Here is a 115,343-nt window from a genome sequence, read left to right on the forward strand (position 1 = left end):
CAAGCACCTGCAGCAGGATGTTGAAGACATCTTCATGCGCTTTCTCGACCTCATCGAACAGGATGACCTGATAGGGCCTGCGGCGAACCGCTTCGGTCAGCACGCCACCTTCCTCATACCCGACATAACCGGGAGGGGCACCGACCAGACGGGCAACCGCGTGCTTCTCCATGAACTCACTCATGTCGATACGCAGCAGGGCCTTCTCGTCATCGAACAGGAAGCGGGCCAGCGCCTTGCACAGTTCCGTCTTGCCCACACCCGTCGGGCCAAGGAACAGGAACGAACCGATGGGACGGTTGGGATCTTGCAACCCGGCGCGGGCACGGCGCACGGCGTTCGACACTGCCTTGAGCGCAGGTTCCTGACCCACAACGCTCTTGCGCAGTTCGTCTTCCATGCGCAGCAGCTTGGCGCGTTCACCTTCCAGCATCCGGTCCACCGGCACGCCGGTCCAGCGCGACACGACAGCGGCAATGCCCTGATCGGTCACGGTATCGCTGACCATGCCATCGCCCTTGCTGATCTGGTCAGCTTCTTCCTGCGCCTTGGCAATCTGGGCCTGAAGCTGCGGCAGGCGGCTGTACATCAGTTCCGATGCACGGCCCAGATCCCCCTTGCGCTGGGCGATCTCGATGTCCGAACGGACCTGGTCCATGTCTTCCTGCAGCTTCTGCACCGCGTTGACGCGGTCCTTTTCAGCATGCCAGGCAGCGGTAAGGGCATCGGACTTTTCCTGCAGTTCCGACAGTTCGGCTTCCAGCTTGACCAGGCGTTCCTTGCTGGCCGCGTCGTCTTCCTTGCGGATGGCTTCGCGTTCGATCTTGAGCTGGATCAGGCGACGATCGAGTTCATCAAGCTCCTCGGGCTTGCTGTCGATCTGCATACGCAGACGGCTTGCAGCCTCATCCACAAGGTCAATGGCCTTGTCGGGCAGGAAGCGGTCGGTGATGTAGCGGTTGGACAGCGTGGCCGCCGCCACCAGGGCGTTATCGGAAATACGGATACCATGATGGAGTTCGTATTTTTCCTTGATCCCGCGCAGGATGGAGATGGTGTCGGCCACCGTCGGCTCACCCACATAGACCGGCTGGAACCGGCGGGCCAGGGCCGCATCCTTCTCGATATACTTGCGGTATTCATCCAGCGTCGTGGCACCGATACAGTGCAGCACGCCACGGGCCAGTTCCGGCTTGATCAGGTTGGAGGCATCCATCGCGCCATCACTGCGGCCTGCACCCACAAGGGTGTGCATTTCGTCGATGAACAGGATGATCTGGCCTTCAGCCGACTCGATTTCCTTCAGGACCGCCTTCAGCCGTTCCTCGAACTCACCACGGAACTTCGCACCGGCGACCAGCGCGCCCATGTCGAGCGAGAGCAGCTTCTTGTTCTTCAGCGCTTCGGGCACATCACCATTGACGATACGCTGCGCCAGCCCTTCGACGATGGCGGTCTTGCCCACACCCGGCTCACCGATCAGGACGGGGTTGTTCTTGCTGCGGCGGGCAAGGACCTGAATGGCGCGGCGGATTTCCTCGTCACGGCCGATCACGGGGTCCAGCTTGCCCTGCAGCGCAACCTCGGTCACGTCACGGGCATATTTCTTCAGCGCGTCAAAATTGGCTTCTGCGTTTTCGCTATCCACGGTGCGTCCCTTGCGGATGGTGGCAATGGCTTTTTCCAGCGCCTGCGGCGTCGCACCCCCTGCACGCAGGGCCTGACCGGCCGGGGTCTCGGACGCGGCGATGGCAGCCAGCAGGCGGTCCTGCGCCACATATCCGTCGCCCGCCTTCTGGGCTGCCTGTTCGGCTGCGTCCAGTACGCGCACCAGTTCGCCCGTGGCACTGGGCTGACCCGCGCCACCGCCCTGTACTTTGGGCAGCTTGGCAAGAGCCGCTTCATTCGCCGCCGTAATGGCGGGAACCTGCCCACCGGCTGCGCGGATCAGGGCGGCAGCCGCCCCCTGATCATCATCCAGCAGGGCCTTGAGCAGGTGCTCCGGCGTCAACTGCTGGTTGTAGTCCCGCATGGCGATGGTCTGTGCCGCCTGCAGGAAGCCGCGCGACCGTTCTGTAAATTTCTCGATATTCATCTATTCCCTCGTCCCTTTCAATCAGGCGACATAACAGGTGGTGCCTTTGCGCCGTCCCTCAACAGGCAACGGCATGGCGCTGGATTCCAGATGGGATCAACTGGATGTTATTACAAGATATCGGGCGTGGATTTCCTTCCCCTGTTTCCTGTCATACCGCATTGGGCGGCCCGGATTTCCATGGGGGATAGCTGATCATTGCCTGTGGGTTCGCAACCTTGATCCATGTCAAGATTGCCGTGTCTTATCAACGGGCCGGCCATTCACCCAGCGGCAATACCGCATGCAACCGACAGGTTTCCCTGCCCTGTCGGGGGCAGGGAAAGAAACATCTGCCCTACTTGCCTTTCCTGGCGACCGTCGGGCCAAGCAGCAGCAGATCAGCGGCCGAAAGCCGGTCCGATGCGGTGCTGGCCTGATGCCAGAACGGGTAGAGTAGCGGCGGCGCGCTGGCGTCATCCAGACGGCTGATTTCCTCTGCTGTCAGGTTCAGTTCGGCGGCCTTGAGGTTGTCGATCAGCTGCGCCTCGGTCCGCGCGCCAATCACGATGGAGGTCACCGCCGGACGCTGCGCCACCCATGCCAGCGCCACCTGTGCCGCCGAGATACCGCGTGATTCGGCAATGCTGACCAGCACTTCGACCACGTCATACAGCTTTTCGATATCATGGACCGGGGGCTCGCCCCAGTTCTCGATCTGCCGCGTTCCCTGTGGCTGGGGCTTGCCGCGCCGGTATTTGCCCGACAGCAGGCCGCCCGCCATGGGACTCCAGACCTGCACGCCGATCCCCTGGTCCACCGCCACGGGCAGGAGTTCGTATTCCGCGTCCCGCGCCTGCAGGGAATAATAGATCTGCTGCGCCACCGGCGCGATCAGGCGGTTGCGTTCCGCCGTGGCCAGCGCCTTCATGATGTGCCACGCCGAGAAGTTGGAAACCCCCGCATAACGGATCTTGCCCGACCGGGTCAGTGTATCCAGCGCCTCCAGCGTTTCATCCAGCGGGGTCTGGCCATCCCATTCATGCAGGTAGTACAGATCGATATGGTCACGTCCCAGCCGCTTCAGGCTGGCCTCGCACGCACTGACCAGATGATAGCGTGACAGACCCGCGTCATTGGCCCCCCTGCCCATGGGGAAACGGGCCTTGGTGGTCACCATGATGTCGTCGCTGCGGCCCTTGAGTGCCGCGCCAAGGATTTCCTCCGACACGCCGGTGGAATAGATGTCGGCGGTATCGAACATGTTGATCCCGGCATCAACACACAGGTCGATCTGCCGACGCGCACCGGCAAGGTCGGTATCTCCCGTCTTGGCGAAGTCACCCTTGCCGCCAAATGTCATCGTCCCCAGCGTAAATGCCGAAATCCGCAGGCCGGAGCGGCCAAGCTGACGGTATTGCATGTCTTTTCAATCCTTCTTCATGAAGAGATCCGGAAGACTGTCTGTGGAACATCGTGAAAATTGTAAAAAGGCTTCAGGTAACGCCGCCTTTTTAAAAAAAAGGCAGCACCCAAGAACTTTCTGTTTCCAGACAGTCTCCCAATGGCTGGCGCACGGCATGACAGCCCGCGCCGCAGGTATTCAGGCGGTATAGGTGACGTTCAGTTCACCCACACCGGCACAGGTGGCATGCAGCACATCGCCACGCCGGACCGGTCCCACCCCCGATGGGGTGCCGGTCATGATCAGGTCACCGGGAGCAAGGGCGACAAAGCGACTCAGGCAGGAAATGATCTCGGCCACGGACCAGATCATTTCCACCAGATCGCCCTTCTGCCGGGATTCACCATTCACGCTCAACGTAATGGCGCCCCCTTCGGGGTGGCCACAGACCGATGCGGGAACGATGGATGAAATGGGACAGGACTGGTCAAACCCCTTGGCCAGTGACCATGGCCGCCCCGCCTTCTTGGCGGCGGCCTGCAGGTCACGCCGGGTCATGTCCAGGCCCACGGCATAGCCATAGATATGCGACAGCGCCTTTTCCACGGGGATGTTCTCCCCCTCACGTCCGATGGCCGCCACCAGTTCCACCTCATGATGCAGGTCGGACGTACTGACCGGAAACGGCAGCAGGCCGCCACCCGGCACCACCGCATCACCTGGCTTGGAAAAGAAGAAAGGTTCGGAACGTTCGGGGTTGCTGCCCATTTCGCGCGCATGGGCAGCGTAGTTCTGCCCCACGCACCATATCCGCCGGACGGGAAAGACACCCGCACGCCCCTCCACTGGCACAACGGGAAGGGTGTAGGGGGGAATCACGTAATCCGTCACGGTACGGTGCTCCTGCTGTTCATATCCGGCGCGCATGGTGACACCACGCCCCGGTCCGTGTCACGGCAAATGCTGGCAACAGCAGGAAAAGCCGACATAAAAAAAACGCCAGCCGGGACAGCCCGGCTGGCGTCTGGAAAAAGGAATGGCGCGCCATCCCCGATCCCGGTCGTGCGATGATCAGTTGCGGGCCTTGTCGACCAGCTTGTTCTTGCCGATCCACGACATCATGGCGCGCAGCTTTTCGCCCACCTTCTCGATCTGGTGTTCGTTGTTGCGGGCGCGGGTGGCCTTGAAGCCGATGTTGCCGGACTGGTTTTCCAGAATGAAGTTGCGCACGAAGGTGCCATCCTGAATGTCGGTCAGGATCTTCTTCATCTCGACCTTGGTTTCCGGCGTGATCACGCGCGGGCCGGACACGTATTCACCATACTCCGCCGTGTTGGAGATGGAGTAGTTCATGTTCGCAATGCCGCCTTCGTAGATCAGGTCCACGATCAGCTTCATTTCGTGCAGGCACTCGAAATACGCCATTTCCGGCGCATAACCCGCCTCGACCAGCGTCTCGAAGCCCGCGCGGATCAGTTCAACCAGACCACCGCACAGCACGGCCTGCTCACCAAACAGGTCGGTTTCGACTTCTTCCTTGAAGGTCGTCTCGATGATGCCCGCACGGCCACCGCCATTGGCGGATGCATAGGACAGCGCGATTTCCAGCGCATTGCCCGACGCGTTCTGCGCCACGGCCACCAGCGACGGCACGCCGCCACCCTTCTGGTATTCGGAACGCACGGTGTGGCCCGGGCCCTTGGGCGCGATCAGGAACACGTCCAGGTCGGGACGGGCTTCGATGATGCGGAAATGGATCGCCAGACCGTGGGCGAACGCAAGCGCCGCACCCGTCTTCAGGTTCTTTTCCAGTGATTCCTTGTACAGCGCGCCCTGGCCCTCATCGGGGGTCAGCACCATGACCACGTCGGCCCACTTGGCGGCGTCGGCGGGGGTCATCACCTTGAAGCCGGCGGCTTCGGCCTTGGCAACAGCCTTTGATTCGGGACGCAGGCCGACAACGATGTCGGTCACGCCCGAGTCCTTGAGGTTGTTGGCATGGGCATGGCCCTGGCTGCCGTAACCGATGATGGCGACCTTCTTGCTCTTGATCAGGTTCACGTCGGCATCGCGATCGTAATAGACGCGCATGGTCTTGCTCCTTGGGAATGAAAAACGAATCGATCAGGTAAAAACGCGACCCTTACAGGATTGCCGCGCCACGGGCGATGGCGGCGACACCCGTGCGCGACACCTCGGCCAGGCCAAGGGGACGCATGAGGTCGATAAAGGCATCGAGCTTGTCGGTCGCACCCGTCAGTTCAAAGACGAACGAAGTGGCCGAGGCATCAACAGGATGGGCGCGGAACGCCTGCGCGATGCGCAGGGCATCGGCGCGGCGTTCGCCACTGGCGATCACCTTGACCAGCGCCATTTCACGCGCAACGTGGGGTTCCGCCGCCGTCATGACCGACACCCGGTACACCGGCACCAGACGCGCCACCTGCGCGCGGATCTGTTCCAGCACGCGCGGGGTCGCCGTGGTGACGATATTGATGCGCGACTGGCGGCCGGTTTCATCAACCGGGGCCACGGTCAGGCTTTCGATATTGTATCCACGACCGGAAAACAGGCCGATGACACGCGCCAGCGCACCGCTTTCGTTTTCGACCTGAATGGAAATGACCGCGGAGACCGGGCTCTCCTGCTGCGTGGTCATGATGGTGTTTCCTGACTGCTGAAGACGCCGGCATGCAGGCTGCATGCCGGCAGGAAAGGACAGAGGCGCCCGGCAGGTGAAACCCGCCGGGACAGACGGGCGATCAGACCAGCATGCGGCCTTCGGCGCTGATCTCGTCATCCTGATCGGGACCGAGCAGCATCTGGTTATGCGCCGCCCCCGACGGGATCATGGGGTAGCAGTTTTCATCCTGCGCAACACAGATGTCGGCCACCACCGGACCCGGATGGGCCAGCATTTCGGCAATCACGCCATCCAGTTCCCCCACGCAGGTCGCCCGCAGGCCGCGCCCATGGAAGCTTTCCGCAAGCTTCACGAAGTCCGGCAACGCCGCGCTGTAGCTTTCGGAATACCGTGATTCATGCAGCAGTTCCTGCCACTGGCGCACCATGCCCATGTACTGGTTGTTCAGGATGAACACCTTAACCGGCAGGCGGTACTGCGCGATGGTGGACAGTTCCTGAATGTTCATGAGCGTCGAGGCCTCGCCCGCGATGTCGATCACCAGCGCATCAGGGTGGGCGACCTGCGCACCAACGGCAGCAGGCAGGCCATAGCCCATGGTGCCCAGACCACCCGAAGTCAGCCAGCGATTGGGCCTGTCAAAGCCGAAATGCTGGGCGGCCCACATCTGGTGCTGGCCCACCTCGGTCGAGACATAGGTGTCACGCCCGGTGGCGGTCGCCATTTCATGCAGGCGGCGGATGGCGTATTGCGGGCGGATGATCGCATCGGGCGCCATGTCCTGCGAAAAGCCGAGGCTGTCGATCTTCCGCCATTCACTGATCTGGTGCCACCACTGCGCGACATCGATCGGCTGGCGGGTATTGGCGGGGGTGCAGTCCCATTCCTCCAGCATCATCTCGATCACGCGCCGCGCGTCACCCACGATGCCGACATCCACCCGCACGATCTTGTTGATCTGGCTGGGATCGATATCCGCATGGATCTTGAACGAACCGGGCGAGAACGCATCCAGCCGCCCCGTCACGCGGTCATCAAAGCGCGAGCCAAGCGCGATCAGCACGTCACAGTCATGGGTGGCCATGTTGGCTTCGTACGTGCCGTGCATGCCCAGCATGCCCAGGAAGCGACGGTCGCCCGCAGGCATCGCCCCCAGACCCATGAGCGTGGACGTGCAGGGAAAGCCCGTCTTTTCCACCAGGCGGCGCAGGGCGGTGGAGGCCTCGGGCCCGGCGTTGATGATGCCGCCACCGGTATAGAACAGCGGACGGCGCGCGCCCTTCATGGCGGCCACGGCACGGGCGATCACGTCCCGCCCCGGCTCGGTCTGCGGGTGATAGGACGGATGCGGCACGCGCGGCGCGTCACTGTAGGGCGCGGGACCGACCATGATGTTCTTGGGCAGGTCGACCAGCACCGGGCCGGGGCGGCCGCTGCGCGCGATATGGAAGGCCTCATGCACGCAGGGGGCCACCTCCTCCGCCCGGCGGACAAGATAGTTGTACTTGGTGGCCGGACGGGTGATGCCCGTGGTGTCGGCTTCCTGAAAGGCGTCGGTGCCGATCAGCGGCACGCCCACCTGACCGGAAAAACACACGACCGGAATCGAATCCAGCATGGCGTCCAGCAGGCCGGTCACGGTGTTGGTCGCACCGGGGCCACTGGTCACCAGCACCACGCCCACCTTGCCGGTGGACCGGGCATAGGCTTCGGCCGCATGCACGGCCGCCTGTTCATGACGGACCAGTACATGGCGAATTGCGTTCTGGCGGAACAGCGCGTCATAGATCGGCAGGACCGCACCGCCGGGATAGCCGAAAATGACTTCGACCCCCTGTTCGACCAATACGCGCAGAAGCACTTCCGCACCGCTGAGTACGGTCGTGTCCGTGCCAGTGGCGTGATGCTTCAGGTCTGTCTGGTGCGATGCTGCGTTCATGTTCCTGCTCCTTCGCCCAAAGCCGCCGGAACAATCCGGCCAGCTACAGGAGGCGAAATCCCGGGGCCGGGTTTACGGAAACCCTTGGCCCGCGTCAATGCGGTTAATAACAAAAGAAATGATTTTATTGCTCCATCTTTCCATTTGTTGCGCGGTTTCGCATTTTTCAAACCGTTTTTCATATAAAAACGTGTCCATCTCCGCCGCCAGCGCGTGATGGGCGAACCATGTCGCCTGCCGTTTCGTGTATTGCCCGGTCAGGCGGACGGCCTGCTGCACGGCCGTGGCCATATCCATTTCGCCCCGCAGCACGGCGGCCAGTTCGGGCACGCCATGGGCACGCATGGCAGGCAGGGCCGGGGGCAGGTCCTGCGCCAGCAGGCGGGCGACCTCATCCATTGCGCCAAGGTCGAGCATGGCCTGGAACCGGCGGGCGATGGCGGCGCGCAGCACATCCCGCGGGGGATGCAGGCGTATGGCGACAAAACGCGCGGGCAGTGGGGGCAGCACCGCTTCACGCCGCCACCAGACCAGCCCATGGCCGGTAGCCGCGTGTACTTCCCATGCGCGCGCGATGCGCTGGCCATCGGTCGGGCGCAGGGTGGCGGCGGTTTCGGGGTCGCGCTGGCGCAGCATCTCATGCACGGCCTCCGGTCCCAGGCGATCGACCATGTCACGCGCCTGCGCACGAATGGCGTCGGGCGGCTGGGGAATATCCGCCAGGCCATCGGTCAGCGCGCGGAAATACATGCCCGTGCCGCCACAGAATACCGGCACCCGGCCCGCATCCCATGCGGCGTGGGCCGCAGCGATGGCCTGCGTGCGCCACCATGCGACACTGCCGGGTTCCGCTGCCGGCAGCACGCCGTACAGCGCATGGGGCACGCTGGCTTCCTCGGTGGCGTCGGGCCGGGCTGTCAGGATACGCAGGTCACGGTATACCTGCATCGAATCGGTATTGATGATGGTACCGTTCACCTGCCGTGCAAGGGCCAGCGCAAGTGCGGACTTGCCCGAACAGGTCGGACCCGCCACGATCACCGCCATGCGCGCCCGCCCGGCAGGGGGGCGTGTCATTGTCTCTCACCTGTCATATACCCGGACCCCATGGCTGATTCCTCTTCCTTCTCCCATACCCTTGTACTGGTGGCCAACCGTGGCGCCACATCCCTCACGCCGGTTGATATCCAGGCCGCGCGTGACCTGGTGCGTGGCGGTGTTCCCGTCACCCTGTCGGAAGGGGAAGCGGTCGAAATCGGCTGCGCTGCCCCCGCAACATGGATGCAGCCGGATATCGGGGCCATGCGGGACGTCTTTGCCGGGCGTGGGATGGACGTGCTGGTAACGCCACGCGACAACCGCCGCAAGCGCCTGCTGGTGGCGGACATGGACAGCACCATCGTCAGTTGCGAAACGCTGGATGACATCGCGGCCCATGCCGGGATCGGGGAAAAGATCGCCGACATCACCCGGCGGTCCATGAACGGGGAAATCGAATTCGAATCCGCGCTGCGCGAGCGCGTCGCCCTGCTGCGCGGCCTGCCGGTCAGCCTGCTGGAACGGGCGTGGCAGGATGTGAAGCTCAATACCGGCGCCGTGGAGCTGGTGCGCACCATGCGTGCGAACGGTGCACGCACGGCGCTGGTGTCAGGCGGGTTCACGTTCTTTACCAGCAGGGTGGCGGCCCTGTGCGGCTTTGATGAAAACCACGCCAATACCCTGCTGGATGCCGACGGCATGCTGACGGGCACGGTGGGGCAGCCCATCCTCGGCCCGGATGCCAAGCTTGCGCACCTGCGCCGCCTGGTGGCCGCAGGTGGTCTGGACATGGACGACGCCATGGCGACGGGCGATGGCGCAAACGACCTTGCCATGCTGCGCGTGGCCGGTGCGGGCATCGCCTTCCATGCCAAGCCCGCTGTCCGGCGCGAAATCACCAGTCAGGTCAATCACACCACCCTGCGCACCCTGCTGTTCGCACAGGGTTACCGGGCGGATGAATTCGTCACGGCGTAGGCACGCTGCCGCTGGCGGCCGTGCCCGGGGGCTGGGTGCGGCTGTCCTGTGCCTCGATGAAAACACGGGTCACTTCGGGATAGGCCTGCTTGATCTGGTGTTCCAGCGCGCTGACCACGATTTCCACCTGTCCCGCCGTCATGTCGTTGCGGAAATCAAGGCTGATCACCACCAGCACGTCACGCGGGCCGAAATGCAGGGAGCGGATTTCATTCAGCCGCTCCACCCCGCTGGCGGCCAGCGCCATGCGGCGCAGGGCTGCCAGCACCTCCGGCGCGACACCTTCGCCAGTCAGCAGTGACTGTGATTCCCGCGCAAGGAACGCCGCCGTCACCGCAAGGATGCACGCGATGATGATGGACGCCACGCCATCCAGCACTGGCATCTCCAGCCATTCGGCAAGGATATTGCCCAGAAGGGCCACGCCAAGGCCGCTGAGTGCCGCCGTATCCTCGAACAGGACAGTAAACACGGTAGGGTCCTTGCTCATCTGCACGGCCTCGACCCAGCCACGACGGCCCTTGCCTTCCTTGCGGAAGGTCCGCAGCGCCATCAGCCAGACCGAACCCTCGAACACGATGCTGGCCATCAGCACGACGTAATTGACCAGCACATGCGCCACGGGCTGTGGATGGATGATGTGGATGATCCCTTCATACAGGGAGACACCGGCCCCCAGCCCGAAGATCAGCAGCGCCACCACAAAGGTCCAGAAATACAGTTCCAGCCCGTAGCCGAACGGATGCATGGCCGTGGCCGGTCGCGTCGCGCGCCGCATGCCGACCAGCAGCAGCCCCTGGTTGCCGGTATCGATCAGGGAGTGGATGGCCTCGCTCAGCATGGAGGCGCTGCCGGTCATGAACGCGGCGGCAAACTTGGTTGCCGCCACCAGCAGGTTGCCACCAAGGGCGGCGAAGATGACAGTTCGGGAAGATGAGGAATGCGCCATTGATTTTTCAATATGAAGTACGGCCACATCCTATCGCGCCGCCACGGCTTTTAACAGGGCGCACGATCAGGCCATACCGGTTGCGGGCGCGGGCCTGCCTGTCCTATGGTCGGGGGCCAATGCCCACGGAGTACGTATCCTGATGCGCACCACTGTCATCCAGATGGCGCCCGGCGCATCCGCGCCCGATAATATCGAACACGCCCGCGCACTGATTACCGCCGCCATCACCGCGGACAAGCCCGACCTTGTCATGCTGCCGGAAATGTGGAGCTGCCTTGGCGGCACCCGGGACATGAAGTTCGCGGCGGCCGAAACCCTGCCCGCCCCCGATGGCACGGGGGAAGCCGGGCCGCTGTACCGGTTCCTGTCAGGTATCGCACGCGAACATGGCGTCATCATCCATGGCGGGTCCATCGGGGAACGGCATGGCGACAGGCTGTTCAATACCGCGCTGCTGTTTGATGCAAGGGGACGTGAACGCGCGCGCTATCGCAAGATCCACCTGTTTGATGTCACCACGCCCGGGGGCGAAGGCTACCGCGAAAGCGATACATACGAACCCGGTTCGGATATCGTGACGGCACCGCTTTCCGCCGACCTCACGGCGGGGCTGGCCATCTGCTACGACATCCGCTTCCCCGCGCTGTTCCATGCGCTACGGGCGCGGGGGGCGAACGTGCTGCTGGTGCCTGCCGCCTTTACGGTGGAAACGGGGCTGGCGCATTGGGAAACGCTGCTGCGCGCACGCGCGATCGAAACGCAGTGCTGGATGGTCGCCTGCGGTACCACCGGCACCCATACGGATGAAAATGGCCAGAAGCGCCGCACGTACGGCCATTCCATGATCATCGACCCGTGGGGCACCATCGTGGCCCAGGTTTCGGATGGACCGGGGTGGAGCACCGCGCGCCTTGAGCGCACGGTAACCGACAGCATACGCGAACGCATGCCGGTCATGGCGCATCACCGCCTGTCCATCCACACCCCATGAATGACATGTCGTACCCGGGCTGGGCCGATGGGTACCTTCCAACGAAGCTGAGCTTTGCCGCGGCCCCGAACGAAAGCGCGCAGCTGTGGCTGGAACGTCTGGTCGGGCAGTACGGCCAATGCCCCCCGGAGGAAGCGGATGCGCTGGTCTGCCTGGGTGGCGATGGCTTCATGCTGGAAATGCTGCATACGACGCTGGGGCGCAACCTGCCGGTATATGGCGTCAACTGCGGGACGGTGGGGTTCCTGATGAATCCCGCCGTGCCCGATGACCTGCCCGCCCGCCTTGCCACGGCGCAGGCGGCCATCCTGCACCCGCTGCGCATGAAGGCCACGACGATCGAGGGCAGATGCATCCATGCCCTTGCGCTGAATGATGTATTCCTGTTCCGCCAGACACGGCAGGCGGCGAAAATCCGCATCGGGGTGGATGGACGCGTGCGCATGCCCGAACTGATATGTGATGGGGTGCTGATTTCGACACCGGCGGGATCAACCGCCTACAACCTGTCCGCGCATGGGCCGATCGTGCCGCTGTCGGCCAACCTGCTGCCGCTTACGCCCATCAGTGCGTTTCGCCCGCGCCGGTGGCGGGGCGCGCTGCTGCCTTCCACCGCGCAGGTGCGTTTCGACATTCTGGAAACCGACAAGCGCCCCGTGGCCGCCGTGGCGGACTTTACCGAAGTGCGCGATGTCATTTCCGTCGAAATCAGCGAAGCGCGGGAACTGCAGACCACCGTGCTGTTCGATCCGGGGCAGAGTCTGTCGGAACGGATCATAACCGAACAGTTCACCGCGTAAGATATCTCTTGAAAAGTAATGAAAGATTTTAGACCGGGGCGATCCGGTGCAGGCTGGCGCCATGGTCATGCAGCCATTTTTCAGCCTGACGCCTGTGCGGGGTCAGCCGGTCCACCAGCAACCAGAAATCCGGCCCGTGATTCATGTGCCGCAGATGCGCGAGTTCATGGGCAATGATGTAATGCTGCACCTCCAGCGGCGCCATGACCAGCCGCCAGCACAGCATGATCGACCCATCGGATGAACAGCTGCCCCACCGGCTTTTCGTATCGCGCAGCCTGACCTGTGTCGGTTTCAGGCCGCAGGATTCGGCCTGTGCGCGCAGGCGGGCGGGCAGGCGGGCCTGCGCCTGTGCGCGCAGGTAGGCGCTGACGCGGCGGGGGACGAATTCTTCAGCACCGCTGACATGCAGCACCCCGTCTTCCAGCCATACGCCACGCCGTGCGTCGGGACAGTGGCGGATTTCATGGCGCCGCCCATCCAGCACGACATGGCCGCCATGGCACAGGTCAACAGGCGGCGGCAGGCGTGACAGCCCCGCCGCCACCCATGCGGAATGCGCGCGCAGCAGCGCCAGCCCATCCGTCCGCCGCGCGCCGCGCGGCAGGGTAATAACGACATGCCCGCTACGTGGATCGATCCGCATGGAAATACGCCGCGCCTGCCGCGACGCCCGCCAGCAGACCGTGACCTGCCCGGACGCGATGGGCACGACCTCCGTTCCGGCTGTCACCGCATCCCTGCCGTTAAAGACTGTTTCAGAATCCTGCCCATGAAACCGTCCCGCTCAATTCATAAGGAAGTTCTTGGCGAAGCTTTTTTCAAAAAGCTTCACGGAATGCTGTCTTTAAAAAAAGCGGCACCCGAAAACCTTTACTGTTTTTTCATCAGCGCCGGGGCGGACGCGTGCGGCAGAATGCATCCCGCGGGGCTTCACCCGGCCAGTCAACCACGTGGTCCTCCAGCATGCCCGCCTTGCGTTCACTGATCACCCTGCCGCTTACGGACACGCCTGCCTCATGCACCGTGTCACGGGTGCCGGACACCAGCGGGTGCCACCATGGCAACGGCTCCCCATCACGCACCAGCACATACCCACAGGTTGGCGGCAGCCAGTCGATATCCGCCAGCATTTCTGGCGTCAGGCTGATACAGTCCTGCACCCGGCGCTGGCGGTGCTCATAATCGGTACACAAACAGGACGTGGTATCCAGCAGGCGACAGGCGACATCGGTAAACAGGACTTCGTCCGTCTCGTCCTCACGCAGCTTGTGCAGGCAGCACCGGCCGCATCCATCGCACAGCGACTCCCACTGCGTGGTAGACATCTGCTCAAGGGGTGTCGTTTCCCAAAATGGCGGTGTCTCATCTGTCATGGTCGTGGTCCTGCCGTGTCAAATCCATAAAATCTTCAATGCGCGGCCACTGCCGCCATGGCGCATAGCGCGATCATACCGAACGAAAACGCCATCACCCCAGCCACCGGCAGGCCCAGCAGCGGCAGCCAGAGCAGCCGAAAACGCATGTTCGCGTCCGCCCCCAGACCGCCGGCCGTGCGTGACAGGCCCGGCGGAATCCGGTCCAGCACCCGCAGCAGCGGCCACATCGCGGCGGGCGCGATACACAGGCCCTGCATGAGACATCCCGCCACACCGCCACCATGCGCAAGGCATGGCCACCATACCGCCAGACCCAGTCCCGGCAACAACAGGCAAAGCAGCATCCCGCGCAGCAGCACGCACCACGCGGGCCATGCCCGGTACAGCATCACATGCACTACCAGTACCAATCCGCATGCCACCACAAGACCCAGTGCGATACAGGCTCCATCCAGCCCCATCACTGCAGCCGGGCGGACGGCAAGATCAGGCAGCATCAGCCCGCATCCCGCAACCATGTGTCAAAGCGGCGTGACAGGTCCGGGTAGTGTGCCTGCCAGAACTGCACATCCACCGGCAACGCCACGGACGCAGGCAGGGATGCGGGCGGCGTTGCGGCGGGATAGCGCGCAAGGAACGCGGCCTGCTGGTCAGGCTGGATGATAAAGTGCAGCAGGTTGCGCGCCTGCCCCAGCCGGAAGGCCGACTGTCCGGCCACCACACCCCATGACAGGCCATAGGACAGCGCCATGTCCGTATTGATGCCGATCCTGTCCCTGTAGCGTGTGGCAATGCTGCGCACCGCGTCACCGGGCGCGCTGCCCATCAGCACCTGCCCGCGTTCAAGGATGCTGGTGGCATCCGCCGGGGTGGACCACCACGTGATATAGGGGCGAAGCTGGCTCAGCTTGCGAAAGGCGCGATCGACACCCTGCGGGGTGGCAAGCTGGTTATAGACATCACCCGGCGCCACGCCATCGGCCATCAGCGCGATTTCCAGCGTGGTGCGCGGGTCACGCCGCAGGCCACGCTTGCCGGGAAAACGCACGATATCCCAGAAATCGGCCCAGCGTGGCGCAAGCCTGCGCCGTGTCTGGTCCCACGCCACCACCACCTGGGCTGTCATGCCCGGCACGCCGCACCCGTCAGGGTTGGTGGCGCTACCAGCCAGGTGAATGACCAGTTCGCGCACGCAGGCGGCGCGGATGGTGGTATCCTCGGCAAAGACCAGTGACCATGTACCCGTGCGCCCCGCATGCAGCCCATGCCCGTCCAGTTCCGCCAGGGTGCCGTTCCATGCCTGCCGCACCACCGGCTGGCGGGACGCCCGCGCGAAAGGCTGGAGGAAGGCCGCATTCTGCGCCTGCGTCATTTGCGACTCCGTACTCGCGACCACAAGGGCGGCCTTGTGCCGCACGGGGGTCGCAGCAATAGCCGGGGCGGACCAGACGGATGGGACGGAGGGGGCCACCAGCAGGCAGAACAGGCCGATACGGATGCGGGAACGGGACGCAGACTGGAACACGGACAGGAAACAATCCTTCAGGCAGGGGCGAAGAATGCCGGACGCTACCCCATTTCACCACGGAACGGAAAGGCAATTGCCTGCCCCGGCTGCCACGCCAGCATGGCCACCTGCCCTGCCGCCACGCGCTGCAGGGCGGGGGTGGGCGGACGGCGCGCCAGCAGTTCCTCCCCATTCGCCAGCCTGAAACGCAGCAGCACATGATCGCCCATCTGCCGCATGTCCGTCAGGGTCGCCTCCAGCACTGGCGGCCCGTCGGGGTCGGCGCCCCCCGCCATGCCGGGGCGTGAGGGAAACATGACCGCGATCCGGTCCGGCCGGATGCACAGCGTGGCCAGCTGGTCCGCCTCCACCCCCGGCGCCGCCATGGCTTCGACCGGCAGGCCACCGGGCAGGTGGGCAAGGGCCACGTCATCATCGACACTGGCCACGCGGGCTGTCAGGCTGTTGGCATGGCCAAACCCGGTCGCCACCCGGTCACACGCGGGACGGTCGAACAGGTCCAGCGCCGTACCAAGCTGCACGATCTCCATGCCATCCATATAGGCAATGGCATCACCCAGCAGCAGCGCGTCCTCACGCTCACGCGTCAGCAGCACCACGCACAGGCCGCGCGCGCGCACCAGCCGACTGACCAGACGCCGCATGGCCACGCGCCCCGCGGGCGGCAGGGGGGTAAACGGATCGTCCAGCACCAGGACGGGCGGTTCGAACACCAGGACGCGGCCAATCATGACACGCAGCGCCTGTTCGGGCGAAAGGGTGGCGGGGCGGGCATGTTCCAGCCCATCCAGTCCCAGCAGCGCCAGCACGGCGCGCACCCGTGCCGCCACGGCGTGCGATTCCTCCCCCCGCGCGCGCAGCGCAAAGGCCAGGTTGGCCTGAACCGTCATGTGGGCGAACAGCGGATCGCGCCATCCCACCAGCGCGCATGGCCGCCGGTCGGGCGGCAGGCCGGTCACGTCAATCCCGTCAACCATGACCTGCCCCCCACAGGCGGGCGCATGGCCCGCCAGCATGTCCGCCAGCACGCACAGGCAGTCGGCCCTGTCATTGACAACCGTCAGGCACGTGCCCGCCGCGGCAGAAAAAGACAGGCCCGGCGCACCGGAAAAGGCCCGGAGTGCGTTGACAACCAGCCGAATGGAGAAAGGAGACATGCGATAACAGAAACCTGACTGGGGAGATAACGCGTTATAAGCAATGGTTACCTCCTTACCAGAGGATTGTTGGCTTCACTCGTCACAAAGGAAACGATCATGAGCAAGACCGAAACCATCAAGCACGTCACCCACGAAGACCTGCAGGCCCTGAAAGGCCACATCGAGAACCTGCTGCATACGCACGGCAGGCAGGCCCTGCATGATGTCGCCAGCAAGGCGGAGCACCTGGCGGGCCAGGCACGCGAAAACCTGGCGGAACACGCACCCAAGAAGGGTGGCTCACGCGCTCGTTCGCTTGTGGCTATCGCCATTTTCTCGGTGATCGGCTATTTTCTTGGCCGCGCAACGAAATAAGGCTTTCTAGCCTGCTGCAACCAGAGGATACGCGAGCATCATGAGAATAGGCGAAATCGGTAAAACCATCATTGAAGGGGAACTGACCCTACGCAAGCTGATGGCGATCCGTCTTGGTCGTCAGGCTGCATTCCTGGTTGTGGCGGCTATCTTTGCTTTTTTCGCAGTCATCTCGGGCCATGGGCTGCTGTGGGCCTTCTGTTACCAGACAATGGGCTTCAGCGCCCTTGGTTCGGCTGCGGCCGTATTCGGGGCGGATCTTCTGGTGGTTGTCATGGGGCTGGTCATGGGACGGCGTTCCTACATGACGCCGGAGGAAATCCGCGTGCGATTCGCACGTGAACACGCCCTGAACGAACTGCGGCAGACCGTTGCCCTGTCCGCCGTGGCCACCACGGTTGCCGGTCCGCTGACCCGCCATACCGGCCGGGCGGTTTGGAACCTGTTCAAGGCCATGACGGGGCGCGGGAAATAACCCCCCAGGCCACCGGCCCACGCAGTCTGGCAATGATCCACGTCATTGCCAGATAGTATCCATGCTGAAATTGCATTGGCTCACTTTGTCGTTTTCTGGAAACGTGCAGCTTCCGGATATACTAAGCACGCAAATGGTTTGCATGCTTAATAATTGTATGTCCCAGCTGGCGGAACAGAATGCCCGATCTGGAGCGCAACGAGAAGGAACTGTCGTTTGGTCGCCGTCTCGCCCGGCTTGGCGCCGCGTGGCGCAGGCAGGTTGACCGCGACCTGCAGGAATACGGCCTGACAGAAGCGACGTGGCGGCCTGTGCTCTACCTTGGCCTGCTGCCGCCGCCGGTCCGTCAGACCGATCTTGTGCGCGCCCTTGAAATCGAAGCCCCGTCCGTTGCCCGCCTGCTTGATGTACTGGAACGCCGTGATCTGGTGTTCCGTTCCCCCGACCGTGACGACAAACGCTCCAAACTGGTCAGCCTGACGGAAAAGGGCGAACGCACCGCACGTCAGGTCCGCCATGCGGTGGAAGCCGTGTCCAACCGCCTGCTGCATGGTATTTCCACCCCTGAACTGCAGGCCTGCTATTCCGTCTTTGAACGGATCGAGGCCAATCTGTGCAGCCGGACCGGCACCCCGGGCGGGGGACAGGCATGACCCCCCTTTCCCTGCCCATCCCATTGCGTTCCCCTGCCCCGGCACTGCCTGCATGGGGGCACCCGATGCCACGACGGGATGTCCCGTCCTTGCAGTTTGTCTCCATTGCCGGTTTCTTCCATGCGTCTGGTCGGCTACAGATAGCGACGGGCAGGAATACAGTCCGTCATGGCCTGTCCGTGCCTGCTCCTCCTTCAACGGGACCGTTCGGAATGAGAACCGCCTGATGCTGAGCGAATTCAACCTATTCGGTGTCTTCATGGCGCCGATTGTCGTCTATGCCGTGGCTGCCCTGCCTGTCACCATGCTGCTGCGATCGCTGTTATGGTGGTGCGGCATAATGAAATGGTTCTGGCATCTCGCCCTGTTCGAGGTTGCGCTATACACTTGCGTCCTCTGCCTGATGATCCTGTACATCTGACTGTCCCAAGAAGGTTCGAGAAATCCCCATGCCCCTCCTGCGCACCCTGATCCGTGTGGTCCTGACCCTGGCGGTCGTGACGATGGCCATCGTCATGGGCGTCACCTTATGGGACACCTACATGATTGCCCCCTGGACACGTGACGGACGTGTCCGCGTCTATGTCGTGGACGTGGCGCCGGAAGTGTCGGGAACCGTGGTGCAGCTGCCCGTGGTCGACAACCAGTTCGTGCACCGGGGCGATCCCCTGTTCGTGCTTGACCCCGTGCGTTTCCGCCTGGCCATACGCGAGGCGCAGGCCCGTCTGGACGGGGCGCTGGAAGACCTGAAGCTCAAGCAGAATGATGCACGCCGCCGCATGGGACTGGGCGGTATCGTGTCGGCGGAAGAACAGGAAGTCTTCAACTCGAACGTGGCGACGCAGATCGCGTCGGTCGATGCGGCGCGCGCGGCCCTTGACCTGGCCAAGCTGAACCTGCAGCGCTCCATCCTGTATTCCCCGGTCAACGGCAACATCACCAACCTCAACCTGCGGGTGGGTGATTACGTCACGGCGGGCCATGCGCGGCTGGCGGTGATTGACGCCGACTCCTACTGGGTCAACGGCTATTTCGAGGAAACGAAGATGTGGGGCGTGCATGTGGGTGACGATGCGCGTGTCAAGCTGATGGGTTACAAGGACATCCTGCCCGGTCATGTGGTCAGTATCGCCCGCGGTATCAATGACCAGAACGGCAGGCCCGACGGCCTCGGGCTGCAGGATGTCAGCCCGATCTTCACATGGGTGCGGCTGGCGCAGCGTATCCCGGTCCGTATCCACCTGGACCATGTGCCTGACAGCGTGACACTGGCGGCCGGCATGACCGCCACGATCAGCGTCGGTCCCCAGTCCCGTACCCAACGCGGCCGTCTGACGACATGGCTGCAAGACCACCTGTAAGGCGCCGGGCACGATCATGAACATCAACGCAGTTACCCGCCGGACCGGCCTGTTCCTGACATCGGCCATTTTCCTGGCCGGTTGTACGGTAGGCCCCCGCTACCAGCCCGACCGGATGAAACCCCCGGCCAAATTTACCGAGGATGACCACGCCGCCACCCCCGAGGAAATCGAGGAAACCAACAAGGAACTGAAACAGTGGTGGCACCTGTTCAAGGATCCTGAACTCGACAAGCTGGTCGACAAGGCGATTACAGGGAATTACAACCTGCAGGTCGCGGGCCAGCGGATCATGGCCGAACGCGCGATCCGTGACGTGCAGGCATCGCAGTGGTATCCGCAGGTGGATACGCAGGCATCCGCCGGTAATGTCCGGTATTCGATCAATATCGACAACTGGCCGCTGCGTCCGGGTACAGCTGCCGGGTCTGCAAACCAGCCACAGGCCGCCTATCTGGGTTATGGCTTCAGCGCCAGCTGGCAGATTGACGTGTTCGGTCGCATCCGCCGCAGCGTGGAAGCCGAGAACCGCGCGGTCGAGGAATCGATCGAGGACCGTCGCGCCGTCATGGTCATGATGCTGTCCGAACTGGCCGGTGACTACATGATGTTGCGCGACCAGCAGTTGCGGCTGGAAATCGCCAACAACAACATCCACGTCGCACAGGACGCCTATGACCTGACCAACCGCCTGTACCTGGAAGGCGTGGGTAACACCATGCAGATCGCGCAGGCCAAGGCGGAACTGGATTCGCAGACGGCGGCACGTGAACCGCTGAAAACCCATATTTCCCAGATCACGCATGCGATTGACGTGCTGATGGGGCAGATGCCCGGCACATCGGAACTGGAACTGAAGGTAGCCAGGCCGCTACCGCCGGTTCCGGAATTCCCGTCCACCCTGCCGTCCATGGTCATCGCCAACCGTCCCGATATCCGCAAGGCGGAACGCACCTATGCCGAAGCGACGGCGCGTATTGGCGTGGCCGTTGCCCAGCTTTACCCGAACTTCACCATTCCGCTGAACTTCAATCCCAATGCATCGGCCCTGTATCAGGTGTTCCAGATGGGCGGCATGAGCTGGCAGTTCCTGATGATGGCGTCCCTGCCGCTGATGCATGGCGGGAAATATACCTCCCAGATCCGCATGGCGCAGGCTGCGGCCGAAGCCAGCCGGCTTGCCTATCGCCAGTCCGTCCTCAACGGCTTCAAGGAAGTCGAGGATGCGATGGCCGCATGGCATGATGATGAAGAACACACCGAACTGCTGGCCAAGGCTGCGGAAGACAGCTCATTGGCCAGTGAGCGCGCGCGCAAGCTGTATGCCGCCGGCCTGGTCGGGTTCCTGGAAGTGCTGACAACCGAACGCACGACCCTGAATGCCCAGAACGCCGAGGCCATGGCGCGGCTGGAACGCCTGCAGGATGCCATCAACCTTTACACGGCGCTGGGCGCAGGCTGGCAGGGGATTGCCCTGACCAATACCACCCTGCCCGTATCACTGGAAAAGCAGAATATCCTGGCCCGCGCTTTCCAGCAGTAATACAGCCGCTGCCCTGCTGGCCGCCGCAATGGTGGGCCAACAGGGCAGGTATCCTGCCTGTGAAGGGTCCAGTCCGATCCCATCACGTTACATGGTCCGTTCTTTGTAAACTGGTCCAGGCTGCCGCGATCCATGAATAGGGCGCTGACAACTTAATTCGATAAAATCATGCCCGATGATTGTCCTGCGCCCTGCATATGCTAAACAGGTCCGCATATGCGAGCTTGGCGGAATGGTAGACGCACGAGACTTAAAATCTTGCGCCCGCAATAGGGCGTGCGGGTTCGAGTCCCGCAGCTCGCAGATCTAGTTAATTGTAACCACTGATATGTTCGCTAAATCTATGAAGAAATGATTTTTCTTCATAATTATTTCCTATAAAATAGGAAAATGGTTTAGTTTGGTTGATGCAATCATTACTGAATTACTATAGCAATACCATTTAATAAAATTAACCATACATTATATTCTTATTGTCACATAGTTCTCTAGCTGCAAATTCATTAAGATTAAGTGATTATCGGATTTCTAACGTATGGGAGCATTGTGAAACGATGATAACATTCGAGAATATCGTTCACACATGCGACAATCTTATGGGTCTCAAACCAGTCTGGGGACTTTCGGAAGAACCAGTCATGTGCTTTTCCAAAAAATGGAGAGCAAAATCAGTGGCCGAACGATCCTTGACCCAGCACTATTTTGTTACAATTGGTGCGGGTTCTAACGTGCCCCAGAAATTCAAGGGCAGAATTCTGGAACTGGTAAGAGCGACAGGGAAATACGGCGAAACAGCCGCTTTTGTCCGAAATTCCGTGCTAAAAGAGAGACTCTCGCAGTGGCCTTTTGCGATAGTTACGTCCGAAACGTATGATGTCATCGGCCATCCAGACATCCTGAGCGATGTAGGGCTTCCGGATAAAAAAATCATAACCAATGCATATGATAGCGTTTATCGCGACGAAGAACGCATCCATCTTTTTTGGGAAAAGATTAAGGATTTTCCAGTCAGACGCAGAACAGACGTAATAGCTCCACCCGGTTTTTATGATGATGGAAAGGTGGAATATTCATCAACATTCTACCCAAGATTGAAATTCACATCATCGGAAGGAAAGCGGGTATATAAACTTTCATGCCAGGTAGAGCGTTCGCCAGAACTTAAAAAGGCTGCGAAACTGGCAAATCGAGAACGCAATGATGGCAAACTCGTTTGCGAAGCATGTGGCTTCTCTGACGAATCGGCAGGAATGTTTGATGCTCATCATATTAGCCCAGTCGCCTGCGGCCAACGTGACAGCACCATAGATGACTTGTCTGTTTTATGTCCCACTTGCCACCGATGGGCACACGTCAAAGGTGATGACGCATTAGCCCCCCTTCCCGTCTCACTGCTGCAGCAGATCAGGGGAACGCAGAAATAGGTGATAGTGGCCGCTTGATTTCCCCACATTCCTTCTCCAAGGTGCCTTCAGTGCCAAGAGATGGATGAAGAAGCATTTGGCGGATTTCCAGTGATTCTAGCGTGATGTGAAGTGCGGGATCATGAGAATTCGAGTCCCGCAGCTCGCAGATCCTACGGACATCATGACCGTGCGCCGGAATGTCCGTTTCGCAGGCTGACTTAAGCGACCTGTTCATTCCCCCTGAAAACGGACGTCACGCAGACAGGCCCACAGGCATGAATGTTGCCTGCGGGCCTACCAGAACGCATGACCTATGACCGTATCAGTCCCTGTAATCCGGCTGTTCACGATCGAGCTTGCGGCGCAGGGCCTGCCAGATCAGGCGGCCCTGATCGGGATCATCATCAAACTGCTTTTTCGCGCGCAGGATCTGCGTCTCGGAGGGAATGTGCAGCGGCACCCCCGTCGCCTGCGCCGCGATCTGAATGCTGCAGGCCTGATTCAGATAATACATGCGGTAGAATGTATGCGCGACGGTCGTGCCGACGGTCAGCAGTCCATGGTTCTGCAGAATCAGCGCATTACGGTCACCAAGGTCGCGCACCAGACGCTCGCGCTCGCTCAGGTTATCATCCGCCGCAATCCCCTCGTAGGGATGAAAGGCGACACTGCCGTAGAATTCCATGTTGATCTGGTTCAGCGGCAGGACATTCTGGTCCTGTGCCGCCACCACCATGCCGGGAATGGTATGGGTATGCATGACGCAGGCGGCATCGGGCCTGCTGCGGTGGATGGCGGAATGGATGACAAACCCCGCCGGGTTGATCGGCCATGACGTTTCCTGCCTGGGCAGGCCGTCCGCATCCACCACGACCAGGGAACTGGCGGTAATTTCCTCGAACAGAAGACCGTAGGGATTGACCAGATAGGCATGATTTGGCCCCGGCAGACGCACGGACAGGTGCGTATAGACAAGGTCGGTCATGCCGAAATGCGCGATCAGGCGATAGGCTGCTGCCAGATCCTCACGCAGGGCCTGCTCTGTCATGGCAGATGATGTAGCCGGTGCAGTAGACATGATGTCGGAAAATCCCATCCTGTAGCAAATGCCTGGCCGCCGTGGCGGGATCAGGCCTTATCGTTTTTTGCGCGCTTGAAATGCCCGAACGTGGCCACCTTGCGCGCACCCGTGGGCAGCGACAGCGTCCCGTCCGCCACGCGACGGACAAGGTACTGATAGGTCTGCAGCGCCTGCGCCCACATGTGTTCCCCGATGGTAATGGTTTCATAATCCTGCGCGCCATTGGCGAAGGCTGGCAGCGGCTGGATCCTGGTATGATAGTCGCAGGCATAGAACAGGGGAAAGGAATATCGTTCCGCCGGGACGCTGCGGACACGATGCGCCGTCGCGACAAAGGCCCCCGCGGTCATGACTTCCAGCATGTCGCCGATATTGACCACAAAGGCGCCCGGTACCGGCGGCGCGTCAATCCAGTCGCCATTGCCGTTCATGACTTCCAGCCCCGGCTGGTCCGCCAGCAGGATGGTAAAGCATTCATAATCGGTATGCGCGCCAATCCCGGGCGCATCCTTTACATCCGCATCATACGGATAATGGATCATGCGCAGTTTGGACGGCGGGAAATTGGCGTGGTCATCGAAATACGTTTCCGGCAGCCCGAGCGCCAGGGCAAAGCCACGGAACAGCGTGCGGCCCAGCGCGAAAACGGATTTGTAATACGCCTCGGCTTCCGCACGGAAACCGGGCACGGTGGGCCAGTTGTTCGGCCCCAGAAGCGGCGTGCCCGCCTTGACCAGCGGGTTATCGGCCGGAACCTCGAACCCGATGTCAAAGGCTTCCTTATGGTCGGGACGGCCCTTGCTGTAGACTTCCTCGCCTTCCGGCACGTAGCCCTTATGCGTGGCGGACGTGCCGATGTAGTATTTCATCTTTTCTTCGTAAGGCAGCGCGAAGAAATCCCGCGCCGCCTTGCGCACGCCCGCGATCTCGGCATCCGGCACCTGATGGCCGGAGATATAAAGGAAGCCGACATTGCGCGCCGCCGCCCCGAGTTCCTCCGCCACGGCCTGCCGTGCGGCAAGGTCAGGACTGTACAACCCCGCGATATTTACAACGGGAATGGAAGTAAAGGTCTCGACGTGACCGGGTTTTACCGTATCCTGTATGGTAGACGTCATGACGCGTTATCCTGTTGCCTGGTCGATATGAAGTCCAGAAAATGCTGGCGTTCCGTCTGCCCCATCCACACATTCAGCCCCCACAGGTCGGCCACCGGCGCATTGGTGAAGGGAAGCGTGTGCAGGTAGCCATCCGGCCCGCATTCGGGGGTCAGGGTGGTGGTGGTGTAGCCCCGCGCCATCTGGGACTGCCAGACCTTTTCCCAGAACTGCTGGTGAAACCGCAGGGCAGGCTGGTATTCGGGGGCCGCCGGATGGGGCACCTGCGGTCCCTGGTCATATCCCACGCGGGCCTGCACATGATGGACCCGGCTGACAAAGGCGCTGAAATCATCCAGCGGGTCATCAAGCAGCCGTTCGCAGGTCACGACCCAGTGGCTGATATCGGTCGTGAACAGCACGTCAGGATGCTGGCGGATGACCTCCAGCGTCATCCACGGGCTGGACAGGATGCGCGCGCGATGGGTTTCGAAACTGCACAGCAACCCGGTATCGCGTGCCACATCCTGCGCCCGCGCAATGAATTCGACCTGCTGGGCCGCATTCCACCGGTCATTGCCACCCAGCACGTTGATGAAACGGGGTGACATGGGCACCGCACGTTCCAGTATGGCGCGCAGGTCGGTGACATGGTCATCCACGCTGGCCGCTTGACGGGGCAGCACGCCACCACCGGTCATGGCGATGCCGATATAGGGCACGCCTTCGCCGCGCAGGATCCGCGCGCATTCGGCCGCCTGTGCCGCAGTGGGTGGGATACGTGCCTCGATCCCGTCAAAACCCGCCGCCCGCATATCGGCAACGGGCTGGTCCCACGGACGGGTATCGCCCCACAGCGTCTTGAAGACATCCAGTTGCATCAGTTGACGCTCCCCGGCGTGGAACAGATGGAAAAGCCGAACGGGATCGAGGCACGGATCATGTAATGCAGCTACCCCCTCAATAGACGCGGAATGATATGTTTATGCAACGACGATCAACCGTTGCGGTCATATGTGTAAATAGGAATTTTCCAAAGTACACTTAGGCACGCACGGCACCAAAGGCAGACCAGGCAAAAAGCGGTATCGCGTCATTTGCCCGATCGGTCGGCGGCCTGTATCTGACGGCCATGGGGCACGGTATCCCAGGGGGACATGATACAGACAAATCCTGACAAGGCGCTCGCTCTACTGATTGACGGGGATAATGCATCACCCAGGGTCATCATTGGCCTACTGGAAGAAATCGCCAGTTACGGGGTTGCCAGCGTCAAGCGCATCTATGGCGACTGGACAAAGCCCAACCTGAATGGCTGGAAGGAATGCCTGCTGGAACACGCAATCCAGCCCGTGCAGCAATTTGCCTATACAACCGGGAAGAACGCCACCGATGGCGCAATGATCATCGATGCGATGGACCTGCTGTATACCGGGCGGTTCGCGGGGTTCTGCATTGTATCGAGTGACAGCGATTTCGCCCGTCTTGCCGCCCGCATCCGTGAACAGGGGGTGACGGTCTACGGGTTCGGGGAACGCAAGACACCACGCCCCTTCATTACGGCATGCGACAAATTCGTCTATTTCGATGTCCTCAGCCACCACGCCGCGCATGATGTGGAGACACACAGGCACCGGACAGACCGGACCACGTCCCGTGGCCTGCCCTTCGTCCAGCCGGTGCAGACCCTCGATGAACAGGACCTGGACAAGCTGCGCAACGCCATCAACGCGTCCTCGAACGAGGATGGATGGGCCAACCTCGCCTCGGTCGGCGCCCATCTGGCCAAGCAGGCGTCGGATTTCAATGCCCGCAATTTCGGCTATGCGCGCCTGAGCGACCTGATCACCGATTCCGGTATTGTCGATGTCGAATGGGTCGGCCACCACCCCAAGGTGGTCATGGTGCGGCTGAAGAAATAACCCCGCCGCATCTGGTCTTATGCCGCGTCAATCCGGGTATCGGCCAGCAGCACGGCATGCAGCAGGACATTGGCGCCCGCCGTCGCATCCGTCGGTTCGGCGCTTTCGGCCTCGTTATGGCTGATACCGTTCAGGCACGGGATAAACACCATGGCCGTCGGCGCCACCTGCGCCATGTAGGCGGCGTCATGCCCGGCGCCGGAGACGATATCACGCATGGGATAGCGTTCCTCCTCCGCCGCCTCACGCACGCAGGCGATGCAGGTGGGATCAAAATGCACGGCGGCTGAATTCCATACCGGCGACACGATCGCCTCAACCCCGCAATCCTCGGCCAGGGTCGCGATCCGGGCGCGGAAATCCTGCTCCATCGCCTCCAGAACCGTGTCGGACGGATTGCGCAGGTCAACGGTGAACATGACATTGCCGGGAATGACATTGCTGCTGGCGGGCTGGCAATCAACGATACCGACCGTGCCCAGGCCATCCTTATGGGACATCGCCACACCATGCACCGCATCGATCATGCGGGCGGCGGCCCACATGGCGTCGGCGCGCATGGTCATGGGGGTTGTGCCCGCGTGGGAATCACGGCCCATGACGCGCACTTCGTACCAGCGCATGCCCTGGATGCCCTGCACCACGCCGATCGTCTTTTCTTCGGCCTCCAGCACCGGCCCCTGTTCGATATGCAGTTCGAAATACGCGGCGGCGGGATGCTGGCCACAGGGCTGCGCGCCCGCCTGTCCACCCTGCGTCAGGGCATCACCCAGGGTGATGTTGTCACGATCGGGACGGCTGCGGGCATATTCTTCGGTAAAGACACCGGCAAATACGCCGGATGCCAGCATGGGAGGGGTAAAGCGCGCGCCTTCCTCATTCGTCCAGTTGACGACCTCGATCGGGTGACGGGTCTGGAGCTTGCCATTTTCCAGCGCGCGCAGCACGGCGATACCACCCAGCACGCCCAGAATACCGTCAAAACGCCCGCCTGTCGGCTGCGTGTCCAGATGGCTACCCATCATGATCGGCTTCAGGCCGGGCTGCGTGCCGGGACGACGCGCGAACTGGTTGCCCATGGAATCATGGATGACTTCACACCCCAGCGCCCGGCACGTGGCGGCAAACCATTCGCGTACCTTCAGGTCATCCGCACCAAGCGCCAGACGATGCAGCCCGCCACGCGCGGTCGCGCCAAAACGTGCCGTTTCCATCAGGTCGGACCATAGCTGCGCGCCATCGATCGAAATGCTGTTTTCCATACCCATGGGTCTGTACTCTCTGTTGAATGACGCCGGACGATGCGGATCGGCAAAGGATGCCGCAGGTCAGGATGCACGCCTCCCGCCCGGTTCCGACCGTGCGACGGGACCGGGCGGGCCATGCCGCATGGCATGCACAGACAGGGTCATGCCATGTCTGTGCTGGCGCGATGGGTCAGTCCTTCCTGAGGGACTTGCGGCGCAGCGGCATGGTCATGCAGTGGATGCTGCCGCCGCCCTGCGAGAACTGGTTGAGTTCCGGGTCCAGCACCGTCAGGCCTTCCGCGCGCAGCATCTGGTTGATGCGCGTGCAGTGATGGGGGCTGACCACGCGTTCGCGGCCCAGCGACAGGACGTTGCAGCCCATGTCCCGCATGGCTTCCTTGTAGCTGACCGGCAGCAGGCGGATGCCCTGCGCGCGGAACCAGTCCAGGTCCTCATCCGCGATCACGTCCACCGCGGCGATGGCCAGGTCTTCCGCCACCATGGTGAAGATTACGTCCAGGTGCAGGAAATGCTCGGGGAAGCGGATCATGCGGCAGGTCCAGCCGGCTTCCTCGAACCAGCTTATGAACTCGGCGGCGCCTGCTTCGTCCGTGCGGCCACCGCTGACGCCAACCGCCAGCAGGCCGGGACGGATGATGTGGATGTCACCGCCTTCGATATGGCCCTTCGTGCAGGTCTTCCAGATTTCATCCTTGCCGTAGAATTCATGGATCGGCGTGATTTCCGCCGTGCGCTCGGGACGGGCGAGGTTGGTGACGACAGTGCCGAACGGCGTGGTCTGGGAACTGTCGCGGGTGTACACCTCGTACGGCATGTCCTTGTGCGGGGTCAGGAAATGGCAGCTGACCTGTTCGCCTTCCAGCGTGGCGACAAGTTCCCTGAACTGGGCATTCAGCGCGGCGCGGTCGATTTTCGCACCGTTGGCCATGCTCTGGATGGCGATATCATTACTGGGAATCCAGGAATAATAGTCAGGGGGACATAGCAGCACATCCGCCAGATCCCCGGTTTCACTGTCAATAAACCAGCGGTTCGCGACCATTGCCTTTAATCCTTGTCACATAACTGAATACACTAGGGTATTTCCAGAAAGATAACGGTGGGTACGGACGTTCAAATATCAATGGTCCATAGTTTACTTTGTATTTTCATTAATCTTGACATATGCAACGCCCGCCCCCGTTACCATTACCATCAGGCGCGCGCGGATGTGGCAACCGCGCAGGCCGGACGTTTTTCATTTCCAGATCAACATATTACGCTTTTCCATCCGACAACCGCACATAATCATTCCACCTGCCCATCGTTGCGGTTTATGGATAAACCTGACAACGAATTGGCCATTTCCGACAATGAGAAGCGACAGATGCCTGCCTATGTTCTTATACAGGAATAATTCCGGTTGCCAGCATGGCGGCACGGCATGTTCCATGTCTGATACCTGGTGGACCGGTCCTGCATGACGCGAGAACATACATCAAGTCCGGGCAACAGCGCGCCCACGCGCCGCAAGGCGCCACACCGCAAGGCCGCCGGTTTTCACGGCCAGATCGCCGAGGTGGACCTGCGCCTGCTGCGTGTGTTCCGCACGGTGGCCGAACATGGCGGTTTCGCCGCCGCCGAAGTGGCGCTGGGCAAAAGCAAGTCTTCCATCAGCATCGACATCTCGGCGCTGGAAAACCGGCTTGGCCTGCGGCTGTGCATGCGCGGGCGCAGCGGGTTCGCGCTGACGGCGGAAGGGCGGATGGTGATGGAAGCCACCAATACCCTGTTTTCCGACATCGCGCGCTTCCAGCAGCGCATCAACGAAGCCAGCGGCACCCTATCGGGGCGGTTCTGCCTGTATGTGCCCGACAATATCCAGATCCATGGCGAAACCGCCTTGGTCCGCGCGATTGAAATCTTCACCACGCGCCACCCGGGGGTGTTCCTTGATATCCGTTCCGCGTCCTCGCGGGAGGTGGAATTCGCGGTGCTGAACGGACAGGCTTCCGCCGGGATCATGCTGAACCCGCGCCACCTGCCCAACATGCACACAACCCCCCTGTTCCGCGAGGCACTGCACCTGTTCTGCGGCATGCGCCATCCACTGTTCAACATGCCCGAGGACGCAATCACCCCCGAGGTACTGTCCCAGCATCGCATGATCGCGGTGTCGGGCGCCGCGTCGTCGCCCATGTGGGAGGGGATACGCCCCCGCCTGACCTTCGCCGCCGCCGCGGAAAACGTTGATTCGCGCGCGCTGCTGATCCTGTCGGGCAGCTATCTCGGTTTCCTGCCCGACCCCTTTGCCCAGCCCCTGCTGCGGGATGGCCTGCTGCGCCGCATCACGCTGGGGGGGCTGGAACTGGTTACGGGCTTCTACTTCATTGCCCGGCCATCACCCGAAACCGGGCTGATGGTCGATATATTCCGCCGCATTCTGGAAGAAGCCTGCTAGCGCGGGCGCCAATTCATGGTTTTCCACCCCCGACACCTGCCCCATACCCGCGTGGAGCACACCATATGACCCATTCCATGGCGCGGTTCATGCGCCGCTATTCTTCCCGCTTCCGCCCCCGTGCGCTGGCGGCGGCCCTTGCCGGGGTGCTGGCCATCGCGGGTAGCGCACAGGCCGCAGAACCCGACCTGCCCGGCTTCATCCATGACGGTACGCTGACCGTCTGTACCAACCCCACCCTGCCACCGATGACATTCGTGAATGGCACCGATGTCAACGCCGTGGACGGGATCGACATGGACATCGCCCACCGGCTGGCGGATTACTGGCATGTGCCCATGGTTGTGACGACCATGGACTTTACCGGCCTGTTCCCCAGCCTTGCGGCGCAGCGGTGCTCGATGGTGGCCAGTGGCATCATCAAGCTGCCGGAGCGCGAGAAGAATTTTGACGCCATATCCTATCAGGATACCGCCCTGGTGGTCGTGGCGCGCGCCGGCACGCCCCGCCTGTCCAGCATGGCCGACCTGTCGGGCAAGACGGTGGCCGTGCAGTCGGGCACCAGCTACAGCGCCCGTCTGGCGCAGGAAAACGAGGCACTGGCCAAAGCCGGTCGCGCGCCCATCATCATCCAGCAGTACCCGACCGAGGACCAGGTGGTGCAGCAGGTGCTGATCGGTCGCGTTTTCGCCTTCGCCAGCCAGGATGTGGAGCTGTACTACCGGCAGGAGCAACTGCACGGAAAGGTCAGCGTCATCCTGGTGCCGCCCTATCCCGAATACCGGCATTTCGCGCTGTATATCCGCAAGAACGCGCATGACCGCGAACTGCTGGAACAGGCCATCGCCACCATGGGCCAGAACGGGCAGATGGCGGCAATCCAGAAGAAATGGGCCATTTCCCCCGATGCGGCCAAGGCGCTGGCCAACACGCCCGCCCCCCCGATGTTCCGGTGGGACACGTTCTTTTCCGCGCTGACATCGGCCGCCTTCATGCGCGGCGCGTTCATCACGCTGGCGGTGGCCGTCCTGTCGCATTTTACCGCCATCATGATCTCGATCCCGATGGCGCTGGCGCTGAACGGGCGGGACTCGCTGCTCAAGATGGCGCTGAAGGGATATGTATCGGTATTCCGTGGCGCACCGACGCTGCTGCAGCTGCTGTTCATATGGAATGCGCTGCCGCAGTTCCTGCCGATCTTCCGCGAGGCATGGTTTACCCCCTTCCTGGCCACATGGCTGTCGCTGTCGATCAACGAATCCGCCTATCAGGTCGAAATCAACCGCGCGGCCCTGGGCGCGGTGGACAAGGGACAGGAACTGGCTGGAGACGCGCTGGCCATGTCCCGGCGGCAGGTGTACCGCCATGTCATCTTCCCGCAGGCGCTGCGCATTGCGCTGCCGCCGACCATCAATGAATTCATAAGCCTGCTGAAAACCACGTCGCTGGCATCCGTCATCTCGCTTCAGGAACTGCTGGCGGTGACCCAGATCCAGGTGGCGCGCACGTTCGAGTTCACGGAATATTACGCTGCAGCGCTGGTATATTACCTCGCCATGGTTTTCTTCTTCCTGTTTCTGCAGAAACGCGTTGAACGCCGTTTTGCATGGGCTGACCGTCACAAGGCGACCGCAAATGAATCCTGATCCCAAGACCATGCCGGACCCGTCGGCCATGATTTCGGTACGTAACCTGAGCAAGCTGTACAAGGATTTCATCGCACTCGACCGGATCAGCTTCGATGTGCAGCGCGGGGAAAAGATTGTCGTGCTGGGACCGTCCGGTTCGGGCAAGTCAACGCTGATCCGCTGCTTCAACCGCATCGAACCGCATGACAGCGGCATCCTGAGCATTGATGGCCGGGTCATCAATGCGCAGACCGACCTTACGCAACTGCGTGCAACAGTCGGTCTGGTGTTCCAGAACTACAATCTGTTCCCGCATCTGAGCGTACTGGACAACTGCACGCTGGCCCCCCGCCTGGTCAAGAAAACCCCGCGCGCCGATGCGGAGGAAATGGCCATGCGCTTCCTGCGGCAGGTCAATATCGCCGAGCAGGCCAACAAATACCCCATCCAGCTATCGGGTGGGCAGCAGCAGCGCGTGGCGATCGCGCGCGCATTGTGCATGCAGCCCGAGGTCATGCTGTTTGACGAACCGACCGCGGCCCTGGACCCCGAAGCGATTTCGGGCGTGGTCGGGATCATGAACGACCTTGCGCAGCAGGGCATAACCACCCTGTGCGTCACCCATGAAATGGGGTTTGCGCGGCATATCGCCGACCGCATCATCTTCATGGACAAGGGCCGTATTCTGGAAATCACGCCCCCGGCCGAATTCTTCACAAACCCCAGGACGCAGCGCGCGCGGGATTTCCTTGACCAGATGATTTCCTACTGAATGGCATGCCTGGCATATTGCAAAGTAAGATTTACAATATTTCAAACGAACCGGGACCAAAATCGTTATTAAATAGGAATAACAAAAGGCGTGGCCTCACATTCACGACATAGCCGTGGGTCATGATCCATAATAATTGTCAAGTATATATATCATGGATGGGAATAAATAAGGATATGGTGTTTCGATACATATCGAACATTTCTTTTTGTATTCACTCCCATCCCCACCGCACCCTGCGGATGCACGATACATCACCCGGACAAGACAAAGAAAAAGGAACGCTGTCATGAAATGGTGCCCTCATGCCCGTATCCTTCCCCATGCACGGCGCGGCGGGATAGCTGGTTTCCTCATGACATCCACCGCATGTGCCACCCTTGCACATGCGGCCCCCACGACAGGGGCGGGACAGCACCGGCCCACAGCCACCACGCACGCCGTTCATGCGCCGGTCCATCACGCAGCCCCGCAATTGCCGGAAACGATCCATGTCTCCCGCACGCGCCAGCAGGCCTATCACAGCCAGCCGGGCACGGTGAATGTCATAAGCGGCGCGGAACTGCGCCAGCTGCGGCTGGAAAGCCCCAAGGACATCGCAGCCTTCGTGCCCGGTGTCACGGCGGTGAACGCGACATCGGGCAGCACGCCCATTTTCTCCATCCGTGGCGTCGGGCTGGATGACTACAGCGGCACCAACATGGGCGGCATCGGCATCTACCTTGACGGTGTCTTCGCCCCCTATCCCGAATTCTATTCGGGACAGATGCTCGATGTGCAGAACATCGCCGTGGAAAAGGGGCCGCAGGGTTTCGATTACGGGCGCAGCACCACCGGCGGGTCGATGAATGTCGAATCTGTCAAGCCGGACAACAAATTTGGCGGTTATGCCGACTGGGGTTACAGCAGCTACAACACCAATACCGGAAAATTCGCGGTCAACGTGCCGATTACGGACCGGATCTTCAACCGTACCGCCTTCAGCTACACCAAGGGCGATGGATGGCAGCATGACATCCATACCAACGAACGTTATGGCGCGCAGGACATTCTGGCAGTGCGCAACCTGACCAAATTCGTCATTGATGACAAATCGTCCCTGCTGCTGAACCTGCATTATACCCGCAACCGTGGCACGCCCAGTTCGCCACAGGACACCAATGCGGACAGCATGTATGGCACGCCCACGGGTGCGATTGGCGTGGGACCGAACGCCTCTGCCAACGCGGTAAACGTGGGGAACCAGGACGTACGCCGCCAGGAAGATGGTGGGGGCGTGTCGGTTACCTATAACCGTGACTTCAGCTTTGGCCAGTTCGTCTCGACCACGGCCATTGATTTTTACCGTCGCAACATTATCGACAACTATGACGGTGAATCCCTGCATATCGGCGATAACAACTGGCAGGACCAGTCGATTGCCCAGATGCACGACATGCACCTGCGTACCAATATCGCCAAACGCCTGCACCTGACGGTGGGCGTGTATGAATCCTATGACAAGATCAAGGGCACGTACAGCGATCAGGAAGATGTCGATTTCGCCGCTGCCGGCGTAAGCCCGTTCGACGCGCCACCCGCAACCTTCGCCCAGCATTTTACCCAGCAGAATGTCTCGACCGGCGTGTACGTCAATACCGTGACAAACGTCATCAAGAACCTTGATTTCATTGCATCAGGCCGCTTTTCCTATGATGATCGCGCCTATCGGGGCGGCACGACTGACGAAACCGGCAGCCTGATCGGTGCGGGCCAGAACATTTCCTATATCAACGAAGACCACAGCTATGAACGCTATACCGGTCGCGTGGGCCTGCGCTACCGCATCCGGCCCGGCACGTTCGTGTATGGCACCATTTCCAATGGGTACAAGGCGGGATCATATTTCTCCGCCGCCTCCACGGCGCCCCAGTCGCTGGGTTATGTCCGTCCTGAAAACCTGATCGCGTATGAAGTGGGCATCAAGGCCAGCCTGCTGCACAACAGGCTGCAGCTTGAAGGCGCGCTGTTCGATTATGAATACCATAACCGGCAGACGCTGGTGCTGGCACAGATGCCCAAAACCACTGCCCTGACCCTTGGCAGCATCCCGCGCGCGCGCACCCGTGGCGGCGAGATTTCGGGCACGTGGCACAACGCCATTCCCAACCTGGACCTGCGCGGATCATTTGCCTATCTGGATGCCAAGATCATCGACTCCGTGGACAATGTACGCGGCCTGTCGCTTTACCAGAGCATTCCTTCGGGTTCGGCGCTGCCCTTCTCGCCGCGTTTTTCATGGGATGCGGTTGCACGCTACAACATCAACATGGACCGCTACCGCATGACGCTTCAGGCCAGCTACAGCTGGAAGGACAACATGCTGGTGGCCCTGTCCGATCCGAACGCCAAGATCAGCAAGATCAGTTCACTTGGCCTGCGCATGACCTTTGGCCCCAAGACGGAAAAGTGGTCGGCTTCGGTCTATGTTGAAAACCTGACCAACAACCATGGCGACACCTATTCCTTTACTGGCAACGACAACAGCCGTGCGCAGTACATCCAGACGCCACGCTGGGTCGGGTGTGAACTGCATTACAAGTTCGGAAAATAATGCCATCCAGTGGCATGGGATAATGGTCCGGCGTCAGGCCATTATCCCGCAATCCGTTCATCAGGATGCATCTGTCGATCAGAAAGTAATAGAAATCTCCCGGTGTCGCCTTTTTTGAAAAAAGCTTCACCAGAAACTTCTTCATTTTACGGCTTGCGCGGATGCCCGTCCGGCAATAGCCATAAGGGTACGCCCCAGTTCGGTCTTTATCATGCGCCGGGCCAGGGCGCGTAGCTGGGTTACGTCAATATACCCCATGCGAAAGGCCGCCTCCTCGGGGGAACCAACCAGCATCCCCTGCCGCGACTGCACCGTCTGCACGAACGAGGACGCCAGCATCAGGCTATCGGGCAGGCCGGCATCCAGCCATGCGCACCCACGCCCGAGGCGTTCGACACTCAGGCTGCCTTCCTCGAGGTAAATCCGGTTGAGATCGGTGATTTCCAGTTCTCCCCGTGGCGAAGGGCGCAGCCCGGCCGCCAGTTCCCCCACGCGCCCGTCATAGAAATACAGCCCCGTCACCGCCCAGTTTGATGGTGCGTGTTCAGGCTTTTCCAGAATATCCAGCGCCTTCCCGTCTGCATCGAACGTCACCACGCCATAGCGTTCGGGATCACGCACCTGATAGGCGAAGATCGTGGCCCCATGTGCCCGCCGTGCCGCGACCCGCAGCATGGCGGGCAGATGATCGGCAAAGAGCAGGTTATCGCCCAGTATCAGCGCGCATGGCGCACCCGCCAGCCAGTCACCCGCAATCCGGAATGCCTGTGCGATCCCCTCGGGCGCGGGCTGGATACGGTAGGTAAAGGACACGCCCAGCAGTGACCCGTCCCCCAGCAGGCGCTGGAACTGGGGCATATCCTGCGGTGTTGCAATGATCATGATGTCACGGATACCCGCCATCATCAGTGTCGAGATCGGGTAATAGATCATCGGTTTGTCATAGACTGGCAACAGCTGTTTGCTGGCCGCCAGCGTCATGGGGTACAGCCGTGTGCCGGACCCGCCCGCCAGCACGATCCCCTTCAGTCCCGGCGCGCCGGTCATGCCACCTGCCCCAGCCGTTGCCCGCCATAGCGTTGTTTCCGTATGGCCTGCCACCATTGTGCATGGTCAAGGTACCAGCGAACGGTCAGGTCCATGCCCGTTTCAAAATCATGCCGTGCCTTCCACCCCAGTGCCTGTTCGGCATGGGAAGGGTCGATTTCATAACGGAAATCATGGCCCGGCCTGTCGGCCACATGCCGGATCAGCCGTGCATGCGGCCCCGCAGGATCGGGACGCAGCCGGTCGAGGGTACGGCAGATGGCATGGACCACTTCAAGGTTGGTGCGCGGCTGCCGGGCGCCAATGGCGTATGTCTCGCCCGGCTGGCCCTGTTCCACCGCGCGGACCAGGGCCTCGGCATGGTCGCTGACAAACAGCCAGTCGCGGATATTCTCACCCGTACCATAAACTGGCAGTTCGCGTCCCTCGATCGCATTGATGATCATGAGCGGCACCAGCTTTTCGGGAAAATGCCAGATTCCATAGTTGTTGGTCGTATTCGTAACAAAGGTCGGCAGGCCATAGGTATGCCACCAGGCCCGCACCAGATGGTCGGATGCGGCCTTGCTGGCGGAATAGGGGCTGCGCGGGTCGTAGGGCGTGGCCTCGGTAAAGGGGGACTCATGCGGGCCAAGCGCGCCAAAGACCTCATCGGTCGAGATATGATGGAAGCGGAAGGCCGCGCGCCGTGTCGCGGGCAGGGCCTGCCAGTACGCGCGCGCGGCCTCCAGCATGGCAAATGTGCCGGTCACGTTGGTCTGCACAAAGGCACCGGCATTGTCGATGGACCGGTCCACGTGACTTTCCGCCGCCAGGTGCATCACCGCATCGGGGCGGAAGGCCGCGAACACGGCCCCCAGGCGCGCAGTCTCGCAGATATTGACCTGGCTGAACGCATAGCGGTCGCTGGCTGCCGCGACACCCACCGCATGCGGACTGGCCGCATAGGTCAGGCAGTCAAGATTCAGGATCTCGTGGCGGGTCCGTGCGATCAGGTGGCGTATGACCGCCGATCCGATAAAGCCACATCCGCCGGTTACCAGAATGCGCATGATAATCCGTTACGTCAAAAAGGGTAGCAGACAGGAAAAATGTTAATATCCGGCCAACATTACCTGCCTGCCCGCCCCTTTTGCCGCCCCATCGGGATTCCGGTATGATGCGCGGGAAGGATATGCCGTGGATGAACTGCCGCTACCCAGCGCAGGCATGTCCAAATGCGATATACAGGCCGGGCCTGTATTTTTTCGACCAAGGTATGCCGCCTGCATGATGCTTCCCATACGCCTGATCTGGTTACGCGCCCTGCCCCTGGTCACCGTGTTCATGACAGATGCCGCCGCACAGGCCCATGCCGCCCCCCTGCCCGATGCCGCGGTCATGCTGCAGCACGACATGCAGCAGGAACTGGGGGCGCAATCCGCCCTGACGCGCCCGAAACAGACCGAACGCGCCATGGCGCTGGCAGATGGCATGCTGGACCATGCCAACGCATGGCCACAGGATGAGCAGGTCATGCTGGTCGTGGACCGCGCGCCCAGGGTCCAGTTGATGTGGATCGTGCTGGCCACCCCTGCCGCGCACCGGCTGACGCCACTGGGCATGGTGCCCGTCAGCACGGGCCTGCCGGGACGCAAGGAACATTTCCGCACGCCTGCGGGCATATTCATCAATGACGGGCAGATTTACGGCTACCGCGCCCAGGGCACGAAAAACGAACATGGTATCCGTGGCAACGGCGAAAAAGGCATGCGGGTATGGGATTTCGGCTGGCAGACGACCGAGGACTGGCGACGCAAGGATGCTGTGGCCGTGGTACGGCTGGAAATGCACGCAACCGATCCCACGTTCCTTGAACCCCGGCTGGGACGGGCTGATTCCGAAGGCTGCATCCGCATTCCCGCACGCATCAACAGCTTCATTGACCGTCATGGCCTGCTGGACCGGCAGCTTGACCTGATCGTCCAGCAGGATGATCCGCAGAAGGCACGCGCCGTACGCGCGCTGCTGGGGCGCAACCACATTCCCACCCCGCTGGAAGGGGACCGGGTGATCGTGGTGGATTCATCCAACCCCGCAACCCGGCTGTCCGATCCGGCGATGGCACAGAAAATGCAGGACAGCTTCGCGCAGTTCCTTGCCGCGACCGCTCCACAGCCCGCAGGTCCGGCGCAGGCACCCGACCCATCCGCGTCAACCGCGATTGCCACGACAACGTCCGCGCAGCAGACAGGCCCTGCTCCTGCTCCTGCTCCTGCTCCTGCTCCTGCTCCTGCTCCTGCTCCTGCTCCTGCTCCTGCTCCTGCTCCTGCTCCTGCTCCTGCTCCTGCTCCTGCTCCTGCTCCTGCTCCTGCTCCTGCTCCTGCTCCTGCTCCTGCTCCTGCTCCTGCTCCTGCTCCTGCTCCTGCTCCTGCTCCTGCTCCTGCTCCTGCTCCTGCTCCTGCTCCTGCTCCTGCTCCTGCTCCTGCTCCTGCTCCTGCCTCCCTGCTCCTGCTCCTGCTCCTGCTCCTGCTCCTGCTCCTGCTCCTGCTCCTGCTCCTGCTCCTGAGGACTGGCCCAACTGATCAGGCCTGCGCAAATAAAAATACCCATTCCTGAAATTTTTTATTTGTGAATATTTCCATTTCCGCGGTCACATCCTGAATCCCATCCATATGCAACAGGGCAACCCGACCCGATATGGACATAAAAAAAGGGGGAAGCATAACCGCTCCCCCCTTTTCATGACCCCTTGGGTTCCGACGCCTTATGACCAGCGCCAGTTCTCGATTTCGGGCATATCCTTGCCATACTGGGCCACATAGCGCGTGTGTTCGACCAGTTTGTCAGCAATGGCCTGATTGGCGTAAGCCGCCTTGTTCGCCAGTCCCGGCACGCGACGGATGACATTCTGCACCAGGTGGAAGCGGTCAAGGTGGTTGCGCACCGTCATGTCGAACGGCGTTGTGGTGGATCCTTCCTCACGATAACCATGCACATGGAAGTTGCGGCAGTTGGTCCGCTTGTAGATCAGCTTGTGAATCAGCGCGGGATAGCCATGGAACGCGAAGATCACCGGCTTGTCCGTGGTAAACAGGCTGTCGAATACATAATCCTCCAGACCGTCCGGATGCTGGGACTTCGATTCAAGGGTCAGCAGGTCAACCACGTTGATCACGCGGATCTTCAGGTCCGGCAGGTGTTTGTTCAGCAACTGCACCGCCGCCAGTGTTTCCATGGTCGGCACGTCACCGGCGCAGGCCATGACCACGTCGGGTTCACCACCCTTGTCATTGCTGGCCCATTCCCAGATCCCGATGCCCTTGGCGCAATGCGCGATGGCGGAATCCATGTCCAGCCACTGCGGTTCAGGCTGCTTGCCCGCCACGATCACGTTCACGCGGTCACGGCTTTCAAGGCAGGTCTTCGCCGTGCACAGCAGGGTATTCGCATCGGGCGGCAGGTACACCCGCACCGTCTTGGCCTTCTTGTTCAGCACATGATCGATAAAGCCGGGATCCTGATGGCTGAACCCGTTATGGTCCTGGCGCCATACATGCGATGTCAGCAGGTAGTTCAGCGATGCGATCGGCGCGCGCCACGATACCTCATCCGCCTGCTTGATCCACTTGGCGTGCTGGTTGACCATCGAATCCACGATGTGGATGAACGCCTCGTAGCACGACATGAAACCATGGCGGCCCGTCAGCAGGTAGCCTTCCAGCCAGCCCTGGCAGGTGTGCTCGCTCAGGATTTCCATCACATGGCCATTGACCGCCAGATGGTCATCATAATCGAACGTCTCGGCGTTCCATGCGCGATTGGTTACATCCAGCACCGCGTTCAGGCGGTTGGAATTGTTCTCGTCCGGGGCCAGCACGCGGAAATTGCGTGACGACAGGTTTTCCTTCATCACGTCGCGCAGCCACGACCCCAGCACACGCGTGGCCTCACCAAGTTCATGCCCCGGGGATGAGACGGCCACGGCATATTCCGTCACATCCGGCAGGCGCAGGTCACGGCGCAGCAGGCCACCATTGGCGTGTGGGTTGGCGCTCATCCGGCGGTCGCCCTTGGGCGCCAGCGCCGCGATTTCCGGCATCAGGGTGCCGTTTTCGTCAAACAGTTCCTCAGGCTTATAGCTGTGCAGCCACGTATCGAGCAGCTTGAGGTGTTCGGGCTTGGTCAGGTCGGTAATGGGCACCTGATGGGCGCGCCAGTACCCTTCCGTACGCAGGCCATCGACCGTCTTGGGACAGGTCCAGCCCTTGGGCGTGCGCATGATGATCATCGGCCACATGGGACGCGTGGTGTCATTGTCCTCGCGCGCGGCCTTCTGGATCTTCGAGATCGCGGCAAAGGCCGTATCCATTGCCACGGCCATTTTCTGGTGCATGGTGTCCGGGTCGTCCCCTTCCACCACGATCGGGTCGTAGCCGTAGCCACGGAACAGGCTCAGCAGTTCCTCGGGCGAAATACGGGCAAGGATGGTCGGGTTCGCGATCTTGTAGCCGTTCAGGTGCAGGATCGGCAGGACCGCACCATCGGTTTTCGGATCAAGGAACTTGTTGCTGTGCCACGATGTTGCCAGCGGGCCGGTTTCCGACTCGCCATCGCCCACCACGCAGGCCACGATCAGGTCAGGGTTGTCGAACACCGCGCCATAGGAATGCGACAGCGAATAACCCAGTTCGCCGCCTTCATTGATGGAGCCCGGCGTGGTCGGCGCCGCGTGGCTGGGAATGCCACCAGGGAAGGAGAACTGCTTGACCAGCCGGGCCAGACCGTCCGCGTCCTGCGTCACGGCGGGGAAATATTCGCTGTACGTGCCTTCCAGATAGGTGCTGGCAACAACGCCCGGCGCCCCGTGGCCCGGCCCCGCGACGAACAGGATGCTGCGATCCTGTTCACGGATGATCCGGTTGAGGTGCAGGTACAGGAAGTTCAGCCCCGGCGTGGTGCCCCAGTGGCCCAGCAGGCGCGGCTTGGTGTGTTCCAGCTTCAGCGGCTCACGCAGCAACGGATTGGCCAGCAGATAGATCTGGGCAATCGACAGGTAGTTTGCTGCATGCCACCACTTGTTGAACAGCGCGACATCCGCTGCGGACAGCGGCGTTGCGGATGCAGTTTCACTCATTTCCGTTCCTTCCGAGACATTCTATCCCTGTCCGGCCTGCATTCAGGACAGACACATCAGCACATGCCGACGGATTGTCGTTTCCTCATCGGTGGGGATGACCCGCACCTCCACGGCACTATCCGGCATGCTTATGATTTCGCTGTGCGCGGCATTCGCCCGCGCATCAAGGCGGATACCCGCCCATTCCAGCCGCTTGCAGATCGCGGCGCGGATCACGGCGTCATGTTCCCCGATCCCCGCGGTAAACACCAGCCCGTCCAGCCCCTGCAGGGCCGCCATCATGCCCCCGCCTGCTGGGCGAAGCGATAGACGAACAGGTCAAGCGCCTGCGTCACCTCCGGGCTGATCCCGGCCCGGGCGTGCAGGTCGCGCATGTCGGCCGAAACCCCCGACACCCCCAGCAGGCCGGAGCGGTGGTAGAGGATATTTTCGATCTCCGCCGCCCCCAGCCCTTCTTCCTTGAGCATGTACAGGATCACGCCAGGGTCCAGGTGCCCGCACCGCGTCCCCATCACCAGCCCATCCAGCACTGAAAAGCCCATGGTGGTGTCGATGCTGCGGCCAGCCTGCAGGGCGCACAGGCTGCCCCCGCTGCCGATATGGGCGACAATGGTGCGCCCCTGCCCCAGATGCGGCGCGCGCGCGCGCAGGACGGAGGCAATGTATTCATACGACAGCCCGTGGAACCCATACCGGCGCACGCCACGGGAGGCATAATCACGCGGCAGGGCCTGCGCCTGCGCAACCGGCGGCATGGTATGGTGGAAGCCGGTATCGAAGCATGCGACCTGCGGCAGGTCCGGATGCTGGGCCAGCAATGCGCGGATGGGGGCAAGGCTGCCGGGCTGGTGCAGGGGGGCAAAGGGGGTCAGGGCCGCAAGGCGGGTCAGCACATCAGGCGTCACCCGCACGGGAGCGATGAATTCCGGCCCGCCATGCACCACACGGTGGCCAACCGCCATAAGGTCAACGCCCCCCAGCTGTTTGCCAACCCATTCCATAAGGGTCGCCATGGGACCGTGATGCGCCGCATCCCCGGCGCCCTCGGCCACGGGAGTCCATTTTTCATCAACCAGCACCTGCCCCGACGCGTCATGGGCAACGAAATGGGGATGGATGCCGATTCCCTCCAGTTCCCCCGATGCAATGCGGTGACTGGGGGAAGCAGCCGTTTCCCCCGGTTCAATGGCAAACAGGGCGAACTTCAGGCTGGATGATCCTGCGTTCAGTGCCAGCACAGCGCGTGTCATGCCTGTTTCCCCCTGTAATTTTTACAACCGGCAGTATGTCACGCCGATCTGCCATACCTGACATTGATGCGAATCAATTGGTTGCATCACAGATAGCATCAGGAAAGCGCAATCACAGGCAACGCCCTGCATGCCATGTTCCTGCCAGACAGGACCCTATCGCGGCACTGTCCCAAAAGTTAATTCTGAATCAATCAGTTATGATCAATATTCCGCGCCCCGCACCATGCCGGGCGGGGCCGATCGTCACGTCAACGCATATCACATCCGCGTATGGTCCGGGTGCCACCCGCAGGTCGGTGCGCGGTCCCGTCAGGAAAAGCGCCGTTCCAGCGCGGCCTTTGCCGCCATACGGGCCTGCCCCGCATCACGCCCCACCCGGATCAGCGCCGGAATCTGGAACGGGTTGCACAGGATGCTGCGCGCAAGGGCCCCCACCGCCAGACTGCCATCGGGCCGCAGCGCCACGACCGCGGCAGGCGGCAGGGTCCGGTCCGCCGGGTCGCACACAACGCGCATGACCGCAAAGGGCACCTGACGGACCGCGGCCATTTCCGCCACCACGCCACTTTCCATATCCAGCGCCACGCAGCTGGTCTGGCGGAACAGCGCCATCTTGCGCGCAGCCGCGGTGACGATCACGTCACTATGCAGCAGGTCGCCATCAATGACATCCGCCCGGTCGGCGCCCAGCCAGTCCAGCAGGGCGGGGGCCGCGGCCAGACGTTCCCCATTGACCACGACATGACGCGGCACGACGACCGCCCCGGGCTGCAGCGCCGGGTCCAGCCCCGCCGCCAGCCCAAAGGACAGCAGCGCATCCACCCCGCTTTCCAGCAGGTCGAGCACCGCCTGCCGCGCGCCGGACAGGGTCGCCCCACTCAGCCCGAAACGGGCCGTCGGCAGGAAGGGACGGATCAGGGCGGCTTCCGCCTCCATCCCCACCACGATACCCAGTCGGGAAAACGGGGTGGCAGATACACTGTTGGACATTGTAAGCATTCCCCCCGTTATCAGAAGCCGTAGCCAACACGGCCGGTATTGCCGATCTGCATGTTCCGGTACCGCGACAGGGCCAGCAGCGGGAAGAACTGACGGTAGCCATGGTACCGCAGGTAAAACACCCTGGGGAAGCCTACGGCGTTATACGGTTCTTCCTTCCATTCGCCATTTTTCCCCTGCGTGCGGCCCAGCCAGGCAATGCCACGCGCCACGGCGGGATCATCACGCAGGCCAGCCGCCATCAGGCCCAGAACGGCCCATGCGGTCTGTGATGGCAGGCTCTGTTTATAATCGCCATGCAGCCCGCCTTCATAACTTTCACAGCCCTCGCCCCAGCCGCCATCGGCGCGCTGGTGGTGGCGCAGCCAGTCAACCGCGCGGATGATCATGGGATCGTCATGCGGCATCCCGGCGGCATTGAGCGCGCACAGAACGGACCACGTGCCATAGATGTAGTTGGTACCCCAGCGCCCGAACCACGATCCGTCCGTTTCCTGCTCCCTGCGCAGATAGGCGATACCGCGTTCGATCGTGGCATGGTCCTCGACCTGACGCAGCTGCGCGAGGAAGGAAATGCAGCGCGCCGTCACATCCGCCGTTGGCGGGTCGAGCAGTGCGCCATGGTCGGCAAAGGGAATATGGTTGAGCACGTCGCGGCTGTTATCAACATCGAACGCGCCCCAGCCGCCATTGCTGCCCTGCATGCCGATGATCCATTCCCGCGCGCGGGCAATCGCATCCGCATTGGCCGGGTCGCCATCGCGATGCAGCAGCATGCCGACAACGGCGGTGTCATCCACATCGGGGTAATAGTCATTGGCGTACTGGAACGCCCACCCGCCGGGGCGGACATCGGGGCGGTTGACGGCCCAGTCGCCCCTGACGTTCAGGATCTGGCGTTCACGCAGCCACCTGCCTGCGGCCGCCAGTTTCTGCTTCGTCTCCTCCGGCGCGATGCCGTCGGGACCGGATGCGGCCTCGATCATGGCATGACCGGCAAGGCCGGTATCCCACACGGGAGAGACGCAGGGCTGGCAGTAGGTTTCCTTGCCCTGATTGACCAGCAGGCGCCTTACTGCCTCCCACGCGGCCTTTGCACGGGGGTCTTCGTCCGATATCCCCAGCGCGCGGAACATCATGACCGTGTTGGCCATGGCGGGATAGATGGCCCCCAGACCGTCCAGCCCGTTCAGGCGCGGTTCAATGAAATCGACCGCCGCCTTTATGGCCCGGCGGCGGGTCTTTTCGGGGATCAGGCGTTCAGCGGGCCGCAGCATCGCATCCGCATACCGGAACACATGCCCCCAGACGGAGCGGTATGGCCCGCGAATCCAGTCCCGTACCTTTCCGGGCGATGTCACGAACAGTTCGTGCACATGCACCCGGCGCGGATTGACCGCGGCGGGACGGAGTGCTGCCAGCACCAGCAGTGGCGCGATCACCGTGCGCGACCAGTACGACATGTTCCATACCGAGAACAGCGCCCTGCGCGGCAGCAGCATGATCTCGACCGGCATGACAGGGGCGGCTTCCCACGGCACATCACCAAACAGGGCAAGCTGGATGCGGGTGAACACATTGGTCCGTTCCGCCCCGCCATGGTCCAGGATGGCATGGCGTGCGCGCACCATGTGCGGCGCATGCACGCTGTCGCCAATCGCCTTGAGGGCAAAATACGCCTTGACCGAAGCCGACAGGTCGAACGTGCCGTCCTGATACAGCGGCCAGCCGCCATGGTCCCCCTGGATACGGCGCAGGTATATGCCGATCCGCTGTTCCAGATCCGGGTCAATGCGGTTCAGGTAGTGTTCCAGCAGCACGTATTCCGCCGGGATGGTGGCATCGGCTTCAAGATCAAAGACCCAGTGCCCGTCATCCGCCTGCCGCCCGCCCAGTGCCGCATGCGCACGGGTCACGGCCTGATCCAGTTCGGCCTGATCCAGCGGGGCGTCCAGCGCCGCCTTCGGCGTGGCAGCCTTGCGGGTGGAGGGGGCCGTCCTGCGGGGACGGGTAACGGTCGCGGTCTCGGTTCTCTTTGCCATCATTCCATATTCCCCGTGTGGTCACGGGGGCCTGTTGCAGATCCGTACATCATCATTTCGGTCGGCCGGGCATACCCCGGCGGGCATGGACAGCCTGTGCCGCGGCATGGCCTGACCTGATCGCGCCCTCGATTGTGGCGGGCAGTCCCGTGGCCGTCCAGTCCCCGGCCAGCAGCAGGTTGGGCGCCATGGTCCGCATGCCGGGCCGCAGGCGGTCCTGCTGCACGGTTGCGGCAAAGGTCGCGCGTTTTTCACGCACGATACGCAGCGGCGGCATGGCGACCGGCAGGGGGACCGTCGCGGCCGGGTCGATCGCGGCGCGGACTTCGTTCCAGATGATGGCCGCCAGTTCATCAAGGTCGCGCGTGGCGTAGCGGTTGGCGGCGCTGACCGTGACCGACAGGATCCTGTCCTTGACGAACACCCATTCACTGATACCGCCCACGACCCCGATGAAACGGGCCTGCGCCAGCCCGCCGGTCAGCACCGGGGCCTGAGGCAGCAGGAAATGCGCGTTCAGGATCGACTCGAACTGATCCGGCGCGCTGAACCCCGGCAGGTCGGCCGCAAGCAGGCTGGTCGCCACGGGTGCGGGCACCGCCATGATCACCGTATCCTCCGGCCCCAGCGCAATCCGCTCATCCCCCAGATGCAGGGCCGCGACGCTGCCATCAGCCATCTCGACCGCGCTGACCCGGCTACCGGTCCGCACGTCGGCCTTCAGCACCGACAGGTGGGCAAGGGCCGGGTCCACGAAGCTTTCGGACAGGCCTTCCGCCGGGAAGCGGGGCAGGCAGTTACGCCCGCCACGCGCAAGGCTTTCCTTCACCACCGCACCCAGCAGGGCGGCGCTGCCGGTATCGGGCATGGTGTTGAGGACGGATATGGCAAAGGGTTCAAGCAGGCGGCGCGCAAGGCTGCCGGGCTGCAGGCAGTCGGACACCACCATGTCCGGCGTCGCCTCCATCAGCGCCAGCAGGCCGCGCAGTTCCGCCAGCCGCATGCCCGGCACGCGCCTGCGCTTCGACAGCACCCATAGCGGCACCCGCCCGCGTGACAGGTCCAGCGTCCAGCGCAGCCGGTCGGCAAGGTCCACGAACGGGAAAACCGGCCGCTTCGGCCCCACCAGCGTATCCTGCGCCCCGATCAGGCCAAGGTAGCGGTACACCGCCGGGTTGCCCGACAGCAGCAGGTGGTTGCCATTGTCAATCCGGCAGCCAAGCTGCCGATCAAGATAGGACCGTGCCCGGCCACCACAGGCGGGACCGGCTTCGTACACGCTGACACGCTCGCTGCCGCCCGCCAGTTCAACCGCCGCCGACAGACCGGCCAGCCCGCCACCAACAATATGGACATGCCCCGACATGGATCAGGCCACCAGCGCGCGCAGCGCGACCAGCACCTTGCGCGGGCGGGAAAGGGAGACACGTTTGTCCGGCGTGCCCCATCCCTGCCGTTCCTGCGCGGCCAGGATGGCGGCATAGGTCGCGCCCATGACGCGCGCAGGCCGCATGGCCGTGCGGTCGCACAGCCGCATGGCGCGCGAAGCCGCCCGGAAATGGTCATGCGCCCGGCCTGCAAGGATGCGCCCCACCTGTTCCAGCCGGGGCGCGCGCACCACGGCGTCGGGTTCGGGCGGAATGCCAAAGCGTTCCAGCAGTTCACGCGGCAGGTACAGTCGGCCCAGACGCGCATCCTCCGCCACGTCACGCAGGATGTTGGTGATCTGCAGCGCACGCCCCAGATGATAGGCGACCTGATCCGCATGGGCCGAAGAATCACCGAACACCCTTACCGACAGCCGCCCCACGGCGGAGGCCACGCGGTCGCAATACAGGTCGAATGTCGCCTCGTCCGGTGCGACGATGGGACCACGGGCGTCCATTTCCATCCCGTCGATCACGTCGTTGAAGTCCTGCTGGCGCAGGTCGAAACGACGGATGGTCGCCAGCAGCACGCGGTCGATGCCATCACGCGCCTCACCCGCATACAGCCGGACGATCCGCGCGCGCCATTCTTCCAGCCTGCGGCACTTGTCATCCGGCTCGCCCTCGTCATCGGCCACGTCATCGACAAGGCGGCAGAAGGCATAGACCGCATACATGCCATACCGCCGGTCGGGCGGCAGGATACGCATTCCCTTGCCAAAGGAGGTGCCAGACCGCACCACGATCTGCTCCACCTCGGCCAGATCGGCGGGATCGCAGCCCAGTACCGGGGCCTCATCATGCCGCGCGCGCAAAAAACCCATTCCCGCGTGTTCCGTTCACTTTACGAATTTCAGTTCCGCCTGTTCTTAGCGGCAATCACGACCAAGGACAAAATCCCGTCCCCTCAGACCAGCGTACGCACGGCCCCCGCCACCGCGCGCGCCACATCCATGCGCGACAGCTTGACCCGCCCCGCGATGGGGTCTTCCGTCCGCAGCCGCTGCGCCAGACGCCGCGACAGGCCCACGATCACCGCCGCCTCCATGCGCATGCGCCGGTCACGGATCAGGCCGGGCAGCAACGATGCATGACGATTGAGTTCATCCACCCGGTCCAGCAGCGCATTGAACACCCGGCGCATCCCTGGCAGCGTGTAGCCATGGCGCAGGTCATCCACGCCCACCCCTTCACGCTCCAGCCACGGGCGCGGCAGGTAGCAACGATCAAGGTCACGCAGGTCATCGGCGCAGTCCTGCAGGTGGTTGATGACCTGCAGCGCGGTGCACAGCGCGTCGGACGCAGCAAACGTGCCAGCACTCTCCCCATGCAGTTCCAGCAGGAAACGGCCGACGGGATTGGCGGAATAACGGCAGTATTCCTCCAGTTCCTCCCATGAATCATAGCGATTCTTTACCGCATCCTGCCGGAAGGCCACGATCAGGTCGGTGGCGGTATCGGTGGAAACCCCGGTCTGCGCCAGCGTGCGGCCCACGCGCACCGCCGTCTGCGCATCCGGCCGCTGCGGTGCGGTGCGTTTGCCCAGCACCACGTCCTCCATGGCGTTGAGACGGGTGATCTTGGCGTCCGCATCCAGCCGGTCGGTATCGACGATATCGTCGATCACGCGGGCAAAATCATAATAGGCATGGACGTGCGGGCGCAGCCTGCGGCTGATCAGCAGGGAGCCGACGGGAAAGTTCTCGTCCCCGGCATCCTTGCCCGACGAGACATCCTCGCTGCCCCACACGTTCCGCTCATCAGTATTCACCCTACATCATCCCCCATGCTGCGGTTCATTACGGCTGCGGTGCCCTCACCGCGCATATGTGTCGAAATCGCGCCGTCCGGTTCGGTATAGGCGCGGTTTTTCCACACCGTGCCCCGGCCCCGATGGTGGTCCAGCGCGGAACCGACCGTCGCCAGCGTATAGAACCCGGCAATGACCGGCAGCAACAGCGCCCATGACGGCGACTGGTTGAAACGCCGCAGGGTGGGGGTGTACGACGCCATGGACATGACCCATGCCCCCGCCCCCAGCAGGCACGGCAGGCCATGGCTGAACAGCGCAAGCTGCAGCGGCGCGATCCACACCAGCACCATGCCGATCACCGTTCCCGCCAGCATGAGCGGCGAATACCCAAGCTGCACATAGGCCGTGCGCGCCACCATGCGCCAGATATCCGACGGATGGGGATAGGGCCGGATGGAGCGGGCCAGGCAGCTGTGCCCCAGATAGATGCGGCCGCCACTGTGCTTGATGTGGGCGGCCAGCGTGCAGTCATCGATCAGCGCGCCACGCAGGCTTTCGATCCCGCCAATGCGGGCAAGGGCGCTCCAGCGCACCAGCACCGTGCCGCCAGCCGCCCCCGCAACCCGGCTGCGCGGGTTGTTCACGCTGGCGAAGGGATAGAGCAGCGCGAAAAAGAACACGAACGCCGGAACCAGCATGCGCTCGGCCGGGCTGGCGCAGTTCAGTTCCACCATTTCCGAGACCTGGTCCAGCTTCCCCGCCTGCGCCTTGGCCACCAGTGTCGAGACATGGCGCGGGTCATGGGTGATGTCCGCATCGGTCAGCAGCACGAACCCACTGGAATCGGGCACCATCTCACGCGCCCGCGCAACGCCCTGCGCCACGGCCCACAGCTTCCCGCTCCAGCCCGCTGGCCGCGCCTTTCCGCTGACCACCGTCAGCCGGCGCCGGGGGTCCGGCACGGATCGCGCCAGCCGACCCGTGCCATCGGTGCTGTTGTCGTCCACCAGAATGACGTGCAGCAGGCCGGGATAATCCTGCGCCAGCAGCGACCCCACGCACTGCTTGACCGATGCCGCCTCGTCACGCGCAGGCACCACGATGCAGACTTCCGGGCAGTCCGCGCGTTTGAGTTGCGCGCCACGCACGGGGGAGAGGATCGGCCCCGCCTGCCAGAACCAGCCATGACAGAAAATCAGCCCGACCCAGATAACGAACACCAGAATGGATAGGGGAAGCAGCAACATGACAGGGTCCTCAATCCAGCATTCCATGCTGTCGGAACCAGTCGATGGCATCCTTCACCGCCTCACGCGCGGGACGGGGGGCATAGCCCAGTTCGCGGATCGCCTTGTCGGAAGAAAAGAACATCTTCTTGTGCGACATGGCCAGCATTTCGGTCGTGACCCTTGGCGCGATGCCAAAGGCGCGCGACAGCCATTCGCTGGCCACGGCCACGGGCCAGATCACGGCCTGCGGCAGGCTTATGCGCGGCGGGGCCACGCCTGCGATTTCCGCCGTCATGGCGAACAGGTCGCGCAGCAGGTAGTTCTGGCCGCCAAGAATGTATTTTTCCCCGATCCGACCGCGTTCCAGCGCCAGCGCGTGCCCTTCGGCCACGTCATCCACATGCACGATGTTCACGCCGGTATCGACATAGGCCGGCATGCGCCCTGCCGCGCAGTCCAGGATCATCTGTCCCGTGGGCGTGGGCTTGATGTCACGGGGTCCGACGGGGGTGGACGGGTTCACGATCACGGCAGGCAGCGCGCGTTCATGCACCAGGCGCAGGACTTCCTGCTCGGCGCGGTATTTGGAACGCTTGTAGATACCGATCACGCCATGTTCATGGACCGGCGTTTCCTCATCGGAAATCGTGCCATCCCCGATCAGGCCAAGGGCCGCGACGGACGAGCAGTACACGATCCGCTCCACCCCGGCCTTCTGCGCCGCCAGCATCAGCGCGCGCGTGCCTTCCACGTTGGCGATCATCATCGGCACCGGGTCGGGCACCCACAGCCGGTAATCCGCCGCCACATGGAATACGTAGCGGCAGCCCTTCACCGCCGCGTCGAAGCTGTCGGGGGTGGACAGGTCCCCTTCCACCAGTTCGGCGGGAAGGTCGCGCAGGTTGGTCAGGTCGCTTCCCTTGCGTACCATGAGCCGGAGCGTATGGCCGCGCTCCACCAGATTACGGGCAACGGCGGAGCCGACAAAACCGGTCGCACCGGTTACAAGGGTTGGGGCAGTCATGGTCTGAACGATCGCTCCGTCAGGGGACAGAAATCACGATTGCGATTACGGACTCGCAACCAGCGGGCGTTCCATTTATCCCGACACCTCCCGGTGGCGCCAGACCCTGCTGTAGTGTAAGTCAGGCACAACCGGCCAGTGCGGCACGAATTTTACCCGGTGTTCCCACGCCAACAGACCAAGACGGATCTTTTTTGAGAAAGCTCACCATCCTGCTGGCCATCCTTGGCCTGGCCCTGCTTACAGGCTGCACTGCGTGGCTTGGCGCGGGTTCGGTCATGAAGGCCATCGTCTCCATCGGGTTCATCGGTTTCATGGCGACCGTCATGGCCCAGCTTGCAGTCGATGCAATACTGGGTCTTGCGTGGCACGCAGCTTGCCGGGACATACCGTTCGTGCAACTGCTGGTTTCGCGCATGATCCGTGACGCCGCCGCATCCTGCCTGCCGTTTTCACAGCTGGGCGGCATGGTGCTGGGGATCAGGGCCACGTGTTCGAGCGACCTGTTCGCCGGGCCGAAGGGCCGCCATGTGGATGGGAGCGAGGCCGCCTGCGCCAACCTGGTGGACATCACCACCGAAGTCATGGGCCAGATCCTGTTCATCCTGACCGCCGTGGCATGCCTGGTGGCCCACCAGCAGTCCAGCCCCTTTGCCCGCCCGGTCATGATCGGCCTTGTGCTGCTGAGCATGGGCATCGCGGGCTTCATCTATACCCAGCGCCGGGGTGGCGACCTGCTCAAGCGCGCGGGCAAGATGCTGGGCCACAACATGGCCGCCCAGTGGCAGGACGCGATGCTGAGCAGCGCCGACAGCATACAGGAACGCTTTGACGCCATCTGGTCCCATCCCAGCCGCATCGTGCAGGGCGCGCTGCTGCATTACGTGGGCTGGCTGGGCAGTGCTGCGACGATCTGGGTGGCCTATTATTTTCTTGGCGCGCATCTCGGCTTCGGGGGCGCCATCGCGATCGAGGGCGTGGCGTGCGGCATCATGTCCGTCTCGTTCCTGGTGCCGGCGGGACTGGGTGTGCAGGAAGCCGCCTACATGGCCCTGGGTTCCGCCTTTGGCATCGCCCCTTCCGTCTCGCTGGGGCTGTCGCTGCTGCGGCGCGGGCGCGAACTGGTGATCGGGATTCCCATGCTGCTGCTGTGGCAGGCAATGGAAATGCGCGCCCTGCGCCGCCGCTCCGCACAGGGGGAAACCGCACCGGCCGCCGCCCCCGTATCCATTCATGATTCCACCCCACCCACGGACATCACGCGGGATTGATCCCGCGCGCCCCTGCCCCTTCAGACAGACAGACATTCCCCACCATGACGGACCAAACCGTACCCCTGTTCGATACGCTGGTCATTATCGGCCCCGGCCTGATCGGGTCGTCCATCCTGCGCCGGGGGATGGACGACCGATGCATCGCGCGCCGCCTGGTGGCCTGTGACATAAGCCCAGAAGTCCGCGCCCGCGTGGCCGAACTGGGCATTGCCGATGTTGTGGAAGCCGACCCGGCCACGGCCGCGCGGGATGCGGACTGCGTGATCATATGCGTGCCCGTGGGCGCAATCGCGATGGTGGCGGCCCAGGTCATGCCCGTCATGAAGAAGGGTGCGATCCTGAGCGAAGTGGGATCGGTCAAGGTCACGGTGATGGAGGCCATGCAACCGCTGCTGGCCCGGTATCCCGATATTGCCTTCGTGCCCGCGCACCCCATGGCGGGCACCGAATTTTCAGGCCCGGACGCAGGCTTCGCCACCCTGTTCGAGGACCGGTGGTGCCTGCTGACCCCGCCCGAACACACGCCAGCCACCGCCATCGCGCGCGTCACCGCATTGTGGGAGATGATGGGCGCGCGCGTGCGCAGCATGACCGTTGACCATCATGACCGTGTCTGCGCCATTGTCAGCCACCTGCCGCATCTGCTGGCCTTCACCATATGCGGCACGGCGGATGACCTGGCGGATGAAACACGCTCGGAAGTGCTGGATTTCGCGGCGTCGGGCTTTCGCGACTTCACGCGCATCGCGGCGTCCGACCCGACCATGTGGCGCGACATTTTCCTGAACAATCGCGAGGCGCTGCTGGACATGCTTGACCGCTTCATCGCGGACGCGCAGGCCATGGGCGACGCCATCCGCACGGGGGATACGGACGTGATCGTCAGCCGTATCCAGCGCGGCCGCGCCATCCGGCGCAGCCTGATCGAAAACCGGCAGGCCTGATCAACTATCTGTTTTAAATATACTATTTATGAAAATAGAAGTTTTTGGTGAAGCTTTTTTCAAAAAGCTTCAGGGAACGCCGCCTTTTTGAAAAAAGGCGGCACCCAAAACTTCTGACAGTTTCTGATCAGGTAATCGTGGCGATCCGCAGCGTGTTGGTGCTGCCCGCCACCCCGAACGGCAGGCCCGCAACGATCACCACCGCGTCCCCCGCCGTGCCATAACCATCACCCTTCGTCACCGCCAGCGCCTGATCCACCACGCTTTCGATATTGTGGACCGGCGTTTCCTGCCCCACGGACACCGCCTGCACCCCCCATGCCACCGCCAGCCTGCGGGCGATGTCATCGGTCGGGGTCAGGCCAAGGATGGTGCAGGTGGGCCGTTCGCGCGCAATGCGCAGCGCGGTGCGGCCCGACAGGGTAAAGGCCGCCACGGCCGCGGCATCAAGGGTGGATGAAATCTGGCGCGCGGCGGCGGCAATGGCGCCGGGCACATCATGCTGGGGGTCGGGGCTGGATGTTTCCATCTGGCGACGCCAGACTTCATCCTCCTCCACCCTGCGCACGATCCGGTCCATGATGGCGACCGTTTCACGCGGGTATGACCCCACCGCCGTTTCCGCCGACAGCATGACCGCGTCCGCCCCGTCAAACACCGCCGTCGCCACGTCCGATGCCTCGGCCCGGGTGGGGGTCGGGGCATGGACCATGCTTTCCAGCATCTGGGTCGCCACCACGACCGGGCGGCCAAGCTGCCGGGCAATGCGGATGATGCGCTTCTGCGCCAGCGGCACGCGTTCGGGCGGCAGTTCGACCCCCAGGTCGCCGCGCGCCACCATCACCGCATCCGACAGGGCCACAATCTCATGCAGGTTGTCCATCGCCTGCGGCTTTTCCAGCTTGGTCATGATCCATGCCCGGCCAGCCGCCAGTTCCCGGGCCTCACGCACGTCCTCGGGGCGCTGCACGAAGGACAGGCCGACATATTCGATGCCAAGGTCCAGCGCGAAGGCCATGTCCGCCCGGTCCTTGTCCGTCAGCGCGGGAATGGGCAGGACCACATCGGGCACATTGACCCCCTTGTGATCCGACAGCGGGCCGCCAAGCGCCACCTCGGTAACAAGGAAATCGTCGCCGCGGTCACATATCCGCAGCGCCAGCCTGCCATCATCCAGCAACAGCGTGCTGCCCACGGCGGCGGCGGCAATGATTTCGGGATGCGGCAGGCAGACCCGCGTCTCGTTCCCCGGGGCGGGATCAAGATCCAGCCGGAAGCGTGCCCCGGCGCTCAGCTGCACCTTTCCATTGGAAAAATTGCCCACGCGCAGCTTTGGTCCCTGCACATCGGCCAGAATGCCGACCGGACGCCCCAGTTCGGCCTCCACATTGCGAATCACGGCATGACGGGCGGCATGGTCGGCATGGGTGCCATGGGAAAAGTTCAGCCGGAACACATCCACCCCCGCCACCGCCAGCGCGCGAATGGTCGCGTGATCTGTCGTGGCCGGGCCCAGTGTCGAGACAATCTTGGTCCGGCGCATGGCGCGATAGGGTGTATCCGGCATTTTCTTCTCCAGCCTGTTTACGATCAACCGTCAGGAGGGGGATATGACCTCCTGCGGCAACAGTCCCCACACGGCGCTGCGTTCCAGCCAGCCGCTGTACTGCTTGACCGATACCTTGCACCACGACGTACCCGCCTGGCACTGCCGCAGCGTGCCCACCACGCCGGGACGCAGTACGGCAACGACGGGTGATGTCGTGCTGGCGTCCGAATGCAGCATGACAGCCCCCCTGATATCCGCCGCGTCAGCGGCATCCGCCACATGGCCGACAATACGGGTATCCGCCCGGCCGATCACGTCGGTTTCCTTGGCGGCAGGCTGTCCTGCCTGCCGGGCATCACCCTGTGGGGGCAGTCCCGGAATGACAAACGTGCGCGTTCCCACCAGGGTTGCCTGATGGACCCAGCCCTTCTGGCCGTCCGAATCCTCCACCAGGCGCCAGACATCGAATTCACGCTCGATCTTCACCGGCAGGCCGCGGCGGTGGTACACCCAGTCGATGGGATAACGCTGGCCCGGTCCGGTGCGCAGGTTGACCTCATCCGCGCGAAAGGCGGCGAAGCGCGGCAGCGGCAGGCCGGTCACGCTGCCCTTCGTATTGTCCACCGGCGCAAGGGCCGCGGGCGCATCCGGCGGCGCGGCCGCATGCGCAGGTGGCGGCGGGGCGCTGCCGCCGGCAACCGCGGCAGCCCCTGCCGCACCGGTCGCGGCCCCCGCCGCCGCACCGGCAGCCGCGGCCGCATGATGGTGGTGATGCGCCCCGGCCGCGTGGGCCTTCTTCTCCTTGCCCGCATGGGCATGGGCGGTCGTCGTGGCCTCGGCGGTCCTGGCATGGTGGGCATGATGGTGCGTCGTGGCCTGCGCCACGGCACGGTCCATATGCCCCCCACCCATGACCAGCACGGCTGCACAGGCTGCCAGATACCCCCGCCGCACGGGGACGCGGGACGGCACGCGGGCCGGTCGCGCAAGGAATTCATGCCGCACGCACTGCGCCATCGTGTTCTCTTGTCCTTACAGGGTTATGATCTGCCGCCCCCGGGCGGCTTCAAGGAAAGTCGGGACGCCCGCCACCTGCACGCAGGGCAGCAGGCGGTCCGCCGGAAGATCGCACAGTTTCAGTGCCGCTTCACAGGCCATGAATTTCGCATCCAGTTCAATTGCCGCGTCACGCAACGTATCCATGCCCGCGACCCCACGCGCGCGCACCAGTGCGTCGTCACCCGCATCATGCAGCCCGCTCCAGTCACGCGCCAGCGCATGCACCCCGCGCCCCGCCGCAAACACGATGACGGGCCGGCCAATGGCCAGCGCCCCCGCCGCCAGAACGAAGGCATAATGCGCGCGGGCGTACGCCCCGTCATATAACAGGATGGCCAGGGCGCCGTCGTCCCCCATCATGATGCCACCCCTTCGGACATGCTGCAGGCCACGGGGGCGGCGTCACGATGGGCGGACAGGTCATGGATGGTGGGATGCGCACCACACAACGCGCAGTCGGGGTCGGCCGGCAGGGTAATGGTGTGGAAGCGCATGGCCAGCGCGTCCCATACCAGCAGCCGCCCGGCAAGGCTTTCACCGATACCAAGGATTTCCTTCAGCGCCTCGGTCGCCTGCAGCGTGCCCATCACACCCGTCACCGCGCCGAACACGCCCGCCTCGGCGCAGGACGGCACCGTGCCCGCAGGCGGGGCTTCGGGATACAGGCAGCGGTAGCACGGGCCACCGGGGCGGAAGGTGGACAACTGTCCCTCGAACCGCAGCACGGCGGCGGAAATCAGGGTCCGTCCCTCCAGCGCGCAGGCATCGGCCACCAGATAGCGGGTGGCGAAATTGTCGCAGCCATCACACACAAGGTCATGGTCACGCACCAGCGCACGCGCGTTATCCGCAGTCAAGCGGACGTTATGACAATCGACCCGTGTTCCCGGATTGATCGCATGCATGGCCCGGGCAGCCGACTCGACTTTTGGCTGACCGATCCGGTCGGTCACATGCGCGACCTGACGCTGCAGGTTGGACAGTTCGACCACGTCATCATCAACCAGGCCGATGCGCCCCACCCCCGCCGCGGCAAGGTACAGGGCAACGGGTGACCCGAGTCCGCCCGCGCCAACGATCAGAACACTGGCCTTTTTCAGGGCGTCCTGCCCCGTCCCGCCAACTTCGGGCAGCAGGATGTGACGTGCATAGCGCTGGATTTCGTCCTCGGAAAAATTCATCCCTGCCTCCTGCCCCGGCCCGTCGCGCAGCCATGGCCGGTATACCGTGCCTGTTGCGTGATGTAGCCGGAAGCGATGGGCATGCAATCACGATTACGTGATAATTCTTTCAGCCAATCATGAAACCAATGCATGCCGGATATGTTTCCAGTATAGTCTAGAAGAGCCGTGAAACCATCTGGGGGGAGTATAAATCAATGTCATATCTTTCCCGCATGGAAATTCCCGACAGCATTGCCTCCCTGCGCCGCCAGCAGGCGCGATGGGTCTGCGCGGGCACGCTGGCGGCAGCGACCTCGCTTTACGCCGCATCGCCATTTTTCACGCTATGGTCCATCACCTCGGCCATCCGCACGCATGACATGGGCAGCCTGAACACCTGTCTCAAATGGGAATCGGTACGCAACGGGCTGAAGACACAGGCAGTCGACAGCCTGCTTGGCCCCCCGCATGCGGATGACGAACTGCCGGAATTCGGCGCATCCTTCGCGTCCTCCGCCGTGTCGAACGCCATTGACGAGGAAGTGCGCCCTGACAAGCTGGGCATGCTGGTGGACCACCTGATGCCGTCCGAACAGCCCGGCACGCCACAGGCACTGTTCGGCCTGATGCGGCATGTGCATATGCATTTCACCCATCCGGGCGTGTTCGAGGCAAGCGTCATCATGCCCGGGCATGAAAATGAAACGCCGCTGCGCCTGCAGATGCGCATCCATGCCTTCCAGTGGAAAATCCATCACATAGACCTGCCTGCCCCCAGGCACGCCCCACTGGTCGAGGCTTCGGCCGGACCCATGCCCCAGCCGGTCACCCAGCCCTGACGCGGCTGTAACGGGCGGGCGTTCCGCCCGCCATGTGGCCGGTTGATGGATTACTTCGGGGCGGGCAGGTCTTCTTCCAGAACGGTCATGTGGACGGCATAGGAGACTTCGCCTTCGTCCTCGTCACGGTGGACGGTACCCACCACTTCACCATTGACCGCGAGTTCAACGGACAGGCCAGCACGCGGCGGCGCATTGACCGTCAGCCCCGGTGAACCCAGCAGACGACGCAGGCAGACCTGAAGACGCGAAATTTCGGAAGAGGACATGGCAGCCATGAAACGTATGTTCTCCAAAATGGCAGGACCCGCCAGAAATAGGATCAGGGCCGGATATGGCCCGGTGGTCAACGCGCGTGGCAGGTCCGGTCAGGATCGCGCGGCTGCCCCGTGACACGTGCGGGCATCGCCGCAGGCTATAGGCATATGTGTCCGCCCCTGCAACCGCATGCCCATGATTTTCCCCGGCATCGCCGCGTCCCCGCCACGATTCCCCTGTTCCCTGACCATAGCGCAACACCAGTAAGAAGGGAGAACAAAGACCATGTGCCTACGATCTTTTCCCCGGCTGATGCTGCTTGTGGCCCTGCTTGCTCCCCCCATCGGGCTGACAGCGCTTGCAGCCAGCCTGCCACAGTCCGGTCCTTCCCCGACCGAAACCGGGATGGACCTGAACGCGCGCAGCCTTTCACGCCAGATCCATGAAGATGGCGCGGAAGCCACCGTCAGGACACTGGACACGCACCGGGCATGGCCCCGCCTGCGCCGGGCCGTGGCGGCGGGGTGGGATGGATGGATTGAACTGGTGCCCGACCTGATCGCCCATACGGATGACGCGACAGCCCGCCAGCTCCGCACCGCCCTGCGGCAGGCGCTGCCCCGTAACCCGCATGCCGTCCTGTCCGTGCTGGACCCTGGAAACGGGCCACTGCTGGGCGCGGGCGCGCTGTGCACGCCCCATGGCATGCCCGTACGCTGGGCGCGTGACAGCATGCGCGCCATCAGCGCCGAACATGACATTCACCTGACCCATCAGGTCAATGACTGCCTCGCGGCGCTGTCAGCCAGCACGACGGCTACTGGAAAGGCAAATAGCGGAACGTGACGTAAATGGTGTTGCCACCGGTGGTGGGGGATGCCCCGTCACCACCTTTATAGGCCAGCTTGCGCAGATAGGTGTACTGCACGCCGCTCATCACCGCGCCATAGCCACCCTGCAGCACATGCCACCAGCCGCCTACCGTCAGGTCGGCCAGGGTATGGGTCTGCGCGTCACAGCTGCCGCCGGTAATCATTTCCACATTACAGCTGCTGAGCGCCAGATCGTTCACGCCATAGCCATACTGGTAACCATCCGTGCCGGTATAGGTACGCCGCCCGGCATGTTCCACGCCACCATACAGATAGACCAGCAGGTTGGGAGTCGGATGGCCGATCAGCCCCATGCTGCCGATGATTTCGGGAATGGGGGCAGGCGCGCCATTGGCCTTGAACGTGGCGTCGGGCAGCATGCCGGGGCCGTAGCGGCCGATCCCCTCGCCCGCCAGCACGTTGCCGGTAAACTGCAGGTAGCGGGGAATGACATGCACCGTCACATCGCCACCAACGCCCCCGGCAAAGGACACCCGTTCGCGGATTGGGCCGCCACTGGCGGACTGGGACATGGCCTTGAACCAGCGCGCGAGACCATAGATTTCATAATGGGCGGGCTTGGTATCCAGCGCGCCCTTCAGCACGATATCCGGGGCGACGTCCATGCTGTACTTGGCGTTGGGGTTGAGCATGCCCGAGCCTGCGTTACTGTAGAGGATGCGTGTACCCGATGATGCAAGGATATCATCATCCGTACCACTCAGCATCGGGTGGTCACTGCTGCTGCCCGACGCGGCATAGGCCACCTGTGGCGCCTCCAGCGACAGCCCCAGCCACCATTTGCGCCCGAAATCCTTGATGAAGCGGATCTGCGGCACGCGGGTGAACACGATGCCCGGTATCTGGTTGTTATCGACCACCGGCGGCAGCTGTTCATGACGTGACAGCAGGCCCTGCGTATAGCCGGTGGTCAGGCTCCATGCCTGGCCCGCCAGCACGTGGAAGCCCCATTTCGTGTTGCTGTAGGTCATGTACGCCTGGCGGATTCGCGGCGTGTAACTGTTGGTCTGGTAACTGTTGGCCGTGCCCGCAGCCCCCCCGAAATCGGTTTCGATATAGCCCGACAGGGTCTCGTCCTTGGTGGGGGATCCCTGCAGCAGCACGCTCAGACGCGTCAGCTGCGCGGAGGGACGATATTCCCCCGTATGCGCATTGGGGCTGTTGGCATAGGGGAAGCTGCCCCAGCTTGTGGCGGGACCGCTGGTCAGATTCTTGCTGCGGTAGATGTTCGAAAAATCAATGAAACCACCCAGGCGCACCGACACCCCGCCAATGCGGAAGATGGGGGGCAGGCTGTCCACGCCCGTCTGGGTAATGGCCAGCGGGCTGGAGGAATCAAGGTCAAGCTTGGGCTGCGCGGGGACGATGGATTCCGTCATGGTGTTTTCAGCCGCAGCCTGAGCCTGCGCGTCATCCGACAGGGTCGGACCACCAATGGTCAGGCGCGACAGGTCGGGCATGGCCGTGATCTGTCCCATCGTACTGCCACCCGACGTCCCCCCGCCCGATGATGCATGACCGCCTGAACGCAGCGTGCGACCGGCCAGGACATGCTGGCTGCCATGCGTCATGCCATGACGGGATTCCAGCTGTTCGACCTTGGCTTCCAGCCGGCGCATTTCGGCATGAAGGGCGCGGATTTCCGCCATGTCGTCCGCACGCGCATCAGCGGATACGGCCATGCCACCCAGCATGACCATCAACCCGCCAAGCAGCAGGCGCGGCCGCCGCATTCCGTCAGGATGACAGGAAAAACGATCCACTTTCCAACAGTAATCCATCAGTCTGGCGCGTCTGCCCCTGAACATGCGGTTAATAAAAAAACCTGTCCGCACCCGCTGCATGTACTGATGGTGAATACAGTAACAGACGGACGCGACAGATAAAAACCGATCCCTTCCTTATCCGTCATGGACCGGACGGAGTAGAGGAATGGCCCGACACCCTATATAGAAAAAACGTTCAACTGCTATGCATTAACTATTCTCATGCACGGCATATATTCGCATGATTTCGTTTATTTCACACCATTTCTTCCCTTAACTCAAGACCTCTACCTGCTTGAATGAAGGAGTAATGGACATGACCGCAGCCCGGCTGCCCGGTTCCCACCCCATTGAGGACCGGCCACTCGCCGGGGCGCCGCACCCCGATCATCCCTTCCACTGGAAACTGTATGGCTGCGAACTGGTGGCGACAGTGGCCCTTATGATCTGCGGGATCGTGTCCGTCACGGTACTGACGACACCCTATACCGCCATCGGCCGGATGCTTGGCCCCCATCCGATCGTGCAGACGGCGCTGTGCGGTCTGTTTTTCGGACTGTCGGGCACGGTTGCGGCATTCACTCCGTTCGGGCGGGTCAGCGGGGCGCATGTCAGTCCCTCCGTCTCACTGGCGTTCAGCCTTGCGGGGCGGCTGGGGGTGGTGGACCTGTGCGGGTATGTGGCGGCACAGATGACAGGGGCGTATGTCGCGACCCTGCTTCTTGCGGCGCTGGGGCATGTGCTGCCCGAATGGGGCCGGATGGCGCAGGCTTCCGCCTATGCCGCGACCGTGCCCTTTTCAGGGGTCGCCATCGTGTGGCCACTGGTGACCGAAGTGGTGCTGACGGCACTGCTGGTACTGATGCTGTGCTACCTTGCGGGCCATCCCGTCCTGAAATGGGTGACGCCGTGGGCGGGGGGCCTGTTCTTTTTTGTCTGCAACCCGATTTCCGCATGGCTTTCGGGCAACAGTTCCAACCTTGCGCGCAGCTTTGGCCCGGCCATGGTCGCGGGACAGTGGGAGTCGTTCTGGATCTATGCGCTGGGGCCGTTCATGGGGGCTGCGCTGGCGATATGGCTGATCCGCACGCGCGTGCTGGGCCGGATCGAGGTGGAGGAAGCGCGACTGGTCAATTTCGGCCATCATGGCCGCATTCCCTCCCTACTGCACCCCGGACACCATGCCGGGGAGAAGGACTGAAATCACGATAAATTATAGTGGTTAGCCAACGTGGCACTTGCAATTCGTTAAAATCATTCCCAAGATCATTTCATTGAATAACGAATCGGGCGGCCAGCCCGGTTCGCAGGCGTTCTCAGGGCGGGGCGAAATTCCCCACCGGCGGTGTTTGTTCCCTGTAACAGGGGCACATAAGTCCGCGAGCGCCCGGCCGCAGGACATGCGGGCGGGGTCAAGCAGATCCGGTGTAATTCCGGAACCGACGGTTACAGTCCGGATGAGAGAGAACGGAAACTATGGTCCTGCCTTCCATCCGTGAAGGCAGGTGGATGGTTTTACGCGCCCTGAGTCCGTCCGGATGGATGGAGTACTGTGTTTTGGACGCGTTGCCACAGGGTGTCACACCCCATTCAGGCCCAGACATGCCAGCCGCTATCGCGCATGCCTTTCGTGCCGCGGTGGATGAGGCCGCGCGCCATGTGGGTGCGACCGCCCCCAACCCGCCGGTGGGCTGCGCCTTACTGGATGCTGCGGGCACGATCCTGGCCGTTGGCGGCCACCACCGTGCCGGTACCCCCCATGCTGAAATACAGGCCATAAGCCAGTGCCGCGAACGCGGGTTGCTGGATCGCGCCCACACGGCGGTCGTGACACTGGAGCCATGCAACCATACCGGTCGCACCGGCCCGTGTTCACAGGCGCTGCTGGCGACGCCGGTGCGCGATGTCTGGATCGGCGTGCGTGACCCCAATCCCCATGTCGAAGGGGGCGGGGCGGATCACCTGCGCCAGCATGGCCGCCACGTGCATGTCCTGCACCCGACCGGCCCGCAGGCGGAAATCCAGTCCATGTGCCGCAGCCTTCTGGCCCCGTTCGCCCATTTCATGCGCACGGGACAGCCGTGGATCACGGTCAAGCAGGCGCTGGACGCCACGGGGTCCATGGTGCCGCCGGCAGGGCGCACCACCTTTACCTCCGCCGCGTCGCTGGACCTTGCCCACCGCCTGCGCCGCGCGACGGATGCGGTCATTACCGCGGGCGGTACCATCCGCGCCGACAGGCCGGGCCTGAACGTGCGCCGGGTGGCCGACCACCCCGACCGCGCGCCGCGTGTCCTGGCCATCTGCACCCGGACGGGGGAAGTGGACGAGGCTTACCTGCAGGCCGCACGCGCACGCGGCTTTGCGGTGCAGGTCTGTACCGACATCAACGCCCTGCCCGACATGCTGGGCATGGCGGGCGTGACATGGGCCATGGTGGAAGCCGGCCCCCGTCTGCTGGCGGAAATCGAGGCCCGTGGCCTGTGGCATGACTGGCTGACGATTACCGCCCGCCCCGATGCCACGGACCGATACAGCATACGCGTGCGGGCGGGGGATGCGACGCCGCTGCACCTGTTCCCCGAACTGGCCGCCGTGAAGGAGTAAGCATGTTTTCCGGCATTATCGAACACCAGGGCCGTATCACCGCCGCGCGCCGGCTGGACCGGGACCTGGACATAACCGTGGCCACCGGCATTCCCGACCTGGCATTGGGTGAAAGCATTGCCGTCAATGGCGTGTGCCTGACGGTCACGTCGTTTGACGCGGCGGGGACGGCCACGTTCTTCATCAGTTCCGAAACGCTGGACCGCACGGCGCTGGGGCGGATCGCGGCGGGGCATACCGTCAACCTTGAACGCGCGGTCACCCCCACCACCCGCCTGTCGGGCCATATCGTGCAGGGGCATGTGGACGGGACGGGACGTCTTGCGGCGGTGAAACAGGCCGGCGAGGCCCGTCACATCACCTTTGCCGTACCCGCCCGCCTGCGCCGTTACCTGGTGGAAAAGGGATCGATCACGATCGACGGCATCAGCCTGACGCTGAATGAAGTCGGCGCACCGGGGGAAGATGGCTGTGACGCGGATGAATTCCGCATCGCGCTCATGATCATCCCCCACACATGGGACCACACGACCCTTGGCACCCTGAAGGCCGGGGACCCCGTGAATATCGAAGTCGATGTCATCGCAAAATATGTGGAGAGCGTATGTCAGTATCGTTGATGCCCCCGGCACTGGCACAGGCCGTTGCCACCATCCGCCGGGGCGGGATGATCATCCTTGTGGATGACGAGGACCGCGAGAACGAAGGCGACCTGGTCATGGCCGCCGAACTCATGACACCCGCCGCCATGAACTTCATGGTCACCCATGCGCGTGGACTGGTGTGCATGCCCATGTCGCCCGAACGCATTGCGCAGCTGAACCTGCCGATGATGACGCAGGTGAACACCTGCCCGCGCGGCACGGCCTTTACCGTATCCATCGAGGCGCGTGAGGGTGTGACCACCGGCATTTCGGCCGCCGACCGCGCCGAAACCGTACTGGTGGCGGCAGCCCCCGATGCGAAGCCCGGGGACCTGGTCTCACCCGGTCATATCTTCCCGCTGCGCGCGGTGCCCGGCGGCACGGTGGCGCGTCCCGGCCATACCGAGGCCTCGGTCGATCTGGCCCGCATGGCGGGGCTGATCCCGGCTGCCGTGATCTGCGAGATCATGAACGAGGACGGCACCATGGCCCGCATGGACGACCTGCGCCCCTACGCCACGCGCCACGGGCTGCAGATCCTGTCCATCGCGGAGCTGGCGAAATGGCTGGAAGCCAACCCGATCGACACCATGCCAGAGGCAAAACCCGCCATCGAGCAGGTCGCCCGCGCCCACCTGCCCAGCCGCTTTGGCGGGCCGGACATGATGATCCACGCCTTTCGCGCGCCCGATGGCACCGAACATGTCGCCATGGTCAAGGGGCAACCCGACCGTGCGGGCGCCGTACCACTGGTGCGCCTGCATTCGGAATGCGTGACGGGCGATGCGCTGGGATCGCTGCGGTGTGACTGCGGCGCGCAGCTTCAGGGCGCGCTGGAACAGATCGGGCGCGCGGAATCCGGGGTGCTGGTCTATGTGCGCGGTCATGAGGGGCGCGGCATCGGCCTTGCCAACAAGATCCGCGCCTATGCGCTACAGGATGAGGGACTGGATACGGTGGACGCCAACCACCGGCTGGGTTTCCAGACCGATGCGCGCGACTGGCAGGCGGCATCCGACATCCTGCGCGCGCTGGGGGTGAACCGGCTCGACCTGCTGACCAACAATCCCGACAAGGTACGTGCGCTGGAACGTCATGGCTTTGACGTGCGTGAACGCATTCCCCTTGCGGTGGAGCCCAATCCCTTCAACCGGGCCTATCTGGAAGCCAAGCGCACCCGGATGGGGCATGCCCTGTGCGAACCCGCGACAGCAGACGCCCACTGACGAAAGTTCCCGGTGAAGCTTTTCCCAAAAAGCTTCGAAGAATGCCGCCTTTCTGAAAAAAGGTGGCACCCGGAAGCTTTTATTGTTTTTTATCAACAGTTTATTTGCATACACACTCTACACCTGAAAACGGAAAACGCCGGATATGAGCACCAACATCCCTTCCACCCCCGCAACACTTGAATTCGTCCATCCGCCGCGCGTCGCCATCGTGGTCAGCCGTTTCAATGAAAACGTGACCCATGGCCTGCGTGATGGCGCGCTGGCATGGCTGGGGGAACATGACATTTCCATGCGTGATGAAGATGTCATGTATGCGCCGGGTGCGTACGAACTGCCGCTGCTGGCGCAGGCGCTGGCGCGTACCGGCCGGTACGACGGCGTGGTGTGCCTTGGCTGCGTGATCAAGGGCGATACGGCGCATTTCGAATTCATAAGCCTGGGGGCCGCCGTGGGCCTGCAGCAGGCGGCGCTGAACACGGAAGTGCCGATCGCGTTTGGCGTACTGACCACCTACACGGACGAACAGGCGGTGGTCCGTTCGCGTGACGATGTGCACAACAAGGGTCGCGAAGCCGTGGCCGCCTGTGTTGAAAGTATCGCATTGCTTCAGAAAATCAGAGGCTGCTAGGATATGCTGGCAGTCCATTAAATGGCTGAAAACAGCCTTTTAATGGTCCTGTTTCTGGGAATATGGACAGGGATGGCGAATGCGGCAGCTTACCTTCATCGCCGGGGCATTCGGTATCGGTCTGACGATATGGATGCTGGGGCGTTTTGGCCTGCATGACATCCTCTGGCTAATCGCGGCCGGGGGGTGGAGCATTCCTGTCATCATCATTTTCCATGCAAGCCAGGTCTGTGTTTCCGCGCAGGCATGGCGCCTTCTGGCCCAGAGTGGCCGCCCCCGCCTGTCCTTTACCGACTTTTTCGCCCTGCGCTGCGCGCGTGAAGGGATCAACAACCTGCTGCCGGTGGCACAGGTTGGTGGCGAGGTGATTACCACCCGCCTCATGGCCCGGCGTGAAAACCTCGGGATCAGGCGCGCCGCCGCCGCCACGATCTGCGACCTGACCATTGAACTGCTCAGCCAGGTGACATTCACGCTGATCGGGCTTGGGGTGCTGTTCTGCCTGGTCAACCGTTCGCATGTGACGGACGAACTGATGGAAAGTGCCGGGGCGGCCGTAGCACTGGGTGCGGTGTTCTTCGGCAGCCAGTACCTGGGCGCCATTTCCCTTGTGGAAAAACTGCTGGTGCGCATCGCCGCCCATCTGGGATGGGACGGGGTGGAAGACATCCGTGGCCTGCATGCCGAAATCATCGCCCTGTACCGCACGCATGAAAATTCGCTGCGCGCGGGGGCCCTGCAACTGCTTGGCTGGTCGCTTGGCACGTTTGAGGTGTTCCTTGTCCTGACCGCCATGGGGCATCCGCTCTCGCTGGCTGACAGTTTTGTGATCGAAAGCGTGGGGCAGGCCGCGAAGTCGGCCGGTTTTGCCGTACCCGGCGCGCTGGGCGTGTCGGAAGGGGGATATATCATCATCGGCAGCCTGTTCGGACTGTCGCCACAGGTCGGGATCGCGCTGTCGCTCATCAAGCGCCTGCGGGAGATTGCATGGGGGCTGCCCTCGCTCGTGGCATGGCAGGTGATGGAAATACGCTGGATCCGTCCCGCCCCGTCCACCACCGGGGAGATGCACCTGCCCGGTCAGTCATGACGTCCGGGTACGGTGCGGTACATCGTGTGACAAAGAACCACCTTGCATCGGGACCACATCATGGGCCAAACCGGGCCTCTTCACCGACTGCCGCGCTTCATGCGGCACGACGTAGGTTTCTGAAGGGCTGAATACTCGTCATGCTATCGGTACCGCTTGGGCGCCTTGTCGCTTTCTGTTCCCGTCGTGCCATTGCGGTGGTACTGGCATTCGCCTGCCTGATCGCGGGGGCGACCTATGCCAGCTATGCGCTTCTGGGCGTGACCACGGATACGGGGACAATGTTCTCGGCCTCGCTGGACTGGAAAAAGCGCTCGGACGAGATGGGACGGCTGTTTCCGCAGAAACAGGACCAGCTTGTCGCCGTGATCGATGCGGCCCTGCCAGAAGAGGCACAGCAGACCGCGCTGGCGCTGGCGGCGAAGCTGCGTGACGACCATGATCATTTCAATTATGTCACCACGCCGCAGACAGATCCCTATCTGGTGCGCAACGGTCTCATGTTCCTTGACCCCAAGGCGCTGGAACGGGTGCTCAACACCACCATTACCGCGCAGCCATTCCTGAGCGAACTGGCCGCCGACCCGTCGGGGCGCGGCCTGTTCAACGCGCTGAACCTGATCGCGCTGGGCATAAGCCAGGGACAGGCCGACCTTGGTCCCTTCCATGCGGCACTGGACGGTTTCGCCACAACGCTGCAGCATTCGGTATCGGACACGCCCGAACCCCTGTCATGGGAACGCCTGCTGGCGGGTGACCTGGCCGACCTTGGTGGCAAGTACCAGTTTGTCGTAACCCAGCCCAAGCTGGATTATGATTCCTTCCAGCCCGGTGGCGCCGCGTCGGACGCCATCCGTAATGCCGCCAATGACCTGCCATTCGTCAAGAGCGGCCGGGCGCATGTCCACATTACCGGCGATACCCAGATCGCGGATGAGGAATTCGCCACCGTGGCCGAAGGCATGGTGGCCGGATTGCTGGGGTCGCTGGTGCTGGTCACGCTGTGGCTGATCCTGGCGGTGCATACGTGGCGCATTATCATTCCCATCATCATCACGCTGGTGTCCGGGCTGCTGCTGACCACGGGTTTTGCTGCGATCGTGGTGGGCAAGCTGAACCTGATTTCAGTCGCCTTCGCCATCCTGTTCGTTGGCATCGCGGTGGATTTCGCCATCCAGTTCTCGGTCCGGTTCCGTGCGCAGGCGCTGCCGGATGGATCCTCACCGGGGCTGCTGGAGGCGCTTGAGCAGACCGGCAATGAAACCGGGCACCAGATCCTTGTCGCCGCCATGGCGACCTCGGCCGGGTTCCTGGCCTTTACCCCCACCGCCTTTGTCGGCGTGGCCCAGCTTGGCCTGATTGCCGGTTTCGGCATGCTGTTCGCCTTCATCTGCACGCTGACGCTGCTGCCGGCGCTGCTGCGGCTGTTCCGCCCGACTTCGGGACATGGCAAGATCGGGTTTGCCTTCGCCCGCCCGATTGACGTTGCGATCCGCCATCACCGCAGGCCGATCCTGGGCGCCTTCGTCGTGATCGCGCTGGTGGGCGTGGCCCTTGTCCCCCGCCTGACATTCGACGCCGACCCGCTGCATACCAAGAATCCCAGGTCGGAAGGCATGGTCACGCTGGGCATGCTGATGTCGGAACCGCAGTATTCGCCCTATACGGTGGATGTGCTGATGCCGAACCTGGACCAGGCTGCCGCCATGTCCGACAAGCTGTCGGACCTGCCCATGGTGCATGACGCGCTATGGCTTGGGTCGCTTGTGCCCACGGACCAGAAGACCAAGCTGCCCCTGATCCAGGATGCCGCGAACATCATGCTGCCGACCCTGCTGGTCCCCAACCCCAGACCCGCGCCGAATGCGGACGACCTGCGGACGGCGGCGGCCAAGACGGCGGCGGCACTTGGCGGCGTGATGGACAAGCTGCCCGCCAATGACCCGCTGCGCCGCATCCAGTCGGCACTGGCCCACCTGTCGCAGGCGGACGACCAGCGCGTGCTGGCCACCAATGAGGCGCTGGTGCGCTTCCTGCCCATGCAGCTGAACATGCTGCGCGACATGCTGCAGGTGAAGCCGGTTGCGATTTCCGACGTGCCCGCGCAACTGGCGCATGACTACCTTCTGCCCGATGGTCGCGCCCTGGTCGAGGTCCACCCTACCAAGGAGATGAAGGGCAACCGGGCGCTGCACACCTATGTGGATGAAATCCAGAAGGTCGCCCCGATGGCGGCGGGTTCCGCCATCGACATCGTGCAGAGTGCGGCGACCATGGTGCATGCCTTTGTCACGGCGGCTGCCGCCGCCATCGTGATGATCGCCATCATCCTTGCCGTCGCCCTGCGCAAGCTGCTGGATACGGCGCTGGTGCTGGCGCCGCTGCTGCTTTCGGCGCTGATGACGGTCATCCTGATCATTGTGGTGCCCGAACAGCTGAACTTCGCCAACATCATCGCCCTTCCCCTGCTGCTGGGGGTTGGCGTGTCGTTCAACATCTATTTCGTCATGAACTGGCGGGCGGGAATCAGGCTGCCCCTGTCCAGCCCAACAGCACGCGCAGTGCTGTTTTCCGCGCTGACGACCGGCACGGCCTTTGGTTCGCTGGCGGCGTCCCACCATCCGGGCACGGCCAGCATGGGCCGGCTGCTGCTGCTGTCGCTGGCGTGCACGCTGGTGGCGACGCTGATCTTCGTGCCCGCGCTCCTGCCCAAGCGCCCGATTGACGAGGAATGATTCCATCCTGCCGGGAAAACAGAAAAGGCCGCACCCGAAAGGATGCGGCCTTTTTTATACAGACCCCGATCAGGACGGCTTCTGGCGCCCTGCGGATCATGAACGGTTCCGGGCGCAGTCTCCCGTTACGGTCCTGCCTGTAGCCAGTCCTGTCTTTCCTGTTGCGTCAGGGGCAGGGGAAGGGCCATCTGGCGACGACCGGACAGGACGCAGGTTTCCAGGACCGCCATCAACGCCACAGCCTGTATGGGGGGTACGGGGTTATGGCCACGGCCCATGATCGCATCGCGCAGCATGGCATAATAGATCCGCTGGTCACCAGGCGGTGCAGGCAGCGCACGGGGTGCATCGGCACCATCGAACACAAGCATGTCGTCAGGATCGTCGCCCCAACCCGGGTCACCGGGACGCATTCCGGCCCGAAGCTGGTTTTCCTGCTGGTCGGCCTGATGTTTCACGATCGTGCCACGTGTCCCATGCACGACAAAGCGTGGACCGGCCCATGCCGACAGCAGGCTGCAATGCAGGCTGACCCGTCTTTCTCCATAGGTCAGCAGTACCTGCGCCCAGTCATCACCACGGGCATTGTCGCGCTGGCGGGCCAGGCTGGCCTGCACAAGATCCGGCAGTCCAAACAGTTGCAGGGCCTGATCGGCCATGTGTGGGCCAAGGTCGAACCACAGTCCGCCGCCCGCTTCATCCGTTTCGCGCCAGCGTTCACGCACCTGCGGGCGGAAGCGGTCCATGCGCGATTCCAGTTCGGTGACCCGCCCGACCTGACCGGTCACGATCAGGTTGCGGATACCAAGAAAATCGCTGTCCCATCGCCGGTTCTGGAAAACGGACAGGAACCGCCCCTGCTCACGGGCAACCTGTGCCACCATGCGCGCCTGTTCCAGCGTGATGGTGAATGGCTTATCCACCACCACATGCAACCCGGCGCGTAACGCCGTGATGGCAAGGTCGGCATGGGTCGCATTCGGGGTGGCGATGACCACCATGTCCAGATCAGGCAGGGTGAACAGGGCCTCGGGCGTCGCCGTGACCGTTACCTGTGGCCAGTCACGTAAAACCGCATCGCGCTGTCCCGAACAGACGGCGACCAGTTCAAGCCCCGGCGTCGCGGCGATCAGGGGAGCATGAAAAATACGTCCGGCAAAGCCATAGCCGACAAGGCCGACCCGTAATGGCCAGCGTGGTGGTGTGGACATGCGTCTCCCTTCCTTATGGTTTCCCATGATGATGGAAACCAGCACATGAAGGGGACAATATCAGAAGCCGTTTCAAAACAGTCTACTGACGAAAATAATAAAAGTTTTTGGTGAAGCTTTTTCAAAAAGCTTCAAGGAACGCCGCCGTTGTGAAAAAAGGCGACACGCAAAAACTTCTCTGCAATCAGTCAGATGCTTGTGGGCTGCACTGTTTCCATCACGCAGCCCGGCACATCAGAACAGCAGGATCATACCGCCGGATGCACTGTTGTCGCTTTCCTTGTACGGGCCATGAGCTGCGGAACTGGTATGGGCGTATTCGGCCACAAGGTTCAGCCAGTCCGTCATCTTGTAGTAGGCGGCGCCCACTTCGGATTCATTGCGGCGGACAAGGTCGGGATTGCTTTCACCCGGTGCAAGGTAGAGGTTACTGACACCATAGCTTCCGACCAGTTTGAACTTCTTGGTGAAGTTATACATCATCTGGACATAGTAGCCTTCCGACGAACGCTTGCGCCCGTTGGCGGCCACGCCGTCAAAGAACAGGCCGGTCGTGCCCAGCCCGCTGCCACGATAGTAGTAGCCCACGAACTGCGCCGGGCCGTAGGTCAGCTTCGTGCCGATTTCGCCCGCCTCCGCCGTGACGCCATGCTTCTGGCCGGGAATAACGGAAACATCCGCAGTGCTTGTGCTGGTGTACGGGAATCTCGTAATGCCATCCGCCTCGAGCAACTGGGTCGTGACTGTTGTTGTCTTGCTTACCGTCAGATCTTGCTGGTGCTGGGTCAGGAAGCTGGCCCAGATACGGGCACTCAGCCCCCCGATCTTGAAGTCATAGGTCACCTTGCCCTGGATCATGGGCGAACTGTGCTGGGTGGACCCGGCGGAATAGGCGGTACCGTTGGGATCATCACCGGAGAAATCGAACTCATCCAGCGGCTGCAGGATACCGATCGTGCCCTGGAAGCCCTTGATGGTGGGCGACTGGTACGAAATCTGCGGGATCCAGTCGGCATACACGTAACCGACGCCGATACGGCCCAGCGATGTATTGCCCGGGGCCGAGTTGCTGCCGGTGGAACCGACGCTCAGCAGGGTCGCGTCATCGAGGATGGCGTCACCGCCAAAGATGCCAAGATCACGACCGATCTTGAACGTGCCCCATTTCTTGTTGCCCGCCGTCACGTAAACCTGACGAAAATCGATGCCGGCGGTGCCAAGGCCCACCGGGCTACCGCCGGTATTGGCGTTGAAGGCGCCGTTCTTGGCGTTGTCGATACCGGGATACATGCCCATGACGGCGGCAAGGTCGATGCCGTTCTGCGTGGTCGAGAGCTTGAGGATCAGGCCGGCAGGCAGCAGGCCGTTACGCAGCGCCGAGGAATCGAACCCGCTTGCCCCGGTCGAGACGCCACCCGCCACCGGCATGCCGCCCGCCGGACTGTTATAGGTATAGAATCCGTTGATGAAGCCCGACAGGTTGATATCGACCGGACCTGCCTTGAAGGTCAGGCCCTTGCCGGGCTGATATTTCTCCATGCGCACGAATGACAGACCGCCGCCAAGCCCCATGGAATGCTGGGCGGCCAGCCAGGTGGATTCGGCCGATGCCGCGCTGGCCTGCGCGCTGGCTGCCGCCTGCTGCGCCTGTGCCAGCACATAGTCGGGGTCCATGCCGCCACCGCCAATGTCGATCTGGCCGGGGGGCTGGACCTGCTGGCCCATGGCGGTGCGCATCTGGGCGTGGGCGGATGTGGGGACGGCCATATGGCGCTGTGCGGGCATGTACTGCGTCGTGCGGCTGGCGGATGCTGCTTCGCGCACATGCTGCATGTGATGGGCCAGAAGCCCCTTGTACTCGCCCTGTGTCAGGCTGCCCTTTGCCTTCAGGATGTCGAGAAGTTCACTATAATCGTCAGCCCGCGCATCTTCGGGGCAGGCAAGGGACGCGCTCCCGCTTGCCATGACAACTACCGCGCCAATACGCGCCAATTTTCCTGCCGACATAGTATTAAACTCCCTGCCAGCATTCCTGTTGTATAAAACCCTGCGGGTCAATGGCCCCCATCAGGCGCAACAGATGCCGTCCAGCTACATGACATGTATGTAATAACACAGGGACTCTTCCCCCCGCAGGGGATGAAAACAGGTCATGTGTTCCCGTATCCGGATGGATTCGTTGGCAAATCTTCCTTCTTTTTCATACAATGTTCAAAATATGGTCAGTGGAGAACACATGTGCGTTTTCCGACCGGAAGCGTACGATATCGCAGTACGACAGGGACCGCGAGACAGGGAAAGAGTCGGGATCGTAACATTCCCAAGGATGCATCAAACAATCGTGTGCGCATGTTTTCCTGCCCCGTGATCAGTAAAAAACAACACAGGTACGTTATCTGCATTCAGGAATACAGAATATATCATCACAAAGCTGTGTTTGTATTCTATTGGTTAATTATTGACTGTATCCCATATGCCCTATCCCGCATTCAGGGCCGTGCGGGCCTGCCGCCACGCGGCTTCCAGCGCATCGACCATCGTGTCATGGGGCCTGGTCCATTCCGCCGCGTCCTGTCCGGGCATGCCCAGGCGCGCACGCCACTGGACCGTACCGGTGGATGAAGGCTGGCGGTCAAGGTTGAGCGTCCAGTCCACCGGGATGCGCGCCAGAACACGCGCCAGCCGTTTTTCCGGTGTCAGTGGTGTTGCGTAATTATGTGACATGGACTCTCCTTACGTGTGCGCAATATCGACTCTGTCCTTGACGTAGACGGTGATAAGCCCAAAAAACGCAGGCTTTGCCCGTAGCCAAGGATATGCCTTTCGTGTCTGCCTTCCCCGGCCTTGTTCCCGATGCATCCGTTGATGGTGTCGCCCACCTGATCCAGACCGCGCTGACACCGGTTTTCATGCTGTCGGGTATCGGCACGTTGCTGAACATGTTCAATACACGACTGGCCCGTGTCAGTGACCATATCGAGACGGTACGCGACAAGCTGGAAAATGCCGATGACAAAAGCAGCACGGATTCCGTGCTGCTGTTACGCCGGTTGACGCATCTGCATTACCGTACCCTGCTGCTGGATGCGTCCATCCTGTTCGCGGGCGTAGGCGGGGCATCGGCCTGTGGCTCGGCCTTTGCGCTGTTCATGGGCAGCGTGCGCGATGCGTCGATTGCATGGTGGCTGGTACTGATGTTCGGCAATGCGCTGGTCTGCACCGTCATCGCGCTGGCCATGTTCCTTGGTGACAGCCTTGTTGCGTGGCATGGCCTGCGGGTCACGACCTTCCTGCCGCACAAGCAGGACATGCTGAACAACATCGTTGACTGACATGCCGGTCAGGGTACCGCAGTCCGGTTGAACGGATCGATGGCGTACTGTTCCAGCGGCATGTCATGCGTCATCATGCCATGGGCATGCAGGAACGCGGCGAAAGCGGTATAGCGGGGCACGTCCAGCAGCGCTGGCTGCTTGCAGATGCGCGGCAGGGTGGCCTGCCATGCCGCCCGGTTCAGCGGCGTATCGAATTCCGGGTGGTCATGGATCGTCTGGGCCAGCATGGCGTCGGGGTGGTTGATCAGGGTATTCGCCCCCTCCGCCAGCGCATCCATGAACTGGCGTATCCATGCATCGTGCGCATGGTCGCGACCGGCCAGGAAGATCAGTTCATCTGACATCGGCACGCCATGTTCTTCGGGGAAAAACGCGGAAACCTTTATCCCCTTCTGCTGCAGGTCGATCAGTTCATATGTCCGCACCGCCCCGATCACGCCATCCACGGCATGACTTATGATGGCCTGTTCCAGCTGGAAATTGACATTGACCTGATGCACGTCGGTCATGGCCAGTCCTGCCGAATGCAGCATGGTGTCCAGTGCCGCGTCATCCACCCCCGGCATGGACACGCCAATGGTTTTGCCCTTCAGGTCGGCGATGGTGTGGACACCTTCCCCCGTAATCAGGACATTCAGCGGGGTATCGATCAGGGTGCCCACCCGTACCAGCGGGATGTTCTGGTCCGCCAGCATGCCAAGCTGCGTCTGGTAGGATATGGCCAGGTCCGCCTGCCCCGCCGCGACCAGGCGCGCGGGGGATCCGGGGTCCGCTGGCGCGACCAGTTTTACATCCAGCCCATGACGGGCGAATGCGCCGCTGTACCGGGCGGCCAGAAGGGCGGCGTGATCGGCGTTAAGGAACCAGTCCAGCACGACCGTGACCTGCTGGCTTGCGGCATGGGCAGGCAGCGCCAGCGCCGTGCAGGCCAGGATACCTGCTGCCCAGAGGGCGCGCATGAAGGTTCGCATGGATGACGGGCTCCCTTTCCATGACGTCCGTGATCCACGGCAGGCAGGGAACGGGTGCTTGCGTCCCGGTCGGGACAGCCTCCCTTCGCTGGCATGACCCAGATCAGGTTCAACGGGTGTGATCTCAGCCCACACATGTCATGGGCACCCCGGTCAGGCAGGAAGAGTGTGGGCACGGCCCGCATCCGTCAAGTCACGGATGAAAGACCATGCCCGATCCCGTATCAGGCGTCGGACTGCTGCCGTTCACGCCGTGCGCATAGTGGCAGCAGCACAAGGAAATAACCGAAATAATACAGTGCCGCGATCCGGCCCGCGATCATCCAGCCGCCTTCGGCATGGTGACGGCCCACCAGTCCCATCAGCACGAACGATATGACCAGTCCCGCCATGCCCATCCGGCAGGCCGGGCGAAAGCGCGCCGAACGGACGGGCGAACGGTCCAGCCACGGCACCGCAAACAGGATCAGGATCGAGCCCGCCGCCGCCAGCAGGCCGCCAAACTTGGACGGCACCGACTGCAGCAGGCCATAGAACGGCAGGAAATACCATTCCGGTTCAATATCGGCGGGCGTGTGCATGGGGTTGGCGGGGCGGTAGTTTTCCGGCTCGGACAACAGGTCGGGCCACAGGAACGCAAGGGCTACGAACACCAGCGCGAACAGTACGAGGCCCGTCAGATCCTTGGTGGTGTAATAGGGGTGAAAGGGCACGGTCTGGCGTTCGGGAACCGGCTTGCCATCAGGATTGTTCGGCCCGCTGACATGCAGCGCCGCCACATGGAAGGCCACGACAGCCACAATGGCGAACGCCATGAGGAAGTGCAGCACGAAGAAGCGGTGGATGAAGATATCCCCCAGCTGGTCGCTGCCTTCCATGATGTGTTCAAGTGTTCCGCCAATGACCGGCACGGCGCCCACCGCCTTGCCCGCGACATCGGCCCCCCAGTAGGACATCTGCCCCCATGGCAGCACATAGCCCGCGAATGCCGTGACCATGACCATCAGCAGCAGCCCCAGGCCACTCAGCCACAGGATTTCGCGCGGCTGCTTGTATGACCCGTAATACAGCCCCCGGAACAGGTGGATATACAGCGCGGCCATGAACAGGCTGGCCCCGGTCATGTGCATCGCGCGCAGCATCCAGCCACCCGGTAGCTGGCGTTCAATCATCTCCACCGACATGAAGGCCCCGGCGGAGGTGGGGGTATAGTTCATGGCCAGGAAAATGCCCGTGGCCAGCATCAGAACCAGCACCGCGGTCAGGATCGCCCCGAAATTCCACAGCGCATTCAGGTTCCATGGCATGCGGAAGTCGATATATTCCTGCCGGAAGCCGCTTATGACCGGAAGCCTGCGGTCGATCCAGGACAGGATGCCGCCAGAACGTTCGGATGGCGCATGTGGGGGAATGTTTTCGGGGAGGCTGGACCCGCTCATTCTGGTTTCCTGAATTCAGACGAAAGAAAAATCAGGTAACGGTGTAGCAGCCACGGGGGCGGCAGGCACCTCATCTTTTTGAATCAGGAACGATTTCATGCCGCGATGTAGCGCAAGGGTGGCAGGCATCCATGCGCCTGGACATGCGGACAGGCACAGGACCAGAAGGCTGCGCCACAACGGTAATTTCTGATTTCAAGGAAAGTGGCGCACCCGAAAGGACTCGAACCTCTAACCCCCAGATTCGTAGTCTGGTGCTCTATCCAGTTGAGCTACGGGTGCGCTGTGAGGCGGCTTTTAACTGACCCTGCCGGACCCCGCAACCCCCTATTTTCAATTATCGAAAATTTTCTTGTCCCTTCGTGCGCGACAGCAGCCTGCCCATGGTCCGCCGGGTCCATAGCCGGATGCGTTCCATGTAAAGATAGATGACCGGCGTGGTGTAGAGGGTCAGCAGCTGGCTCATCATAAGCCCTCCCACCACCGTAATGCCCAGCGGGCGGCGCATTTCCACGCCATAGCCACTGTTGGTAATCAGTGGCACGGCCCCAAGGGCCGCTGCCAGCGTGGTCATAAGGATGGGGCGGAAGCGCTGGATGCATGCATCGCGAATGGCATGGCGGGCGTCCAGCCCCCGGTCGCGTTCGGCATGCAGCGCGAAATCCACGATCAGGATGGCGTTTTTCTTCACGATTCCCACCAGCAGGATCATTCCGATCATGGTGATCAGCGAAAACTCCTGCCCCAGCGCCCACAGCGCCAGCACCGCCCCCACCCCGGCCGAAGGCAGGGTGGACATGATGGTCAGCGGATGGATGTAGCTTTCATACAGGATGCCCAGCGTCACATAGATCGTGACAAGGGCCGCGATGAAGATCAGCACCTCGTTGATGATGGCGGACTGGAACTGCGCCGCCTGCCCGGTAAAGCCGCCATGGATGGTCTGTGGCACATGCAGCCGCACCATGGTGTCGGCAATGGTGGCGGCGGCGTCACTCAACGCCATGCCGGGGGCAAGGTTGAAGGAAATGGCCGCCGATACGAACCCCGCCTTGTGCGACACGGTAATGGCGGTGGGGCGGGGTTCAAGCCGCGCCACGTTTGAAAGGGGCAGCATGGTTTCGGTGCTGGATGACACGGCCGACCCGTTTGACGCACCCGCGCCGCCCGCCAGCCTGTTGGCGATTTCGTTGCGGAAGGACTGCTGGCTCAGCTGCGTGCTGGTGCTGGCCTGCGTGGTGGTGGCCATGCGGGCGCGGACCGTATTGGACACCGTGCCGCCGCCGGGGCTGCCACCGGCGGTGGAAATGCGGAATGACTGCAGGATGTCGGGCGATGTGCGGTACTGGTCCGCCACTTCCATCACCACATGATAGGTCGCAAGCGATGTGGAGATGTTGGATGCGATGCGCTGGCCAAACGCGTCATACAGCGTGTTGCTGACCAGTTGCGGCGTAATCAGGTACCGCGCCGCAAGGTCGCGGATGATGTCGGCATGGATCGCGGCCCCATTGTTCATGACATCCGTCGTGACATCGCGCAGGGCGGGGGCCGTGCGCAGCGCCGATGTCAGGGCAGGCACCCATGTGTAAAGGGCATCCGCGTCATCACTGGTCAGCAGGTAGCGATAGGCGCCTTCCTTCTGCCGTCCGCCACCGCCGCTTATGTCGCCCGCCGAAAACAGGGACACGTCAAGCCCCGGAATATTGGCCAGCCGCTTGTGGATGCGTTCGATCATCTCATCGGGGCCATCATCGCGCCGGGTGCGGTCGACCATCTGGGCGAAGGCCTGTCCCTCGATATTGGTATCCCCGGAAAAGGCGACGACTTCCTGCGTGTCCTTGTCGGCGGTCAGGGCATTGCTTATGGCGCGGATCTTTTCCGTCATGGCGGGAAACGACGTGGTCTGGTCCGCGCGGAAGAAACTCATGACCATGGCCACGTCTTCCTTGGGCAGTATCCCCTTGGGCATGAGCACGATCACCCCGATCATGATCGCAAGGCTCAGCGGCAGGGTCACGGCGGTCAGCACATGGTGGCGCAGCGCCACATCCAGCGTGCGTTCATAAAACCGCAGCAGATGCTGGTAGCCCGCTTCCAGCCAGTCGCCCGCCATGCGGGGCCAGCGCCGCCACCACGGCGCGTCGGGGGGCAGGGGCGTGTCATGGCTGACTTCCAGCAAAAGGCTGCACATCATCGGCGTCAGGCTGAGGGCGAGCACCAGCGAGACGGTGACGGTAATGGCCAGCGTCATGGAAAATTCGAAAAAGACCTTGCCCGGCGTCCCACCCAGCAGCAGCAACGGCAGGAACACCGCCACCAGCGATATGGTGATCGACATGACGGTAAACCCGATTTCACGCGATCCCTTGAGCGACGCCTCCATCCGCCCCATGCCCGCTTCCATGTGGCGGGCGATGTTTTCCAGCACCACGATGGCGTCATCCACCACGAAGCCGGTCGCGATGGTCAGCGCCATGAGGGACAGGATATCGAGCGAGAAATGGAACAGCGACATGATCGCCAGCGTGCCCGCCAGCGAAATGGGCACCGTAATGGCCGGAATCAGGGTGGATCGTGGCGTGCGCAGAAACACCAGCACAACGGCCACAACCAGCAGCACCGACACCAGCAGCGTCCACTGCGTATCGGCCAGAGACGCGCGGATGGTGATGGAACGGTCCATGGCGGGGGTCAGCGTCACCCCGGCCGGAAGGGCCGCGCGCAGGGCGGGAAGGCGGGCCTTGATCTGGTCGGTTACGCGAATGACATTGGCGCCTGCACGCGGAAGGATAATGGCCATGGCGGCCCTGTGTCCGTTCAGGAAGCCGACCTGGCGTTCGTTTTCCACGCCGTTATGCACATAGGCCACGTCCTGCAGCCGCACGGGGCGGCTGTCGCGGTAACCGATGACAAGGTCGCGATACTGCGCCGCACTGCGCGCCTGGTCATTGGTGGCCAGTGTGTAGCGCGTGGTGTCGTTCTCGATCACGCCTTTGGGGGTATTGGCGTTGGCCGATGCCAGGGCGGAGCGGATGTCCTCGAACCCCAGCCCGTATTTGAACAGGGGCCACGGGTTGATCTCCACCCGCACGGCGGGGGCGGAACTGCCCATAAGCTCGACCCAGCCCACGCCCTGCACCTGTGACAGCAGGGGCTGCAGCCGTGTCTTGGCGATATCGTACAGTTCCGACATCGGCTGCGTGTCCGATGTCAGGGCCAGGATCATGATCGGATTTTCGGACGGGTTGGCCTTCCAGTACTGCGGCTGTGATTCCAGCGTCGCGGGCATATCGGCACGGGCCGCGCGCAGTGCGGCCTCCACGTCATTGGCGGCGGAATCGATATTGGTTGAATCATTGAATGTCAGCAGGATGAAGGCGTTATCCTGGCTGGAATCGGATTCAATCTCGCTGATGCCCGCGATCTGCCCCAGCCTGCGTTCCAGCGGGGTGGTGACGGAACTGGCCATCTGCTGTGGCGATGCCCCTGGCTGGTTGGCCACGACATAAATAACGGGCACCGCGATGTCGGGCAAATCGCCCACCGGCAGGACCCGGTAGGCAAAAAGCCCCGAAAGGACGATGGCTGCCGCCAGCAGGGTGGTCGCGACCGGACGCAGGATGAAAATACGGCACAGGTTCACTGCCTGTTCCCGGGTGCTGGATGCATGCTATTCCTGATTGTCGCAAGCGGCGGGGCTGCCTGTTTCCAGCCCGGTTTCCGCCATGGTGCCCGCCTGTCCCGCAGGCTGGCGATAATAATAGTATTCCGCGATCCGCATCGGCAGCAGGTCCATGAACCGGGATCCCGCCACCAGCCACCGCGGGAACGAGATGCGCCGCCTGCCTGCCGCAACCCCCGACAGGATGGCGCGCACGGCGTCACCCGTCTGGGTCAGGCCGGGCATGTGGAAACTGTTCTGCGTGGTCATGGGGGTGGCGACAAAACCGCAGCATACGCTGGACATGACAATGCCCGCGCGTTTCATGTTGGCCCCCGTCGCCACCATGAAGCGGTCCACCGCCGCCTTTGACGCGCAATAGGACGGCGTGCCGGGAAAGGAGACAAGCCCCGCCACCGAGGACATGGCGCAGATACGCCCCCGCACCCCATCACCCGCGCGGGGCTGCGCGCGCATGACGTGGATGGCGGGCAGCACCGTATTCAGCACGCCATCCATGTTGGTCGCGAACATGCGGCGGACCTGCGCATCGGGTTCATGCGGGGCTTCGTCCCCGCCCCTGGTGGAAGCGGTAATCCCCGCGCAGGCAAAGACCAGGTCCAGCGGGCCGGCGGTCGTGATCCATTCTTCCATGCCCGCCTGTTCACGGACGTCCTGCACCCGTATGCGGGCATCCGCGCCGCGTGCGATGCAGTCTGTCGCCACGGCGCGCAGGTTGCCGGCATTGCGTCCGCCCAGATGCAGCGTACGCCCCGGCCGCGCAAGGGCGAGGGCAAGCCCGCGTCCAATTCCGGACGAGGCACCTGTAATCAGTATCGAATCCTGTTTCATATTCGCAGAATACATACACCCTGTTAGAACAACGCTACCCCGTTTACGCATCCGGCGCGCATTTGCACCGTCAAGGAGAACCGCATGACCCAGACAACCATCCCCACCCGCACGCCCCCAGTCGCCCCGGTCCGGCGCCGTGGGGTATGTCTGGTCATTTCAGCGCCATCAGGGGCGGGGAAGTCAACCATTGCGAATGCGTTACGTGCGTCGGAGCCACAACTGCTGCATTCCGTATCCGTCACCACCCGCCAGCCCCGCCCGGGCGAAAGTGACGGAATCCATTACCATTTCCGCAGCATGGAAGAATTTACCCGCATGGCGGAAGCGGGTGAGATGCTGGAATGGGCCACGGTGTTCGGGCGGGGATACGGCACCCCGCGCGCCCCGGTGGAGCAGGCCCTGGCGGAGGGGCGCGACATGGTGTTCGATATCGACTGGCAGGGGCACCGCCAGATCCGTGCCGCCCTACCGGGGGATGTGATCAGCCTGTTCGTCCTGCCACCCTCGATCGCGGAACTGGAACGCAGGCTGCATGGCCGCGCATCGGATGAGGCGGACGAGATCGCGCGCCGCATGCAGGCCGCGCGCGACGAGATCTCGCACTGGAATGAATTCGATCACGTCATCATCAATTCCGACTTGGACCAGGCCATCGCCGAAGCCCGCGCCGTGCTGGTGGCGGCCAGGCTGGAACGCCACCGTCAGGTGGGGCTGGCGGACCTGGTGGCCAGCTTCGGGGTCTGAAGCCGCCGCCGGTCAGCCATCCTTCGGGTCATGCATGTGTTGCATGCGCCATGAATGATGGACAAGCCGCCGGGAATTGATATGCGGGATGGCGCGGCATCCGCCGCGCCACTTCCTGACCGCCCGGATTCCCATGCCCACGCGCCGTATCCCCGTTCCCGTCATGCCATTCTGGATGATTGCCCTGCTGGGGCTGCTTACGGCCATCGGTCCACTGGCAACCGACATGTACCTGCCCGCCTTTCCCATCATGGACGCGGAACTGGCGGGAGGACGCGCGGGGGCCAGCCAGGTCACGCTGGCGGCATGGTTCGCGGGGCTGGCGGTGGGACAGTTCAGCCTTGGGCCGATTTCCGACCGGCTGGGTCGCAGGCTGCCGCTGCTGGGGGGGCTGGTGCTGTTTACGGTGGGATCGGTCGGGTGCGCCGTGGCCACGGGCTTCGACCTGTTCTGCCTGTGCCGCTTTGTCTCGGCGCTGGGCGGGGCGGCGTGCGCGGTCCTGCCGCGCGCCATCGTGCGCGACGTGGCGACGGGGGCCGCGGGCGCGCGCATCATGTCGCAGCTCATGCTGGTATTTGGGGTCATGCCCATCCTTGCGCCGTCACTGGGCAGCCTGGTGCTGATGATGGGCCACTGGCGGTGGATTTTCACGATCGCGGTCATCTATGGCGTGCTGGGGCTGCTGACGGTGCTTGCGACCATGCCCGACACCATGCCGGTGGAAAAGCGCATCGCCTTTTCGCTGACCGGCACGATCGCCCGTTATGCCGGCCTGATACGTGAACCGGTGTTCATGTCCAGTGCGCTGATCAACAGCTTTTCCTCGTTCGTCATGTTCGCCTACATCACCTCCGCACCCATGGTGTTTGAACACCTGCTTGGGTTCACGCCCACCCAGTTCGGGGTGTTTTTCGGCATGAACGCCGGGATATTCATCGCCTGCGCGCAACTGAACGGCAGCCTGGTCCACCGGATCGACCTGTCACGGCTGCTGGACGGTGGCATCGCGTGCAGCGTGGTGGCGGCGGTGGCGTGCCTGGTGCTGTCGCTTGCGGGCATTGCCGGTCCCGCGCATCCCGTTCTGGTCTGCGTGCTGATCAGCTGCATTACCGGCTGCCTGGGGTTCGTGGGGCCAAACGCCACGGTGCTGGCCTTTACCCATCATGGCCACCAGGCGGGCAGTGCGTCGGCATTGATGGGCACTATCCAGTTTTCCCTTGCGGCGGGCAGCGGTTTCATCCTCGGGCATGTGCCCTTCCATTCCCCCGCGCCGCTGGCGGTGGTGGTCATGGTGGGCGTGGGCTGCATGGTGGCGTGCAACACGTGGCGTCATGCCTGCAACCGGCGGGCGGACGCATCCCACGCGCCCTGATCGCGCGGGCATGGTGGGGGTACGCGCTTTCGCTTTGACGTGAGTGGCCTGCCGCGCTACGGCAGGAACATGTCTGCTGAACCTGTTGTCCGGCATGGCGATCACCCACATGCGCGGGAGGCGTTGTGAACGGCATTCTCGATTTCATTGCCGGGCTGGGCAGGGCCGTTCTGGATATCGTCCGCATGGCGGGGCGGGTGGCGCTGTTTGCCGCCGTCGCCCTGTCGCATGTGGTCCGTCCCCCCTTCTACTGGCGCACGCTGTGGGGCACGCTGGTGGAAATCGGCTTTTTCTCCCTGCCGGTCGTGGCCCTGACGGCGCTGTTTTCTGGCGGCGTGATCGCATTGCAGTCCTATACCGGGTTTGCCCAGTACCATGCCCAGAACGCCATTGCCGGGATTGTCATCCTTGCGGTCACGCGCGAACTGGGACCGGTGCTGGCGGGACTGATGGTGGCGGGACGGGTCGGCGCCGCCATGTCGGCCGAAATCGGGACCATGCGGGTGACCGACCAGATCGATGCACTGACCACCCTGTCCACCAATCCCATCAAGTACCTGGTCACGCCACGGCTGGTGGCGGGCACGCTGGCGCTGCCGTTCCTTGTGCTGGTGGCCGACATACTGGGTGTGCTGGGCGGGTTTACCGTATGCGTGATGAAGCTGGATTTCTCGGCTTCCGCCTATATCACGGCAACGATTGCCTCGCTCAAGGTCATGGATGTGACGGTGGGACTGGTGAAGGCGGCCATATTCGGGTTCCTGATCGCGCTCATGGGCTGCTACCATGGCTATCACAGCCGTGGCGGGGCCGAGGGCGTGGGGGCGGCAACCACGGCGGCGGTTGTCGCGGCCTCGATCCTCCTGCTGACGTTTGATTACCTTCTGACGGATGTGTTCTTTTCCCAATGAGTGACGCAACCCCCAAGATCCGCATTCGCGGCCTGAAAAAGGCGTTCGGTCCCAAGGTGGTGCTGGATGGGGTGGACCTTGATGTTATGGGTGGCACGTCATTCGTGGTCATCGGTGGCTCGGGCACGGGCAAGTCGGTGCTGCTGCGCTGCATACTGGGCCTGATCACGCCCGATGCGGGGTCCATCGAGATTGATGGCGTCGATGTCACGACGCTTTCGTCCCGGCAGCGCGAACCCTATATGGCGCGGATCGGCATGCTGTTCCAGAACGGCGCGCTGTTTGACAGCCTGAGCGTATGGGAAAACGTGACCTTCGGTCTTGTTGCCGCCGCCCGCGCGGGGCATGGCCCACGCATTACCCGCGCGCAGGCCCGCGTGCGCGCGGGCGCCCTGCTGGAACAGGTGGGCATGGACCCCGCCGTGGGCGCGCTGTCGCCATCCGAACTGTCGGGCGGCATGCAGAAGCGCGTGGGACTGGCGCGCGCCATCGCGGCCCGCCCCGAAATCCTGTTCTTTGATGAACCGACAACCGGGCTTGATCCCATCATGGGCGCGGTGATTGACGGGCTGATTGCCGATTGCGTGCGCAAGCTGGGATCAACCGCCATCGCCATCACGCATGACATGGCGTCCGCCCAGCGGATCGGGGACCGGGTGGGCATGCTGTATGAAGGCCGGCTGATCTGGCAGGGACCGCCCTCCACCCTGTTTGACAGTGGCAACCCGGTGGTGGACCAGTTCACCCATGGCCGACGCGAAGGACCGATAAAAATCGATGTGCGTAGCTGACTGATAAAAAAGACAAAAGTTTCTGGGTGTCTCCTTTTTTCAAAAAGGCGGCATTCTTTCGAAGCTTTTTGCAAAAAGCTTCGCCAAAAACTTTTTCATGTTTCCAAAGGGGTTTTTCAGACCACCTCTGACTTTCGCGGCCGGTCGTTCCATATATGATATACACGATCTGTTCTTGCCCAGGGAGCCCTCATGGCGCGTCGGCCCGCTAACCGTTTTGTCTGTCAGTCCTGCGGGGCGGTCTTTCCCAAGTGGTCGGGCCGGTGCGACGCCTGTGGCGCGTGGAACAGCATTGTCGAGGAAACGGTCGAACCCACGGCAACAGGCGGCACCAACGCCCGCAGGCGCACGGGGGCCCGCATCAACCTTGTGGGGCTTGCGGGCGATACCCCGCCGCCGCCCCGCATCGAAACCCGCATCGGGGAACTGGACCGCGTGCTGGGGGGCGGACTGGTCCCGGCATCCGTCGTGCTGGTCGGTGGTGATCCGGGTATCGGCAAATCGACGCTGCTGCTGCAGGGCGCCTGCGCGCTGGCACGCGCCGGACGCCAGGTCATGTACATATCGGGCGAGGAAGCGGTGGACCAGATCCGCCTGCGCGCGCGCAGGCTGGGGCTGGAAGCGCCGACGCTGGAACTTGCCGCCGCCATAAACGTGGCCGATATCGTCGCAACGCTGGAGGCGGAAAAGGATCTGGCCCTGGTCGTGATCGACTCGATCCAGACCATGTGGATGGAAACGGTGGAAAGCGCGCCCGGCACCGTAAGCCAGGTCCGCGCCTGCGCGTTTGAACTGATCCGCCTGGCCAAGCAGCGTGGCTTCAGCCTGATCCTGGTGGGGCACGTGACCAAGGAAGGGGCGCTGGCCGGTCCCCGCGTTCTGGAACACATGGTCGATGCGGTCATGTATTTCGAAGGCGATCGCGGCCATCAGTTCCGTATCCTGCGCGCGGCCAAGAACCGTTTTGGCGCAACTGACGAAATCGGCGTGTTCGCCATGACCGATCAGGGGCTGGAGGAAGTGCCCAATCCGTCCGCCCTGTTCCTGGCTGAACGGCGCGGGCATATCGCAGGCTCCGCCGTGTTCGCGGGCATGGAGGGCACGCGCCCCGTGCTGCTGGAGGTGCAGGCCCTGCTGTCGCCCAAGGCAGGCGACGGCGGCGCGCGGCGTGCGGTCGTGGGATGGGATACGGGGCGGCTGAACATGCTGCTGGCAGTGCTGGAAGCGCGGTGTGGCATCAAGCTCAATGCCATGGATGTGCATCTCAACATTGCAGGCGGCCTGCGGGTGGGGGAGCCTGCCGCCGACATGGCGGTGGCGGCAGCCCTTGTATCCGCCGCCACCGGGCAGCCCACCAGCGCGGGTTCGGTCTATTTTGGCGAGGTCGGCCTGTCGGGGGAGATCCGTCAGGTCTCGCAACCCGACACAAGGCTGAAGGAAGCCCACAAGCTGGGGTTCGAGCAGGCATTCCTGCCGCGCCGTATCGCACGCGGCAACCGCAAGCCCACCGCCCCCGACGGGCTGGGCATACAGGAAATCGGCCATCTGGGCGATCTGGTCAGCCTGTTTACCGGGGCGATGGAGGAGGCGGAGGCGTGAGTGCGCCCGAACGCTTCATGCTGCGCGAACCCGCGATGCTGGAGCGGGAGGTCAGGAAAAGCATCTTCCTTGCACAGGCCGCCCCCGTCGCAACCCCGGCGGACGCCATGGAATTCATTGCAGCCGTCAGCGATCCCGACGCCACCCATAACTGCTGGGCCTATCTGATCGGCCAGACCTATCGCAGTGATGACGCGGGCGAACCCGGTGGCACCGCGGGCCGGCCCATCCTGCAGGTGATCGAAGGACAGGGTTTCGACCGCACCGTGGTCGTGGTCACGCGGTGGTTTGGCGGCACCAAGCTGGGGGCGGGCGGTCTGGTGCGTGCCTATGGCGGGACGGCAGCGGAATGCCTGCGCACGGCGGAACGCGTCCCGATCGTGGAAATGGTGTCCCTGACGTTTGGCTGCGGTTTTTCCGACCATGCCCTGCTGCGTGCACGACTGGAAAGCATGGACTGCCAGATCGTGGAAGAAGACTTCGGCGCCACCGGTGTCGGCATGCAGATCACCCTGCCCGCGATACGCGAGGCGGAGGTCCGCACCCGCATCACCGACATTACCCGTGGGCAGGCCACCATCCGCGTGGTGGAGGAAGACACCACGCCGGGTGTTGGAGACTAACGCTATTGCCGCTATGTCAGACAGCGTTTCACGTTCACCATACGGAAAAAGACCATCATGACCGATACCCCGCCGGACCGTCTGTCCGTCAATCCCGCCAGCCCCTTTTACAACGAGTCTCTGCTTGATCGTGGCATTGGCGTGCGTTTCAAGGGAATCGAGAAAAACAATGTCGAGGAATACTGCATAAGCGAAGGCTGGGTGCGTCTGGCCGTGGGCCGTGGCACCGACCGTTTCGGCAACCCGATGGCCATGAAGGTCAAGGGCCCGGTCGAGGTCTGGTTCAAGTCCTGACCCTGTTACACGGGACGGGTCTGGCACAGGTAAGACGACAAAAGCACGTCGTGGCAAGTCGGCTGGCCCTCTGCTGCCCTCGGGCCGCCTTACCGGATTACTGCGTTGCGGACATATTCGCATGAAGTATTGCAGTGATCATCGGCATCACGCGCGATACGGCCACCCTGCTCTGCTGCTGGCTTCGGAACATTATGGCCAGGCATGATGCCCTGCAGGAAAGATCGAAGCCGATAAACGCCATGTCGGCGGACATCGAAAAGGCAAAAGATACCGTGGCGCTGCCGGGCAGGTCACCGTTTCCTGGCTGACCAAGTGCTGCGGCCATGTTCATGCGGTGATGACCCCGGCGCGGGAAGCAGGGAACGCCTGTTTCCCACAAAACAGGCTGGTGATCCCATGTCAGCCGCCCATTTTTTATAAATGGTTATCGCGCTGCTGGCGGGACGACGGCATACAGCCCGATTTCCAGATGTTTGCCCGTTGAATAATTCAGTCCCGTCTGCTGTCCCAGTTCATGCACATCCAGGCCGTTTTCCATGATGCGGGCGCTGAAAGCACCCAGATCCCGCGCGCCTACCAGCGCCATGCCGCATTTGGGGTTCTGCTGCAGGAAATCGGCGGCGGCCGTGGCGTTGATCAGACGCGTATCCTGACCCAGCAGGAATACAAGACTGGGTTCCGAATCCGATGTCGAGGCCACGATGGTCCGCGCGCAGGGGCGGTGCGCATCCACCATCGCCGCAAGGCGGGGACTGAGCCAGATGGTCTGCAACCGGGGAATGACGGTCGTGAACAGCCCGACATGGATGATGATGGCGGCTGCCACTGCCGCCATGGCCGCCCGCAGCGCATCACGGTGCAGGATCATGTAACCCGACAGGCCCAGCAGCGGCAGTGCGCCCGCAGGCACCAGCATGGCGGCAGGGGAAACCATGCCTTCCATACGCCACAACAGGACCGGCCCCGCGAACGCAAGCACCGACCCGATCGTGAACCAGATCAGCCCATAAGCCGCCAGCAGGCTACGTCCCCATATTGCCCGTGGCCATTCCCAGTCTGTAGGAAAGGAAACAATCGCCGCCGCTGTCAGGATCGCAATGGCCGGATAGGTCGGCAGCACGTAATGCGGCAGCTTGGTCGCAATTGCCTCGAACACCAGCCAGTGCGGCACGATCCAGCACAGCAGATAACGCACATGCGGCTGAAACCGGCGTTCCCATACAAAAGGCAGGCTCATGGCCGCGAAAACCGACCCGGGCCAGAATGCAATGGCAAATACAGCCAGATGATAGCCCGGCGGCAGGCCATGCGTTTCCTGCCCGCTGGCGACCTTGCCCAGAAAATTGCGCCCGACCGCCCGTGAAAAGAAATCGCCGTGACTGATAACCCCGATGGCGACGCACCATGGCAGCACAATGGCCAGCATGACCAGCCAGCCCCATGCCGGCCGCAGCCGTTTCCACCAGTCAATGCGCCGTTCCATCAGCGCCAGCGCAAGGGGTGTGCCAAAGCCAGGAATCAGGATAACCGGTCCCTTGAGCATCAGCCCGCACCCCAGCGCGGTCCAGTATAACAGGGCCGCGGCAAGCGGAGTGGCAAGGTCGCGTTCGCGGTCCAGATAAGCCCGCAGCAGCCCGCATTGCGCCAGCAGTACAAACAGCAGCAGGGTCGTATCAATGGTGGCCATCCGGCCTTCGGCCGTCATCAGCACCGACACCGCCAGCAGCGCCGCCCCCAGCAGGCCACACATGGGGCCAAACAGGGCCGCGCCAATCCACGCGGTCAACACCGCAGAAGCGGTCACCGCCAGAAGGGAAGGAATACGATAGGGCCAGACCGCGTGCGCGTCCTGCATGCCCATCAGGCGGACAGCAGTGGCTTCAAGCCAGTATATGCCAGCAGGCTGGAGATAGCGGGGCTGATCCAGAAACCTGACATCGACATAGTTGCCGCTGTGCAGCATCTGCGCGGTGGCTTCCATATAACGCGGTTCATCACGGTCCAGCGGTGGAAGCGACGCACGCCCCGGCAGGAACAGGATAAATACGGACAGCGCCACAAGGATATAGTGACGCAATGTCAGACGCGTCATGGGCACGGTCCCTTCAGCGTTCGGTAACGCGTTTCGGTATCCTGGCGCGGTTGTTAAGCCACATTACACCCAATATGTCCCGGATGCCGACAATGGCCCGGTTGAGATTGGTATATTTGGAAGATCCATGCAGCCGGGTACGGTGATCGACCGAAAGACAGGCCAGCGGCACGCCCCGCCTGCCCATGAGGGACGGCAGGAAACGGTGCAGTCCTTCAAACTGGGGCAGTCCAAGGAAATCCACGCGCCGGAATGCCTTCAGCGACGCCCCGGTATCAGGGCAGCCATCATCAAGCAGGCGACGACGCAGGCCATTGGCAAAACGTGAGGCCAGCCTGCGCGACATGGTGTCACGCCGTCTGGTCCGAACACCCACAACCAGGGGCGCGCGCCCTTTTGCCATGCGGCACATTTCCAGCATGGCGGCGAAATCAGCAGGATTATCCTGTCCGTCACCATCCATCAGGATGACCCACTCACCGCGCGCGGCTTCAATGCCGGTGCGCAGGCCAGCGGATTTTCCGTAAACCGTATCATGGCCAAGGATACGCAGGTCAGGCAGGATACCGTCACGCCTTACGGCTTCAAGCTGTGCGACCGTATCGTCCGTACTGCCATCATCAACGAAAATGACTTCAGCCCCGGGCAACTGGCCAAGGACATCGGAAATTTCCTGACATACAGGCCGAATATTCGGCCCTTCGTTCAGTACTGCCGCGATAATGGAGACAACGGGACGGTCGTCCGCCCCATTACCTGACATGCCGGTTGTCACCAATGATGATCAGGCAGCACGCTGGGACAGGGCCGTCGGCAGATCACCGATGGACTTGTCAATAATCTTGCCGTCAACATCTGCGGGCAGGCTTGCAGCCAGCGTTTCACGCGTGGCCTGAATGGCGATGTCAACAGCCGTCTCACGCACTTCGCGCAGGGCGGAACGTTCTGCCGAAGCAATCCGGTCCTTCGCCATCTGTTCACGCCGTGCGGCGATTTCCTCGGCATCCTTGCGGGCCTTCAGTGCAATATTGGCGGCTTCACGCAGGGAATGTTCAACCAGTTCCTTGGCTTCGGCCAATGCTGCTTCGCGGTCACGCGTCGCGTCCTCAAGCATCTGCTCGGCTTCACGGCGCAGGCGCGCTGCTTCATCAAGCTCTGCACGGATGCGCTCTGCCCGTCCGTCCAGCGCGCTCACCAGGGGTTTCCATAGTGAACGCCCGAACAGGACAAAGAACAGGACAAAGGCAACAGCCGACCAGAAACGGGGATCATGAAACATGATTATGACCTGTCTGTCTTGGGCAGCGGGTCAGAGACCACGTGCTGCCGCAGCAGAACCGACCTTTGCCGTCACGAAATCGGCCGGGGCGGCAATGCCGGATAACTGATGGATCAGCGTTTCCGCCGTCGTTGTCGAAATCTCACGCACGGATGCCAGCGCCTGCCCGCGTGCCTGGGCAATGCGGGTTTCGGCATCCTGGATTTCCGTCGCCAGACGCGCGTTCATTTCCTCGGTCTGCCGGGCGGCGGCAAGACGCGCCTCCTCGACAACCTTGTCCACATTGGCCTGTGCATCAGCCAGTGCCTTGCGGCGGGCTTCATGCAGGTCGGCCACTGCTTCATCAGCGCGGGTCTTGGCCTTGTGCGCAATCCCGAGATCCGTCTCGATCGTCTGGCGACGCAGCGACAGGACCTTTTCCACCTTCGGCAGGGCCGAGCGGCTCAGCAGAAGGTAAAGTACCAGGAAAATGCCAGCGCCCCACACCACCTGTCCGATGACATAGGGATTGCCGAAATCAAGCTGGGGCATGCCCTCGGCGCGCGCGCCAGGGGCAACCATGGCCATCAGCGGCAGAGCCAGCGCGGACGAGGCCAGAACTGTCCCCGCCCTTCGGATGTTGTCATACATCACGGCGCGCGCCATGTTCGCCTCCAGCGTATCAGACGAACAGGATCAGGAACGCGATCAGCAGCGCATACAGGGCGACGGCTTCCGTCAGGGCGAAGCCCAGCATGCCGAGACCGAACACATGCGGACGCGCGGACGGGTTGCGCGCGATGCTGCTGACCAGCGTGGAGAAGATGTTACCCAGGCCAATGCCAACGCCAGCGAGGGCGATAACGGCGATACCGGCACCAATTTCACGGGCTGCTGCGATATCCATGTCTTGTTTTCCTTGTTTCAGACGTTCTGGATTGAAATAGATGGAAGCGGGGTTGGGGCCCGTTAGTGGGCCACCGCCTCCCTCAGATAGATGCAGGTAAGGATTGCAAACACATAGGCCTGCAAGGCACCGACCAGCAATTCGAGTGCCATCAGCGCGATATTGATGACCACGGGACCAACGGCGATGATGTCACCGAAGAAGCCCAGACCGGCCAGCATGATCGTGAAGGCGGCAAACATGTCGAACATCACGTGACCGGCGACCATGTTGGCAAACAGACGGATCGACAGGCTCACGGGACGCGAAAGAAAGGAAAGGATCTCGATCGGGATCAGCAGCGGGGCCAGTGCCTTGGGGGCGCCGGCGGGCATGAAATGGGCGAAGAACTTCGCCCCCTGCACCTTGAGCGACACGATGATCGAGAGGCAGAACACCATCAGCGCCAGCGCCAGCGTCACGGCGATATGGCTGGTGAAGGCAAAGGAAAAAGGCAGCAGGCCGAGGTAATTGCCAGCCAGGATGAAGAAGAACAGCGTGAACACGAACGGGAAGAAGGCCCGGCCTTCCGGACCAATCGTATCAACCGCCATGTTGTGGATGAAGTCGTAGCACATTTCTGCCGCGGACTGCAGCCGGCCCGGCACCACCGCCGCGGGACGCATGCCCACGTACAGGAATGCCAGAACCACAATGGCGGCAACAATCATCATCATGGGGGACTGGCTGAACCGCAGGGATTCGCCAAGTGCACCCAAAACTGGATGGAGCTCGAACTGACCGAGCGCGTCGATGGATGATCCGGCCGCCAACTTCGTTCTTCCCTATATCCGTCCGGAGCCGTCGTCCGGCCCCTTTGCCTCAGCGTTTATGGCATCGGGCCTGACAAGACGCCAGACATTAAGCACACCTGCCACACCCCCCAGAAGCGAAAAGATGATGAGGAACCAGGGCTTCGTATGCAGCCAGTGGTCAAGCCCCCAGCCAATCGCAACCCCGACCACCAGCGCCGATACAAGTTCCGTTCCCGACCTGATCACCAGGCCCAGATCGGACATTGTCCCACCGGTGTCACGGGCGGCAGGTGCGGGCGGGTTCATACGCTCGCGGGCTGCTTCCAGTCGCCGGTCAAAGGACTCGTCGGACGGGTCGTTATCCTTATCCACTTCTCGCACCTCCCAAGGGTGCAGGCGCTAGCTAACGATGCTGCAATAACCTGTCAAGCAAGGGGTGGCAAACAAACGTGCCATCCCTGCATCTTTTTTCCCCGGCAGGGGTTCAATATGCCCTTATTCGCCGGAAGAACCGCCGGGGATGACATCATAGCCGGCACTGCCGGGAAACGCGCCGGGCGGCGGGGCGTCGGCGGGTTCGACATGGATGGCCTGATTGACATCCGGCCCGATCTCACGCGCGTTGATGGCAGTCCCATGGTCGCCTGTCACGCCGGTGCCAATGGCGTGCAGCGCCGCCCCGGGCCTGAGCCATGCGACAAGGCGGGCCGCGTTCTTTTCGCCCACGTACACGACGCTGTGGTCGCGCATGATCACGCCCTGCGCCTTGCCCTGCATGTCATACAGGGGGGCAAGGATGGTGCCGTCCACCGGCACGTCTGGGCCGATGCTGGGGGAATCAACCGGCGCCGTGGCGGATGCGGGCGGATGCACGTCGGCAATACGGCGCCCACGCGGGCCGCTGACGGCATACGCCCGCACGATCGGCTGGCTGATGCCCTTCAGGCCATTGACGCTGACCTGTTCGCCCGGCCGGGCGATGGCGGGCAGTTCTTCCCCCAGATCGTGGGAAAAGAAAACCTGTGTCCCGTCACCCAGCAGCATGCCGGACACCTGACCCGCCGGGGTCAGGATATACTGCACAAGCTGCCCTGTGGTGACCGGCAGCGGGGTCATGTCGAACACCGGCGCGACCTGCGCCGCAGCCGGTGCGGCCGGTGCGGGCTGTGCGCCACCCCTGCTGGCGGCATGGGCACTACCCGCCGCCAGACTGCCAGCCACAAGCACGCCCGCAAGCAGGCGGCAGGAGGAACGTCGATGAATGTCCATGCGGGTACCCGTCTTTCGTCTGTCTTAGCCCCGGTCGTCCACCGGGCGTGCTATCTCATGCCATCCCCGGCGCGCAGGCAAGGGGCCTTGCTGTGGGATCAGTGCCGGAAATGACGCATACCTGTGAAGACCATGGCGATGCCAGCCTTATCGGCGGCGGCGATCACCTCGTCATCACGGATGGAGCCACCGGGCTGGATCACGGCGGTCGCCCCCGCGGCGATTGCAGCTTCCAGACCATCCGCAAAGGGGAAGAACGCATCCGACGCCACGACGCTTCCCTGGGTCAGTGGATGGTCGATGCCCGCTGCCTTCGCGGCGTCTGCGCTTTTGGTCGCGGCGATACGCGCGGAATCAACGCGGCTCATCTGTCCCGCGCCAATCCCCACCGTGCTCTGGTCCTTGGCATAGACGATGGCGTTCGACTTGACGTGCTTGGCCACGCGGAAGGCAAAGATCAGGTCCGCCATTTCCGCTGGCGTCGGCGCGCGTTTCGTCACCACCTTCAGCGCATCGGGCGTGATGCGGCCATTATCGCGTGTCTGCGCCAGGAAGCCACCCGCCACCGAACGCACAACCACGCCACCGGCTGCCGGGTCAGGCAGGGCGCCGGTCAGCAGCAGGCGCAGGTTCTTCTTGCGGGCAAGGATCTCACGCGCTTCGGCACTGGCGTCGGGGGCGACGATCACCTCCGTGAAGATCGCGGCGATGCGTGACGCCGCCTCGGCTTCCAGCGTGCGGTTGAGCGCCACGATCCCGCCAAAGGCCGAAACCGGGTCACAACGCAGCGCCCGGTCCCATGCTTCGGCCTGCGTCGCCGCCACGGCCACGCCACACGGGTTGACGTGCTTGACGATCACGACGGCCGGGGCGTCGAATTCGGCCACGGCCTCAAACGCCGCGTCGGTGTCGTTGATGTTGTTGTAGGACAGGGATTTGCCCTGCACCTGCGTCGCCGTCGCCACACCGGGGCGGGTGGAGCCATCGGTGTAGAAAGCCGCCTTCTGGTGCGGATTTTCGCCATAGCGCAGGCTTTCGCGCTTTTCACCCGCCACGATCATGCGCGGGGGCAGCACCTCGCCTTCCTGGCCTGCGAACCATTTCGCGATGGCGGCGTCATAGGCGGCCGTGCGGGCATAGGCCGCACCGGCAAGCTTCCTGCGCTGCGCCAGCGTGGTGCCACCGTTTTCCAGCGCGGTGATGATTTCGCCATACTGCGCCGGATCGGTCACGATGGCGACATGGGCATGGTTCTTGGCCGCCGCGCGGATCAGGGCCGGACCGCCGATGTCGATGTTCTCGATGCAGTCCTCCGCGCCCGCGCCGGACGCCACCGTGGCCTCGAACGGGTACAGGTTGACGGCCACAAGGTCGATCGGGGCGATCGCGTGTTCTTCCATCTGGCTGACATGCGCGGGCAGGTCACGCCGGCCAAGGATGCCACCATGCACCTGCGGCACCAGTGTCTTGACGCGCCCATCGAGGATTTCCGGAAAACCGGTATGTTCGGACACATCACGCACCGGGATGCCGGCTTCGCGCAGGGTTCGGGCGGAACCACCCGTCGAGAGGATCTCCGCGCCATGGGCGACAAGGGCGCGGGCAAGGTCAAGCAGGCCCTTCTTGTCGGAAACGGAAATCAGGGCACGCCGAACCGGCACGGTCTTCGGGGGGGTCATCAGCAGGTGACCTTTCACGCAAGCTGGAAATGGGCCAATCCGGGTGGATTAGTCCAACCGCGTGATGCGGGGCAATAAGCGAAATGCCATAACTGGCCCGTCTGGGGCGGAAATCAGCCCTGACAGGCGGCCCGAAGGGTCGCCAGCAGGTCGGGACGGCGTGGAAATGCAACCCCGTCCCATTCCACAACTTCCCGCACGGACAGGCTGTTAAGGGTGAAGACCGCCGTCGCCTGCCGCAACAGCGCGGGGGAAATACGGCCCACCTGCACGATCCCTGCATCCACCAGCACCCCACGGGCCGTTCCGGGCAGTGCGCCATCGCTGACCGGGGAGGTTACAGCCTGCCCGTCAATGCAGGCGACCAGCGTGCTGGCGCTGGTTTCGGCCACGAAACCCGCATGGTTGAGCATGATGGCGTCATCCGCGCCCTGTTCCGCCGCCTCCATCCGCGACAGGATGGATGGCAGGTAATTCAGGCTTTTTATCCGTGACAGGATACTGCCCCCGTCACGCCGGTGGGACGCGGTGACCAGACGCACCGGGGTCGCGGGCGGCAGGCCGGCTGCCGCGGTCAGCAGCAATGTCGGCGAGACCTGCGCAGGCGGCAGCAGCCCGCGTGGTCCCACACCACGGGTGCAGGTCAGCCGCAATGACCCCGTTTGCAACCCGCAGGCGTCCAGCAGGGCCGCAATACCCACGGCTATGGCCGTCCGGTCGGGGGGTGGCAGCCTGATGGCCGCCGCCCCCTGCGCCAGACGGTTCATGTGACGGTCAAGATGCCGGACCTGTCCCCCCGCCACGCGCATGGTCTCGAACAGGCCATCCCCCAGCAGGAAGCCCCGGTCCGCCGTGTCCACGCCTGCCCCCCCGTGGGGCAGGATCCGGCCATTGAGCCATATGGGCAGGGAAACGGGTGCGGTCATGGGGACGCTCCATCCGGGCTGTCATGGAAAATATCCAGCAGGGCCGCGATTTTCAGCTGCATTTCACGATATTCGCGCATCGGGTCGGATTCAAAGGTGATGCCCCCACCCGCCGCCGCGATGATGCGCTCCGCCGTCATGGACAGCGCGCGGATGATGACGGAACTGTCCATGGCCCCATCGCACCCGATCCATGCCACCGTGCCGCAATAGGCCCCGCGGGCGGAGGCCTCCAGTTCATCAATGATCCGCATGGCGCGGTGCTTGGGCGCGCCCGTAACCGAACCCGGTGGCAGGGTGGCGGCCAGCAGGTCGAATGCATCACGCCCCGCATGCAGCTGCCCCGTGACCTCGGACACCAGATGATGGACATGGGCAAACCGTTCCACGCCGAACAGTTCGGGCACGCTGACGCTGCCGATACGGGCCACGCGGCCGATGTCATTGCGCATGAGATCCACGATCATCAGGTTTTCGGCCCGCTCCTTCGCATCATGTCGCAGACGGTGGGCCAGTTGCGCATCTTCCGCCGCCGACCGGCCACGCGGGGCGGTGCCCTTTATGGGCCGGGTGCGCACCGTGCCATCGGGACCAAGGGCGAGAAACCGCTCGGGCGAGGCGCTGAGCAGGGCGAATGCCCCGTCACATGACAGGAAAGCCCCGAACGGCGCGGGGGATCCGGCCCGCAATGCACGATAGACCTCCACCGGCGCCAGGCCGGCGGGACGGGCCGCAGACATGCGCCCGGTCATGTTGACCTGAAACACCTCGCCCGCCGCAATCCGCTCCACTGCCTCCGCCACACCGGCACGATAGGCCGCGCCATCCTGATCCGGGCTGAAAGGCAGGGCGGGCAATGCGGGGATCGCCCCTGCCGAACCAACGGCTTCCCACTGCGCCACAAGACGGGCGATACGATCGGCAGGCAGGGCCATGGCATCATGACCCGCCAGCCATGCCCGGCCATGCAGGCGATCAAGGACAAAGGCATGGTCATAAATACCGAACGCGGCTTCCGGCTGCATGGGGTCGTCCCCATGCCGGGTCATGATGCCCGTCCCGCGCAGCCCTGCGCCGTACCCGATAAATCCGACCGCGCCACCGGCAAAGGGCAGACCAGCGGGACAGCCGCCAGCAGGCAGGCTTTCCCGCAGCACCGTCAGCAGGTCAGGTTCCGCCGCCACGCCATCCAGCCAGCATCGGCCTGCACGCTGGACCACCACATGCACCGGGTCGCGGCAGATGATGATCCATCGTGCCCGGTCACCAACCTCGCCCCCGCTATCCAGACAGGCAAGCCAGGGCAGATGCCCCCACGCCGCAAGGATGGCGTCCACATCCCGCCAGGGCAGGGGCAGGCTTACGCCGTCCCTAGCCATCCCCGGGGTGCCGCAGGTCGTGGGTGTAGGTTGCCAGCATGGTGCGGACTTCCTCCCCATCCGTCGCCTCCAGCGCACGGCAGGCCATACGGCGGCAGTCATCCATGGCGGCTGCCCGGATCGCCCGCTTGACCCGTGGTACGGCGGAAGCATGCATGGAAAAGGACCGTACTCCCAGCCCCACCAGCAGCGGTACCGCCAGCGGATCGGACGCCAGTTCTCCACAGACGGAAACCGGCCTGCGCTGGCGCAGCCCCGCATCCGCCGTCATGCGCACCAGACGCAGCACTGCGGGGTGCAGCGGGTCATACAGGGCCGCAACATCCGCCGCCGCCCGGTCGGCGGCAAGGGCATACATGGTCAGGTCGTTGGTGCCGATGGCCAGGAATTCGGCTTCCTGCGCCAGCACATCGGCCATGAGTGCGGCGGCGGGCGTTTCAATCATGATGCCAAGCGGCGGCAGCGGGTCGGGAATTTCCACCCCCCTGCGCCGCAGCCTGCGCCCGACACGGGCATAAATGTCACGCGCGGCCCGCAATTCCCCCACCCCGGACACCATGGGCAACAGGACCCGCACCGGCCCCGCATGGGCCGCGCGCAGGATGGCGGCGAACTGCGTTTCCAGCAGGGCGCGATGCTGGAGCAGCAGCCGGATGCCACGCACGCCCAGCGCCGGATTGACATCGCCCCCATTGCCAATACCCACGCGCGACAGGGCATCGCTGTTTTTTTCACTGCCCCAGTCCACCACGCGGATCGTGACCGGATCGCCTGCCATGGCCTCGATCAGGGGCAGGTAGATGGCTTCCTGCCGCGCTTCGTCAGGCAGGGTATCGGTATTCATGAACAGGAATTCGCTGCGCAGCAGGCCAATGCCCGCAGCCCCCGACTGCGCCACCATGGGCAGTTCGGCCGGGATTTCCAGATTGGCCTGCAGCGTCAGCACCTCACCGCTGGACAGGCGGGCGGGCAGGCGACGCAGGCGACCCAGCATCTGGCGTTCACGTGCATAGGCCGCGACATCCACCCGTGCCGCCGCCGCCGTGCGGCTGGAAGGGCGGATAACGACATGCCCCGTCGTCCCATCCACCACCAGGCGCGTGCGCCGCCGCACCTGCGCCAGCAGCCCGTGGGCGGCCAGCACGGCGGGAATGCCCAGCGCACGCAGCAGGATGGCGGTATGCCCGGTACTGCCGCCTTCTTCCGTCACGACGGCGGCAATGCGGGAGGGATCGATCAGGGCGGCATCTGCGGGGCGCAACTGCTCGGCGACCAGAATGGCCCCATCAGGCAGGGTGGAAAAGGAACGGTAGGGCGTGCCACTGAGGTTACGGACCAGCCTGCGCCCGATTTCACGGAATTCGCCCGCACGCCTGCGGGCCGCCACCGCGTCCTCCCCCTGCGGCGCGGGACGACCGGGGGGCGCGAGCATAAGGGCCGCCAGCGCCTCGGTTTCCTGCATCACGGCGGCTTCGGCCAGCATGCCATGTTCCAGCCGGGCCTCGATCCCGCGCCGCAGCCGCGAGGGGCCAAGCATCCGGCGATAGACTTCCAGCAGGGAGCCGATTTCCACCTGTCCATCTTCCGGCAGCAGCGCCAGACGGTCATGCAGGCGGCCAAGCTGGGCCACGGAACGGCCTATGGCATCGTGCAGGCGGGTGCGTTCATGGGCAGGGTCACAGTCCCGGCGCGCCATGTCCACCGGCGGCGGGGCCGGTTCATGCGCAACGGCGGCCTGGCCGATCGCGACGCCGGGGGAGACAGGCTGGCCTTCCAGCCGGACTTCACCCGCGCGGGGACGGCGCGGGGGACGACGTTCAGTCGTCTTCATCAAACCCGGCCCCGACCAGCCGCGCCAGCGCCGCAAGCGCCTGCGGCCCCTGGGGGCCGGTGGTGGTGATGGTGATCGTCTCGCCCCGGCCCGCACCCAGCATCATGAGTCCCATGATGGAATGGCCCGAAACCGTCATGCCTGCATGGGTGACATCAACGCCTGCATCGAATTTTTCCGCGACCGTCACGAATTTCGCGGCCGCCCGCGCATGCAGCCCACGCTGGTTCACGATACCCACATCCATCCGGTGCGGCACGGGCTGTATCGCTGGTTCAGCCACCGTGGCCTGCCACGCTGTCCGCCTCATTCACGCATTCCCCCACACCCGACAGGCATGCCGCCGGCAGGTGGGAGGCGACGGATATGTAACGCCTGCCCGCCGATTCCGCACCATTGAGGCATTCGCGCATATCCGCATGAATGCGCATCTGCGCCAGCTTGACCAGCATGGGCATGTTCACCCCCGCCAGCACTTCCACCCGGTCGGTTTCCAGCACGGAGACCGCAACATTCGATGGCGTGCTGCCAAACATGTCGGTCAGCAGGATGACGCCCTGCCCGCTATCGACCGAGTCGATCGCCCGCTGCAGGGCATCGCGGCATGTACCAGGCAGGGCGGTGGCGGTGACGTTGAACACCGCTGTCTGCGCCTGCGGGCCGACCACGTGTTCGAGTTCCCCCTTCAGGGTCTCGCCAAGCACACCATGCATCACGAACACAAGACCGATCATTTCGGGTCCGTCTGCTCCGTTGTTTCGGGCAGCCCGCGGGGCCGGTTGGCCCACCGCCAGCTGCTGCGGCCCTGACGGGCCAGTTCACGATGCATGATCACCACCGGCCATGCATCATGTGGATGGGTATTGCCCGCACGTTGTGCAAGCCGGAGGGCGAGCGCCTCCACCAGCGTGACGGAACGGTGCCGCCCACCCGAACAGCCTATGGCGATGGTGGCGTATTTCTTTCCTTCCCGCACGAAACGCGGCAGCACCAGTTCCAGCAGCCCCGCGATACGGTCGAGGAATTCCTGATAATCGGGATCACGGGCTACGTAAGCCGCCACATCCGCATCCAGCCCGGTCATGGCGGACAGGGCGGGGTCATAATAGGGATTGGTCAGGAAACGGGCGTCGAACACCATGTCCGCTTCACGCGGGAGGCCCGCCGGAAAGGCAAATGACATGAGGGCGACCGTCAGGCCGTCGAGTCCCCCCGCCGTCCATTCCCCGAAACGGGCCTCGACCAGCTGCCGCAGTTCCGGCGGCGGCAGGTCGGAGGTGTCGATCACCACATCCGCCGCTTCACGCAGGGGGGATGTCAGGGCGATTTCGGCCTCGATCCCTTCCTTCACGGTGCCATGGACGGCCTGCGGGTGACGTCTGCGGGTGGCGGTATAGCGACGCAGCAGCACGCTTTCCTCGGCTGTTGCGTAGATCAGTTCCGCATTCAGGCCCGGGTTGACGCGCAGCCGCGCCAGCGCCGCCAGCACGGCGGATGCATCGAACCCGCGCGTGCGGGAATCCACGCCAACCGCCACGGGGCGTTCGGCACGGGCCACGATTTCATCGAGCATGCCCAGCGGCGGATTATCGATCACCTCATGCCCCAGATCCTCCAGAATACGCAGAATCGAGGACTTGCCCGCGCCGGACAGCCCGGTGACAAGCAGGATACGACGGGGAAGAGGTGTGTCTTCATGCATGGTGTCAGTCACGCAAAACCCTGACTTCTGTCAGCCACATGCCCAATGACAGATCGCTGTATCATGGCGGGATCGAAACCTTTTCTCGAACCCATTGTTCCCTGAACGGGCGACAATGGAAAGTGGCGACGATATCACATCTGCCTTCCATCAAGCAGTTGCCTGCGACCGGCGATGCAGTCCAGCACCAGCCCGATCCGGGCGACAGCGGAAGGCTGCGCCGGATCAATGAAGAATACCGGCTGTCCCACGACCTTATCACAGTGTGGCGGCGGAGGGAGTCGTGGTGGAAGGTCAGCCGGGGAAACCAGCCTTGCAACCGCCACAACGCGCACGCGCGCACGGTAGCGCATGCGCACGATCCCGATGCCGCGCACCTCCAGCAGTCCGGCCAGGGGTGCGGGCGCACTGGCCCAGCCTTCGTGCAGGCAGACCCGGTCATCGGCCACCAGATCATAGCCTGCGTCAATCAGGCGCAGCAGCAGGTCGGACTTGCCCGCCCCTGACGGGCCGGCCAGCACGATGCCCTGCTCCCCCCGCGCCGCACAGGACGCATGGATCTGGACCGGATCATTCATGGGAAAGGGACTTAACGCAAAGTCATCATTTCGGGGATGGAAAATTTTTTATGGACAAAACATGACCATTTTGTGATTCTGGCTTCAATGGAAGAAAACATGCCGTTCCACCCTTCGCCGGAAATACATATCCGGCATCTGACCGGCGTCGATGCCACGACCGGACAGTTCCCGACGGAACTGTTTCCCCAGATCAGGCAGGCACTGGCAACGGGCATGGCCCGGCTGGGTCAGCAGGGCATGACTGCGGAAAACGTGACCCGCATCACCTTCACCCTGCGTGAGACCGATGGCTTCAGCGCCTGCTTTCCCCTTCTGAACGACCTGTTCGGCCGGACCTGTCCAGCAACGACGCTGCGGCTGGTCAGGCAGTTCGACCGGGACGGGCAACTGGCGGAAATCGAACTGTTGGCCCTGCCCGCACAGGCTGGTGACGCAGCGTTCCAGGAATCTGTTTAAAAATTAAACGTTTCTGGGTTCTGTCTTTTTTTCAGGGAGCGTCACCAGAAACGTCCCTGATTTCCACAATATCCTTGTGGTCAGCCTGCCTGAAACAGTCCCGAGCCCCTGACCACGGATCCGGCCCCATGGGTAAATCTGTCGGATAAGACTATTCGGGGGAAAGGAAAGTGGTGGAGCTGAGGGGAATCGAACCCCTGACCTCCTCATTGCGAACGAGGCGCTCTCCCATCTGAGCTACAGCCCCACATTCCTCGCGCGATACATACCGTGCGTGGGCCGCAAGTCAAGACCCATTTTTGGGATGGCAATCACCTTCCTTACCTGCCCGCCCTGTTCATGGCGGTTGTATGCGGGCATGACGGACACTAAATTCCAGTTCCCATCATCCATGAAGGTTGGCCCGTTGATCACCATTATCTTTAACCTGCTGGCTGAACTCATACAGCTTTATTACTATGTGGTGATGCTGGCCTGTCTGTTCAGCTTCCTGCTGGGGTTCGGCATCCTGGATCCACGCAACCAGATTGTCTGGAACATCTCGAACTTCCTGTTCCGCATGACCGAACCGGTCCTGCGTCCCATCCGGAACATCATGCCCAATATCGGCAACATCGACCTCAGCCCGCTCGTCCTGCTGCTGCTGCTGCAGTACGTGCTGATGCCGGTCATGAGCAAGATTTACGGGATGCTCATGGTCGGTATCGCATAAAAGCCGGGGCTGCGGGCTATCCACCGTGCGCCGGAGACGGATATAACAGGCCATACAGGCCTTGGCTTTCCTTCGGCCCGGATTTCAGGAGTTTATCATCACATGACAAAAATGAACCGTTTCCTGGCTCTCGCCGCGGCCCTGCCACTTGCTGCCGCCCTGTCCGGCGCGCCCGCACATGCACAGGGTTTTGGTGACCTGACCGGTGGTTCGGGCGGGCTGGGCAAGGCGGGCAGCCTGCTTTCGGGCAGTGGCCTGAACGTGCCGTCCGTCTCCTCGCTGGCCCCTTCCAACGTCACGGGCCTGCTGAGCTACTGTGTCGAGAACAATTACCTGAAGGGCAACAGCCCCACCACGCTGCTTTCGTCGCTGAAGCAGAAGGCGGGCCTTGATACCTCCAGCAGCCAGTATTCCAACGGCCAGAACGGTATTCTTGACACCGGCAATGGCAACACGTTCTCGCTGTCATCGCTGAGCGGCAACCTGAAGCAGAAGGTGACGACCAAGGTGTGCAACGCCGTGCTGAAGCAGGGCAAGTCCCTGCTCTAATCCGGCCAAATGTGTGTCCGCCCGGTTCAGAACGGGCGGACAACCACCATGATGACGATGACCATCATGAGAACGGTCGGCACCTCGTTCGCCATGCGGTAGAACCGTTCGGGCCGCGTATTGCGGTCATTGGCGAAATCCCGCCGCCAGCGCCCGCATGCGCCATTAAATCCCGCCATCAACAGCACACAGGCAAGCTTGGTGATCCACCAGCCGGAATGCCAGTCGATCAGCCCCGGAATGGCCGACAGCAGGCCACCGAACAGGAACGTGCTGATCATGGCCGGCATCATGATGAACCGCAGCAGCTTGTATTCCATCACCTTGAAGCGTTCGGATTCAGCCGTGCCCGCCGCCACCTGGCAGTGATAGACAAACAGCCGCGGCAGATAGAACAGCCCCGCCATCCATGCGATGAACGACATGATGTGGAATGCCTTCAGCCACAGCATGATGGAGGCCAGCGCATCAATCATGCGCGGCGCCCTGCTGTTTCTGGCTGTCCAGTATACGCCGCAGCAACGGCACGAATTCATCAAGATGCGTGATCCGCAGCAACCCCGGCCATGATGGCGCGGGCAGGTCGGCGGCCCGCAGCAGCACACATCCCATGCCCGCCGCCTGCGCCGCGCGCGCACCGGTATCGGTATCTTCCAGCACGATGCAGTTTTCAGGCGGAACACCCTGCGCCTTCGCCGCCGCCAGGTAGACGGCCGGGTCCGGCTTGGGCTGGCCCATGTCGCGGGCGGAATGGATGTGCGCGGGCGCGATCAGGGCATCGAGCCCGGTACGACCGAATTTTGCTTCCATTTCCATGACCGAGGAATTGGAACCGATACGGTAGGGTAGCCCGAGGCCCGCTACCCCACGCAACATGGCGGGGGCACCGTCTATGGTCTCCGCCTCACTGCGCATGAGGGTGACAAGGTTGTGCTGCATCTGCGCGGGCCAGTCATCAGGCAGGGTGATGCCCTCCGCCTGCTCGATCTCATGCTTCAGCGCCGTCAGGGCATGGCCCGCAAAACGGTGAACCGCGTTTTCATCGCTTATGGCAAGGCCATATTCGCGCAGGTTGCGGGCAATCATGCGGCATGACGGCCCTTCACTGTCGATCAGGACACCATCACAGTCAAAAATGACCAGTTTGAGCGCGCCATCAGGACGCAGGGCGGCAGGCAGCATCGTTCATACATCCCGTATGGTCTTGATCAGGTCACCCACATGTTCGGGCGGCGTAGTCGGAATGACCCCATGGCCAAGGTTGAACACATGCGGGCGGCCCTTCATCGCATCACGGATGGCGCGGGCCTCGGTGCGCATGCCCTCACCTCCGGCCAGCACGCGGATCGGGTCGAGGTTGCCCTGCAGCACCAGCGTATCGGGCACCTTTTCCGCCACGGCCTTCATGTCCGCCCCGGTGTCGAGCGCCATTGCGTTCACGCCCGTCACATGCCCGTACTCAATCGCCATAAGCCCGGCCAGGCGCGGGAAGCCGATCACCGGCACGCCGGGATGGCGCGCATTGATGATTTCGGTAATCCGCCGCGCGGGTTCGATGACATGCCTGCGGAATTGCGACGGCGGCAGAAGCCCCGACCAGCTGTCGAACAGCATGACCGCTTCCGCCCCGGCCATGATCTGGTCGCACAGCATGTCCGCCGTGGCAGTGGTCAGCAACTCGATCAGCCGGTCGAAGAATGCCGGATCGGTATAGGCCAGCCTGCGCGTTTCCTCGAACTCACGCGAGCCATGGCCTTCCACCATGTAGCACGCCACGGTGAACGGAGCGCCGGCAAAGCCGATCAGCGTGACCTGCCCCGGTTTTGCAGGACCGATCGCATCCGGCCCGTCAACGGCCTTGCGCAGCCGTGCCAGCGTTTCCATGACCGGCTGCGTCGCCTGCTTCACCCGCGTGGGGTCCAGGCGCTCCAGGTCGGCCATCGAACGGACGGCCCCAAGGACGGGGCCCCGGCCGGGCACGAATTCCAGGGATTGTCCCATTGCCCATGGCAGGATGAGGATATCGGAAAACAGGATCGCGCCATCCATGCCAAAGCGGCGGATGGGCTGCAGCGTGATATCCACTGCCATGTCCGGTGTCATGCAACGGGTTATGAAATCCGCCTTTTCACGCAATGCCCGGAATTCTGGCAGGAACCGGCCCGCCTGCCGCATCAGCCATACCGGAGGTGGCCATGTTGCCTCTCCCAACAGGGTGGCGAGCAGGGGTTTGCGTGTTTCAGTCATCGATCCGTCGTTCTGTTTCGTTGTGGCCGGACTATCTCGTACTTTCGCCGTGACGGATAGCGGGCAGGTGAAACGCGCGCGCTTCTTTCAAAACAATAAAAGAAAAGAGAAAGAAATTTTTTGATGTGCTTTAAGTGCTGTGGATGACGGGGTACCCACGTTTCCGAAAACGTACCCCACTTTTCCCACAGAGTGTACAGTTTCCGACTCCAAGGATTCCCGTGGGCGTGGGAAGTTATCCAGATTGTACCGACATGACCCTGTGTACAACCCACCGCGAACGGAGGTGTACCCGTTGTCCACGGTACTCGGTACGGCACAGAATTGTTTGGAGTACTGTCCCCATGTACCCCAGTACTCGAACGCACCGAATTTCCTGTTTCACTTCGGCAGTACGGAGAGGGCGATGCCAGACGACTCGAATTTAGTACTAAAGCCGCCGCCATTACAGGCGGAGTCGCCGCCGATAGTACTGGCCAGCCGTTCTGCCGCGCGGCGGAGTCTGCTGGAATCGGCAGGGATACGGGCGGATTACCGTGCGGCGGATGTGGATGAACATGCCATTCGCGACCATGCCCGCGCCCGCGGGATGGAAGCGGGCCAGACAGCCCTTGAACTGGCCCGGGCCAAGGCGCGCGCCATCAGCATGGACAATGGCGCGGCCGTGATTGGCGCGGACCAGATGCTGTCATGCGATGGGGCATGGTTTGACAAGCCGGAAAGCATGGACGGCGCCCGGCAACAGTTACGCACGCTGCGCGGCAGGCCGCATGTGTTGCATACGGCGGTGGTGATGCTGCGTGACGGGTGCGAGACATGGCGGCACGTCGCCTGCCCCGTGCTGCACATGCGTGCCTTCAGCGATTCCTTTCTGGAACGTTACCTGGCGCTGGAGGGGGATGCGATTCTGTCCTGTGTCGGGTGTTACCGTCTGGAAGGCGCGGGCATTCACCTGTTTTCCCATATAGAAGGGGCGCATTCCGACATTATGGGGCTGCCGCTGCTGCCATTGCTGCAGGCGTTGCGGGCTCAGCGTCTCATCATGCAATAAATTGGTTTGTAGGGGGTTGCATTGCCAGGATCTTACGGTTATACCCCGCGAACCAGACCACGGCGGGCCATGAAAAATGGTCGCTCAGTCAGGACAGTGGGGCCATAGCTCAGTTGGGAGAGCGCCTGAATGGCATTCAGGAGGTCAGGGGTTCGACTCCCCTTGGCTCCACCAGATTCCTTATCTGGTACCCCCTTTCGAAATAAAACATCTGACGGGTTACTAGGTAGACTGGTAAAAGGTCTACGAACCGAAGTGTCCTGAAGACGTTTTTGGTGAGGCTTCTTTCAAAAAGCTTCAAGGAATACTGTCTTTTTTGGAAAAGGCGGTACCTGGAAACTTTTATTGCTTTTCATCAACGGCCTGTTTTGAAACAGCCACTGGACCTGTGCATGCAGTCCGTTTCCGGACTGCCTTAATCGGTTCGTAATACGTGCTGCGTTAAAACTGCATTTCATACGAATGAAACACGTAACCGGTTCGGCGTGTTCCCGACCGAATGAAAAGCAGATCCGGATGCAGATTTTAAGTGATCGCCCACCCATGCCCGCATCGGGGCATGACCTGTCGCCCGTATGTCAGGCACGGAGCGGATGATGGACCGGCATCCCGTCCTGCCTGTCACATCCGCCGGGTATGGGGGGCAGGACACCGAACTGGCGGCACTGTCGCTCAGCGGGGTGTATGTGCTGACATCCCGATCAGGTCACCATGCCAGTCCCGATCCCGCCCTTTTGCACCGGATCGGTATGGAAGGGGATTTCACATACAGTACCTGCCTTCTGTCACATCACAGGAATCATGTCAGGGGTCTGTCCTGTCAGATAGAACCCGCCCCGCAGGGCAGGCTTGTGCAGTGTGAACGTGGGGCGGTGTGGAATGTGGTGGTTGACGTGCGCACTGGCTCCCCCACTTTCGGGCAATGGGTTGCGGAGACTCTGAGCGCGGGAAATGGCAGACGGTTATGGATTCCGCCGGGTTTCCTGCATGGATCATGTACGCTGGATGACCGGACGGCGATCCGTTACCACTGCACCACCCCACCACAACGGCAGTACGAACGGACCGTGCGCTGGAATGATGAAGCACTGGGGATCGGGTGGCCCGTGGCGGACACGCAGGCCGTCCTGTCCCGGCGGGACCTGTTGGCGGCGCCCTTTTTCAGCGTGATCGACTGGTTTTATTATGCCTGATTATAAAAGATTTTTTTATAAATTGTTGATAAACATAAAAGTTTTTGGTGACCCCTTTGAAAAAAGCTTCACCAGAAACTTCTTTTCTTTGCCCTTTCGGGGACGTCGACCTGTCAGGTGGAATGATCGAGTTCGTCGAGTTCGATCATGCCCGCCTCCCCCGTCTGGGCAGGCGGGATAACCGGCATGGCCTGCTGCGTTGCCCTGTCGCCCGGATGCAGCCTGCGGACCACGCCAAAGGCGGTCACGACCGCACAGGATCCGAACAGGACACACCCCAGTACCTGTCCCACCTGCACTCCGGCCGGGCCGAATTTCATGCCGAACCAGACGAACGGAATGGTGCCCAGCGTCGCCCGGCCCCAGTTGAACAGGGTGGAATAAAGCGGGAAACCCAGATTGTTGAAGGCGGAATTGGCGACAAACAGCATGCCGATAAAGACGTAACCGGCAATGGTCCAGTTGCAGAACAGGTGAATCAGCATCGCCGCCGTGCCCTGCGCCGAAAAGACCCGCACCACCATGTCCTGGGTCAGGAACAGGACAACCCATGTAATCGCCACGCACAACGCCACCAGCCACAGGGACGCCACCAGCGTGGCGCGCACCCGGTCCAGCTTTCCTGCTCCCAGGTTCTGTGACATGATCGGTCCCACCGACCCTGTCAGGGCAAAGACAAAGGCGAACGCTACCGGCACGATCCGGTCGATGGTCGCCTGCCCCGCCACGGCGGCCAGGCCGAAGCTGGCCATGGCGTGGGTGACGAACACCCCGCCGACCGGGGTCGCCAGATTGGTCAGGATGGCGGGCATGGCCACCTGCGCCACCAGCCGGGTATCCGTGATGACATGGGTGCGCACCGGCAGTGCCAGCAATCCATGACGGCGCGCGCACAGGAAACCTGCCACCGCCACCGCCAGGCGTGACAGGATGGTGCTGATCGCCGCCCCCTTCAGCCCAAGCCCCATCACCACGATCAGCAGCGGGTCGGCAATGGCCGAGATCATGGCCCCCATCAGGGTCACGTTCATGGAAATGCGTGCCGCCCCGATGGCGCGCAGCAGGCCCGAACATCCCATGCCCGCCGCGATCAGCGGCAGGCCGGGTGAGACGATTTCAAGGAAAAGGGTGGCCTGGCGGGCCGCTTCCCCCCTGGCCCCCAGCAGCGCAAGCAGTGGTGCCGCCAGCCATGCCGTGAATATACCGATCACCAGGCACGCGCCAATCATGAAGATCCCGAAGGAGGACGCGACCCGTTGCGCCTGTTCCATCCTGCCCGCGCCAATCAGCCGCCCGGTAATGGCCCCGATGCCGATGGACAGGCCGATGGACACGGCGATCTGCACATAGCTGATCACGCCCGAAAACCCGATGGCCGCGGTCAGTGCGGGATCCCCCAGCCAGGAGATGTAGAAAAGATTCAGCAGGTCGACAATGAAGACAGCCATGAGCCCGATGGCCCCGGTCCCCGCCATGACAACGACGTGGCGGACAATGTGCCCCGTGCAGAAGGCGGCTTTTGGTCGGGTTGCGGTATGTCCCCCCATTCGGGTGTCCTGTCTGCTGGCGTTCATACGGTCAGGCCAGAGCTGCCGCGATTTCTGGGTGCATGATGCGGGCCAATGAAATCTGGCACAAGGCCCATGTCGTGCCTGTCTTTTTCATGTAGCCTGAAAAAACATTGTGATGGCGTGTATATACTGTCAGCGCATTGTGCGGTGCAAAATAAACGGAATGATTGTGCAGTGCAAAAAAAGTAAAATTTCATTTTTATTTATATTTATGTTGACCAGTTAAAATAAGCATGGCATACAGAATCACACGAAGCGATCAGGCTTCCATAAATACAAAGAACATTCGGTAAAAATACCGAAATGGATGCAACACCCCCAGTGTCAGCATTCCCCTGCAGGGTTCCCTCATGACGGGGGAACCCTGTTTTTTTGCGTATGGCATAAAATAACGGGGTGCCATCCGTCTTTTACGTATCTTGTCACCGTTGGCTTTCTCTACCCTGTCGCTGGTTTCCAAGCCTGTGGGGACCATTCCGTTTAGGGAGAAATACCAATGTCCAGACTGACTGCGGCCGAACGCAACGCCTTGCCGGATTCAGCCTTTGCCCTGCCGGGGCGGCGTTATCCGATACCCGATGCAACCCACGCACGTGACGCGCTGGCGCGCGCCAGTGAAATGCTGCATCGCGGTGACCTGACACAGCAGGAATACGATACCGTCGTCGCCCGCGCCCATGCCGTGCTGGAAGAGGAATAGTCACGCATGAAAAAGGGGCGCGGAAGTTTCCCTCCGCGCCCCTTCCGCATGCCTTATGAAGCGATCAGGCTTCAGCCCGCCTTGTCCAGTTCAGCTTCAAGCTGCGGCAGGATGGTGAACAGGTCGCCCACGATTCCGTAATCCGCCACCTGGAAGATCGGCGCTTCGGGGTCCTTGTTGACCGCAACGATGACCTTGCTGTCCTTCATCCCGGCCAGATGCTGGATCTGGCCCGAAATCCCCATGGCGATATACAGTTCCGGCGCCACGATCTTGCCGGTCTGCCCGACCTGGTATTCGTTGGAAACGAAGCCCTTGTCCACTGCCGCGCGCGATGCGCCGATTGCCGCACCCAGACGGTCAGCCAGCGGTTCCAGCAGCTTGAAGTTTTCTTCGTTCAGCATGCCGTTGCCGCCCGATACGACCACGCGGGCGGATTCCAGTTCCGGGCGTTCGGACTTCGACAGTTCGGTGGCGATGAAGGTCGATCCACCCGGGCCCGCGGGCAGGGCCACTTCCTCGATCGTGGCATTGCCGCCTTCGCTTGCAACCGGGTCGAAGGAAGACGCACGGACCGTGATGATCTTTTTCGCATCCGCCGACCTGACCGTCGCCAGCGCGCTACCGGCATAGATGGGACGGACAAAGGTATCGGCGTCATTGATGGCGACGATATCGGGGATCGGCTGTACATCCAGCAGGGCGGCCGTGCGCGGCAGTACGTTCTTTGCCGTGGCCGAGGACGCAGCCAGGATATGCGTGTAACCCGCCGCCAGTTCCGCCAGCAGGGCCGCTACCGGCTCGGCCAGTTCGCTGTTGCCGGTGGTATCGGTCACCTGCAGCACCTTTTTCACGCCCGGGATGGCGGCGGCGGATTTCGCGGCGGCAGCCGCGTCCGGCCCGGTGACCAGCACATCGACATCACCCAGCCGGGCTGCGGCCGCAATGGCGGAACGCGATGCCTGGCGGATCGCCCCGCCTTCATGATCCAGATAAACGAGTACGGTCATGATCAGATCACCTTTGCTTCGTTACGCAGACGCGACACCAGTTCCGCTGCCGAGTCGAGCTTGATCCCCGCCTTGCGTTCCGGCGGCTCGGCAACCGAGACCACGCTCAGCCGCGGCGTCATGTCCACGCCCAGATCGGCAGGCGTGATCTTTTCCATCGGCTTCTTGCGCGCCTTCATGATATTGGGCAGCGAGGCGTAGCGTGGCTCGTTCAGGCGCAGGTCGGCGGTGATGATGGCCGGCAGCGCCAGCTTCACGGTCTGCGACCCGCCATCGATCTCACGCGTGACGGTTACCGCGCCATCGGCTACTTCCACCCTGGAGGCAAAGGTGGCCTGCGGGCGGCCCAGCAGGCCAGCCAGCATCTGCCCGGTGGCGTTCATGTCATCATCAATGGCCTGCTTGCCAAGGATGATCAGGTCGGGCTTTTCCTTTTCCACCAGTGCCTTGAGCACCTTGGCCACCGATAGCGGCTCGGTCACCACATCGGTTTCCACCAGGATGGAACGGTCGGCGCCCATGGCCATGGCCGTGCGCAGCGTGTCCTGCGCCTTGGGTTCGCCAATCGAAACCGCGATGATTTCGCTCACCACGCCTTTTTCCTTCAGGCGCACGGCTTCCTCGACCGCGATTTCATCAAACGGATTCATGGACATCTTGACGCCGGCGGTTTCAACACCGGAACCATCGGCTTTCACTCGCGGCTTGATGTTGTAATCAATCACGCGCTTAACGGGTACAAGAACCTTCATTGCATATTTGCCTGTCTGTCTTCGGATAAGGGCAATCGGTGTGGCGGATACATACCGTACCCGCCGCATGATTACATCCCGCCGGGATAGTTCGGGCCGCCTGCCCCCTCCGGCGTGACCCAGTCGATGTTCTGGGCGGGGTCCTTGATGTCGCACGTCTTGCAGTGGACGCAGTTCTGCGCGTTGATCTGCAGGTGCGGGTCCGTGGCCTCATCCGCCACTTCATACACGGCCGCCGGGCAGTACCGGCTTTCGGGCGAACGGAAAACATCCCAGTTCACCGTCTTCCACAGCGACATGTTGCGCACCTTCAGGTGGACCGGCTGGTCTTCTTCATGGTTGGTGCTGGACAGGAACACCGAGGACAGGCGATCGAACGTGATCTTGCCATCGGGCTTGGGGTAGCTGATCTTTTCCGAAATCGAGGCCGGTTCCAGCACTTCGTTGTCGCCGTGGCGCGTATGCAGCGTCCATGGCGCACGGCCACGCAGCAGCATGGCGTCGATGCCGGAATACAGCGCGCCGCCCTTCATGCCGAATTTGGCGAAGGCGGGGCGGATGTTGCGCACCGAACGCAGTTCCGTCCACAGCCAGGAATCCCGGATGCGGCGGGTATAGGAACCCGGTTCCACCCGGTCTGTCGCCAGTGCTTCCGCCACGGCTTCCGCCGCCAGCATGCCTGACTTCATGGCCGTGTGGGTGCCCTTGATCTTGGGCACGTTCAGGAAGCCCGCCGTGTCACCGATCAGCGCCCCGCCGGGGAAGGTCAGGCGCGGGATCGACTGGATCCCCCCTTCGGACAGCGCACGCGCGCCATAGGCGATGCGGCGTCCGCCCTCGAAATACGGGCGGAAGGCCGGATGCAGCTTCACGCGCTGCATTTCATCAAACGGGGACAGCCAGGTGTTGGGATAATCCAGTCCCGTGACAAAGCCGTAGGATACCAGATTGTCACCAAAATGGTACATCCACGCCCCGCCATAGGTCCGGTCATCCAGCGGCCAGCCAAAGCTGTGCTGCACCAGGCCGGGGCGATGCATTTCCCTGGGGATTTCCCACAGTTCCTTGATGCCCAGCCCATAGGTCTGCGGGTCCACGCCCTTGCGCAGGTTGTACATCGCCGTGACCTGCTTGGTCAGTGATCCACGGCAGCCTTCGGCGAACAGCGTGTATTTCGCGCGCAGTTCCATGCCCGGCGCGTAATTGTCGCCCGGTTGGCCATCGCGGCCGATCCCCATGTCACCCGTTGCGACGCCGGTTACCCGGCCGCTGTCATCCACCAGCACTTCCGCGCCTGCGAAACCGGGATAGATCTCGACGCCCAGTTCTTCGGCCCGGCCCGCAAGCCAGCGGCAGAAATCGCCCAGGCTTACGATATGGTTGCCGTGGTTGCTCATATGCGGCATCACGCGGCCAAGGAACGGGATTTCAAGGCTGCCCTTCCGTGTCAGGTAGAGCATCTGCTCCTCTGTCACGGGGGTGTTCAGCGGGGCCCCTTCCTCGCGCCAGTGCGGCAGGAGTTCCGCCAGCGCGCGGGGTTCGATCACGGCGCCGGACAGGATATGGGCGCCAATCTCGCTGCCTTTTTCAATCAGGCAGACGCTGGCATCGGGGGCTACCTGCCGCAGCCGGATTGCCGCCGCCAGGCCCGATGGGCCGCCGCCGACAATAACGACATCAAATTCCATAGTCTCGCGCGGGGTCTCGCTCATACCTCTGTTGTCCTCTTGCGTCATGACCGGGATGACATGGGATGAATGGGATTACATTTTATAACTGTGCTTCCTAGAACCGTTTGGGGCGCGAATAAAGGCTTGTTGCGCATTCCGTGCCCTACGGGCGTGCAATGGCGGTGCGTTTACACTGCCTGTATCCTGCGGGCCAGTTCCTCCGTCGCCCGCCATTCGGGGCCGACGTAATTGACGATCAGCGTCCTGCGGGTGGCGGCCAGCGGGCGGGGGACGAAGCCGTGCCACGACTGCGCGGACGGAATGAACAGCAGCCCCGAGTTGAACACGCCCGAAGCCCGTGCGACGGGGTCGCCCCGTGGTGTCATGAGGTCCGTTCCCCATTCCGCCGCCTGCGCCCCCATGGACAGCGAAACCAGCAGCGTGAGCCGCTTGGCCCCGATATCGGTATGGGGTTCCAGCCAGAACCCATCCGTATCAAGGCATAGTTCAAGCCGCAGGGCCGCGTTTTCAAGGTGCGCGCCGCATATGTCGGTAAAGGCGGCACGGGTCTGTGCATTGTCGAACAGGTCCGCCAGTTGCGCCAGCGCTGTGCCGGCCGCCTGCAGGGCCGGGGTGATGAACAGCCGGTGCCCGTTGCGGCCCGCCCGCTGTCCGCCACTGTCGCCACCCATGAAATGTGGATCCGGGACCCATGCCACCAGCGCCGCGGCCACCGGGGCGGGCAGCACGTCATATAGCTGCCAGTGCGCAAAGGGCCGTGGCGTGACCGGTGTGGCGGCAAGGGCCGCGATGACGCAATTCGTTTCCATGAATGGGTATTCTGCTGCTTGGGCCATTTTGCCACAGGGGCCTGCTGCCTGTGGTTACAGGGCGCTGGCGTGGCGGGTGGCGCTGTCGGCCGTCAGGTAGCGGTCAAAGACAGCCGCGACGTGGCGCACGAAACTGCGCCCCTTTTCCGTAACCCGTACCTGCTGGTCCGCAATGTTGACCAGCCCGTCTGCCACCATGGGCGCAAGACGGGACAGTTCGGGGGCAAAATGGCTGGCAGGCAGGTGATGCTGCGCACAGACCTGCCCCAGGTTGACCTGCATGTCGCACATCACCTGTTCTATGATCGCGGCGCGGATGT

108 protein-coding genes, 4 tRNA genes, 1 pseudogene and 2 riboswitches (2 of these 115 only partly in view) are annotated in these 115,343 nt (G+C 62.7%); of the genes and pseudogenes, 43 read left to right on the plus strand and 70 right to left on the minus strand.

Going from position 1 to position 115,343, the window contains the following annotated elements:
- The 7 genes from clpB to miaA form a co-directional block, all read right to left on the minus strand.
- Nucleotides 1-2,095 carry the 5' portion of an ATP-dependent chaperone ClpB gene (gene clpB / locus S101446_RS10955; protein ID WP_019090675.1) on the minus strand. The gene continues 509 nt to the left of window position 1, outside the view, so only the first 2,095 of its 2,604 coding nucleotides appear in the window; it begins with the start codon at nt 2,093-2,095; the stop codon falls past the left edge of the window.
- Nucleotides 2,096-2,432: 337 nt separating this feature from the next.
- Complete coding sequence (locus tag S101446_RS10960) at nt 2,433-3,497, minus strand: aldo/keto reductase (RefSeq protein WP_087608362.1); 1,065 nt, start codon at nt 3,495-3,497, stop codon at nt 2,433-2,435.
- Between the two features lie 180 nt (nt 3,498-3,677).
- The gene (locus S101446_RS10965; protein ID WP_010510062.1) at nt 3,678-4,406 is read right to left on the minus strand and encodes a fumarylacetoacetate hydrolase family protein; all 729 of its coding nucleotides are present in this window, start codon (nt 4,404-4,406) and stop codon (nt 3,678-3,680) included.
- A gap of 144 nt (nt 4,407-4,550) precedes the next feature.
- Nucleotides 4,551-5,570, minus strand: a complete 1,020-nt coding sequence (gene ilvC / locus S101446_RS10970; protein WP_010510063.1) for a ketol-acid reductoisomerase — start codon at nt 5,568-5,570, stop codon at nt 4,551-4,553.
- Nucleotides 5,571-5,622: 52 nt separating this feature from the next.
- Nucleotides 5,623-6,138: an acetolactate synthase small subunit gene (gene ilvN, locus S101446_RS10975; protein WP_010510064.1), complete on the minus strand. Its 516-nt coding sequence runs from the start codon at nt 6,136-6,138 to the stop codon at nt 5,623-5,625.
- A 103-nt stretch (nt 6,139-6,241) separates the two neighbouring features.
- Nucleotides 6,242-8,062 carry a biosynthetic-type acetolactate synthase large subunit gene (ilvB, locus tag S101446_RS10980; protein ID WP_087608363.1) on the minus strand — a complete coding sequence of 607 codons (1,821 nt, stop codon included), beginning with the start codon at nt 8,060-8,062 and terminating at the stop codon, nt 6,242-6,244.
- A 72-nt stretch (nt 8,063-8,134) separates the two neighbouring features.
- Nucleotides 8,135-9,139 (minus strand): tRNA (adenosine(37)-N6)-dimethylallyltransferase MiaA, encoded by a 1,005-nt coding sequence (gene miaA / locus S101446_RS10985; protein WP_087608364.1) that lies wholly within the window; start codon nt 9,137-9,139, stop codon nt 8,135-8,137.
- Nucleotides 9,140-9,169: 30 nt separating this feature from the next.
- Here miaA and serB point away from each other — a divergent pair, with 30 nt between their 5' ends.
- Nucleotides 9,170-10,078, plus strand: a complete 909-nt coding sequence (gene serB / locus S101446_RS10990) for a phosphoserine phosphatase SerB (RefSeq protein ID WP_087608365.1) — start codon at nt 9,170-9,172, stop codon at nt 10,076-10,078.
- Here the strand turns inward: serB and S101446_RS10995 are convergent.
- Complete coding sequence (locus tag S101446_RS10995) at nt 10,068-11,027, minus strand: cation diffusion facilitator family transporter (protein ID WP_087608366.1); 960 nt, start codon at nt 11,025-11,027, stop codon at nt 10,068-10,070. The genes serB and S101446_RS10995 overlap by 11 nt on opposite strands.
- 142 nt (nt 11,028-11,169) lie before the next feature.
- Here S101446_RS10995 and S101446_RS11000 point away from each other — a divergent pair, with 142 nt between their 5' ends.
- Together S101446_RS11000 and S101446_RS11005 are read left to right on the plus strand one after the other, a co-directional pair.
- The gene (locus tag S101446_RS11000; RefSeq protein WP_087608367.1) at nt 11,170-12,021 is read left to right on the plus strand and encodes a carbon-nitrogen hydrolase family protein; all 852 of its coding nucleotides are present in this window, start codon (nt 11,170-11,172) and stop codon (nt 12,019-12,021) included.
- Entirely contained in the window at nt 12,018-12,821 is an 804-nt protein-coding gene (locus S101446_RS11005; RefSeq protein WP_039794569.1) for an NAD kinase, read from the plus strand. Before S101446_RS11000 ends, S101446_RS11005 begins: the two co-directional genes overlap by 4 nt.
- A gap of 28 nt (nt 12,822-12,849) precedes the next feature.
- Here the strand turns inward: S101446_RS11005 and S101446_RS11010 are convergent, their stop codons facing one another.
- From S101446_RS11010 to S101446_RS11030, 5 genes are all read right to left on the minus strand, one after another.
- Nucleotides 12,850-13,554 (minus strand): M48 family metallopeptidase, encoded by a 705-nt coding sequence (locus S101446_RS11010; protein ID WP_087608368.1) that lies wholly within the window; start codon nt 13,552-13,554, stop codon nt 12,850-12,852.
- 154 nt (nt 13,555-13,708) lie between these two features.
- Nucleotides 13,709-14,197 carry a YcgN family cysteine cluster protein gene (locus S101446_RS11015; RefSeq protein ID WP_010510073.1) on the minus strand — a complete coding sequence of 163 codons (489 nt, stop codon included), beginning with the start codon at nt 14,195-14,197 and terminating at the stop codon, nt 13,709-13,711.
- 35 nt (nt 14,198-14,232) lie between these two features.
- Entirely contained in the window at nt 14,233-14,697 is a 465-nt protein-coding gene (locus S101446_RS11020; RefSeq protein ID WP_208620516.1) for a hypothetical protein, read from the minus strand.
- A complete protein-coding gene (locus S101446_RS11025; RefSeq protein ID WP_087608370.1) occupies nt 14,697-15,725 on the minus strand; it encodes an extracellular solute-binding protein in 1,029 nt (342 codons plus the stop codon). Before S101446_RS11025 ends, S101446_RS11020 begins: the two co-directional genes overlap by 1 nt.
- 44 nt (nt 15,726-15,769) lie before the next feature.
- Nucleotides 15,770-16,885 (minus strand): ABC transporter ATP-binding protein, encoded by a 1,116-nt coding sequence (locus S101446_RS11030; protein ID WP_010510079.1) that lies wholly within the window; start codon nt 16,883-16,885, stop codon nt 15,770-15,772.
- Nucleotides 16,886-16,984: 99 nt separating this feature from the next.
- On the opposite strand from S101446_RS11030, the gene S101446_RS11035 reads away from it, so the two are divergent.
- From S101446_RS11035 to S101446_RS11075, 8 genes are all read left to right on the plus strand, one after another.
- Nucleotides 16,985-17,242, plus strand: coding sequence for a hypothetical protein (locus S101446_RS11035; protein WP_010510081.1), 258 nt, complete (start codon nt 16,985-16,987; stop codon nt 17,240-17,242).
- Between the two features lie 40 nt (nt 17,243-17,282).
- On the plus strand, nt 17,283-17,717 hold the full coding sequence (locus tag S101446_RS11040; protein ID WP_010510083.1) for a hypothetical protein: 435 nt from the start codon (nt 17,283-17,285) through the stop codon (nt 17,715-17,717).
- A gap of 179 nt (nt 17,718-17,896) precedes the next feature.
- A complete protein-coding gene (locus S101446_RS11045) occupies nt 17,897-18,370 on the plus strand; it encodes a MarR family winged helix-turn-helix transcriptional regulator (protein ID WP_010510085.1) in 474 nt (157 codons plus the stop codon).
- A gap of 226 nt (nt 18,371-18,596) precedes the next feature.
- Nucleotides 18,597-18,791 carry a DUF1656 domain-containing protein gene (locus tag S101446_RS11055; RefSeq protein WP_010510087.1) on the plus strand — a complete coding sequence of 65 codons (195 nt, stop codon included), beginning with the start codon at nt 18,597-18,599 and terminating at the stop codon, nt 18,789-18,791.
- Nucleotides 18,792-18,819: 28 nt separating this feature from the next.
- On the plus strand, nt 18,820-19,731 hold the full coding sequence (locus S101446_RS11060) for an HlyD family efflux transporter periplasmic adaptor subunit (RefSeq protein WP_010510089.1): 912 nt from the start codon (nt 18,820-18,822) through the stop codon (nt 19,729-19,731).
- Nucleotides 19,732-19,747: 16 nt separating this feature from the next.
- On the plus strand, nt 19,748-21,274 hold the full coding sequence (locus tag S101446_RS11065) for an efflux transporter outer membrane subunit (protein ID WP_087608371.1): 1,527 nt from the start codon (nt 19,748-19,750) through the stop codon (nt 21,272-21,274).
- Between the two features lie 218 nt (nt 21,275-21,492).
- Nucleotides 21,493-21,577: transfer RNA gene (locus S101446_RS11070), tRNA-Leu, on the plus strand.
- 368 nt (nt 21,578-21,945) lie between these two features.
- Nucleotides 21,946-22,698: an HNH endonuclease gene (locus S101446_RS11075; protein WP_157684848.1), complete on the plus strand. Its 753-nt coding sequence runs from the start codon at nt 21,946-21,948 to the stop codon at nt 22,696-22,698.
- 304 nt (nt 22,699-23,002) lie between these two features.
- Here the strand turns inward: S101446_RS11075 and S101446_RS11080 are convergent, their stop codons facing one another.
- The 3 genes from S101446_RS11080 to S101446_RS11090 form a co-directional block, all read right to left on the minus strand.
- Complete coding sequence (locus S101446_RS11080; RefSeq protein ID WP_010510093.1) at nt 23,003-23,728, minus strand: class II aldolase/adducin family protein; 726 nt, start codon at nt 23,726-23,728, stop codon at nt 23,003-23,005.
- Between the two features lie 80 nt (nt 23,729-23,808).
- The gene (locus S101446_RS11085; RefSeq protein WP_010510095.1) at nt 23,809-24,879 is read right to left on the minus strand and encodes an isopenicillin N synthase family dioxygenase; all 1,071 of its coding nucleotides are present in this window, start codon (nt 24,877-24,879) and stop codon (nt 23,809-23,811) included.
- Nucleotides 24,876-25,739, minus strand: coding sequence for a sugar phosphate isomerase/epimerase family protein (locus S101446_RS11090; protein ID WP_019086002.1), 864 nt, complete (start codon nt 25,737-25,739; stop codon nt 24,876-24,878). Before S101446_RS11090 ends, S101446_RS11085 begins: the two co-directional genes overlap by 4 nt.
- A 276-nt stretch (nt 25,740-26,015) precedes the next feature.
- Between S101446_RS11090 and S101446_RS11095 the strand changes: the two genes are divergently transcribed.
- Entirely contained in the window at nt 26,016-26,780 is a 765-nt protein-coding gene (locus tag S101446_RS11095) for an NYN domain-containing protein (RefSeq protein WP_087608373.1), read from the plus strand.
- A 17-nt stretch (nt 26,781-26,797) separates the two neighbouring features.
- Here the strand turns inward: S101446_RS11095 and S101446_RS11100 are convergent, their stop codons facing one another.
- Nucleotides 26,798-28,048: a M20 family metallo-hydrolase gene (locus S101446_RS11100; protein ID WP_087608374.1), complete on the minus strand. Its 1,251-nt coding sequence runs from the start codon at nt 28,046-28,048 to the stop codon at nt 26,798-26,800.
- 169 nt (nt 28,049-28,217) lie between these two features.
- Nucleotides 28,218-29,090, minus strand: coding sequence for a dimethylarginine dimethylaminohydrolase family protein (locus S101446_RS11105; RefSeq protein WP_010510104.1), 873 nt, complete (start codon nt 29,088-29,090; stop codon nt 28,218-28,220).
- A 417-nt stretch (nt 29,091-29,507) separates the two neighbouring features.
- Here S101446_RS11105 and S101446_RS11115 point away from each other — a divergent pair, with 417 nt between their 5' ends.
- From S101446_RS11115 to S101446_RS11130, 4 genes are all read left to right on the plus strand, one after another.
- Entirely contained in the window at nt 29,508-30,488 is a 981-nt protein-coding gene (locus S101446_RS11115; protein WP_087608376.1) for a LysR family transcriptional regulator, read from the plus strand.
- A 65-nt stretch (nt 30,489-30,553) separates the two neighbouring features.
- Complete coding sequence (locus tag S101446_RS11120) at nt 30,554-32,134, plus strand: ABC transporter substrate-binding protein/permease (RefSeq protein WP_087608377.1); 1,581 nt, start codon at nt 30,554-30,556, stop codon at nt 32,132-32,134.
- On the plus strand, nt 32,124-32,888 hold the full coding sequence (locus tag S101446_RS11125) for an amino acid ABC transporter ATP-binding protein (RefSeq protein WP_019085998.1): 765 nt from the start codon (nt 32,124-32,126) through the stop codon (nt 32,886-32,888). The genes S101446_RS11120 and S101446_RS11125 overlap by 11 nt, the downstream gene beginning before the upstream one ends.
- A 355-nt stretch (nt 32,889-33,243) precedes the next feature.
- On the plus strand, nt 33,244-35,481 hold the full coding sequence (locus tag S101446_RS11130; RefSeq protein ID WP_375138793.1) for a TonB-dependent receptor: 2,238 nt from the start codon (nt 33,244-33,246) through the stop codon (nt 35,479-35,481).
- A gap of 141 nt (nt 35,482-35,622) precedes the next feature.
- Here the strand turns inward: S101446_RS11130 and rfbA are convergent, their stop codons facing one another.
- Both rfbA and rfbB read right to left on the minus strand, forming a co-directional pair.
- Nucleotides 35,623-36,528 carry a glucose-1-phosphate thymidylyltransferase RfbA gene (gene rfbA / locus S101446_RS11135; RefSeq protein WP_010510113.1) on the minus strand — a complete coding sequence of 302 codons (906 nt, stop codon included), beginning with the start codon at nt 36,526-36,528 and terminating at the stop codon, nt 35,623-35,625.
- Nucleotides 36,525-37,580 (minus strand): dTDP-glucose 4,6-dehydratase, encoded by a 1,056-nt coding sequence (gene rfbB, locus S101446_RS11140; RefSeq protein ID WP_087608378.1) that lies wholly within the window; start codon nt 37,578-37,580, stop codon nt 36,525-36,527. The genes rfbA and rfbB overlap by 4 nt, the downstream gene beginning before the upstream one ends.
- 217 nt (nt 37,581-37,797) lie before the next feature.
- Between rfbB and S101446_RS11145 the strand changes: the two genes are divergently transcribed.
- Nucleotides 37,798-39,126, plus strand: coding sequence for a L,D-transpeptidase (locus tag S101446_RS11145; RefSeq protein ID WP_244184638.1), 1,329 nt, complete (start codon nt 37,798-37,800; stop codon nt 39,124-39,126).
- Nucleotides 39,127-39,274: 148 nt separating this feature from the next.
- Here the strand turns inward: S101446_RS11145 and S101446_RS11150 are convergent, their stop codons facing one another.
- The 9 genes and pseudogenes from S101446_RS11150 to hpnA form a co-directional block, all read right to left on the minus strand.
- Entirely contained in the window at nt 39,275-41,644 is a 2,370-nt protein-coding gene (locus tag S101446_RS11150; protein WP_010511491.1) for a phosphoketolase family protein, read from the minus strand.
- Between the two features lie 42 nt (nt 41,645-41,686).
- A pseudogene (locus tag S101446_RS11155) lies at nt 41,687-42,897 on the minus strand (acetate/propionate family kinase).
- A 312-nt stretch (nt 42,898-43,209) separates the two neighbouring features.
- The gene (locus tag S101446_RS11160; RefSeq protein WP_087608379.1) at nt 43,210-43,890 is read right to left on the minus strand and encodes a phosphorylase family protein; all 681 of its coding nucleotides are present in this window, start codon (nt 43,888-43,890) and stop codon (nt 43,210-43,212) included.
- 20 nt (nt 43,891-43,910) lie between these two features.
- Nucleotides 43,911-45,944, minus strand: coding sequence for a squalene--hopene cyclase (shc, locus tag S101446_RS11165; RefSeq protein ID WP_087608380.1), 2,034 nt, complete (start codon nt 45,942-45,944; stop codon nt 43,911-43,913).
- A gap of 49 nt (nt 45,945-45,993) precedes the next feature.
- Nucleotides 45,994-47,307, minus strand: a complete 1,314-nt coding sequence (gene hpnE / locus S101446_RS11170) for a hydroxysqualene dehydroxylase HpnE (protein WP_019084963.1) — start codon at nt 47,305-47,307, stop codon at nt 45,994-45,996.
- 3 nt (nt 47,308-47,310) lie between these two features.
- Nucleotides 47,311-48,192, minus strand: a complete 882-nt coding sequence (gene hpnD, locus S101446_RS11175) for a presqualene diphosphate synthase HpnD (protein ID WP_087608381.1) — start codon at nt 48,190-48,192, stop codon at nt 47,311-47,313.
- An 83-nt stretch (nt 48,193-48,275) separates the two neighbouring features.
- Nucleotides 48,276-49,139, minus strand: coding sequence for a squalene synthase HpnC (hpnC, locus tag S101446_RS11180; protein WP_087608382.1), 864 nt, complete (start codon nt 49,137-49,139; stop codon nt 48,276-48,278).
- The gene (locus S101446_RS11185; protein WP_026019570.1) at nt 49,136-50,368 is read right to left on the minus strand and encodes a glycosyltransferase; all 1,233 of its coding nucleotides are present in this window, start codon (nt 50,366-50,368) and stop codon (nt 49,136-49,138) included. Before S101446_RS11185 ends, hpnC begins: the two co-directional genes overlap by 4 nt.
- 10 nt (nt 50,369-50,378) lie before the next feature.
- Complete coding sequence (hpnA, locus tag S101446_RS11190) at nt 50,379-51,374, minus strand: hopanoid-associated sugar epimerase (protein ID WP_010511505.1); 996 nt, start codon at nt 51,372-51,374, stop codon at nt 50,379-50,381.
- A 194-nt stretch (nt 51,375-51,568) separates the two neighbouring features.
- Here hpnA and S101446_RS11195 point away from each other — a divergent pair, with 194 nt between their 5' ends.
- On the plus strand, nt 51,569-52,645 hold the full coding sequence (locus S101446_RS11195; protein WP_010511506.1) for a lysylphosphatidylglycerol synthase domain-containing protein: 1,077 nt from the start codon (nt 51,569-51,571) through the stop codon (nt 52,643-52,645).
- Between the two features lie 44 nt (nt 52,646-52,689).
- The gene (locus S101446_RS11200; RefSeq protein WP_087608879.1) at nt 52,690-53,592 is read left to right on the plus strand and encodes a prephenate dehydrogenase/arogenate dehydrogenase family protein; all 903 of its coding nucleotides are present in this window, start codon (nt 52,690-52,692) and stop codon (nt 53,590-53,592) included.
- A gap of 127 nt (nt 53,593-53,719) precedes the next feature.
- Here the strand turns inward: S101446_RS11200 and pyk are convergent, their stop codons facing one another.
- From pyk to S101446_RS11220, 4 genes are read right to left on the minus strand one after another with little or no spacing between them, the layout of a single operon-like run.
- Nucleotides 53,720-55,159 carry a pyruvate kinase gene (gene pyk / locus S101446_RS11205; protein WP_167376437.1) on the minus strand — a complete coding sequence of 480 codons (1,440 nt, stop codon included), beginning with the start codon at nt 55,157-55,159 and terminating at the stop codon, nt 53,720-53,722.
- 30 nt (nt 55,160-55,189) lie between these two features.
- Nucleotides 55,190-56,158 carry an SH3 domain-containing protein gene (locus S101446_RS11210; protein WP_087608384.1) on the minus strand — a complete coding sequence of 323 codons (969 nt, stop codon included), beginning with the start codon at nt 56,156-56,158 and terminating at the stop codon, nt 55,190-55,192.
- 15 nt (nt 56,159-56,173) lie between these two features.
- Nucleotides 56,174-56,560 (minus strand): DsrE family protein, encoded by a 387-nt coding sequence (locus tag S101446_RS11215; RefSeq protein ID WP_010509444.1) that lies wholly within the window; start codon nt 56,558-56,560, stop codon nt 56,174-56,176.
- On the minus strand, nt 56,557-57,381 hold the full coding sequence (locus S101446_RS11220; protein WP_087608385.1) for a HesA/MoeB/ThiF family protein: 825 nt from the start codon (nt 57,379-57,381) through the stop codon (nt 56,557-56,559). The genes S101446_RS11215 and S101446_RS11220 overlap by 4 nt, the downstream gene beginning before the upstream one ends.
- 197 nt (nt 57,382-57,578) lie before the next feature.
- Between S101446_RS11220 and S101446_RS11225 the strand changes: the two genes are divergently transcribed.
- Nucleotides 57,579-58,202, plus strand: coding sequence for a DUF2939 domain-containing protein (locus S101446_RS11225; RefSeq protein WP_019084955.1), 624 nt, complete (start codon nt 57,579-57,581; stop codon nt 58,200-58,202).
- 50 nt (nt 58,203-58,252) lie between these two features.
- On the opposite strand, the gene S101446_RS11230 is transcribed toward S101446_RS11225, so the two are convergent.
- Nucleotides 58,253-58,480, minus strand: coding sequence for a DUF3126 family protein (locus S101446_RS11230; RefSeq protein ID WP_010513711.1), 228 nt, complete (start codon nt 58,478-58,480; stop codon nt 58,253-58,255).
- A 292-nt stretch (nt 58,481-58,772) separates the two neighbouring features.
- Here S101446_RS11230 and S101446_RS11235 point away from each other — a divergent pair, with 292 nt between their 5' ends.
- A complete protein-coding gene (locus S101446_RS11235; protein WP_010509452.1) occupies nt 58,773-59,306 on the plus strand; it encodes a hypothetical protein in 534 nt (177 codons plus the stop codon).
- Here the strand turns inward: S101446_RS11235 and S101446_RS11240 are convergent.
- Complete coding sequence (locus S101446_RS11240) at nt 59,278-61,086, minus strand: hypothetical protein (protein WP_087608386.1); 1,809 nt, start codon at nt 61,084-61,086, stop codon at nt 59,278-59,280. The genes S101446_RS11235 and S101446_RS11240 overlap by 29 nt on opposite strands.
- Nucleotides 61,087-61,429: 343 nt before the next feature.
- Between S101446_RS11240 and S101446_RS11245 the strand changes: the two genes are divergently transcribed.
- The 7 genes from S101446_RS11245 to S101446_RS11275 all read left to right on the plus strand — a co-directional run bounded on the left by S101446_RS11245 (nt 61,430) and on the right by S101446_RS11275 (nt 70,052).
- Entirely contained in the window at nt 61,430-62,320 is an 891-nt protein-coding gene (locus tag S101446_RS11245) for an MIP/aquaporin family protein (protein WP_010509456.1), read from the plus strand.
- 107 nt (nt 62,321-62,427) lie between these two features.
- A riboswitch (FMN riboswitch) is annotated at nt 62,428-62,592 on the plus strand.
- 129 nt (nt 62,593-62,721) lie between these two features.
- Nucleotides 62,722-63,726: a bifunctional diaminohydroxyphosphoribosylaminopyrimidine deaminase/5-amino-6-(5-phosphoribosylamino)uracil reductase RibD gene (gene ribD, locus S101446_RS11250; RefSeq protein WP_087608387.1), complete on the plus strand. Its 1,005-nt coding sequence runs from the start codon at nt 62,722-62,724 to the stop codon at nt 63,724-63,726.
- A gap of 2 nt (nt 63,727-63,728) precedes the next feature.
- Nucleotides 63,729-64,346: a riboflavin synthase gene (locus tag S101446_RS11255; protein WP_010509460.1), complete on the plus strand. Its 618-nt coding sequence runs from the start codon at nt 63,729-63,731 to the stop codon at nt 64,344-64,346.
- Nucleotides 64,346-65,596 (plus strand): 3,4-dihydroxy-2-butanone-4-phosphate synthase, encoded by a 1,251-nt coding sequence (gene ribB, locus S101446_RS11260; RefSeq protein ID WP_087608388.1) that lies wholly within the window; start codon nt 64,346-64,348, stop codon nt 65,594-65,596. Before S101446_RS11255 ends, ribB begins: the two co-directional genes overlap by 1 nt.
- A gap of 145 nt (nt 65,597-65,741) precedes the next feature.
- Nucleotides 65,742-66,227, plus strand: a complete 486-nt coding sequence (gene ribH / locus S101446_RS11265) for a 6,7-dimethyl-8-ribityllumazine synthase (RefSeq protein ID WP_010509464.1) — start codon at nt 65,742-65,744, stop codon at nt 66,225-66,227.
- 79 nt (nt 66,228-66,306) lie between these two features.
- A complete protein-coding gene (locus S101446_RS11270; protein WP_087608389.1) occupies nt 66,307-67,317 on the plus strand; it encodes a lysylphosphatidylglycerol synthase domain-containing protein in 1,011 nt (336 codons plus the stop codon).
- A gap of 140 nt (nt 67,318-67,457) precedes the next feature.
- A complete protein-coding gene (locus tag S101446_RS11275) occupies nt 67,458-70,052 on the plus strand; it encodes an MMPL family transporter (protein WP_010509468.1) in 2,595 nt (864 codons plus the stop codon).
- Nucleotides 70,053-70,177: 125 nt separating this feature from the next.
- Here S101446_RS11275 and S101446_RS11280 read toward each other — a convergent pair whose 3' ends face one another.
- The 3 genes from S101446_RS11280 to S101446_RS11290 form a co-directional block, all read right to left on the minus strand.
- Entirely contained in the window at nt 70,178-71,263 is a 1,086-nt protein-coding gene (locus S101446_RS11280) for an oxidoreductase (protein ID WP_087608390.1), read from the minus strand.
- A gap of 234 nt (nt 71,264-71,497) precedes the next feature.
- Nucleotides 71,498-73,270 carry a porin family protein gene (locus S101446_RS11285; RefSeq protein WP_182355651.1) on the minus strand — a complete coding sequence of 591 codons (1,773 nt, stop codon included), beginning with the start codon at nt 73,268-73,270 and terminating at the stop codon, nt 71,498-71,500.
- 471 nt (nt 73,271-73,741) lie between these two features.
- Nucleotides 73,742-73,987, minus strand: a complete 246-nt coding sequence (locus S101446_RS11290; RefSeq protein ID WP_053322996.1) for a hypothetical protein — start codon at nt 73,985-73,987, stop codon at nt 73,742-73,744.
- Between the two features lie 92 nt (nt 73,988-74,079).
- Here S101446_RS11290 and S101446_RS11295 point away from each other — a divergent pair, with 92 nt between their 5' ends.
- Nucleotides 74,080-74,595 carry a DUF2721 domain-containing protein gene (locus S101446_RS11295; RefSeq protein WP_019084943.1) on the plus strand — a complete coding sequence of 172 codons (516 nt, stop codon included), beginning with the start codon at nt 74,080-74,082 and terminating at the stop codon, nt 74,593-74,595.
- Between the two features lie 8 nt (nt 74,596-74,603).
- Here the strand turns inward: S101446_RS11295 and S101446_RS11300 are convergent, their stop codons facing one another.
- The 5 genes from S101446_RS11300 to S101446_RS11320 all read right to left on the minus strand — a co-directional run bounded on the left by S101446_RS11300 (nt 74,604) and on the right by S101446_RS11320 (nt 81,524).
- Nucleotides 74,604-75,569: an ABC transporter substrate-binding protein gene (locus tag S101446_RS11300; protein ID WP_456303531.1), complete on the minus strand. Its 966-nt coding sequence runs from the start codon at nt 75,567-75,569 to the stop codon at nt 74,604-74,606.
- A gap of 63 nt (nt 75,570-75,632) precedes the next feature.
- Nucleotides 75,633-75,731, minus strand: a riboswitch (TPP riboswitch).
- Nucleotides 75,732-75,793: 62 nt separating this feature from the next.
- Entirely contained in the window at nt 75,794-77,008 is a 1,215-nt protein-coding gene (locus S101446_RS11305) for a cytochrome b (RefSeq protein WP_019084941.1), read from the minus strand.
- 205 nt (nt 77,009-77,213) lie between these two features.
- Nucleotides 77,214-77,290: transfer RNA gene (locus tag S101446_RS11310), tRNA-Arg, on the minus strand.
- A 55-nt stretch (nt 77,291-77,345) separates the two neighbouring features.
- Nucleotides 77,346-80,654, minus strand: a complete 3,309-nt coding sequence (locus S101446_RS11315; RefSeq protein ID WP_087608393.1) for an efflux RND transporter permease subunit — start codon at nt 80,652-80,654, stop codon at nt 77,346-77,348.
- A 27-nt stretch (nt 80,655-80,681) separates the two neighbouring features.
- A complete protein-coding gene (locus S101446_RS11320; RefSeq protein ID WP_019090706.1) occupies nt 80,682-81,524 on the minus strand; it encodes an SDR family NAD(P)-dependent oxidoreductase in 843 nt (280 codons plus the stop codon).
- A gap of 84 nt (nt 81,525-81,608) precedes the next feature.
- Between S101446_RS11320 and gmk the strand changes: the two genes are divergently transcribed.
- From gmk to S101446_RS11355, 7 genes are all read left to right on the plus strand, one after another.
- Nucleotides 81,609-82,271 (plus strand): guanylate kinase, encoded by a 663-nt coding sequence (gene gmk / locus S101446_RS11325; protein ID WP_010509485.1) that lies wholly within the window; start codon nt 81,609-81,611, stop codon nt 82,269-82,271.
- 88 nt (nt 82,272-82,359) lie between these two features.
- Entirely contained in the window at nt 82,360-83,643 is a 1,284-nt protein-coding gene (locus S101446_RS11330) for a multidrug effflux MFS transporter (protein ID WP_087608394.1), read from the plus strand.
- Nucleotides 83,644-83,768: 125 nt separating this feature from the next.
- Nucleotides 83,769-84,554 carry an MlaE family ABC transporter permease gene (locus S101446_RS11335; RefSeq protein ID WP_010509491.1) on the plus strand — a complete coding sequence of 262 codons (786 nt, stop codon included), beginning with the start codon at nt 83,769-83,771 and terminating at the stop codon, nt 84,552-84,554.
- Complete coding sequence (locus S101446_RS11340) at nt 84,551-85,345, plus strand: ABC transporter ATP-binding protein (protein WP_019084936.1); 795 nt, start codon at nt 84,551-84,553, stop codon at nt 85,343-85,345. Before S101446_RS11335 ends, S101446_RS11340 begins: the two co-directional genes overlap by 4 nt.
- 192 nt (nt 85,346-85,537) lie before the next feature.
- Nucleotides 85,538-86,944 (plus strand): DNA repair protein RadA, encoded by a 1,407-nt coding sequence (gene radA / locus S101446_RS11345; RefSeq protein WP_010509494.1) that lies wholly within the window; start codon nt 85,538-85,540, stop codon nt 86,942-86,944.
- On the plus strand, nt 86,941-87,567 hold the full coding sequence (locus S101446_RS11350) for an IMPACT family protein (protein WP_087608395.1): 627 nt from the start codon (nt 86,941-86,943) through the stop codon (nt 87,565-87,567). Before radA ends, S101446_RS11350 begins: the two co-directional genes overlap by 4 nt.
- Before the next feature lie 57 nt (nt 87,568-87,624).
- Nucleotides 87,625-87,861, plus strand: coding sequence for a DUF3297 family protein (locus tag S101446_RS11355; RefSeq protein ID WP_010509497.1), 237 nt, complete (start codon nt 87,625-87,627; stop codon nt 87,859-87,861).
- A 97-nt stretch (nt 87,862-87,958) separates the two neighbouring features.
- Here the strand turns inward: S101446_RS11355 and S101446_RS18070 are convergent, their stop codons facing one another.
- The 17 genes from S101446_RS18070 to S101446_RS11435 form a co-directional block, all read right to left on the minus strand.
- Nucleotides 87,959-88,195, minus strand: a complete 237-nt coding sequence (locus S101446_RS18070) for a hypothetical protein (protein WP_167376405.1) — start codon at nt 88,193-88,195, stop codon at nt 87,959-87,961.
- Nucleotides 88,196-88,288: 93 nt separating this feature from the next.
- Nucleotides 88,289-89,956: an ArnT family glycosyltransferase gene (locus S101446_RS11360; RefSeq protein ID WP_087608396.1), complete on the minus strand. Its 1,668-nt coding sequence runs from the start codon at nt 89,954-89,956 to the stop codon at nt 88,289-88,291.
- 13 nt (nt 89,957-89,969) lie between these two features.
- A complete protein-coding gene (locus S101446_RS11365; protein ID WP_087608880.1) occupies nt 89,970-90,719 on the minus strand; it encodes a glycosyltransferase family 2 protein in 750 nt (249 codons plus the stop codon).
- 21 nt (nt 90,720-90,740) lie between these two features.
- A complete protein-coding gene (locus S101446_RS11370) occupies nt 90,741-91,235 on the minus strand; it encodes a F0F1 ATP synthase subunit B family protein (protein ID WP_010509505.1) in 495 nt (164 codons plus the stop codon).
- Nucleotides 91,236-91,265: 30 nt separating this feature from the next.
- Nucleotides 91,266-91,880: a F0F1 ATP synthase subunit B family protein gene (locus S101446_RS11375; RefSeq protein ID WP_010509507.1), complete on the minus strand. Its 615-nt coding sequence runs from the start codon at nt 91,878-91,880 to the stop codon at nt 91,266-91,268.
- 16 nt (nt 91,881-91,896) lie between these two features.
- Nucleotides 91,897-92,121, minus strand: coding sequence for an ATP synthase subunit C family protein (locus S101446_RS11380; protein ID WP_003616715.1), 225 nt, complete (start codon nt 92,119-92,121; stop codon nt 91,897-91,899).
- 62 nt (nt 92,122-92,183) lie between these two features.
- Nucleotides 92,184-92,933 carry a F0F1 ATP synthase subunit A gene (locus S101446_RS11385; RefSeq protein WP_019090713.1) on the minus strand — a complete coding sequence of 250 codons (750 nt, stop codon included), beginning with the start codon at nt 92,931-92,933 and terminating at the stop codon, nt 92,184-92,186.
- Nucleotides 92,934-92,945: 12 nt separating this feature from the next.
- Nucleotides 92,946-93,287 (minus strand): AtpZ/AtpI family protein, encoded by a 342-nt coding sequence (locus S101446_RS11390; protein ID WP_019090714.1) that lies wholly within the window; start codon nt 93,285-93,287, stop codon nt 92,946-92,948.
- A gap of 123 nt (nt 93,288-93,410) precedes the next feature.
- On the minus strand, nt 93,411-94,184 hold the full coding sequence (locus S101446_RS11395; RefSeq protein WP_019090715.1) for a hypothetical protein: 774 nt from the start codon (nt 94,182-94,184) through the stop codon (nt 93,411-93,413).
- Nucleotides 94,185-94,282: 98 nt separating this feature from the next.
- On the minus strand, nt 94,283-95,863 hold the full coding sequence (purH, locus tag S101446_RS11400; protein ID WP_087608397.1) for a bifunctional phosphoribosylaminoimidazolecarboxamide formyltransferase/IMP cyclohydrolase: 1,581 nt from the start codon (nt 95,861-95,863) through the stop codon (nt 94,283-94,285).
- 113 nt (nt 95,864-95,976) lie between these two features.
- Nucleotides 95,977-96,789: an aminotransferase class IV gene (locus S101446_RS11405; RefSeq protein ID WP_087608398.1), complete on the minus strand. Its 813-nt coding sequence runs from the start codon at nt 96,787-96,789 to the stop codon at nt 95,977-95,979.
- Nucleotides 96,786-98,168, minus strand: a complete 1,383-nt coding sequence (locus tag S101446_RS11410) for an anthranilate synthase component I family protein (protein WP_087608399.1) — start codon at nt 98,166-98,168, stop codon at nt 96,786-96,788. Before S101446_RS11410 ends, S101446_RS11405 begins: the two co-directional genes overlap by 4 nt.
- On the minus strand, nt 98,161-99,999 hold the full coding sequence (gene ptsP, locus S101446_RS11415; protein ID WP_019090719.1) for a phosphoenolpyruvate--protein phosphotransferase: 1,839 nt from the start codon (nt 99,997-99,999) through the stop codon (nt 98,161-98,163). The genes S101446_RS11410 and ptsP overlap by 8 nt, the downstream gene beginning before the upstream one ends.
- Entirely contained in the window at nt 99,986-100,282 is a 297-nt protein-coding gene (locus tag S101446_RS11420; RefSeq protein ID WP_019084923.1) for an HPr family phosphocarrier protein, read from the minus strand. The genes ptsP and S101446_RS11420 overlap by 14 nt, the downstream gene beginning before the upstream one ends.
- Nucleotides 100,275-100,733: a PTS sugar transporter subunit IIA gene (locus S101446_RS11425; RefSeq protein WP_010509528.1), complete on the minus strand. Its 459-nt coding sequence runs from the start codon at nt 100,731-100,733 to the stop codon at nt 100,275-100,277. Before S101446_RS11425 ends, S101446_RS11420 begins: the two co-directional genes overlap by 8 nt.
- The gene (gene rapZ, locus S101446_RS11430) at nt 100,730-101,701 is read right to left on the minus strand and encodes an RNase adapter RapZ (protein WP_010509529.1); all 972 of its coding nucleotides are present in this window, start codon (nt 101,699-101,701) and stop codon (nt 100,730-100,732) included. Before rapZ ends, S101446_RS11425 begins: the two co-directional genes overlap by 4 nt.
- Nucleotides 101,702-101,835: 134 nt before the next feature.
- Nucleotides 101,836-102,279 (minus strand): HPr kinase/phosphorylase, encoded by a 444-nt coding sequence (locus S101446_RS11435; RefSeq protein ID WP_010509532.1) that lies wholly within the window; start codon nt 102,277-102,279, stop codon nt 101,836-101,838.
- A gap of 36 nt (nt 102,280-102,315) precedes the next feature.
- Here S101446_RS11435 and S101446_RS11440 point away from each other — a divergent pair, with 36 nt between their 5' ends.
- On the plus strand, nt 102,316-102,738 hold the full coding sequence (locus tag S101446_RS11440; protein ID WP_010509534.1) for a RidA family protein: 423 nt from the start codon (nt 102,316-102,318) through the stop codon (nt 102,736-102,738).
- 171 nt (nt 102,739-102,909) lie between these two features.
- Here S101446_RS11440 and S101446_RS11445 read toward each other — a convergent pair.
- A tRNA-Ala gene (locus S101446_RS11445) sits at nt 102,910-102,985 on the minus strand.
- Nucleotides 102,986-103,144: 159 nt separating this feature from the next.
- Here S101446_RS11445 and S101446_RS11450 point away from each other — a divergent pair.
- Together S101446_RS11450 and S101446_RS11455 are read left to right on the plus strand one after the other, a co-directional pair.
- Entirely contained in the window at nt 103,145-103,450 is a 306-nt protein-coding gene (locus tag S101446_RS11450; RefSeq protein ID WP_208620517.1) for a YggT family protein, read from the plus strand.
- A gap of 102 nt (nt 103,451-103,552) precedes the next feature.
- Nucleotides 103,553-103,999 (plus strand): YjjA family protein, encoded by a 447-nt coding sequence (locus S101446_RS11455; protein WP_010509539.1) that lies wholly within the window; start codon nt 103,553-103,555, stop codon nt 103,997-103,999.
- A gap of 26 nt (nt 104,000-104,025) precedes the next feature.
- On the opposite strand, the gene hemJ is transcribed toward S101446_RS11455, so the two are convergent.
- The 3 genes from hemJ to hemE are packed head-to-tail and all read right to left on the minus strand — an operon-like array spanning nt 104,026 to nt 106,246.
- A complete protein-coding gene (hemJ, locus tag S101446_RS11460) occupies nt 104,026-104,475 on the minus strand; it encodes a protoporphyrinogen oxidase HemJ (RefSeq protein ID WP_048850234.1) in 450 nt (149 codons plus the stop codon).
- Nucleotides 104,468-105,181, minus strand: a complete 714-nt coding sequence (locus S101446_RS11465) for an HAD family hydrolase (RefSeq protein ID WP_010509543.1) — start codon at nt 105,179-105,181, stop codon at nt 104,468-104,470. The genes hemJ and S101446_RS11465 overlap by 8 nt, the downstream gene beginning before the upstream one ends.
- 3 nt (nt 105,182-105,184) lie before the next feature.
- On the minus strand, nt 105,185-106,246 hold the full coding sequence (hemE, locus tag S101446_RS11470) for a uroporphyrinogen decarboxylase (protein WP_029335489.1): 1,062 nt from the start codon (nt 106,244-106,246) through the stop codon (nt 105,185-105,187).
- Between the two features lie 406 nt (nt 106,247-106,652).
- Here hemE and S101446_RS11475 point away from each other — a divergent pair, with 406 nt between their 5' ends.
- The 3 genes from S101446_RS11475 (at nt 106,653) to S101446_RS11485 (ending at nt 108,490) form a co-directional block, all read left to right on the plus strand.
- Entirely contained in the window at nt 106,653-107,297 is a 645-nt protein-coding gene (locus tag S101446_RS11475; RefSeq protein ID WP_087608401.1) for a Maf family protein, read from the plus strand.
- Nucleotides 107,298-107,395: 98 nt separating this feature from the next.
- Nucleotides 107,396-107,471 (plus strand) — tRNA-Ala (locus S101446_RS11480).
- Nucleotides 107,472-107,890: 419 nt separating this feature from the next.
- Nucleotides 107,891-108,490, plus strand: coding sequence for a dTDP-4-dehydrorhamnose 3,5-epimerase family protein (locus tag S101446_RS11485; RefSeq protein WP_087608402.1), 600 nt, complete (start codon nt 107,891-107,893; stop codon nt 108,488-108,490).
- Nucleotides 108,491-108,603: 113 nt separating this feature from the next.
- Here the strand turns inward: S101446_RS11485 and S101446_RS11490 are convergent, their stop codons facing one another.
- Nucleotides 108,604-110,037: an MATE family efflux transporter gene (locus S101446_RS11490; protein WP_087608403.1), complete on the minus strand. Its 1,434-nt coding sequence runs from the start codon at nt 110,035-110,037 to the stop codon at nt 108,604-108,606.
- A gap of 520 nt (nt 110,038-110,557) precedes the next feature.
- Here S101446_RS11490 and S101446_RS11495 point away from each other — a divergent pair.
- Nucleotides 110,558-110,761: a hypothetical protein gene (locus S101446_RS11495; RefSeq protein WP_010508629.1), complete on the plus strand. Its 204-nt coding sequence runs from the start codon at nt 110,558-110,560 to the stop codon at nt 110,759-110,761.
- A gap of 71 nt (nt 110,762-110,832) precedes the next feature.
- Here S101446_RS11495 and S101446_RS11500 read toward each other — a convergent pair whose 3' ends face one another.
- The 5 genes from S101446_RS11500 to hemN all read right to left on the minus strand — a co-directional run.
- A complete protein-coding gene (locus S101446_RS11500; RefSeq protein ID WP_010508628.1) occupies nt 110,833-111,771 on the minus strand; it encodes an electron transfer flavoprotein subunit alpha/FixB family protein in 939 nt (312 codons plus the stop codon).
- 2 nt (nt 111,772-111,773) lie between these two features.
- Nucleotides 111,774-112,523 (minus strand): electron transfer flavoprotein subunit beta/FixA family protein, encoded by a 750-nt coding sequence (locus tag S101446_RS11505; RefSeq protein WP_019084912.1) that lies wholly within the window; start codon nt 112,521-112,523, stop codon nt 111,774-111,776.
- A gap of 71 nt (nt 112,524-112,594) precedes the next feature.
- On the minus strand, nt 112,595-114,235 hold the full coding sequence (locus S101446_RS11510) for an electron transfer flavoprotein-ubiquinone oxidoreductase (protein WP_087608404.1): 1,641 nt from the start codon (nt 114,233-114,235) through the stop codon (nt 112,595-112,597).
- A 146-nt stretch (nt 114,236-114,381) separates the two neighbouring features.
- Nucleotides 114,382-115,023 carry a 2OG-Fe(II) oxygenase gene (locus S101446_RS11515; RefSeq protein ID WP_042710766.1) on the minus strand — a complete coding sequence of 214 codons (642 nt, stop codon included), beginning with the start codon at nt 115,021-115,023 and terminating at the stop codon, nt 114,382-114,384.
- A gap of 54 nt (nt 115,024-115,077) precedes the next feature.
- A protein-coding gene (gene hemN / locus S101446_RS11520; RefSeq protein WP_087608405.1) for an oxygen-independent coproporphyrinogen III oxidase crosses the window boundary here: on the minus strand, nt 115,078-115,343 show its 3' end. The gene runs 1,102 nt beyond the window's last position; the window shows 266 of its 1,368 coding nt (coding positions 1,103-1,368); its start codon lies beyond the right edge, outside the window; it ends in the stop codon at nt 115,078-115,080.

This window comes from Komagataeibacter europaeus (genome assembly GCF_002173515.1).
GTDB classification, from domain to species: domain Bacteria; phylum Pseudomonadota; class Alphaproteobacteria; order Acetobacterales; family Acetobacteraceae; genus Komagataeibacter; species Komagataeibacter europaeus.

Coding starts and splice junctions, on each gene's coding strand:
- S101446_RS10960 (WP_087608362.1), bottom strand. CDS start 3,497: ATGCAATACCGTCAGCTTGGCCGCTCCGGCCTGCGGATTTCGGCATTT.
- S101446_RS10965 (WP_010510062.1), bottom strand. CDS start 4,406: ATGCGCGCCGGATATGAACAGCAGGAGCACCGTACCGTGACGGATTAC.
- ilvC (WP_010510063.1), bottom strand. CDS start 5,570: ATGCGCGTCTATTACGATCGCGATGCCGACGTGAACCTGATCAAGAGC.
- ilvN (WP_010510064.1), bottom strand. CDS start 6,138: ATGACCACGCAGCAGGAGAGCCCGGTCTCCGCGGTCATTTCCATTCAG.
- ilvB (WP_087608363.1), bottom strand. CDS start 8,062: ATGAACGCAGCATCGCACCAGACAGACCTGAAGCATCACGCCACTGGC.
- miaA (WP_087608364.1), bottom strand. CDS start 9,139: ATGACACGCCCCCCTGCCGGGCGGGCGCGCATGGCGGTGATCGTGGCG.
- serB (WP_087608365.1), top strand. CDS start 9,170: ATGGCTGATTCCTCTTCCTTCTCCCATACCCTTGTACTGGTGGCCAAC.
- S101446_RS10995 (WP_087608366.1), bottom strand. CDS start 11,027: ATGGCGCATTCCTCATCTTCCCGAACTGTCATCTTCGCCGCCCTTGGT.
- S101446_RS11000 (WP_087608367.1), top strand. CDS start 11,170: ATGCGCACCACTGTCATCCAGATGGCGCCCGGCGCATCCGCGCCCGAT.
- S101446_RS11005 (WP_039794569.1), top strand. CDS start 12,018: ATGAATGACATGTCGTACCCGGGCTGGGCCGATGGGTACCTTCCAACG.
- S101446_RS11015 (WP_010510073.1), bottom strand. CDS start 14,197: ATGACAGATGAGACACCGCCATTTTGGGAAACGACACCCCTTGAGCAG.
- S101446_RS11020 (WP_208620516.1), bottom strand. CDS start 14,697: ATGCTGCCTGATCTTGCCGTCCGCCCGGCTGCAGTGATGGGGCTGGAT.
- S101446_RS11030 (WP_010510079.1), bottom strand. CDS start 16,885: ATGTCTCCTTTCTCCATTCGGCTGGTTGTCAACGCACTCCGGGCCTTT.
- S101446_RS11035 (WP_010510081.1), top strand. CDS start 16,985: ATGAGCAAGACCGAAACCATCAAGCACGTCACCCACGAAGACCTGCAG.
- S101446_RS11040 (WP_010510083.1), top strand. CDS start 17,283: ATGAGAATAGGCGAAATCGGTAAAACCATCATTGAAGGGGAACTGACC.
- S101446_RS11045 (WP_010510085.1), top strand. CDS start 17,897: ATGCCCGATCTGGAGCGCAACGAGAAGGAACTGTCGTTTGGTCGCCGT.
- S101446_RS11055 (WP_010510087.1), top strand. CDS start 18,597: ATGCTGAGCGAATTCAACCTATTCGGTGTCTTCATGGCGCCGATTGTC.
- S101446_RS11060 (WP_010510089.1), top strand. CDS start 18,820: ATGCCCCTCCTGCGCACCCTGATCCGTGTGGTCCTGACCCTGGCGGTC.
- S101446_RS11065 (WP_087608371.1), top strand. CDS start 19,748: ATGAACATCAACGCAGTTACCCGCCGGACCGGCCTGTTCCTGACATCG.
- S101446_RS11080 (WP_010510093.1), bottom strand. CDS start 23,728: ATGACAGAGCAGGCCCTGCGTGAGGATCTGGCAGCAGCCTATCGCCTG.
- S101446_RS11085 (WP_010510095.1), bottom strand. CDS start 24,879: ATGACGTCTACCATACAGGATACGGTAAAACCCGGTCACGTCGAGACC.
- S101446_RS11090 (WP_019086002.1), bottom strand. CDS start 25,739: ATGCAACTGGATGTCTTCAAGACGCTGTGGGGCGATACCCGTCCGTGG.
- S101446_RS11095 (WP_087608373.1), top strand. CDS start 26,016: ATGATACAGACAAATCCTGACAAGGCGCTCGCTCTACTGATTGACGGG.
- S101446_RS11100 (WP_087608374.1), bottom strand. CDS start 28,048: ATGGGTATGGAAAACAGCATTTCGATCGATGGCGCGCAGCTATGGTCC.
- S101446_RS11105 (WP_010510104.1), bottom strand. CDS start 29,090: ATGGTCGCGAACCGCTGGTTTATTGACAGTGAAACCGGGGATCTGGCG.
- S101446_RS11115 (WP_087608376.1), top strand. CDS start 29,508: ATGACGCGAGAACATACATCAAGTCCGGGCAACAGCGCGCCCACGCGC.
- S101446_RS11120 (WP_087608377.1), top strand. CDS start 30,554: ATGACCCATTCCATGGCGCGGTTCATGCGCCGCTATTCTTCCCGCTTC.
- S101446_RS11125 (WP_019085998.1), top strand. CDS start 32,124: ATGAATCCTGATCCCAAGACCATGCCGGACCCGTCGGCCATGATTTCG.
- S101446_RS11130 (WP_375138793.1), top strand. CDS start 33,244: ATGACATCCACCGCATGTGCCACCCTTGCACATGCGGCCCCCACGACA.
- rfbA (WP_010510113.1), bottom strand. CDS start 36,528: ATGACCGGCGCGCCGGGACTGAAGGGGATCGTGCTGGCGGGCGGGTCC.
- rfbB (WP_087608378.1), bottom strand. CDS start 37,580: ATGCGCATTCTGGTAACCGGCGGATGTGGCTTTATCGGATCGGCGGTC.
- S101446_RS11145 (WP_244184638.1), top strand. CDS start 37,798: ATGATGCTTCCCATACGCCTGATCTGGTTACGCGCCCTGCCCCTGGTC.
- S101446_RS11150 (WP_010511491.1), bottom strand. CDS start 41,644: ATGAGTGAAACTGCATCCGCAACGCCGCTGTCCGCAGCGGATGTCGCG.
- S101446_RS11160 (WP_087608379.1), bottom strand. CDS start 43,890: ATGTCCAACAGTGTATCTGCCACCCCGTTTTCCCGACTGGGTATCGTG.
- shc (WP_087608380.1), bottom strand. CDS start 45,944: ATGATGGCAAAGAGAACCGAGACCGCGACCGTTACCCGTCCCCGCAGG.
- hpnE (WP_019084963.1), bottom strand. CDS start 47,307: ATGTCGGGGCATGTCCATATTGTTGGTGGCGGGCTGGCCGGTCTGTCG.
- hpnD (WP_087608381.1), bottom strand. CDS start 48,192: ATGGGTTTTTTGCGCGCGCGGCATGATGAGGCCCCGGTACTGGGCTGC.
- S101446_RS11185 (WP_026019570.1), bottom strand. CDS start 50,368: ATGTTGCTGCTTCCCCTATCCATTCTGGTGTTCGTTATCTGGGTCGGG.
- hpnA (WP_010511505.1), bottom strand. CDS start 51,374: ATGACTGCCCCAACCCTTGTAACCGGTGCGACCGGTTTTGTCGGCTCC.
- S101446_RS11200 (WP_087608879.1), top strand. CDS start 52,690: ATGACGGACCAAACCGTACCCCTGTTCGATACGCTGGTCATTATCGGC.
- pyk (WP_167376437.1), bottom strand. CDS start 55,159: ATGCCGGATACACCCTATCGCGCCATGCGCCGGACCAAGATTGTCTCG.
- S101446_RS11210 (WP_087608384.1), bottom strand. CDS start 56,158: ATGGCGCAGTGCGTGCGGCATGAATTCCTTGCGCGACCGGCCCGCGTG.
- S101446_RS11215 (WP_010509444.1), bottom strand. CDS start 56,560: ATGATGGGGGACGACGGCGCCCTGGCCATCCTGTTATATGACGGGGCG.
- S101446_RS11220 (WP_087608385.1), bottom strand. CDS start 57,381: ATGAATTTTTCCGAGGACGAAATCCAGCGCTATGCACGTCACATCCTG.
- S101446_RS11225 (WP_019084955.1), top strand. CDS start 57,579: ATGTCATATCTTTCCCGCATGGAAATTCCCGACAGCATTGCCTCCCTG.
- S101446_RS11230 (WP_010513711.1), bottom strand. CDS start 58,480: ATGGCTGCCATGTCCTCTTCCGAAATTTCGCGTCTTCAGGTCTGCCTG.
- S101446_RS11235 (WP_010509452.1), top strand. CDS start 58,773: ATGCTGCTTGTGGCCCTGCTTGCTCCCCCCATCGGGCTGACAGCGCTT.
- S101446_RS11240 (WP_087608386.1), bottom strand. CDS start 61,086: ATGCGGCGGCCGCGCCTGCTGCTTGGCGGGTTGATGGTCATGCTGGGT.
- S101446_RS11245 (WP_010509456.1), top strand. CDS start 61,430: ATGGACATGACCGCAGCCCGGCTGCCCGGTTCCCACCCCATTGAGGAC.
- ribD (WP_087608387.1), top strand. CDS start 62,722: ATGCCAGCCGCTATCGCGCATGCCTTTCGTGCCGCGGTGGATGAGGCC.
- S101446_RS11255 (WP_010509460.1), top strand. CDS start 63,729: ATGTTTTCCGGCATTATCGAACACCAGGGCCGTATCACCGCCGCGCGC.
- ribB (WP_087608388.1), top strand. CDS start 64,346: ATGCCCCCGGCACTGGCACAGGCCGTTGCCACCATCCGCCGGGGCGGG.
- ribH (WP_010509464.1), top strand. CDS start 65,742: ATGAGCACCAACATCCCTTCCACCCCCGCAACACTTGAATTCGTCCAT.
- S101446_RS11270 (WP_087608389.1), top strand. CDS start 66,307: ATGCGGCAGCTTACCTTCATCGCCGGGGCATTCGGTATCGGTCTGACG.
- S101446_RS11275 (WP_010509468.1), top strand. CDS start 67,458: ATGCTATCGGTACCGCTTGGGCGCCTTGTCGCTTTCTGTTCCCGTCGT.
- S101446_RS11280 (WP_087608390.1), bottom strand. CDS start 71,263: ATGTCCACACCACCACGCTGGCCATTACGGGTCGGCCTTGTCGGCTAT.
- S101446_RS11285 (WP_182355651.1), bottom strand. CDS start 73,270: ATGTCGGCAGGAAAATTGGCGCGTATTGGCGCGGTAGTTGTCATGGCA.
- S101446_RS11290 (WP_053322996.1), bottom strand. CDS start 73,987: ATGTCACATAATTACGCAACACCACTGACACCGGAAAAACGGCTGGCG.
- S101446_RS11295 (WP_019084943.1), top strand. CDS start 74,080: ATGCCTTTCGTGTCTGCCTTCCCCGGCCTTGTTCCCGATGCATCCGTT.
- S101446_RS11300 (WP_456303531.1), bottom strand. CDS start 75,569: ATGCGAACCTTCATGCGCGCCCTCTGGGCAGCAGGTATCCTGGCCTGC.
- S101446_RS11305 (WP_019084941.1), bottom strand. CDS start 77,008: ATGAGCGGGTCCAGCCTCCCCGAAAACATTCCCCCACATGCGCCATCC.
- S101446_RS11320 (WP_019090706.1), bottom strand. CDS start 81,524: ATGAAACAGGATTCGATACTGATTACAGGTGCCTCGTCCGGAATTGGA.
- gmk (WP_010509485.1), top strand. CDS start 81,609: ATGACCCAGACAACCATCCCCACCCGCACGCCCCCAGTCGCCCCGGTC.
- S101446_RS11330 (WP_087608394.1), top strand. CDS start 82,360: ATGGCGCGGCATCCGCCGCGCCACTTCCTGACCGCCCGGATTCCCATG.
- S101446_RS11340 (WP_019084936.1), top strand. CDS start 84,551: ATGAGTGACGCAACCCCCAAGATCCGCATTCGCGGCCTGAAAAAGGCG.
- radA (WP_010509494.1), top strand. CDS start 85,538: ATGGCGCGTCGGCCCGCTAACCGTTTTGTCTGTCAGTCCTGCGGGGCG.
- S101446_RS11355 (WP_010509497.1), top strand. CDS start 87,625: ATGACCGATACCCCGCCGGACCGTCTGTCCGTCAATCCCGCCAGCCCC.
- S101446_RS18070 (WP_167376405.1), bottom strand. CDS start 88,195: ATGAACATGGCCGCAGCACTTGGTCAGCCAGGAAACGGTGACCTGCCC.
- S101446_RS11360 (WP_087608396.1), bottom strand. CDS start 89,956: ATGACGCGTCTGACATTGCGTCACTATATCCTTGTGGCGCTGTCCGTA.
- S101446_RS11365 (WP_087608880.1), bottom strand. CDS start 90,719: ATGTCAGGTAATGGGGCGGACGACCGTCCCGTTGTCTCCATTATCGCG.
- S101446_RS11370 (WP_010509505.1), bottom strand. CDS start 91,235: ATGTTTCATGATCCCCGTTTCTGGTCGGCTGTTGCCTTTGTCCTGTTC.
- S101446_RS11375 (WP_010509507.1), bottom strand. CDS start 91,880: ATGGCGCGCGCCGTGATGTATGACAACATCCGAAGGGCGGGGACAGTT.
- S101446_RS11380 (WP_003616715.1), bottom strand. CDS start 92,121: ATGGATATCGCAGCAGCCCGTGAAATTGGTGCCGGTATCGCCGTTATC.
- S101446_RS11395 (WP_019090715.1), bottom strand. CDS start 94,184: ATGGACATTCATCGACGTTCCTCCTGCCGCCTGCTTGCGGGCGTGCTT.
- purH (WP_087608397.1), bottom strand. CDS start 95,863: ATGACCCCCCCGAAGACCGTGCCGGTTCGGCGTGCCCTGATTTCCGTT.
- S101446_RS11405 (WP_087608398.1), bottom strand. CDS start 96,789: ATGACCGCACCCGTTTCCCTGCCCATATGGCTCAATGGCCGGATCCTG.
- S101446_RS11410 (WP_087608399.1), bottom strand. CDS start 98,168: ATGGCTAGGGACGGCGTAAGCCTGCCCCTGCCCTGGCGGGATGTGGAC.
- ptsP (WP_019090719.1), bottom strand. CDS start 99,999: ATGAAGACGACTGAACGTCGTCCCCCGCGCCGTCCCCGCGCGGGTGAA.
- S101446_RS11425 (WP_010509528.1), bottom strand. CDS start 100,733: ATGATCGGTCTTGTGTTCGTGATGCATGGTGTGCTTGGCGAGACCCTG.
- rapZ (WP_010509529.1), bottom strand. CDS start 101,701: ATGCATGAAGACACACCTCTTCCCCGTCGTATCCTGCTTGTCACCGGG.
- S101446_RS11435 (WP_010509532.1), bottom strand. CDS start 102,279: ATGAATGATCCGGTCCAGATCCATGCGTCCTGTGCGGCGCGGGGGGAG.
- S101446_RS11440 (WP_010509534.1), top strand. CDS start 102,316: ATGGAAAATTTTTTATGGACAAAACATGACCATTTTGTGATTCTGGCT.
- S101446_RS11455 (WP_010509539.1), top strand. CDS start 103,553: ATGACAAAAATGAACCGTTTCCTGGCTCTCGCCGCGGCCCTGCCACTT.
- hemJ (WP_048850234.1), bottom strand. CDS start 104,475: ATGATTGATGCGCTGGCCTCCATCATGCTGTGGCTGAAGGCATTCCAC.
- S101446_RS11465 (WP_010509543.1), bottom strand. CDS start 105,181: ATGCTGCCTGCCGCCCTGCGTCCTGATGGCGCGCTCAAACTGGTCATT.
- hemE (WP_029335489.1), bottom strand. CDS start 106,246: ATGACTGAAACACGCAAACCCCTGCTCGCCACCCTGTTGGGAGAGGCA.
- S101446_RS11475 (WP_087608401.1), top strand. CDS start 106,653: ATGCCAGACGACTCGAATTTAGTACTAAAGCCGCCGCCATTACAGGCG.
- S101446_RS11485 (WP_087608402.1), top strand. CDS start 107,891: ATGATGGACCGGCATCCCGTCCTGCCTGTCACATCCGCCGGGTATGGG.
- S101446_RS11490 (WP_087608403.1), bottom strand. CDS start 110,037: ATGGGGGGACATACCGCAACCCGACCAAAAGCCGCCTTCTGCACGGGG.
- S101446_RS11495 (WP_010508629.1), top strand. CDS start 110,558: ATGTCCAGACTGACTGCGGCCGAACGCAACGCCTTGCCGGATTCAGCC.
- S101446_RS11500 (WP_010508628.1), bottom strand. CDS start 111,771: ATGACCGTACTCGTTTATCTGGATCATGAAGGCGGGGCGATCCGCCAG.
- S101446_RS11505 (WP_019084912.1), bottom strand. CDS start 112,523: ATGAAGGTTCTTGTACCCGTTAAGCGCGTGATTGATTACAACATCAAG.
- S101446_RS11510 (WP_087608404.1), bottom strand. CDS start 114,235: ATGAGCGAGACCCCGCGCGAGACTATGGAATTTGATGTCGTTATTGTC.
- S101446_RS11515 (WP_042710766.1), bottom strand. CDS start 115,023: ATGGAAACGAATTGCGTCATCGCGGCCCTTGCCGCCACACCGGTCACG.